The organism is Ruegeria sp. SATB027 (assembly GCF_059613825.1).
Genome location: NZ_JBXWTH010000049.1, coordinates 1 through 110,413 on the forward strand (window position 1 = coordinate 1; position 110,413 = coordinate 110,413).

General features: G+C 58.3%; 119 protein-coding genes (1 of these 119 cut by a window edge). 76 read left to right on the forward strand and 43 right to left on the reverse strand.

Features of this window, described 5'->3' with window-relative positions:
* Window positions 1–280 precede the first annotated feature (280 nt).
* The 7 genes from AC2FPW_RS15390 to AC2FPW_RS15420 all read left to right on the forward strand — a co-directional run bounded on the left by AC2FPW_RS15390 (window position 281) and on the right by AC2FPW_RS15420 (window position 6,022).
* Entirely contained in the window at window positions 281–1,435 is a 1,155-nt protein-coding gene (locus tag AC2FPW_RS15390) for a phosphoserine transaminase (RefSeq protein WP_496814389.1), read from the forward strand.
* 97 nt (window positions 1,436–1,532) lie between these two features.
* Complete coding sequence (gene serA, locus AC2FPW_RS15395) at window positions 1,533–3,128, forward strand: phosphoglycerate dehydrogenase (RefSeq protein WP_496814390.1); 1,596 nt, start codon at window positions 1,533–1,535, stop codon at window positions 3,126–3,128.
* A gap of 121 nt (window positions 3,129–3,249) precedes the next feature.
* The gene (locus AC2FPW_RS15400; protein WP_496814391.1) at window positions 3,250–3,978 is read left to right on the forward strand and encodes a metallophosphoesterase family protein; all 729 of its coding nucleotides are present in this window, start codon (window positions 3,250–3,252) and stop codon (window positions 3,976–3,978) included.
* A 35-nt stretch (window positions 3,979–4,013) separates the two neighbouring features.
* Entirely contained in the window at window positions 4,014–4,892 is an 879-nt protein-coding gene (gene serB / locus AC2FPW_RS15405) for a phosphoserine phosphatase SerB (protein ID WP_496814392.1), read from the forward strand.
* A 41-nt stretch (window positions 4,893–4,933) separates the two neighbouring features.
* The gene (locus tag AC2FPW_RS15410; RefSeq protein ID WP_496814394.1) at window positions 4,934–5,263 is read left to right on the forward strand and encodes an ArsR/SmtB family transcription factor; all 330 of its coding nucleotides are present in this window, start codon (window positions 4,934–4,936) and stop codon (window positions 5,261–5,263) included.
* Window positions 5,251–5,679: an SRPBCC family protein gene (locus AC2FPW_RS15415; RefSeq protein WP_171638619.1), complete on the forward strand. Its 429-nt coding sequence runs from the start codon at window positions 5,251–5,253 to the stop codon at window positions 5,677–5,679. Before AC2FPW_RS15410 ends, AC2FPW_RS15415 begins: the two co-directional genes overlap by 13 nt.
* 22 nt (window positions 5,680–5,701) lie before the next feature.
* Window positions 5,702–6,022 carry a YciI family protein gene (locus AC2FPW_RS15420; RefSeq protein ID WP_267364302.1) on the forward strand — a complete coding sequence of 107 codons (321 nt, stop codon included), beginning with the start codon at window positions 5,702–5,704 and terminating at the stop codon, window positions 6,020–6,022.
* A 5-nt stretch (window positions 6,023–6,027) separates the two neighbouring features.
* On the opposite strand, the gene AC2FPW_RS15425 is transcribed toward AC2FPW_RS15420, so the two are convergent.
* Window positions 6,028–7,026, reverse strand: coding sequence for an asparaginase (locus tag AC2FPW_RS15425; protein WP_496814396.1), 999 nt, complete (start codon window positions 7,024–7,026; stop codon window positions 6,028–6,030).
* Window positions 7,027–7,205: 179 nt separating this feature from the next.
* Between AC2FPW_RS15425 and AC2FPW_RS15430 the strand changes: the two genes are divergently transcribed.
* From AC2FPW_RS15430 to AC2FPW_RS15450, 5 genes are all read left to right on the forward strand, one after another.
* The gene (locus AC2FPW_RS15430; RefSeq protein ID WP_209505046.1) at window positions 7,206–7,742 is read left to right on the forward strand and encodes an invasion associated locus B family protein; all 537 of its coding nucleotides are present in this window, start codon (window positions 7,206–7,208) and stop codon (window positions 7,740–7,742) included.
* Window positions 7,743–7,906: 164 nt separating this feature from the next.
* Window positions 7,907–8,074: a hypothetical protein gene (locus AC2FPW_RS15435; protein WP_209505044.1), complete on the forward strand. Its 168-nt coding sequence runs from the start codon at window positions 7,907–7,909 to the stop codon at window positions 8,072–8,074.
* 108 nt (window positions 8,075–8,182) lie between these two features.
* Window positions 8,183–8,560 (forward strand): lysozyme inhibitor LprI family protein, encoded by a 378-nt coding sequence (locus AC2FPW_RS15440; protein WP_480484164.1) that lies wholly within the window; start codon window positions 8,183–8,185, stop codon window positions 8,558–8,560.
* Between the two features lie 93 nt (window positions 8,561–8,653).
* A complete protein-coding gene (gene rlmN / locus AC2FPW_RS15445) occupies window positions 8,654–9,841 on the forward strand; it encodes a dual-specificity RNA methyltransferase RlmN (RefSeq protein ID WP_496814397.1) in 1,188 nt (395 codons plus the stop codon).
* 286 nt (window positions 9,842–10,127) lie between these two features.
* A complete protein-coding gene (locus AC2FPW_RS15450; protein ID WP_496814398.1) occupies window positions 10,128–10,748 on the forward strand; it encodes a cytochrome P460 family protein in 621 nt (206 codons plus the stop codon).
* Here AC2FPW_RS15450 and AC2FPW_RS15455 read toward each other — a convergent pair.
* The 3 genes from AC2FPW_RS15455 to AC2FPW_RS15465 form a co-directional block, all read right to left on the reverse strand.
* On the reverse strand, window positions 10,745–12,403 hold the full coding sequence (locus AC2FPW_RS15455) for a U32 family peptidase (RefSeq protein WP_496753918.1): 1,659 nt from the start codon (window positions 12,401–12,403) through the stop codon (window positions 10,745–10,747). The two genes, AC2FPW_RS15450 and AC2FPW_RS15455, sit on opposite strands and share 4 nt — an antisense overlap.
* Window positions 12,404–12,467: 64 nt before the next feature.
* The gene (locus AC2FPW_RS15460; protein ID WP_267363720.1) at window positions 12,468–12,806 is read right to left on the reverse strand and encodes a hypothetical protein; all 339 of its coding nucleotides are present in this window, start codon (window positions 12,804–12,806) and stop codon (window positions 12,468–12,470) included.
* Window positions 12,803–13,723, reverse strand: coding sequence for a DnaJ C-terminal domain-containing protein (locus AC2FPW_RS15465; protein ID WP_267363719.1), 921 nt, complete (start codon window positions 13,721–13,723; stop codon window positions 12,803–12,805). Before AC2FPW_RS15465 ends, AC2FPW_RS15460 begins: the two co-directional genes overlap by 4 nt.
* A gap of 160 nt (window positions 13,724–13,883) precedes the next feature.
* Between AC2FPW_RS15465 and AC2FPW_RS15470 the strand changes: the two genes are divergently transcribed.
* Window positions 13,884–14,267: a hypothetical protein gene (locus AC2FPW_RS15470; RefSeq protein WP_480493903.1), complete on the forward strand. Its 384-nt coding sequence runs from the start codon at window positions 13,884–13,886 to the stop codon at window positions 14,265–14,267.
* On the opposite strand, the gene AC2FPW_RS15475 is transcribed toward AC2FPW_RS15470, so the two are convergent.
* Entirely contained in the window at window positions 14,268–15,368 is a 1,101-nt protein-coding gene (locus tag AC2FPW_RS15475; RefSeq protein ID WP_496814399.1) for a cystathionine gamma-lyase, read from the reverse strand.
* Between the two features lie 3 nt (window positions 15,369–15,371).
* Window positions 15,372–16,214, reverse strand: a complete 843-nt coding sequence (locus AC2FPW_RS15480) for an LOG family protein (RefSeq protein WP_496814400.1) — start codon at window positions 16,212–16,214, stop codon at window positions 15,372–15,374.
* A gap of 79 nt (window positions 16,215–16,293) precedes the next feature.
* Here AC2FPW_RS15480 and AC2FPW_RS15485 point away from each other — a divergent pair, with 79 nt between their 5' ends.
* From AC2FPW_RS15485 to dapD, 3 genes are all read left to right on the forward strand, one after another.
* Entirely contained in the window at window positions 16,294–17,205 is a 912-nt protein-coding gene (locus AC2FPW_RS15485; RefSeq protein ID WP_496814401.1) for a threonine/serine dehydratase, read from the forward strand.
* A gap of 44 nt (window positions 17,206–17,249) precedes the next feature.
* Window positions 17,250–17,849, forward strand: coding sequence for a GntR family transcriptional regulator (locus AC2FPW_RS15490; protein ID WP_496814402.1), 600 nt, complete (start codon window positions 17,250–17,252; stop codon window positions 17,847–17,849).
* A gap of 109 nt (window positions 17,850–17,958) precedes the next feature.
* Window positions 17,959–18,786, forward strand: a complete 828-nt coding sequence (gene dapD / locus AC2FPW_RS15495; protein WP_496814404.1) for a 2,3,4,5-tetrahydropyridine-2,6-dicarboxylate N-succinyltransferase — start codon at window positions 17,959–17,961, stop codon at window positions 18,784–18,786.
* Window positions 18,787–19,068: 282 nt separating this feature from the next.
* Here the strand turns inward: dapD and AC2FPW_RS15500 are convergent, their stop codons facing one another.
* Window positions 19,069–19,404, reverse strand: coding sequence for a cupin domain-containing protein (locus AC2FPW_RS15500; RefSeq protein ID WP_480914625.1), 336 nt, complete (start codon window positions 19,402–19,404; stop codon window positions 19,069–19,071).
* 115 nt (window positions 19,405–19,519) lie between these two features.
* Here AC2FPW_RS15500 and AC2FPW_RS15505 point away from each other — a divergent pair, with 115 nt between their 5' ends.
* The gene (locus AC2FPW_RS15505; protein ID WP_209598381.1) at window positions 19,520–19,864 is read left to right on the forward strand and encodes a DUF8846 family protein; all 345 of its coding nucleotides are present in this window, start codon (window positions 19,520–19,522) and stop codon (window positions 19,862–19,864) included.
* Here the strand turns inward: AC2FPW_RS15505 and AC2FPW_RS15510 are convergent.
* On the reverse strand, window positions 19,861–20,919 hold the full coding sequence (locus AC2FPW_RS15510) for a transporter substrate-binding domain-containing protein (RefSeq protein WP_480484152.1): 1,059 nt from the start codon (window positions 20,917–20,919) through the stop codon (window positions 19,861–19,863). The genes AC2FPW_RS15505 and AC2FPW_RS15510 overlap by 4 nt on opposite strands.
* A gap of 209 nt (window positions 20,920–21,128) precedes the next feature.
* Here AC2FPW_RS15510 and dapE point away from each other — a divergent pair, with 209 nt between their 5' ends.
* Genes dapE through rnr form a run of 3 tightly spaced genes read left to right on the forward strand, consistent with a single transcriptional unit; the run spans window position 21,129 to window position 25,153 of the window.
* A complete protein-coding gene (dapE, locus tag AC2FPW_RS15515) occupies window positions 21,129–22,268 on the forward strand; it encodes a succinyl-diaminopimelate desuccinylase (protein ID WP_480833076.1) in 1,140 nt (379 codons plus the stop codon).
* Between the two features lie 3 nt (window positions 22,269–22,271).
* On the forward strand, window positions 22,272–22,847 hold the full coding sequence (locus AC2FPW_RS15520; protein WP_496814407.1) for a TIGR04282 family arsenosugar biosynthesis glycosyltransferase: 576 nt from the start codon (window positions 22,272–22,274) through the stop codon (window positions 22,845–22,847).
* Between the two features lie 47 nt (window positions 22,848–22,894).
* Window positions 22,895–25,153, forward strand: a complete 2,259-nt coding sequence (gene rnr / locus AC2FPW_RS15525; protein ID WP_496814409.1) for a ribonuclease R — start codon at window positions 22,895–22,897, stop codon at window positions 25,151–25,153.
* Here rnr and AC2FPW_RS15530 read toward each other — a convergent pair.
* Together AC2FPW_RS15530 and AC2FPW_RS15535 are read right to left on the reverse strand one after the other, a co-directional pair.
* The gene (locus tag AC2FPW_RS15530; protein WP_496814410.1) at window positions 25,144–25,530 is read right to left on the reverse strand and encodes a DUF1801 domain-containing protein; all 387 of its coding nucleotides are present in this window, start codon (window positions 25,528–25,530) and stop codon (window positions 25,144–25,146) included. The genes rnr and AC2FPW_RS15530 overlap by 10 nt on opposite strands.
* Entirely contained in the window at window positions 25,527–26,225 is a 699-nt protein-coding gene (locus tag AC2FPW_RS15535) for a glutathione S-transferase family protein (protein WP_496814412.1), read from the reverse strand. Before AC2FPW_RS15535 ends, AC2FPW_RS15530 begins: the two co-directional genes overlap by 4 nt.
* Before the next feature lie 84 nt (window positions 26,226–26,309).
* Between AC2FPW_RS15535 and AC2FPW_RS15540 the strand changes: the two genes are divergently transcribed.
* Window positions 26,310–27,023: a helix-turn-helix transcriptional regulator gene (locus AC2FPW_RS15540; RefSeq protein ID WP_496814414.1), complete on the forward strand. Its 714-nt coding sequence runs from the start codon at window positions 26,310–26,312 to the stop codon at window positions 27,021–27,023.
* A gap of 63 nt (window positions 27,024–27,086) precedes the next feature.
* Window positions 27,087–28,403, forward strand: a complete 1,317-nt coding sequence (locus AC2FPW_RS15545; RefSeq protein WP_496814415.1) for a lytic murein transglycosylase — start codon at window positions 27,087–27,089, stop codon at window positions 28,401–28,403.
* Window positions 28,404–28,453: 50 nt separating this feature from the next.
* Here AC2FPW_RS15545 and AC2FPW_RS15550 read toward each other — a convergent pair whose 3' ends face one another.
* Window positions 28,454–29,851 (reverse strand): aspartate aminotransferase family protein, encoded by a 1,398-nt coding sequence (locus AC2FPW_RS15550; RefSeq protein WP_480588361.1) that lies wholly within the window; start codon window positions 29,849–29,851, stop codon window positions 28,454–28,456.
* 77 nt (window positions 29,852–29,928) lie between these two features.
* Window positions 29,929–30,612: a GntR family transcriptional regulator gene (locus AC2FPW_RS15555; protein WP_480900479.1), complete on the reverse strand. Its 684-nt coding sequence runs from the start codon at window positions 30,610–30,612 to the stop codon at window positions 29,929–29,931.
* A gap of 140 nt (window positions 30,613–30,752) precedes the next feature.
* On the opposite strand from AC2FPW_RS15555, the gene AC2FPW_RS15560 reads away from it, so the two are divergent.
* The 5 genes from AC2FPW_RS15560 (at window position 30,753) to AC2FPW_RS15580 (ending at window position 36,041) form a co-directional block, all read left to right on the forward strand.
* A complete protein-coding gene (locus tag AC2FPW_RS15560) occupies window positions 30,753–31,838 on the forward strand; it encodes a polyamine ABC transporter substrate-binding protein (protein WP_267363696.1) in 1,086 nt (361 codons plus the stop codon).
* A 69-nt stretch (window positions 31,839–31,907) separates the two neighbouring features.
* Complete coding sequence (locus AC2FPW_RS15565) at window positions 31,908–33,035, forward strand: ABC transporter ATP-binding protein (protein WP_496814417.1); 1,128 nt, start codon at window positions 31,908–31,910, stop codon at window positions 33,033–33,035.
* Complete coding sequence (locus tag AC2FPW_RS15570) at window positions 33,035–33,925, forward strand: ABC transporter permease subunit (RefSeq protein WP_496767349.1); 891 nt, start codon at window positions 33,035–33,037, stop codon at window positions 33,923–33,925. Before AC2FPW_RS15565 ends, AC2FPW_RS15570 begins: the two co-directional genes overlap by 1 nt.
* Entirely contained in the window at window positions 33,922–34,740 is an 819-nt protein-coding gene (locus AC2FPW_RS15575) for an ABC transporter permease (RefSeq protein WP_496814418.1), read from the forward strand. Before AC2FPW_RS15570 ends, AC2FPW_RS15575 begins: the two co-directional genes overlap by 4 nt.
* Complete coding sequence (locus AC2FPW_RS15580) at window positions 34,737–36,041, forward strand: NAD(P)/FAD-dependent oxidoreductase (protein ID WP_496814420.1); 1,305 nt, start codon at window positions 34,737–34,739, stop codon at window positions 36,039–36,041. The genes AC2FPW_RS15575 and AC2FPW_RS15580 overlap by 4 nt, the downstream gene beginning before the upstream one ends.
* Here AC2FPW_RS15580 and AC2FPW_RS15585 read toward each other — a convergent pair.
* From AC2FPW_RS15585 to AC2FPW_RS15595, 3 genes are read right to left on the reverse strand one after another with little or no spacing between them, the layout of a single operon-like run.
* On the reverse strand, window positions 36,034–36,921 hold the full coding sequence (locus AC2FPW_RS15585) for a phosphotransferase (RefSeq protein WP_496814421.1): 888 nt from the start codon (window positions 36,919–36,921) through the stop codon (window positions 36,034–36,036). The two genes, AC2FPW_RS15580 and AC2FPW_RS15585, sit on opposite strands and share 8 nt — an antisense overlap.
* 50 nt (window positions 36,922–36,971) lie before the next feature.
* Window positions 36,972–37,634, reverse strand: a complete 663-nt coding sequence (locus AC2FPW_RS15590; RefSeq protein WP_496814423.1) for a flagellar hook capping FlgD N-terminal domain-containing protein — start codon at window positions 37,632–37,634, stop codon at window positions 36,972–36,974.
* Between the two features lie 3 nt (window positions 37,635–37,637).
* Complete coding sequence (locus tag AC2FPW_RS15595; protein ID WP_496814424.1) at window positions 37,638–38,882, reverse strand: flagellar hook-length control protein FliK; 1,245 nt, start codon at window positions 38,880–38,882, stop codon at window positions 37,638–37,640.
* Window positions 38,883–38,992: 110 nt separating this feature from the next.
* Between AC2FPW_RS15595 and AC2FPW_RS15600 the strand changes: the two genes are divergently transcribed.
* The 6 genes from AC2FPW_RS15600 (at window position 38,993) to AC2FPW_RS15625 (ending at window position 42,683) form a co-directional block, all read left to right on the forward strand.
* On the forward strand, window positions 38,993–39,268 hold the full coding sequence (locus AC2FPW_RS15600; protein ID WP_267366596.1) for a rod-binding protein: 276 nt from the start codon (window positions 38,993–38,995) through the stop codon (window positions 39,266–39,268).
* Window positions 39,258–39,617 (forward strand): flagellar biosynthesis protein FlgN, encoded by a 360-nt coding sequence (locus AC2FPW_RS15605; RefSeq protein ID WP_496814425.1) that lies wholly within the window; start codon window positions 39,258–39,260, stop codon window positions 39,615–39,617. Before AC2FPW_RS15600 ends, AC2FPW_RS15605 begins: the two co-directional genes overlap by 11 nt.
* 210 nt (window positions 39,618–39,827) lie before the next feature.
* Entirely contained in the window at window positions 39,828–41,039 is a 1,212-nt protein-coding gene (locus AC2FPW_RS15610; RefSeq protein WP_209505009.1) for a flagellin N-terminal helical domain-containing protein, read from the forward strand.
* A gap of 77 nt (window positions 41,040–41,116) precedes the next feature.
* Entirely contained in the window at window positions 41,117–41,491 is a 375-nt protein-coding gene (gene flaF, locus AC2FPW_RS15615; protein ID WP_496814427.1) for a flagellar biosynthesis regulator FlaF, read from the forward strand.
* Entirely contained in the window at window positions 41,491–41,892 is a 402-nt protein-coding gene (flbT, locus tag AC2FPW_RS15620; protein WP_267366588.1) for a flagellar biosynthesis repressor FlbT, read from the forward strand. The genes flaF and flbT overlap by 1 nt, the downstream gene beginning before the upstream one ends.
* Window positions 41,889–42,683 carry a DUF1217 domain-containing protein gene (locus AC2FPW_RS15625; RefSeq protein ID WP_496814428.1) on the forward strand — a complete coding sequence of 265 codons (795 nt, stop codon included), beginning with the start codon at window positions 41,889–41,891 and terminating at the stop codon, window positions 42,681–42,683. The genes flbT and AC2FPW_RS15625 overlap by 4 nt, the downstream gene beginning before the upstream one ends.
* 76 nt (window positions 42,684–42,759) lie before the next feature.
* On the opposite strand, the gene AC2FPW_RS15630 is transcribed toward AC2FPW_RS15625, so the two are convergent.
* From AC2FPW_RS15630 to AC2FPW_RS15640, 3 genes are all read right to left on the reverse strand, one after another.
* Window positions 42,760–44,334 carry a DUF427 domain-containing protein gene (locus AC2FPW_RS15630; RefSeq protein ID WP_496814429.1) on the reverse strand — a complete coding sequence of 525 codons (1,575 nt, stop codon included), beginning with the start codon at window positions 44,332–44,334 and terminating at the stop codon, window positions 42,760–42,762.
* A gap of 104 nt (window positions 44,335–44,438) precedes the next feature.
* Window positions 44,439–45,140 carry a winged helix-turn-helix domain-containing protein gene (locus AC2FPW_RS15635; RefSeq protein ID WP_209598366.1) on the reverse strand — a complete coding sequence of 234 codons (702 nt, stop codon included), beginning with the start codon at window positions 45,138–45,140 and terminating at the stop codon, window positions 44,439–44,441.
* A complete protein-coding gene (locus AC2FPW_RS15640; protein WP_480484131.1) occupies window positions 45,112–45,399 on the reverse strand; it encodes a hypothetical protein in 288 nt (95 codons plus the stop codon). The genes AC2FPW_RS15635 and AC2FPW_RS15640 overlap by 29 nt, the downstream gene beginning before the upstream one ends.
* A 176-nt stretch (window positions 45,400–45,575) precedes the next feature.
* Here AC2FPW_RS15640 and AC2FPW_RS15645 point away from each other — a divergent pair, with 176 nt between their 5' ends.
* From AC2FPW_RS15645 to AC2FPW_RS15660, 4 genes are all read left to right on the forward strand, one after another.
* Window positions 45,576–46,034, forward strand: a complete 459-nt coding sequence (locus tag AC2FPW_RS15645) for a hypothetical protein (protein WP_480488575.1) — start codon at window positions 45,576–45,578, stop codon at window positions 46,032–46,034.
* Window positions 46,035–46,144: 110 nt separating this feature from the next.
* The gene (gene rnhB / locus AC2FPW_RS15650) at window positions 46,145–46,762 is read left to right on the forward strand and encodes a ribonuclease HII (RefSeq protein ID WP_496814499.1); all 618 of its coding nucleotides are present in this window, start codon (window positions 46,145–46,147) and stop codon (window positions 46,760–46,762) included.
* Between the two features lie 107 nt (window positions 46,763–46,869).
* A complete protein-coding gene (locus tag AC2FPW_RS15655) occupies window positions 46,870–47,973 on the forward strand; it encodes a site-specific DNA-methyltransferase (protein WP_496814431.1) in 1,104 nt (367 codons plus the stop codon).
* 139 nt (window positions 47,974–48,112) lie between these two features.
* On the forward strand, window positions 48,113–49,495 hold the full coding sequence (locus AC2FPW_RS15660; RefSeq protein ID WP_496804317.1) for an adenylate/guanylate cyclase domain-containing protein: 1,383 nt from the start codon (window positions 48,113–48,115) through the stop codon (window positions 49,493–49,495).
* 67 nt (window positions 49,496–49,562) lie between these two features.
* Here AC2FPW_RS15660 and AC2FPW_RS15665 read toward each other — a convergent pair whose 3' ends face one another.
* Together AC2FPW_RS15665 and mutY are read right to left on the reverse strand one after the other, a co-directional pair.
* Window positions 49,563–50,699, reverse strand: a complete 1,137-nt coding sequence (locus AC2FPW_RS15665; protein WP_267365075.1) for an alkane 1-monooxygenase — start codon at window positions 50,697–50,699, stop codon at window positions 49,563–49,565.
* 61 nt (window positions 50,700–50,760) lie between these two features.
* The gene (mutY, locus tag AC2FPW_RS15670) at window positions 50,761–51,816 is read right to left on the reverse strand and encodes an A/G-specific adenine glycosylase (RefSeq protein WP_496814432.1); all 1,056 of its coding nucleotides are present in this window, start codon (window positions 51,814–51,816) and stop codon (window positions 50,761–50,763) included.
* An 81-nt stretch (window positions 51,817–51,897) separates the two neighbouring features.
* Here mutY and AC2FPW_RS15675 point away from each other — a divergent pair, with 81 nt between their 5' ends.
* On the forward strand, window positions 51,898–52,404 hold the full coding sequence (locus tag AC2FPW_RS15675) for a DUF721 domain-containing protein (protein ID WP_480484125.1): 507 nt from the start codon (window positions 51,898–51,900) through the stop codon (window positions 52,402–52,404).
* Window positions 52,405–52,417: 13 nt separating this feature from the next.
* Entirely contained in the window at window positions 52,418–53,080 is a 663-nt protein-coding gene (locus AC2FPW_RS15680) for a DsbA family protein (protein WP_267365070.1), read from the forward strand.
* 37 nt (window positions 53,081–53,117) lie between these two features.
* Here AC2FPW_RS15680 and lpxK read toward each other — a convergent pair whose 3' ends face one another.
* The 5 genes from lpxK to AC2FPW_RS15705 form a co-directional block, all read right to left on the reverse strand.
* The gene (lpxK, locus tag AC2FPW_RS15685; protein WP_480488582.1) at window positions 53,118–54,119 is read right to left on the reverse strand and encodes a tetraacyldisaccharide 4'-kinase; all 1,002 of its coding nucleotides are present in this window, start codon (window positions 54,117–54,119) and stop codon (window positions 53,118–53,120) included.
* Window positions 54,106–55,344 carry a 3-deoxy-D-manno-octulosonic acid transferase gene (locus tag AC2FPW_RS15690; RefSeq protein WP_496814435.1) on the reverse strand — a complete coding sequence of 413 codons (1,239 nt, stop codon included), beginning with the start codon at window positions 55,342–55,344 and terminating at the stop codon, window positions 54,106–54,108. Before AC2FPW_RS15690 ends, lpxK begins: the two co-directional genes overlap by 14 nt.
* Window positions 55,341–56,141: an inositol monophosphatase family protein gene (locus AC2FPW_RS15695; RefSeq protein WP_496814436.1), complete on the reverse strand. Its 801-nt coding sequence runs from the start codon at window positions 56,139–56,141 to the stop codon at window positions 55,341–55,343. Before AC2FPW_RS15695 ends, AC2FPW_RS15690 begins: the two co-directional genes overlap by 4 nt.
* The gene (locus AC2FPW_RS15700; protein WP_496814437.1) at window positions 56,128–57,474 is read right to left on the reverse strand and encodes a TldD/PmbA family protein; all 1,347 of its coding nucleotides are present in this window, start codon (window positions 57,472–57,474) and stop codon (window positions 56,128–56,130) included. The genes AC2FPW_RS15695 and AC2FPW_RS15700 overlap by 14 nt, the downstream gene beginning before the upstream one ends.
* 168 nt (window positions 57,475–57,642) lie before the next feature.
* Entirely contained in the window at window positions 57,643–59,157 is a 1,515-nt protein-coding gene (locus AC2FPW_RS15705) for a DUF2125 domain-containing protein (protein WP_496814439.1), read from the reverse strand.
* A gap of 140 nt (window positions 59,158–59,297) precedes the next feature.
* Between AC2FPW_RS15705 and AC2FPW_RS15710 the strand changes: the two genes are divergently transcribed.
* The 3 genes from AC2FPW_RS15710 to AC2FPW_RS15720 are packed head-to-tail and all read left to right on the forward strand — an operon-like array spanning window position 59,298 to window position 61,380.
* Window positions 59,298–60,041, forward strand: a complete 744-nt coding sequence (locus AC2FPW_RS15710; protein WP_496814441.1) for an SDR family oxidoreductase — start codon at window positions 59,298–59,300, stop codon at window positions 60,039–60,041.
* Entirely contained in the window at window positions 60,038–60,646 is a 609-nt protein-coding gene (locus AC2FPW_RS15715; protein ID WP_496814443.1) for an enoyl-CoA hydratase/isomerase family protein, read from the forward strand. The genes AC2FPW_RS15710 and AC2FPW_RS15715 overlap by 4 nt, the downstream gene beginning before the upstream one ends.
* Window positions 60,643–61,380, forward strand: a complete 738-nt coding sequence (locus AC2FPW_RS15720) for a VOC family protein (protein WP_496814445.1) — start codon at window positions 60,643–60,645, stop codon at window positions 61,378–61,380. Before AC2FPW_RS15715 ends, AC2FPW_RS15720 begins: the two co-directional genes overlap by 4 nt.
* Here AC2FPW_RS15720 and AC2FPW_RS15725 read toward each other — a convergent pair whose 3' ends face one another.
* Window positions 61,381–61,677, reverse strand: coding sequence for an HNH endonuclease (locus AC2FPW_RS15725; protein ID WP_209599595.1), 297 nt, complete (start codon window positions 61,675–61,677; stop codon window positions 61,381–61,383). It lies immediately after the preceding gene.
* Between the two features lie 48 nt (window positions 61,678–61,725).
* Here AC2FPW_RS15725 and AC2FPW_RS15730 point away from each other — a divergent pair, with 48 nt between their 5' ends.
* Entirely contained in the window at window positions 61,726–62,910 is a 1,185-nt protein-coding gene (locus AC2FPW_RS15730; protein WP_496814446.1) for a TIGR03862 family flavoprotein, read from the forward strand.
* 1 nt (window position 62,911) lies between these two features.
* Here the strand turns inward: AC2FPW_RS15730 and holA are convergent, their stop codons facing one another.
* The 4 genes from holA to AC2FPW_RS15750 all read right to left on the reverse strand — a co-directional run bounded on the left by holA (window position 62,912) and on the right by AC2FPW_RS15750 (window position 67,510).
* Window positions 62,912–63,940 carry a DNA polymerase III subunit delta gene (gene holA / locus AC2FPW_RS15735; RefSeq protein ID WP_496814447.1) on the reverse strand — a complete coding sequence of 343 codons (1,029 nt, stop codon included), beginning with the start codon at window positions 63,938–63,940 and terminating at the stop codon, window positions 62,912–62,914.
* On the reverse strand, window positions 63,937–64,428 hold the full coding sequence (gene lptE, locus AC2FPW_RS15740) for an LPS assembly lipoprotein LptE (RefSeq protein ID WP_496814448.1): 492 nt from the start codon (window positions 64,426–64,428) through the stop codon (window positions 63,937–63,939). The genes holA and lptE overlap by 4 nt, the downstream gene beginning before the upstream one ends.
* Window positions 64,415–66,952: a leucine--tRNA ligase gene (leuS, locus tag AC2FPW_RS15745; protein WP_496814450.1), complete on the reverse strand. Its 2,538-nt coding sequence runs from the start codon at window positions 66,950–66,952 to the stop codon at window positions 64,415–64,417. The genes lptE and leuS overlap by 14 nt, the downstream gene beginning before the upstream one ends.
* 72 nt (window positions 66,953–67,024) lie before the next feature.
* Window positions 67,025–67,510 (reverse strand): DUF3576 domain-containing protein, encoded by a 486-nt coding sequence (locus AC2FPW_RS15750; protein WP_209504982.1) that lies wholly within the window; start codon window positions 67,508–67,510, stop codon window positions 67,025–67,027.
* A gap of 281 nt (window positions 67,511–67,791) precedes the next feature.
* Between AC2FPW_RS15750 and AC2FPW_RS15755 the strand changes: the two genes are divergently transcribed.
* Together AC2FPW_RS15755 and AC2FPW_RS15760 are read left to right on the forward strand one after the other, a co-directional pair.
* The gene (locus AC2FPW_RS15755; protein WP_480506423.1) at window positions 67,792–68,742 is read left to right on the forward strand and encodes a porin; all 951 of its coding nucleotides are present in this window, start codon (window positions 67,792–67,794) and stop codon (window positions 68,740–68,742) included.
* Between the two features lie 100 nt (window positions 68,743–68,842).
* Window positions 68,843–69,502, forward strand: coding sequence for a YggS family pyridoxal phosphate-dependent enzyme (locus AC2FPW_RS15760; RefSeq protein ID WP_496814451.1), 660 nt, complete (start codon window positions 68,843–68,845; stop codon window positions 69,500–69,502).
* Here AC2FPW_RS15760 and AC2FPW_RS15765 read toward each other — a convergent pair.
* Both AC2FPW_RS15765 and ribA read right to left on the reverse strand, forming a co-directional pair.
* Window positions 69,486–69,986 carry a L,D-transpeptidase family protein gene (locus tag AC2FPW_RS15765; protein ID WP_496814452.1) on the reverse strand — a complete coding sequence of 167 codons (501 nt, stop codon included), beginning with the start codon at window positions 69,984–69,986 and terminating at the stop codon, window positions 69,486–69,488. The genes AC2FPW_RS15760 and AC2FPW_RS15765 overlap by 17 nt on opposite strands.
* Entirely contained in the window at window positions 69,983–71,074 is a 1,092-nt protein-coding gene (ribA, locus tag AC2FPW_RS15770) for a GTP cyclohydrolase II (protein ID WP_496814454.1), read from the reverse strand. Before ribA ends, AC2FPW_RS15765 begins: the two co-directional genes overlap by 4 nt.
* A 162-nt stretch (window positions 71,075–71,236) precedes the next feature.
* On the opposite strand from ribA, the gene AC2FPW_RS15775 reads away from it, so the two are divergent.
* From AC2FPW_RS15775 to AC2FPW_RS15800, 6 genes are all read left to right on the forward strand, one after another.
* Window positions 71,237–71,923, forward strand: coding sequence for a response regulator transcription factor (locus AC2FPW_RS15775; RefSeq protein WP_171724917.1), 687 nt, complete (start codon window positions 71,237–71,239; stop codon window positions 71,921–71,923).
* A gap of 238 nt (window positions 71,924–72,161) precedes the next feature.
* A complete protein-coding gene (locus AC2FPW_RS15780) occupies window positions 72,162–72,554 on the forward strand; it encodes a GFA family protein (protein WP_267364337.1) in 393 nt (130 codons plus the stop codon).
* Window positions 72,555–72,627: 73 nt separating this feature from the next.
* A complete protein-coding gene (locus AC2FPW_RS15785) occupies window positions 72,628–73,416 on the forward strand; it encodes an exodeoxyribonuclease III (protein WP_496814455.1) in 789 nt (262 codons plus the stop codon).
* Between the two features lie 75 nt (window positions 73,417–73,491).
* Window positions 73,492–74,406, forward strand: coding sequence for a thioredoxin (gene trxA / locus AC2FPW_RS15790; RefSeq protein WP_496814457.1), 915 nt, complete (start codon window positions 73,492–73,494; stop codon window positions 74,404–74,406).
* 26 nt (window positions 74,407–74,432) lie between these two features.
* Window positions 74,433–75,074: an LON peptidase substrate-binding domain-containing protein gene (locus AC2FPW_RS15795; protein ID WP_480506416.1), complete on the forward strand. Its 642-nt coding sequence runs from the start codon at window positions 74,433–74,435 to the stop codon at window positions 75,072–75,074.
* Complete coding sequence (locus AC2FPW_RS15800) at window positions 75,071–75,256, forward strand: Trm112 family protein (RefSeq protein WP_209504973.1); 186 nt, start codon at window positions 75,071–75,073, stop codon at window positions 75,254–75,256. The genes AC2FPW_RS15795 and AC2FPW_RS15800 overlap by 4 nt, the downstream gene beginning before the upstream one ends.
* On the opposite strand, the gene AC2FPW_RS15805 is transcribed toward AC2FPW_RS15800, so the two are convergent.
* A complete protein-coding gene (locus AC2FPW_RS15805) occupies window positions 75,253–76,515 on the reverse strand; it encodes an FAD-dependent monooxygenase (RefSeq protein ID WP_480588297.1) in 1,263 nt (420 codons plus the stop codon). The genes AC2FPW_RS15800 and AC2FPW_RS15805 overlap by 4 nt on opposite strands.
* Before the next feature lie 52 nt (window positions 76,516–76,567).
* On the opposite strand from AC2FPW_RS15805, the gene AC2FPW_RS15810 reads away from it, so the two are divergent.
* The 4 genes from AC2FPW_RS15810 to AC2FPW_RS15825 all read left to right on the forward strand — a co-directional run bounded on the left by AC2FPW_RS15810 (window position 76,568) and on the right by AC2FPW_RS15825 (window position 82,761).
* Entirely contained in the window at window positions 76,568–77,896 is a 1,329-nt protein-coding gene (locus AC2FPW_RS15810) for an amidase (protein WP_496814458.1), read from the forward strand.
* A gap of 108 nt (window positions 77,897–78,004) precedes the next feature.
* On the forward strand, window positions 78,005–79,186 hold the full coding sequence (locus tag AC2FPW_RS15815; protein WP_496814460.1) for an aminotransferase class I/II-fold pyridoxal phosphate-dependent enzyme: 1,182 nt from the start codon (window positions 78,005–78,007) through the stop codon (window positions 79,184–79,186).
* Window positions 79,187–79,200: 14 nt separating this feature from the next.
* The gene (locus tag AC2FPW_RS15820; RefSeq protein ID WP_496814461.1) at window positions 79,201–82,125 is read left to right on the forward strand and encodes a DNA translocase FtsK; all 2,925 of its coding nucleotides are present in this window, start codon (window positions 79,201–79,203) and stop codon (window positions 82,123–82,125) included.
* 39 nt (window positions 82,126–82,164) lie between these two features.
* Window positions 82,165–82,761, forward strand: coding sequence for a LolA family protein (locus AC2FPW_RS15825; protein WP_209504969.1), 597 nt, complete (start codon window positions 82,165–82,167; stop codon window positions 82,759–82,761).
* Window positions 82,762–82,776: 15 nt separating this feature from the next.
* Here AC2FPW_RS15825 and AC2FPW_RS15830 read toward each other — a convergent pair whose 3' ends face one another.
* Window positions 82,777–83,358, reverse strand: coding sequence for a transglycosylase SLT domain-containing protein (locus tag AC2FPW_RS15830; RefSeq protein WP_209504968.1), 582 nt, complete (start codon window positions 83,356–83,358; stop codon window positions 82,777–82,779).
* 61 nt (window positions 83,359–83,419) lie between these two features.
* On the reverse strand, window positions 83,420–84,301 hold the full coding sequence (locus AC2FPW_RS15835) for an AEC family transporter (protein ID WP_480833101.1): 882 nt from the start codon (window positions 84,299–84,301) through the stop codon (window positions 83,420–83,422).
* 80 nt (window positions 84,302–84,381) lie between these two features.
* On the opposite strand from AC2FPW_RS15835, the gene hspQ reads away from it, so the two are divergent.
* Window positions 84,382–84,708, forward strand: a complete 327-nt coding sequence (gene hspQ / locus AC2FPW_RS15840) for a heat shock protein HspQ (RefSeq protein WP_209504966.1) — start codon at window positions 84,382–84,384, stop codon at window positions 84,706–84,708.
* A gap of 35 nt (window positions 84,709–84,743) precedes the next feature.
* Here the strand turns inward: hspQ and AC2FPW_RS15845 are convergent, their stop codons facing one another.
* The 3 genes from AC2FPW_RS15845 to AC2FPW_RS15855 form a co-directional block, all read right to left on the reverse strand.
* Entirely contained in the window at window positions 84,744–86,321 is a 1,578-nt protein-coding gene (locus AC2FPW_RS15845; protein ID WP_496814463.1) for a gamma-glutamyltransferase family protein, read from the reverse strand.
* A 219-nt stretch (window positions 86,322–86,540) separates the two neighbouring features.
* Window positions 86,541–86,990, reverse strand: coding sequence for an ATP-binding protein (locus AC2FPW_RS15850; protein ID WP_267365664.1), 450 nt, complete (start codon window positions 86,988–86,990; stop codon window positions 86,541–86,543).
* A gap of 21 nt (window positions 86,991–87,011) precedes the next feature.
* Window positions 87,012–87,350, reverse strand: a complete 339-nt coding sequence (locus AC2FPW_RS15855; protein WP_496814465.1) for an STAS domain-containing protein — start codon at window positions 87,348–87,350, stop codon at window positions 87,012–87,014.
* 102 nt (window positions 87,351–87,452) lie between these two features.
* Between AC2FPW_RS15855 and AC2FPW_RS15860 the strand changes: the two genes are divergently transcribed.
* The 12 genes from AC2FPW_RS15860 to rarD all read left to right on the forward strand — a co-directional run bounded on the left by AC2FPW_RS15860 (window position 87,453) and on the right by rarD (window position 100,589).
* The gene (locus AC2FPW_RS15860) at window positions 87,453–88,625 is read left to right on the forward strand and encodes a thiolase family protein (RefSeq protein ID WP_496814467.1); all 1,173 of its coding nucleotides are present in this window, start codon (window positions 87,453–87,455) and stop codon (window positions 88,623–88,625) included.
* A gap of 73 nt (window positions 88,626–88,698) precedes the next feature.
* A complete protein-coding gene (locus AC2FPW_RS15865; RefSeq protein WP_496814468.1) occupies window positions 88,699–89,154 on the forward strand; it encodes a GAF domain-containing protein in 456 nt (151 codons plus the stop codon).
* A gap of 100 nt (window positions 89,155–89,254) precedes the next feature.
* A complete protein-coding gene (locus tag AC2FPW_RS15870) occupies window positions 89,255–89,773 on the forward strand; it encodes a GNAT family N-acetyltransferase (RefSeq protein WP_496814470.1) in 519 nt (172 codons plus the stop codon).
* Between the two features lie 126 nt (window positions 89,774–89,899).
* On the forward strand, window positions 89,900–90,469 hold the full coding sequence (locus AC2FPW_RS15875; RefSeq protein ID WP_480911448.1) for a helix-turn-helix domain-containing protein: 570 nt from the start codon (window positions 89,900–89,902) through the stop codon (window positions 90,467–90,469).
* Complete coding sequence (locus tag AC2FPW_RS15880) at window positions 90,469–91,092, forward strand: LysE family translocator (protein ID WP_480911447.1); 624 nt, start codon at window positions 90,469–90,471, stop codon at window positions 91,090–91,092. Before AC2FPW_RS15875 ends, AC2FPW_RS15880 begins: the two co-directional genes overlap by 1 nt.
* 4 nt (window positions 91,093–91,096) lie before the next feature.
* On the forward strand, window positions 91,097–91,477 hold the full coding sequence (locus tag AC2FPW_RS15885; protein WP_267365883.1) for a GFA family protein: 381 nt from the start codon (window positions 91,097–91,099) through the stop codon (window positions 91,475–91,477).
* Between the two features lie 16 nt (window positions 91,478–91,493).
* A complete protein-coding gene (locus tag AC2FPW_RS15890) occupies window positions 91,494–93,941 on the forward strand; it encodes a GcvT family protein (RefSeq protein ID WP_496814471.1) in 2,448 nt (815 codons plus the stop codon).
* 14 nt (window positions 93,942–93,955) lie between these two features.
* A complete protein-coding gene (locus tag AC2FPW_RS15895) occupies window positions 93,956–94,990 on the forward strand; it encodes an alcohol dehydrogenase family protein (RefSeq protein WP_496814501.1) in 1,035 nt (344 codons plus the stop codon).
* Between the two features lie 11 nt (window positions 94,991–95,001).
* The gene (locus AC2FPW_RS15900; RefSeq protein ID WP_496814473.1) at window positions 95,002–95,895 is read left to right on the forward strand and encodes a homocysteine S-methyltransferase family protein; all 894 of its coding nucleotides are present in this window, start codon (window positions 95,002–95,004) and stop codon (window positions 95,893–95,895) included.
* 10 nt (window positions 95,896–95,905) lie between these two features.
* Entirely contained in the window at window positions 95,906–96,880 is a 975-nt protein-coding gene (locus tag AC2FPW_RS15905; protein WP_496814474.1) for a GlxA family transcriptional regulator, read from the forward strand.
* A gap of 89 nt (window positions 96,881–96,969) precedes the next feature.
* Window positions 96,970–99,423 carry a GcvT family protein gene (locus AC2FPW_RS15910; protein ID WP_496814475.1) on the forward strand — a complete coding sequence of 818 codons (2,454 nt, stop codon included), beginning with the start codon at window positions 96,970–96,972 and terminating at the stop codon, window positions 99,421–99,423.
* 260 nt (window positions 99,424–99,683) lie between these two features.
* Window positions 99,684–100,589, forward strand: coding sequence for an EamA family transporter RarD (gene rarD / locus AC2FPW_RS15915; RefSeq protein ID WP_267363579.1), 906 nt, complete (start codon window positions 99,684–99,686; stop codon window positions 100,587–100,589).
* Here the strand turns inward: rarD and AC2FPW_RS15920 are convergent.
* Window positions 100,580–101,293 (reverse strand): SGNH/GDSL hydrolase family protein, encoded by a 714-nt coding sequence (locus AC2FPW_RS15920; RefSeq protein WP_496814477.1) that lies wholly within the window; start codon window positions 101,291–101,293, stop codon window positions 100,580–100,582. The two genes, rarD and AC2FPW_RS15920, sit on opposite strands and share 10 nt — an antisense overlap.
* A 4-nt stretch (window positions 101,294–101,297) precedes the next feature.
* Entirely contained in the window at window positions 101,298–101,708 is a 411-nt protein-coding gene (locus AC2FPW_RS15925) for a nuclear transport factor 2 family protein (RefSeq protein WP_496814479.1), read from the reverse strand.
* Window positions 101,709–101,800: 92 nt separating this feature from the next.
* Here AC2FPW_RS15925 and AC2FPW_RS15930 point away from each other — a divergent pair, with 92 nt between their 5' ends.
* Entirely contained in the window at window positions 101,801–102,448 is a 648-nt protein-coding gene (locus tag AC2FPW_RS15930; protein WP_480920559.1) for an RluA family pseudouridine synthase, read from the forward strand.
* Between the two features lie 2 nt (window positions 102,449–102,450).
* Here AC2FPW_RS15930 and AC2FPW_RS15935 read toward each other — a convergent pair whose 3' ends face one another.
* Window positions 102,451–102,642 carry a hypothetical protein gene (locus AC2FPW_RS15935; RefSeq protein WP_267363584.1) on the reverse strand — a complete coding sequence of 64 codons (192 nt, stop codon included), beginning with the start codon at window positions 102,640–102,642 and terminating at the stop codon, window positions 102,451–102,453.
* A 104-nt stretch (window positions 102,643–102,746) separates the two neighbouring features.
* Between AC2FPW_RS15935 and AC2FPW_RS15940 the strand changes: the two genes are divergently transcribed.
* The 4 genes from AC2FPW_RS15940 (at window position 102,747) to AC2FPW_RS15955 (ending at window position 105,708) form a co-directional block, all read left to right on the forward strand.
* Window positions 102,747–103,439 carry a helix-turn-helix transcriptional regulator gene (locus tag AC2FPW_RS15940; RefSeq protein ID WP_496814481.1) on the forward strand — a complete coding sequence of 231 codons (693 nt, stop codon included), beginning with the start codon at window positions 102,747–102,749 and terminating at the stop codon, window positions 103,437–103,439.
* A gap of 125 nt (window positions 103,440–103,564) precedes the next feature.
* Window positions 103,565–104,236 carry a YiaD family glycine zipper/OmpA-like lipoprotein gene (locus AC2FPW_RS15945; RefSeq protein ID WP_480484182.1) on the forward strand — a complete coding sequence of 224 codons (672 nt, stop codon included), beginning with the start codon at window positions 103,565–103,567 and terminating at the stop codon, window positions 104,234–104,236.
* Between the two features lie 122 nt (window positions 104,237–104,358).
* Window positions 104,359–104,901 (forward strand): NADPH-dependent FMN reductase, encoded by a 543-nt coding sequence (locus tag AC2FPW_RS15950; RefSeq protein WP_496814483.1) that lies wholly within the window; start codon window positions 104,359–104,361, stop codon window positions 104,899–104,901.
* 15 nt (window positions 104,902–104,916) lie between these two features.
* Window positions 104,917–105,708, forward strand: coding sequence for an HTD2 family dehydratase (locus AC2FPW_RS15955; protein WP_496814485.1), 792 nt, complete (start codon window positions 104,917–104,919; stop codon window positions 105,706–105,708).
* On the opposite strand, the gene AC2FPW_RS15960 is transcribed toward AC2FPW_RS15955, so the two are convergent.
* Window positions 105,700–106,734, reverse strand: coding sequence for an NAD(P)/FAD-dependent oxidoreductase (locus AC2FPW_RS15960; protein ID WP_496814487.1), 1,035 nt, complete (start codon window positions 106,732–106,734; stop codon window positions 105,700–105,702). The genes AC2FPW_RS15955 and AC2FPW_RS15960 overlap by 9 nt on opposite strands.
* Window positions 106,735–106,789: 55 nt before the next feature.
* Between AC2FPW_RS15960 and mnmC2 the strand changes: the two genes are divergently transcribed.
* Entirely contained in the window at window positions 106,790–107,455 is a 666-nt protein-coding gene (gene mnmC2 / locus AC2FPW_RS15965; protein WP_496814489.1) for a tRNA (5-methylaminomethyl-2-thiouridine)(34)-methyltransferase MnmC2, read from the forward strand.
* Window positions 107,452–108,321, forward strand: coding sequence for a DMT family transporter (locus AC2FPW_RS15970; RefSeq protein WP_480484082.1), 870 nt, complete (start codon window positions 107,452–107,454; stop codon window positions 108,319–108,321). Before mnmC2 ends, AC2FPW_RS15970 begins: the two co-directional genes overlap by 4 nt.
* Here the strand turns inward: AC2FPW_RS15970 and AC2FPW_RS15975 are convergent.
* A complete protein-coding gene (locus AC2FPW_RS15975) occupies window positions 108,295–110,268 on the reverse strand; it encodes a lytic transglycosylase domain-containing protein (RefSeq protein ID WP_496814491.1) in 1,974 nt (657 codons plus the stop codon). The two genes, AC2FPW_RS15970 and AC2FPW_RS15975, sit on opposite strands and share 27 nt — an antisense overlap.
* A 134-nt stretch (window positions 110,269–110,402) precedes the next feature.
* Here AC2FPW_RS15975 and dapA point away from each other — a divergent pair, with 134 nt between their 5' ends.
* On the forward strand, window positions 110,403–110,413 hold the beginning of the coding sequence (gene dapA, locus AC2FPW_RS15980) for a 4-hydroxy-tetrahydrodipicolinate synthase (protein ID WP_267363596.1). The gene runs 862 nt beyond the window's last position; the window shows 11 of its 873 coding nt (coding positions 1–11); it begins with the start codon at window positions 110,403–110,405; the stop codon falls past the right edge of the window.

The following is a 110,413-nucleotide window of genomic DNA, read 5'->3' on the forward strand; positions in this document are numbered from 1 at the left end:
AACCGCGTCGACAACGCATACGGCGACCGAAACCTCGTCTGCACATGCCCACCAATGGACGCATACGAAGACGCCGCAGAGTAACACAACCCTACCCCGCCGAAACATCGGCGGGGTTTTTCGCCAATCGGAAACGCGTGTTCTGATTTGTGCCCGTTTCAGATGTCGTTTTTACCCGGTAAAGCGTCTTTTCTGCTTGCTGCAGGTGCGAAGGCCCCCTAGGTCTGTCCGTGGGACACCCCTCCCCAACGAGGGGCGTGTATCTGGAAGGGTAATACACATGACGATCGAACAACCGGCGACGCGGCCGGCAAGTCCGCGTTTTTCTTCGGGCCCCTGTGCCAAACCCCCCACATTTGACCTGACAAAACTGGCTGATGCCGCATTGGGCCGGTCGCACCGCGCCGCTGTCGGCAAGGATAAGCTGAAGGCGGCCATCGAAGGCACGCGCGAGATTCTGGGCATTCCGGCGGATTACCGCATTGGCATCGTTCCCGCCTCGGACACCGGCGCGGTTGAAATGGCGCTGTGGTCTTTGCTGGGTGCGCGCAAGGTCGAGATGCTAGCCTGGGAAAGCTTTGGGTCCGGCTGGGTGACCGATGTGGTCAAGCAGCTGAAGATCGACGCCGAGGTGAAGACCGCGGATTACGGGCAGATCGTTGATCTGGCCTCGGTCGATTTCGCAAATGACGTGGTGTTCACGTGGAACGGCACAACCTCGGGTGTACGGGTACCCAATGGCGACTGGATTGCCGATGACCGCCAGGGCCTGACGATCTGCGATGCAACCTCGGCGGCCTTTGCGATGGATCTGCCCTGGGACAAGCTGGATGTAACAACCTTCAGCTGGCAGAAAGTGCTGGGCGGCGAAGCGGCCCACGGGATGCTGATCCTCAGCCCGCGCGCCGTTGAACGGCTGGAAAGCTATACCCCCGCATGGCCGCTGCCCAAGATTTTCCGCCTGACCAAGAGCGGCAAACTGATCGAAGGCATCTTTAACGGGGCAACGATCAACACGCCGTCAATGCTGGCGGTCGAAGATTATCTCTTTGCGCTGGACTGGGCCCGCTCGGTGGGCGGATTGCAGGGGTTGATCGCGCGTGCGGATGCCAATGCGGGTGCGGTACACGCGTTCTGCGACCAGAACGGCTGGATCGCAAACCTGGCCGAGGATGAGGCGACACGGTCGAACACTTCGGTCTGCCTGAAGTTCACCGACGCGCGTATTCAGGACGGTGCTGCCTTTGCCAAGGCAGTCGCCAAGCGGCTTGAGACCGAGAATATCGCGCTGGATATCGGCGCCTATCGCGACGCGCCAGCAGGTCTGCGCATCTGGTGCGGCGGTACGGTTGAAACCTCGGATATCGAGGCGATGCTGCCCTGGCTGGCCTGGGCCTTTGCGACCGAGATCAAAGCGCAGGCGCAGGCTGCCTGAGTTTCATGTGCCGGGCTGAAGCCCGGCCTACCCCATCACCGACATAGGGCGGGCGTCAGCCCGCTATCCCCCTGAAGAATTCAAAGGACCAATCAAAATGGCTCCCAAAGTACTGGTATCCGACAAGCTCAGCGAAACCGCAGTGCAGATTTTCCGCGACCGTGGCATCGACGTGGATTTCATGCCCGAGCTGGGCAAAGACAAGGACAAGCTGGCCGAGGTGATCGGTCAATATGACGGTCTTGCCATCCGTTCGGCCACCAAGGTCACACCGACCCTTCTGGAAAAAGCCGACAGGCTGAAGGTCATCGGCCGCGCCGGGATCGGCACCGACAATGTCGACAAAGAGGCGGCCTCGAAAAAAGGTGTGATCGTGATGAACACGCCCTTCGGCAACATGATCACCACCGCCGAACACGCCATCGCGATGATGTTCGCCGTGGCGCGGCAGATCCCCGAGGCCAGCACCTCGACCCATGCGGGCAAGTGGGAAAAGTCCAAGTTCATGGGGATCGAGCTGACCAACAAGACACTGGGCGTGATCGGTGCCGGCAACATTGGTGGCATCGTGTGCGAACGTGCGTTGGGCCTGAAGATGAAGGTTGTCGCCTATGATCCTTATCTGGGCGAAGAGAAAGCCTCTAAGATGGGCGTGGAAAAGGTCGAGCTGGACGAACTGCTGGCGCGTGCCGATTTCATCACCCTGCATGTGCCGCTGACGGATCAGACCCGCAACATCCTGAGCCGCGAGAATCTGGCCAAAACCAAAAAGGGTGTACGGATCATCAACTGTGCCCGTGGCGGTCTGGTCGATGAAGTGGCGCTGGCCGAGATGCTGCAATCCGGCCATGTTGCCGGAGCGGCCTTTGACGTGTTCAGCGAAGAACCCGCCAAGGACAACGCATTGTTCAACCTGCCCAACGTGGTCTGCACGCCCCATCTGGGCGCGGCGACGACCGAGGCGCAGGAGAACGTGGCGCTGCAGGTGGCTGAACAGATTTCGAACTACCTGCTGACAGGCGCGGTCGAGAACGCGCTGAACATGCCCAGCGTGACCGCGGAAGAAGCCAAGCTGATGGGGCCGTGGATCAAGCTGGCAGGTCATCTGGGCAGCTTCATTGGCCAGATGACGGACGAGCCGGTCAAGGCGATCAACATCCTCTATGACGGTGTGGCCGCTGAAATGAACCTGGCCGCGCTGAACTGTTCGGTGGTCGCGGGGATCATGAAAAAGTTCAACCCCGAGGTGAACATGGTCTCGGCCCCTGTGGTCGCGAAAGAGCGCGGGATCAAAATCTCGACCACCAATCAGGACAAGTCGGGTGTTTTTGATGGCTATATCAAAGTCACGGTCGTAACGGACAAGCGTGAACGGTCGATCGCTGGCACGGTGTTCAGCGATGGCAAGCCGCGCTTTATCCAGATTAAGGGCATCAATATCGATGCCGAGGTCGGTGCTCATATGCTGTACACCACCAACGAAGACGTGCCCGGCATCATCGGCACGCTGGGTCAAACCATGGGTGAAAACAACGTCAACATCGCCAACTTTACCCTCGGCCGCGCAGAGGCCGGAGGCGAAGCGATTGCATTGCTCTATGTCGACGAACCGGTCCCGGCCGAAGCGCGGGCGAAGCTTGCCGAAACAGGCCTGTTCACGCAGATCAAGCCGCTGGAATTCGACGTCGCCTGATCGGGGCTGTTGAGTTTGAGAAACAGTTCAGGACCCGGTTGCACGTGCGATCGGGTCACTTGTTCTCTCCGGTTGCGATCTGAGGCACAAGCAAGCTGAACTTTACCGCCGGAGGCCGTCTATGACACAGCCAATCTATGTTATTGGTGATCTGCACGGGCAGGTGGCTGAGCTGGAGCGCGCGCTGTCCCTGATCCAAAGCGACGGCGGCCCCGATGCTCAGATCGTGTTTCTGGGTGACTACGTTGACCGCGGCCCTGACAGTCGCGGGCTGATCGAACGCCTGATTGCCGGGCGCGATGCTGGCCGAAACTGGATCACTCTGCTGGGCAATCACGACCGCATGTTTGCCTGGTTCATGGAGGACACTCCGCGCCACGATCCGCATTTGTTGGTGGGATACCACTGGCTGCATGACAGGTTGGGCGGGATCGACACCCTGCGCAGCTATGGGGTGGAATTCGAAGGTCAGATTCGCCTTGAAAACCTGCACCGTATGGCACAGGCAGCCGTGCCGAAATCGCACCTGACCTTTCTGCGCGATCTGGTGGTGATGCATCAGACGCCCGAGATTGCCTTTGTTCATGCGGGAATCCGTCCGGGTGTGCCACTGAATGAACAGCAGGCAAGTGATCTGATCTGGATCAGACAGGACTTCCACGACTACCAAGGCCCGCATCCCAAACTGATCGTTCATGGACACACGCCTGTGGATCAGGCGACGCATTATGGCAACCGGATCAATCTGGACACGGGGGCCGGGTACGGACGCCCGACGGGCGTCGCCGCATTCGAGGGACAGAATTGCTGGGAACTGACCGAACAGGGTCGAACACCGTTGACGCCCTGAGTCTGCTCGCCTGGGTATGACATTGGAGATTTAATATGTATGTCGCCACTTTGCTGACCAACCCGGCTGCACCTTCACTGGACCGTGCCTTGCCGGAATCGCTGCGCAACGCGTGGGGCGGTGGGGATGTCCTGTGGCTCAGCCCGGACGAGGCGGTCGAGTTTGACCTGCGCGACATGCCCGCCAATCGCTGGGACGTTTGGGCAGACTTGCAGGGCATGGGCGTGGACCTGATTGTGCAGCCCGCACAGGGGCGGCGCAAACAGATGCTGCTGGCCGATATGGACAGCACCATGATCCAGCAGGAATGCATTGATGAACTGGCGGATGAGGCTGGCGTCGGCGAAAGGGTCAAGGACATCACCGCCCGCGCCATGAACGGAGAGTTGGATTTCGAAGGTGCCCTGATCGAACGGGTTGGTCTGCTGAAGGATCTGGATGAAAGCGTCATTGGCAAAGTTCTGCGCGAACGGATCACCCTGATGCCCGGCGGACAGGCGTTGCTGGCAACGATGCGGGCTAACGGAGCCTATGCTGCACTGGTGTCCGGTGGCTTTACCGCCTTCACCACGCGGGTGGCAGAATTGCTGGGGTTCGATGAAAACCGCGCCAACACTCTGCTGGCCGCAGATGGCAAACTGACGGGCGATGTGGCGCGTCCTATTCTGGGACGTCAGGCCAAAATCGAGGCGCTTGAACAGATCTCCACTCGCCTTGGCCTGTCCGAGGATGACGTGATCGCCGTCGGCGACGGGGCCAATGATCTGGGTATGCTGGGGCGGGCCGGAACCGGGGTTGCCCTTCATGCCAAACCGTCGGTGGCTGCGAAATGCGACGTGCGGGTGAATCACGGCGACCTGACGGCACTGCTTTACCTGCAAGGGTACAGTCGCGCGGATTTCGTCGAATCCTGACAGGGCTTTTCATTATTTAACATTTGTGTTAAATATCGGTCATGAGCACGCTTCTGACCACCTTTTCCGCTTTGTCCGACGCCACCCGGTTCTCGATTGTCGAGCAACTGATGGAGCAGGGCGAACTGCCCGCCGGTGACCTGATCGTAGGGCGCGGAATCTCCGGCGCTGCGATTTCGCGCCATCTGAAAGTATTGCGCGAAGCCGGGCTGGTTGAACAGCGCGTGCGGGGCACCCAACGGATGTACTCCATCCGGCCCGACGGGCTGCGGATGATTGCCAACTGGACGATCTCCAAACGGCAATTCTGGGAAAGCAGCCTCGATCGCCTCAGTGATATCATCGAAAGGGAGAATTCATGGCCGACCTGAAACTGGAACGGGACTTCCCCGTCAGCCCAGAAGACCTGTTTGCATGGATCAGCGACGGCAGCCGGTTGTTGCAATGGTGGGGGCCCGAAGGGATGCACGTGCCTGAACACAATCTGGATTTCTCGCGCACCGGCCCGTGGTATTCGGTCATGGAAAACGGCGAGGGCCAGCAATACAAGGTCTCGGGCCACGTCACGCATGTCGACCCGCCAAACTCAGTAGGGTTTACTTGGGGCTGGCATGACGATCAGGATCAGCGCGGGGCCGAAAGCCACGTCACCTTTACAGTCACAGCGACAGGCACGGGGTCACGCCTGGTTTTGGACCACCGCGAACTGGCCGATGCCGAAGCAGCCGCGAACCACAATCAGGGCTGGACGTCTTCGCTGCGCAAACTCGAAGCGAAGTGCAAATAAGGTTTCATCAGGGAGGAGCGATATGCCCCAATATTTGTTTGTCTATCACGGGGGACACACCCCGACCGACCCCGCCGAGATCGAGGCGACCATGGCCGCTTGGGGCGCATGGTTTCAGGGTATGGCCGAAGCGTTAGAGATCCCCGGCAACCCGGTCGGACAGTCCTATACGGTCAGCAGCAGCGGGGTTGTCGACAATGGCGGTGCGAACCCGGCTTCGGGCTTTACCGTGATTAAGGCCGACAGCATCGAAGCCGCGACCGAGATGGCCAAGGGCTGTCCGATGGTCGTCAACGGTTCGGGCTCGGTCGAGGTTGCCGAGGTGCACGAGATCGAGATGTAGCGGCCTTAGCCGGGGAAACCCGGCGCAGGTTTGATCACGCCGCATTCCAGCCCCCGGCGGCTGTATTGCGTGGCGTTCATGAATTTGCGGGTGGCCGGGTGATCGGCCTCCAGCACACCAAGGCTCACCAGAATGGCGGCGATGGCACATTCACTGGCCCGTGTGGTGCCATCGGTGATCTTCAACGCAACGCCCATGCGTTTTTCCGGGATGATGGCCACAAACACCGCCTCGGCCCCGGTCTTGATGGCGACGCGCCCGTTCATGGCGCGCATCAGTTCGGTGCAGGCACGGGTCTCACCGGCAACCAGTTCCGGATGCTTCACCATGGCTGCCACCAACTGAACCGCCGCCTCGCTGGAACGGTCGGACCGATCCGAGGCGCTTGCGAACCACGCCATCGACCGGGCCAGCCCGGCCAGCGACACGGCGAAATTCGGGGCGGAACAGCCGTCAATACCGTAACCGGGGCTGGTTTCGCCTGACGTCTCTTCGATGACAGACAGGCAGGCCTGCTGCACCGGGTGGTCGATTTCCAGATATTCCGGTCCTGCGCCCATATGCTGACCCAGTGTCAGGAAACCACAATGCTTGCCGGAACAATTGTTGTGGATCTGGCACGGGGTGTCATCCGCCAGAATCAGCCGATCCCGCGCGGCAGTGTCCGCTGGCTCCTGTGGCCCGCAGCGCAAGTCGTGCTCGCTCAGCCCCAGATGATCAAGCCACGCTGTCACGCGGTCGGTATGGATCGCGGCCCCATTGTGGGACGCGCAGGCCAGCGCAAGATGTTCGCTGTTCAATCCGTATTTTGCCGCGGCTCCCGACGTGACCAGCGGAAGCGCCTGAATCATCTTGGCGGATGAGCGCGGATAGATAACTGCCTGCGGGTCGCCCCAGCTGCGCACGATCTGGCCGGTGTCGTCGCAGATGACCGCGTGGCCCAAATGCAGGCTTTCCAGCAAGTTGCCACGCCACAGTTCTGTCATTGCTACGGGCTGCGTCATCTGGACCTCCGAAATTTATGCGCAAAATTCTGCCAATCGCCCTTTCGCCTGTGGCGAAACCTGCGTTAGTGTGTGTATGTCGGCAATCATCGGAATGCGCAACGGAATAGACGGGCCGGAAGGGTTCGCAGCCATGTCCGATGGATTTGAGGTATCGGTCGAGCTAGGAGGCTGGACAAATGGGATCAATGCTCGTTCGTACGATCGCGGGCCTGTGTGTGGCAGGCATCGCCGCAACGTCTGCACTCGCCCAACAGGCGACAAGCACAAACCGGGTTGCTGCAAAAACGGACTGGAGCGTTTTTGTCGAAGATGATCCCACCGAATGCTGGAGCGTTTCGGCCCCCAAGGAAACCGTGAACACCCGGGGCGGGCGCGTCGTATCCGTGCGGCGCAGCGACATCCTGTTGTTTGTGTTCTATCGCCCCAATGCCGAGGTCAAAGGACAAGTGACCTTTACCGGCGGCTATCCGTTTGCACCGGGATCGACGGTGAACCTGAATGTCGACGGGTCCGAGTTTGAGCTGTTCACCGAAGGTGAGTGGGCCTGGCCCGCATCAGATGCAGATGACGCCAAGATCGTCACCGCGCTGAAACGCGGTACCGAGGCTGTTCTGACCGCCCGGTCCGAACGCGGCACACAAACCAAGGACACCTTCTCGCTGCTGGGCTTTACCGCAGCAATCGAAGACGCTGAAAAGCGGTGCACCAAGTAAGCACCCCGACCTAAGCAAATGGTCCCGTCTTTGGCGGGGCTTTTTTTGTTTTTACGCTCCCCTGTACCTTTACGCAGGATCAACCCGTTTACTTGATCCGTATCAATGTGAGCTCTGACGATTTCCGAACTAATCAGTTCAAGAGAAACCAAGGAGTTGCCACCATGCTGAACAAATCTCTTGTCGCGTTGATGATGATATCAGCCATGCTGCTGAGTGCCTGCGAAAACAAGGGCGAGACTTATCCTGTAACCGGCGAACAATGCGGACCGAACGATCCGGTCAAGACCCTGGATGCCGAAGATTGCTATATCCCACCCGCGGGTGTCTGACGCGGAACTGCATTTCCGTTGGTTTAGGGGGCCAACCGGCATCTAAACCTTTCTGGCAAAACATGTTACTCTGGCCTGACCCCAGCTGAATGGATGAATGAGGCGGCCATGCGTCTGATCTTGATCGCGCTGCTTTTGCCAGCCACCGCAACCGCCGACCCGGCGTTGGAATGTTCCGACGCCGGATCACAAGTCGAAATCGGATCCTGCGTCGGAGAGATGGAAGCACGGGTCTCGCGCGCGCTGCAGGTGAGTTTTGATTTGGCGGTACAATCTGCCAAGGAGCTGGACGAGGTCACCGGGCGGATAGTGGCTGAACCTGCCCTCATAGCGGCGCAACAGGCCTGGGAAACCTATCGCGATACGCATTGCACCGCCGTCGGCGCGTCGTTTGGTGGCGGATCGGGTACAGGTATCGCAATCACATCATGCCGGGTGAATTTGGGGCGGGCACGCGTTGAAGAACTGTTGAGTTTTGCAGACTGACTGAAACGATTCCTTTTGATCTTTGCACAGGTTCCTATATAGAGGCGCATCCCAAGCCAGAATCCTTGAAGATACGCCTCAGCAGGTACCACAATGTCGCCCAAAGCGCCGATCACTCAAGACGTCATGACCCTCCCTCGCAAATTGCCCGAGGGGAAGGTGAACCTTGTCGGTCTCACCCGCGACCGTTTGCGTGAGGTCCTGATCGAACATGGTACGCCCGATAAGCAGGCAAAGATGCGTACCGGTCAGATCTGGCAGTGGATCTATCAATGGGGCGTGCGCGATTTTTCCCAGATGACGAATCTCGCCAAAGCGTACCGTGCGCAACTGGCCGAAAACTTTGTGGTCGAGATACCCGAGGTCGTGACCCGACAGGTGTCCGAGGACGGCACCCGCAAATATCTGTGCCGGATCGCGGGCGGGCACGAGGTCGAGGTGGTCTACATCCCCGAAGAAGATCGCGGTACGCTGTGCATATCGTCTCAGGTCGGATGTACACTGACATGTTCGTTTTGTCATACGGGCACCCAGAAGCTTGTACGTAATTTAACATCTGCCGAAATTGTCGGGCAGATCATGATGGCGCGCGACGATCTTGACGAATGGCCGACCCCCGGTGCGCCAAAGGATGAAACGCGCCTTCTGTCAAACATCGTTCTGATGGGAATGGGCGAGCCGCTTTACAATTTCGAAAACGTCCGCGATGCGATGAAGATCGCGATGGATCCCGAGGGGATTTCCCTGTCGCGCCGCCGAATTACGCTGTCGACCAGTGGAGTGGTACCCGAAATTGCGCGCACGGCTGAGGAAATCGGCTGTCTGCTGGCGATCTCGTTCCATGCAACCACGGATGAAACCCGCGACGTTCTGGTTCCAATCAATAAACGCTGGAATATCGAGGAGTTGTTGCAGGCGCTGGCCAGCTATCCCAATGCCTCGAACTCCGAGCGGATCACGTTCGAATACGTGATGCTGGACGGTGTGAATGACAGCGACGCGGATGCCCATCGTTTGATCGACCACATCAAGCGTCACAAAATTCCGGCCAAGATCAACCTGATCCCGTTTAACGAATGGCCCGGCGCGCCGTACAAGCGCAGCTCGAACAACCGCATCCGCGCTTTTGCCAACATCATCTATCAGGCAGGCTACGCCTCTCCCATTCGCAAGACACGGGGCGAGGATATCATGGCGGCGTGCGGTCAGTTGAAATCGGCATCCGAACGTGCCCGCAAATCACGCAAACAGATTGAGTCCGAAGCCGGTTTAACCCCGTAGTTTTTCTGTCCGGTTCATCATGGATCGGGTGGTCGTGCTTTGATTGTCCAAGATGACCACCTGCACGCATGAAGTGTGCCTGTAAACTTAATGTTTCAGATGCTGATTCAATATGCATAATTTGCTATATTTTAATGATTCAATGCCGCAGGATGCAGGTTCAAATCGATGCACAAGGCGGTGAGATTCCGGGACCTGAGCTGGTAAGAGTTCTCGGAGCCGCTAGAATAAGAACACTGTCGTCACGTGGCGCTCAGGCGAACTGATTTTCAGGTAGGTCGTAATAATGGACTCGTATCTTCGAATAATTCTCCAGCACAAGGCCATTGCGTGCGCGACACTTCTGGTTTCTTCAGGACTGGCAACGGCGGATGGTCACAACGCCCACATCGCGATCGAAAACCCGGCAGAGCTAAGCAAGGATGAGGCCGCGGCCCACTACCATTCGCTCAGCCGCCGCATGGCACGGGGGTATGCTGCGGCGCAACTGGATCTGGTTCTAAACTACCAAAGCTGGCCGCTTTTCAACGACGCGCCATATATCTCGGCCACACACGGACAGCGTTTCGTCAACACGTATGCCAACCGAATGGCGCACAACTATGGGACATTGCAACAGGGCGAAGAACTGCCCGTGGGATCGGTGCTTGCCAAGGACAGCATGACGGTGACCGATGAAGGTCACATACACCCCGGCGCCATGTTCATAATGGAAAAACTGCCAAAAGGCACCAGCCCGAACACCGCTGACTGGCGTTATATCATGGTGCTGCCGGACGGGTCCTTGTTTGGCGATAACATGGGCGCCCGTGCCAGCGAAGTTGCCTATTGCCACGTCTGTCACGAACAAGTGGCGGATCGCGACTACACGTTCTTTATCCCCGAAGAATATCGGGTGGGAAACTAAGCCGGTTCACCCGGCAGCTTGAGTTCTGTCGCCTCACGGCGGCTGAGCTGTTCGCCTTGCTTCCGTTTGGACAGCACCTCGCGGGCCAACGCGTATTTATCATCTTGCCAGAAGATCAGGCATCCGTTGCAGCCCTTGCCGCAGCATCCTTCCGTGCCGATGCGGTTTGTCTTGAATCGGCGTTCGTTACCGTCTTGGCCAATCTTTTCAACCAGATCATCGCGGCGGCGTGCATAGGCAGTTGGGTTGTCGCGACCGGTGGTTTCCAATCCCTGCACGAGCTTGTCAAAGCGAATGCGGCTCCAGTGTTCGTCGGTCAGGGCGCGTTCCTTGCGCAGCACTGAATAGACCGGAAAACGGGCGCGCAGATTGTCGATATCCTCGTGATCAAACAGGGTGAAAGGCATCCGAATGATGGTTTTTGTGCTGCCATGCACCACGTCCAGCCGTGCGCCATCATGGGCGCGTTCGAAATCATAAACCCGCAGCAGAACCGTGTCGCGCGCAACTGGCGAGACGAAATCCAGCACATCACCCGGTTCCAGCTTGTTCTTCACCTCGACCAGAAAGGCATCCTCGGTCACTTCGGTGACGATCCCGGCATATTCCCATTGCGCGATGGATGCGGTGTGTTCGTAATCATGGGCGTAATTGGTCAGCCGCCCTTCGTGGAAGGCCAGCGTATAGCCGCGATTCCCGACGGTTTCGAGCTCACGCATGTAAGGCTTGGGGTCCCAGTTTTCGGGGTCCGCGAAATAGTCATCTATCGCCATACGATAGGCTCGTGCGACGATCGCGGCGTAGTATTCCGATTTGCCGCGCCCTTCGACCTTGAGGCTGTCGACACCGATTTTCAGGTACTCATCCAGTTTCGGCATGATGCAGAGGTCGCGTGAGTTGAGGATGTACGAGCCGCGATCATCCTCTTCGATGGGCATCAGGTCACCGGGGCGGCAGCCTTCTTCCAGCAGGAATTCGAACAGGTCGGCGTTTTCCTCGGTGATACGCAGCTCCTGATGTGTGCCATCCTTGAGGCGCAGTTTCAGACCATAGTTCCAGCGACAGGAATTGGCACAGTTGCCCTGGTTGGCCCCGCGTTCGGCCATGAAATTCGACAGCAGACAGCGGCCCGAATAGGTCATGCACATGGCGCCGTGCACGAAGGCTTCTAGCTTAATATCAGGGCATTTCTCACGGATCTCGACCAGTTCGGGATAGGAAACCTCACGCGCCAGAACCACCAGCTCGGCCCCCTGATCCTGCCAGAACTTCACCGACAGCCACGAACAGATATTGGCCTGGGTCGAGATATGCAGCGGCAGTTCGGGCGCGCGCTCGCGGACGTATTGGAACACGCCTGGATCGGCGATGATCAACCCGTCGGGCTGCACCTTGCGCACCGTGTCGATATATTCGTCCAGCTTCGGGATGTCTTTGTTGTGCGAGAACAGGTTCAGGGTCAGGTAGGCGCGTCGGCCATGGCTGTGACAGAACTCGACCCCTTCAATCACCTCGTCCAGCGAAAACTCGGACTTGGTGCGCAGCGACATATCCGGCGTGCCCAAATACACGGCGTCTGCCCCATAGAGGATGGCGAGCTTAAGTTTGCGCAGATTGCCCGCAGGCATCAGCAATTCGGATCTGGGCTGGGTCATGGAAGCTACCTGACAAAGGATCAAGGCGGCCTTCTACGCCAAAATCATTGCGCCCAAAACCCTGTTATCTGCGACGGAACCGCGCTGTGCCAATGACCTCGATCAGTTGTTTGCGCACCGGCTCGGGTTGCGCCTCGACTGCGTTCAGAACCTCACGCAGTTCAGCGCGCAGCCCATGCATCTGATCAATCAATGAGATCATCATCGACAGCGCATCGGCCTCCATGTCGTATTGCTCGTGCAACTCGCAAGCCAGTTCCAGCCGGGCAACGTCGATACTGTGATAGACCAGCCCCTGCTCCGATTGTTCAGGGATCACGATTTCGGCCGCAAGATACTCGGTCAGGCGGTCCGAGGTCAGGCGCGAGACGGTTTCGATCAGTTCCTTTTCGGTCAGGGTCATGACGGCATTCCTTTCCGCGGATCGTAGCGGTGCGTTTCGCGCCATGTCTCCATGAACTGCCTGAGATCATCATCGATCTTGTCGGGCATCGAGACAGTCAATTCGATCAGTTGGTCGCCGCGCAGGGACGAGCCGCGTTTCTTCACCCCCTTGCCGCGCAGGCGAAGGGTTTTGCCGCTGCTGGTGCCCGCCGGAACATTGACGTTCACACCGCCATCGATGGTGGGGGCGGCGACTTTCCCGCCCAGAATGGCCTCATCGATGCTGATCGGCAGCGTGATATGGATGTCGTCGCCCTGACGGTCAAACACCGGATGTTTGGCGACCGTGACGGTCACCAACGCATCCCCCGGAGGGCCTTCGCCATAACCCGGAGCACCCTTGCCGCGCAGACGGATGGTCTGACCTTCTGTTATACCGGCGGGGATCTTGACCTCGATCCGGTTGCCGTCTGGTAGGGTCAATTTCTGGCTGGCGCCAAACACGGCATCCAGAAAGCTGATTTGCAGGGAATAGTTCAGGTTATGCCCCGGCGCATGAAACTCATGCCTTTGCTGGCCGCCAAATCCACCGCGTCCGCGCATGAATTCGGCAAAGATGTCCGACATGTCGTCCGGGTCCGCCTGACGCCCGCGATAGGGGTTTCCAGCGGCCTCGGCATAGTCCCGGTAATAGTGTTGTTGCGGGCGTTCCTGACCCGATGCGTCGATTTCGCCATTGTCGTAACGGGCGCGGGTTTCAGGATCTTTCAGCAAGTCATACGCAGCAGCTGCGGCCTTGAATTTGGCCTCGGCCTTGGCATCGCCGGGTTTCAGGTCCGGGTGGCACTCCTTGGCAATACGCCTGTAGGCTTTCTTGATTTCGTCGGCACTGGCGTCTTTCGATACGCCAAGGACGGAATAGGGATCGTCGCTCATCTCACACTCACGGGTCAGGGACAGGTCTGATCTTGATGAATGTGTTCTACCACGTGTTTTCAACGGGTCAAAAGCAAGAGGCGATTGAATTGTCTCGAAAAAACTCAGAAGCCTGCTAATATCTTCATATTTCTGATTGTAGATTGACGGAGGCCATCCCATGTCGCGCAGAATCAAATCCGCTTTGGCCCTGCTGGCCGGCAATGCCATCGGGCTGTTGCTGGCTTCGCTGATACTGTCCGGTTTCGCGATCAAACCGATCTCATTTATCGTGGTTGTGATTGTTTTCACCGTCGTTCAGGTGATCGCCGAGCCCTTGATACTGAAGCTTGGCGAAAAGAAAGCGCCCGCATTGAAAGGCGGGATCGCCCTGGTCGTGACATTTGTGGGCCTGCTGGTGACCGACCTCATCGCGTCCGGGCTGACCGTTGGCGGTATCTCGAACCTGCTGGCGGCGACGCTGCTTGTCTGGCTGGGGGCGCTGATCGCCAGCGTGGTACTGCCGATCTACGTTTTCAAGGACCTGCGTGCCGCGAATAAGTAATCACAGCGCGTTCAGGCTGGCCTCAATCGCCTTCCACAGTTCGTCCACCGGTTCGCATCCAACGGACAGGCGGATGAAGGCCGGGTCGACACTATCGCCCCAGCGCGCGCGGCGCTCGGCCGAGCTGTGAACACCACCGAAGGAGGTGGCGGGGCGCAAAAGCGGGCAAGTGTTGATGAAGGCTTCGGCCTTGTCTTCGCTTTCCAAAGTCAAGGATAGCAGAAATCCGAACCGTGCCGTTTGTGCCTGCGCCAGTGTGTGTGATGGATCATCGGCCAGCCCGGGATAGCGGACCTGCTTGACCGCTGGGTGACCTGCCAACTGTTCCGCTATTACCTGAGCCGAGTTGCACATCCGGTCAAACCGGACATCCAGCGTTTCCAACCCGCGATGCAGCAGCCATGCCTCATGCGGTCCGGGGATCGATCCGGAGACTCTCCGCCATTCCTCGATCCGTTCCATGATGTCACTGTTGCGGCTGGCCACGTGACCCATCAGCATGTCGGAATGCCCGCCCATCGCCTTGGTGTCGGACGACACGACCACGTCGATGCCCAAATCCAACGGGCGCTGACCCAGCGGTGTCATCGTCGTATTGTCGGCAATCGTCACCCCGCCAGCAGACCGCACCTGTTCGGCTATAACTTTCAGGTCAATCATGTCCAGACCGGGGTTCGAAGGGCTTTCGGCGAACACAACGTCAAACCCGTCAAAACCACCTGCGGCAAACGCTGTGGTCGGGCGCTCTTCAACTGTCACGCCAAGACGCGAAAGGAACCGGTCCGCCAGCAGACGGGTGACATAGTACCCGTCCGAAGGGATCAGAAGGCGCGAACCGGCTTGCACCGTTGCAAACAGAGCCGCAGAAATCGCGGCCATGCCGGACGGGAAGCTGAGGCAAGGCGCGTCTTCCAGATGCGACAAAACATGCTCAAGATGTACCCAGGTGGGGTTATCGACACGGCCATAGGTCGGGTGACCGTCCGGCGCACCGGGCAGATGGAACATGCTGCTTTGCGTCAGTGGAAGGGCGACGGGTTCGCCTTTTGACAACGCGTTGCCACGCAGGTGGAGCATTTCGCCTGTCTTTGGGGGTTTCATCGCTCAGCGCCCCGGAATTTCGTCGCGGGGCGGGGCGGGTTCCCAGTTCTCGATGATCTCGGCCGCCTCCTGCGCGGTATCGACAAAGCGGAACAGGTCCAGATCCTCGTCCGAGATCGTACCGGCATCCGCCAGTGCGTCCCAGTTGATGACCTTTTCCCAGAACGCGCGGCCAAACAGCAGGAAAGGCACACGATCCATTCTGCCGGTCTGGATCAGGGTCAGGGATTCGAACAGTTCATCCAGCGTCCCAAACCCGCCGGGAAAGATGGTGATGGCGCGGGCGCGCATCAGGAAGTGCATTTTGCGGATCGCAAAATAGTGGAAATTAAAGCTGAGATCTGGCGTCACGAAACTGTTTGGCGCCTGTTCGTGCGGAAGCACGATGTTCAGCCCGATCGAGCACCCGCCTGCTTCGTTTGCACCGCGATTGCCAGCTTCCATTACACCGGGGCCGCCGCCAGTGACGATCACATTCTCGCGGCATCCGGTTTCTTTCGATTTCACGGTCATCAGCCGGGCAAACTCACGCGCCTCATCGTAATATTTCGACAGACCGGCCAGGGTTTCTGTCCGCGCGGTGTGCTTTTGCGAGGGTTCGGGAATGCGGGCGCCGCCGAACATGACGATGGTCGACGTGATCTCACGCTCGGTCATGATCATTTCGGGTTTCAGCAACTCAAGCTGCAAGCGTACAGGGCGCAGCTCGTCCCGGCACAGAAACTCGTCATCCGCGAAAGCCAGACGGTAGGCCAGAGAGCGTGTTTGCGGTGTGTCCGGAACCTCTTTTGCGGTCGAGCGGTCGGTCTGCGCATCGCGAAACGGACTGTGGCGGTCTTCTCTCATCGGTGATCGATCCCTGCTTGCGTGTTTGACAAACAGCTATAGGGTTCGCGGGCAGAGTGCCAGTCACGGAAAGACGAGAATGAATTGGAAAAGTGAAATATCGGAAGCACGGGACCGCATCGCGGGATATGCGCAGGTGACCCCGGTTATGGAAAGCAACATTCCCGGCTATCCGGTTGAACTGAAACTCGAGCACATACAGCATACTGGCAGTTTCAAGGCGCGGGGTGCGTTCAATACGCTGCTCAGCTCGGATGTGCCGGCTGCGGGTGTGGTCGCCGCATCCGGTGGCAATCATGGTGCGGCGGCGGCCTATGCCGCGCAGACGCTGGGGTATCCTGCAAAGATATTTGTGCCGGAACTGGCGGGCCCGTCCAAGATCGCACTGATCCGGCAAACCGGTGCCGACCTGGGCGTTGTTTCCGGTGAATACGCGAACGCGCTGACCGCAGCGCAAGAGCATGAGGCAACGACGGGTGCAATGCAGATCCATGCTTATGACGCCCCGGCCACGGTGGCGGGGCAAGGGACCTGTTTTGCCGAATGGGACGCCCAGGGCTTGCAGGCGGATACGGTACTGGTCGCTGTTGGCGGCGGCGGGCTGATCGCCGGGGCGCTGGCCTGGTTCGATGGCGTGCGCAAGGTTGTGGCGGTCGAGCCGGAAACGTCCTGTGCGTTGAATGCTGCGTTGTGCGCTGGTGAGCCGGTTGATGTTTCCGTGTCGGGCATCGCCGCAAACGCGCTGGGCGCGCGGCGGATCGGCGAAATCTGTTTTGAACTGGCGCAGGGTACGAGTTCGGTTCTGGTGTCAGACGATGCCATCGCGGCGGCACAACAGGCGCTTTGGCGCGCGCATCGCATTCTGGTAGAACCTGCCGGCGCGACCGCATTGGCCGCCTTGACCTCGGGTGCGTACCGACCTGAACAGGGTGAACGCGTGGGTGTTCTGGTGTGCGGTGCAAATATCGCGCCGGACCCGTTCGCTGGGTGAATTATCGGGTTGTGGATGTGGATGGTGGATTTTATCTATAATCCATGACTGCAATGATTTCCGACACGATTTACCAAAGCCTCAGCCAGCGGATCATCACCGGAGAGCTGGCAGCCGGTGAAAAGCTACGGCAGGATCATATTGCCCGAACCTTCAATACCAGCCATGTTCCGGTGCGTGAAGCCTTGTTGCGGCTTGAGGCGCATGGATTGGCCCGGCATGAACCACGCAAGGGAATGCGGGTTACGGCGCTGGACCCGGCAGAGGTTCGGGAGGTGATCGAAATGCGCGTGGCGTTGGAAACGCTGGCGTTGCAGCAATCGATGCAAAACATGTCTCCGGTCGCGTTGGAAAAGATCGAAAACGCACGCATCGCCTGTGACGAGGCGCAGTCGATGCCGCAATGGGAGGCTCTGAACAGAACGTTCCATCGCGCCATTCTGACGCCTTGCGGGCTGCCGCGGCTTTTGCATGCAATCGACGATCTGCATATTGCAAGCGCACGCCATCTGTTCGCGCAATGGCGGTTTAAATGGGTGCAACGGGCTGACACGGATCATGCGGCCATTGTGCGGGCTTTGAAGCGCAAGGAAATGGCCACAGCAACGGCGATCCTGACCCGCCATATTCGGCGCGCGAGCTGATGACCCTCTGCCTCAGACGCAATTGGGCCCGTCTACGTCGCATTGCGCCATGGGTCCGGCTTGCGTATAGGCCAAATCAACGTGAACAGATTCTGTAGGGAGACACCCCATGTCCAACGCGCAACTGGAAGCCGCCATCGAAGCCGCCTGGGAGGCACGCGAGACCATCACGCCCGCCACCGCAGGCGAGCAGCGCGAGGCGATCGAGGATACGCTGAATGCGCTGGACAGTGGCTTGTTGCGCGTGGCGGAAAAGCTGGAAACCGGTGACTGGCACGTAAACCAATGGGCCAAAAAGGCGGTTCTGCTGGGCTTCCGTATCAAGGACATGGAAATCCAGACGGGCGGTCCGCAGGACGGCGGCTGGTGGGACAAGGTGGACAGCAAGTTCGCCGGTTGGGGTGAAAACCAGTGGCGATCTGCCGGGTTCCGCGCGGTTCCAAACTGTGTGGTTCGCAAGTCGGCATATATTGCACCGGGCGTGGTGCTGATGCCGTCTTTCGTGAACCTTGGGGCCTACGTTGACGAAGGCACGATGGTTGATACATGGGCCACCGTCGGATCCTGCGCGCAGATCGGCAAGAATGTGCACCTGTCGGGCGGCGTTGGCATTGGCGGAGTGCTTGAGCCGATGCAGGCTGGCCCAACCATCATTGAAGACAATTGCTTTATCGGCGCGCGCTCGGAAGTGGTCGAGGGATGTATCGTCCGCGAAGGCTCGGTTCTGGGAATGGGCGTGTTCATTGGTAAATCCACCAAGATCGTGGACCGCGAAACCGGAGAAGTCATGTATGGCGAGGTTCCACCCTATTCGGTTGTGGTCGCGGGTTCCATGCCGTCGAAGAACAATGTCAGCCTCTATTGCGCGGTGATCGTGAAGCGGGTTGACGAAAAGACCCGCTCGAAAACGGGCATCAACGAATTGCTGCGGGACTGATCGTTCTGATTAACGCGCAAGGCCGGGGCGTAACCGCTCCGGCCTTTTGTTTTTTGGGTCAGGTTGGCTGAACCAGATACCAAGCTCGTGGCCTTGGCCAGCCTTGAAGCGGTGCTTAGCGGTTCTCACCTTGCATGGCTTCGACTTCTGTGCTTCCTATATTTATCTCAGCACTTTCGGTTTCACCATCGCCGCCGGATTCACCTCAACAGTTTTTCGGGCCTGAGGCCTTCAATCAATGGGGGAGGTCGAGACTCGCGTTCACTGAGTCTCTCACCCAGCTTATCCCTTGATCGGATATCGGTCCGGTTCCTCGAAAACATCGATTACCCGCGTGCCAGCCTTGATTTTGCCGCCATGTTCCACGCCTGACGGGATCGAATAACTGTCGCCCGGGCGGTAGGTCCGGGTCTGCCCGTCTATGGTCAATTCAATCTCACCCTCCACCACTGTGCCCCATTGGGCTTTGTGAGAATGTAAGGGCAATTCGAAATCCTGAAGAAACGTAAAGAACGCCACCAATCCTGCATCCGACCGGATCACGGCCGTTTGCACCACGTCGTCGGGGAACGGTACGTCGAGGCTGGGAAAACTCGCTATGAAATCTGGGTAGGGCATGAAGGCGTCCTTTGTATTCGGGATCGGTTTATTCCGGGTACTATGGGGGCAAGGCGGGGCTCCTGCAATTGTTGGCTGCTTGACCGCGAACCGGCGCGGGGCTATGGCCCGGTGCATGGAGAAGCAAAAGAAACCCTCGCGTCAGCAAGTCTATACCCTTCTGGTCCAGATTGGCCGCAAGGAGGGCGACGGGCTGCCCGATGGGGCGACCGGCGCGGCGCTGATGTGCTATGCCAGCGGCGTGGATGAGGCCGAGGCCGTGCGTGAGACGGTCGCGATCCTGAAGCAGGCCGACACCGCACCACTGGATGTCACCGGATACGGCACATTGGCCGAACGTGAAGCGCAAGGTCACGATATCGAGGCGGACGAACGTGCGCTGATGCAAAGAGCGTTGGATGAAAACGCAGTGATCGTCGCGCAGATGACACCGTTTTTCGGAGACGAGGCGCAGGCCTAGTTCCGCGATCCGAACCACTTGCGATAGATTTCGTCATAGGTTCCGTCTTCGCGCAAGCCAAGCAATGCCTGGTTTACATCCTCGACCAGAGGTGATCCGGTCGGGAAAGCGATGCCGTAGTTTTCGCGCAGGAAAACACCACCTGTCATCGACGCAATGCGCCGCCCTTCATGGGCCGCAAAATAGGACAGGATCGGCGCGTCGAATACGACGGCATCCAGATCTTCGGCCTTGAAAGCGTCCAGCATCTCATTCAGCCCCGGATAGCTGGTAAACTCGATCTCGCGCCGGTTCAGGAAACTGGCCGCAGTCGACCCTGATATTGTCCCGACAGTCTTGCCGTAAAGGTCGTTCACCGAATTCACGCTGCCGGTAATGGCGTCCACAGTCATGACCGAGGTGATACGGGCGGTGAACACTGAAACGATGAACAAGGATGACACCACCAGCACGACACCCAACATTCGACCGAACGGAGTGCGCGGCATTCGCTCTTCGAACCCGCCATTCACAACCAAGTTCAGCGCCCACCAGAACGATGGGAACCACGCTTCGTTCAAGTCGCGGTCGAAATAGGGTTGGGCGCGGCGTTCAAAGCTCCACATCAACATGCCGCCACCGAGGAGAATGGCAAAGGCCAGCCCTATGGCGATGAACAGTTCTTTCGAGAGCAGGGCCTGCAACAGCGATGGTTTTCGTACCGCGTCTGAGGGTACCATGATCTGAAGACCCGCTTCGAAGATCGGCTGAGAGAAATCCATTTGCGTTTCACGCAGGGCGGTGATCGAGATATTGGCGATGGCAAGGTCTGCAGACCCGCTCTGCACGGCACCCAACATGTCAGAAAACGCCTCGACGCGGTTGACCGTGTAGTCCCAGTTCAGAGCCTCGGCCAAAGCCGCCAGCAAATCCATAGAGAAGCCGGTTTCGTCGCCATCCTCGACATAGGAAAATGGCGGGCGGGTCACGGTTGTGACCGAAAGGGACTGTGCCAGGCTTTGCTGTGCGATGACGGCGAAAGTCAGGCAGATCAGTGCGAAGAAGGCGCGCTTCATATTCAATTCACCTGTTTCGCGGCCCTGTAACGCGAATTTGTGGCGGGCGGCAAGGTGGTCGCAGGGTAAAGTGCCATGTTTTATTGGGGTGTCGCTTTGATATCTATATATTCGGATGACCGTTTTTTTACGGATTGGGGTTGGAAAACCGGCCAAATCGTTGAATCTGTGCGCGAACCCGCGTCAGACACAGTTCCAGAGGCCCCCGCATGACTGATCCCGTCCAATTGACAGCCGAACTGATCCGTTGCCCTTCGGTCACACCTTCAGAAGGCGGAGCACTTGTTTTGCTTGAGGCGGTGCTGTCGGAGGCAGGTTTCGAATGCACGCGCGTTGATCGCGGCGGCATCAGCAACCTTTTCGCGCGTTGGGGGCAGAAAGGTCATGCGCGCAGTTTCGGATTCAATGGTCACACGGACGTCGTCCCTGTCGGCGACGAAGCTGCCTGGACTGCGCCGCCCTTCGGGGCCGAAGTGCGGGATGGGGTGATGTATGGGCGCGGCACTACCGATATGAAATCCGGAGTTGCGGCTTTTGCGGCTGCGGCAATGGATTTCGTGCGTGACACCCCTCCGGATGGGGCAATTGTCCTGACAATTACCGGTGATGAGGAAGGCGATGCGTTGGACGGCACCACTGCGCTTCTCGATTACATGAAAGGCGCGGGTGAGCGTATGTCGGTCTGCCTGGTAGGAGAGCCAACATGCCCGAACAAAATGGGTGAGATGATCAAGATCGGCCGTCGGGGCTCAATGACTGCGTGGTTTAAGATTACAGGTGTGCAGGGGCATTCGGCTTATCCCCATCGGGCCAAAAACCCGCTGCCCGCAATGGCGCGGCTGATGGATCGGCTTGCCAGCCATGAACTGGATCAGGGCACGGACCATTTCGACGCCTCCACGCTGGCTGTTGTCACCATCGACACTGGAAACGCCGCGACCAACGTGATCCCGGCGCAATGCAGCGGCGCGGTCAATATCCGCTTTAACGATCTGCATTCCGGGGCAAGCCTGAGTGATTGGTTGCAATCAGAAGCGGATCAGGTGGCAGCTCAGTACGGTGTCGAAATCGGTGTCACGATCAGTATTTCGGGTGAAAGTTTTCTGACCCCGCCGGGGCCTTTGTCGGATCTGGTGGCCAAAGCGGTCGAAGCCGAAACCGGCGTTACGCCGGAGCTGTCGACAACCGGCGGCACCTCGGACGCGCGCTTTGTCAAAGACCATTGCCCGGTGGTGGAGTTCGGCTTGGTCGGGCGCACGATGCATCAGGTGGACGAGTGTGTTGAGGTTGCGCAGATCGAGCAGCTCAAATCGATCTATACCCGTATCCTGACGGATTATTTCGCCTGATCCATGCAACGCACATTGGTGATCATGGTCAAGGAACCCAGACCGGGTCGTGTCAAGACGCGGCTGGGGCGTGACATCGGCATGGTAGGTGCCGCGTGGTGGTTTCGGCATCAGACCCGCGTCTTGATCCGCAGGCTACGTGATCCCCGTTGGCAGATTGTGCTGGCCGTGTCGCCCGATGCAGAAGGCCTTGTAAGCCGTGTCTGGCCCGTTGACCTGCCACGCGCGCCGCAGGGGTCCGGCGACCTGGGTGGCCGGATGAAGCGGATGTTGCGCGGAATGCCCAAGGGGCCGGTTTGTCTGATTGGTGCGGATATTCCGGGTATTTCGCGTGCACATATTGCCTGTGCATTTGGTGCGCTTGGGCGATCCCAGATGGTGTTCGGCCCCGCGCCGGATGGCGGCTATTGGCTGGTCGGTGCGCAGCGCTATGGCGCGCTGCCCGCAGGTCTGTTCCACGATGTGCGTTGGTCGACAGAACATACATTGGCCGACACACTTGCCTCAATCCCAAACTGCCGTGTGACCCTGCTGGACCAACTGCGCGATGTGGATACGGTTGCTGATCTGAAACCCTGAGGTTTTTTGGTCATGACGCGGTCGCAAACGCGTGCTACGCCGGAAGCATGACTCGCATCCCCACCAAGCAGGAGGTCCTTGACTGGATCTCGGCGAACCCCACCCTGACCTCGAAACGCGACATCGCCAAAGCCTTTGGTATCAAGGGCGCGGATCGCATTGACCTCAAGCGCATCCTCAAAGAGCTTGAGGCCGAAGGACATCTTGAAAAACGCAAGCGCAACTATCGCGATCCAGACCGTCTTCCACCTGTCAGTGTATTGCAGGTGAAGGCCCCGAATGCCGATGGTGATCTGTTTGCTCGCCCACTGGAATGGCATGGCGAAGGCGTCGAGCCCATCGTTCTCATCATCGCGCGGGCCAGCGACCCGGCCCTGGGTGAGGGTGACCGCATTCTGGCCCGCCTGACCGTCGTGCACGAAGAAGATCACAATTACGAAGCCCGCCTGATCCGCCGAATCGGGACCAACCCGCGCAAGATCGTGGGCATATTCCGTAAAGGGGCCGAAGGGGGCAGAATCGTTCCTATCGACAAGGCAGGCCAGACTGAATGGTTGGTTGCCGATGGCGCGGTGCATGGTGCCAAAGACGGCGAATTGGTCGAGGCCGAACAGGCCGGGCCAAAAAACCGCATGGGCCTGCCGCGCGCGCGCATTGTTGAACGGTTGGGTGATCCGACCGCGCCCAAGGCTGTTTCGCTGATCGCGATCCACCAGCACGGTATCCCGGATGACTTTCCCGACAAGGTCATTGCCGAAGCAGACAATGCCAAACCCGTAGGCCTGAAGGGCCGCGAGGACCTGCGGGATATGCCGCTGCTGACCATCGACCCTTCGGATGCGCGCGATCGTGATGATGCCTGTTACGCGCACGCGGATGAAGACCCCAAGAACCCTGGTGGACATGTGATCTGGGTCGCTATCGCCGATGTTGCTGCTTATGTGCTGCCCGGCTCGGCCCTGGACCGCGAGGCGCGCAAGCGGGGCAATTCAAGTTATTTCCCTGACCGTGTGGTGCCGATGCTGCCTGATCGGCTGTCGGGTGATCTGTGTTCCCTGCATGAAGGCGTCCCGCGCGCCTGTGTCGCTGTGCGGATGCAGATTGACGCGGACGGTAACAAGATTGGTCATCGTTTTGTGCGGGGGTTGATGCGTTCGGTTGCGTCACTGAACTATGCCGAAGTGCAGGAGGCCATCGACGGCAACCCGAACGACCGCACTGGGCCATTGCTGGAGATGGTCTTGAAACCGCTTTATGCCGCCTATGCCGCGCTAAAGAAAGCGCGGGCTGTGCGACAGCCACTGGAACTGGACCTGCCCGAGCGTAAGATCGTGCTCAGCGAGACGGGTCATGTTGAAAGCGTGGCGTTCCGCGACCGGTTGGATGCGCATCGGTTGATCGAAGAGTTCATGATCCTCGCCAACGTCTCGGCTGCCGAGACACTGATCGCCAAGCGCCGTCCGCTGCTGTTTCGCGTGCACGAGGAACCCGCGCCCGAGAAACTGGAAAGCCTGCGGGAAACGGCGCAGGCCGCCGGATTGAACCTCGCCAAGGGGCAGGTGCTGCAAACCCGCCACCTGAATGCGCTGCTGAACGCCGCCGCCGGGACCGAGGATGCGGAACTGATCAACCTGACCACCCTGCGGTCGATGGCACAGGCCTATTACAACCCTGAAAACTTCGGCCATTTCGGGCTGGCGCTGCGGAACTACGCGCATTTCACCTCGCCGATCCGGCGCTATGCCGACCTGGTCGTGCATCGGGCGCTGATCTCAGCCCACGGTTGGGGCACGGACGGTTTGACCGAAGACGAGATTACCCGGCTCGAAGAAACGGCGACTCATATCTCAGATACCGAACGCCGATCCATGATGGCTGAACGGGACACGACTGACCGTTATCTGGCCGCGTATCTCAGCGAGCGGGTTGGCAATGAGTTCACAGGCCGGATCAGCGGCATTGCCCGGTTTGGTGCATTTGTCAAAATGGACGAAACCGGCGCGGATGGCTTGGTTCCGGTGCGATCATTGGGGCGCGAGTTCTTCCATTTCGACCGCGAGGCCGGGACACTTATGGGGGCGGACACGGGGCTGATTATCGCCATCGGCCAACGTGTCACCGTTCGACTGACCGAAGCGACACCTGTGACCGGTGGGTTGGAGCTGGAGCTGCTGTCCATTGACGACCAGGCCCTGCCGCGTGGACATGGGCCAAAAGGGCGATCATCCCGGCGCAAAGCGATCAGCACCAAGCGCAAGAAAGACAAGATCAAGCGCAAGGTCGAACGCAGGCGCCGTCAGAGGTGATAGGTCAACGCGCGGGCAATCAGCCATCCATGGCGTGTCGGATCGATTTGCGCAGTGTCATCAAACAGAACGGCACGGTTCCCATCGATCCGGTCCTCGCCCGGAAAGGCGGAAGTGAAATCGCTTATCAACCGGCTCTGACAGTGCACAAACAAGGCGAAACTTGCCGATTTGTGCGCGCCCAGCCGGATCGTTGACCCTTTGGGCGCAAGATAGGCGGGCTGACCCCAGCGCAGTTCCTCTTGCACCGTGGGGACAGCAGGCAGAGAGGCTGCCGTGTCAAACACAAGCTCCCGCAAGGCCAGAGCCCCCGCACGGGAATGCGGGGGCAGGGCTTCAAAGGTCGAAGCGACCAAAGGATTCTCAAAGGGTTTCATGCAATTGGTATCGCCTGTTCCAACCGGTCCACGTAGCTGTTCAGCAGGTTATCCTGTTTGATCCGCTGGGTCAGGGGGGTGTCCGCAGGTGTGGCGCGCATTGCGGCAAGCATTGGACCAACGCTCATGTCCGCAGATGTCGGCCGGTCCCCAAGCAGGAAAGAGGATTGCCACAAATAGGCCGAGATCGCCTCGAGGTCACGTTCGATACGGTCCAGCCGTTCGGACAGCGAAAACCGCCCGATTCCCTGTGACGTGATCCCCTTCAGAACGGATTTCCGGATCGCGTTGGATGCCGGTTTCCGGATCAACGCCGGAATTCCGGTAAAGAACGTATCACGCAAGATCGGCCAGACTTCGTCATTGCCCCAACGATCCAGAACGATGTGAAAATACAGATGCTCTTCGGCCATGCGCACCAGGGCGCGGGACTGCGCCTTTTCGACATCCGTCAACCCTTTGTCGAAATCCGCGCCCTGCTGTTCCAACCAATCGCGGATCAGGTCGCTGTCCGGGACCAGGCGTTCCGGCGTTCGCAAAACGGGCAGTTTCTGGTGGGGCATCTTGCGGGGGTCAAGCATGTCCGAGCGTTGCCAGGTCTGGCCGGACTGCTGAAGCATCAATGCTGTCTTGACGCAGAAGGGGCTGGCACTGAACAGGCCGAAGGCAGAGGGGAAGGTGAGAAGGGTCAGCATTATGAGGCTCCGTGTCATTGTGTGCTGACTGAGTATCGGGACCTAATGACAGTTTCTGTCATTAGAGGTAAGCTATTGTACATCATGTCCCGCACCGCCCGATTGTTCCAACTGATGCAAGCCCTGCGTTCTGGCCCTTCGCCCAGAACATCCGAACAGTTGGCGCAGGATCTGGGTGTTTCGGCCCGAACAATTCATCGGGATATTGATGCATTGCGCGGACTGGGTGCCGTGATCGATGGCGAAGCGGGGTTTGGCTTTACGCTGATCGAGGACGCGACCCTGCCGCCATTGGGGTTCACTGACGATGAGCTTGAAGCGTTGGTTCTGGGCTTGCGCGAAGTTCAGGTGATTGGCGATCCGGCTTTGTCGGGCGCAGCGGGTACGGCCCTGCGGAAACTTCAGGGACGCTTGCCGCAACGCCAGTCCCATCGGCTCAGCCACGCGGTTCTGGCTGCTACGCGGTTCAACCGCCCGCCTGAGCCCACGATTGACGTGGCCACTCTGCGGCAGGCGACGTGGGATGAGCGCGCGGTCGAGTTTTTCTATACGGACGCGAAAGGCGACGCTACGCACAGGCGCGTCAACCCTTTGAGCATCGTCTATCTGGATCACTCGAACGTGTTGTTGGGCTGGTGCCACCTGCGACAGGATTTTCGCGTTTTCCGGTTGGATCGCTTACAGGACATGTCAGTGACGGAACAAAGTTTCAGGCCGAACCGCGTGGCCCTGCTGCGCGAGGCATTGGAACGCATTCGGGCAGAGCGTGCTGCGCAGGAGCGTGAGGCGAACGTCTGAGCACTTTGTGAATTTCTGATTCTGCGCTACCCTGTTGCCGAGCAGTAATCAGGAAAAAACGGAATGCATAAATGCGTAGGCGGCGTCATGACCGTCGCATTGTGGGCATCCATAGTGCAGGCGGAAACAACAGAAAACACCAGATGGGCAAACAGCGGGATTTCACGCGCAGCGCTGCAACTGGCTTCGGCGGATGTGACCGTTTCGATCCGTCCGGTCCCGCGCCCGTTGATTGAGGCCTTGCCCGTGGCTTCTGCGACAACGGCAAGGTTTCAGTCCTGGCTTGGCGCCTTTCAGGGACGCGCGCGACGGCAGGGCATTTCGCAGGGAACACTGACTCAGGTGTTTTCGGGGATGAGCTATGACGAAGATGTCCTGGAACGGGATCGTAATCAGGCCGAGTTTTCGAAACCCATCTGGGAGTATCTTGAGACCGCAGTGTCGGAAACGCGCCTGTCGAGCGGGCGTGCGGCCATGCAGCGGCATCGGCAGGTGTTGAACCGGATCGAGGCGGAATACGGTGTCGAAAAAGAGGTGGTTACAGCCATCTGGGGGCTTGAAACGTCTTTCGGGTCTTATCGCGGCAGCAGTCCAACGCTTCGTTCATTGGCAACGCTAGCCTTTGATGCGCGGCGGGCACAATTCTTTGAAACGCAGTTGGTCGCTGCCCTGCGGATTGTGCAGGCTGGCGATATCAGCGCCGGCAACATGCTTGGCAGTTGGGCGGGCGCAATGGGGCATACGCAATTCATGCCCACGTCATATCTGGATCACGCGGTGGATTTCGACGGTGATGGCCGACGGGATATCTGGTCGGATGACCCGACGGATGCGCTGGCTTCGGCGGCGTCTTATCTGGCGCGGCATGGTTGGACCAGGGGTCAGCCATGGGGCGTGGAGGTGCGTTTGCCCGCCGATTTCGATTACGCCTCAGCCCGTCGTGATTTTACGCTGATGCCGTCTGAATGGGCCGCACAGGGTGTCGTGTCGCGGGATGGCACCGTCGTGCCGGATCATGGGAAGGCCGCGATCCTGCTTCCGGCCGGAAGTCAGGGCGTCGCGCTGATGATTTTTGACAATTTCAACGTGATCGAGGCGTATAACGGGGCCGACGCCTATGTGATCGGCATCGGGCATCTGTCTGACCGGCTTGCAGGGGGCTCAGCGTTTCGGGCCAGCTGGCCGCACGGCGACCGGGTGCTGAGCTTTGCCGAGAAAAAGGAATTGCAGACCCTTCTAACGGATGCGGGCTTTGACACAAAGGGTGTCGACGGGCGCACCGGGCCAAATACGATCAACGCGGTTCGGGCGTATCAACTGGCGCAGGGACTGGTCCCGGACGGATACCCCACGCCAAACCTGCTGGAGAGGTTGCGGTAAAGAAAAGGCGGCCCGAGTGGGCCGCCTTTGAAGACGCATAAGTCGCTAAATCAAGATGCGGCTTTCATCAGCCCTTGCGCAATGATCTCGGCCTGCGCTTCGTCCAGCGACTTGTAGATCCGCACGAACATCTCGTCGATATCCGCGGGTGTCAGGATCAGCGGGGGTGAAATGATCATCCGGTCGCCGACGTGGCGCATGATCAGGTTATTGGCAAAGCACCGATCACGGCAGATATAGCCGACCGTGCCGGGTTCGGATGCGAATTTGGCGCGGCTGGCTTTGTCCGGGGTCAGCGCGATGGAGGCCATCATGCCAACGATCTTGGCCTCACCCACCAGCGGATGATCTGCCAGTGCCTCCCATTTCTCTTTCAGATAGGGGGCGGCAACATCGCGCACATGCTCAACGATCTTCTCTTCTTCGAGGATGCGCAGGTTCTCCAACGCCACGGCAGCCGCGACCGGGTGGCCGGAATAGGTATAGCCGTGGTTGAATTCGGTACCGCCGATCACTTCGGCGATTTCGTCGTTGACGATGGACCCGCCGATGGGTGCATAGCCCGAGCTAAGGCCCTTGGCGATGGTCATGATATGCGGCTTGATGCCAACGGTTTCCGATCCGAACCAGTTGCCTGTCCGGCCAAATCCGCAGATGACCTCGTCGGCTATCAGCAGGATATCGTACTTGTCGCAGATACGCTGAATTTCCGGCCAGTATGTATCGGGCGCGACGATCACGCCGCCTGCACCTTGAACCGGCTCGGCGATAAAGGCGGCGACCCGGTCTTCGCCCAACTCTTCAATCGCCTCTTCCAGCTCGCGCGCGCGGGCCAGACCGAATTCTTCGGGCGACATGTCACCGCCTTCGGCCCACCAGTTGGGTTGGTTGATGTGGTGGATATTCGGGATCGGAATGCCGCCCTGCGCGTGCATCCCGGCCATACCACCCAGCGAGGCCGAACCCACGGATGAGCCGTGATAGGCGTTCTTGCGGCTGATGATGATGTTCTTGTCAGGCTGGCCTTTCTGGGCCCAGTAGGTGCGCACGAGGCGGATATTGGTATCGTTTGCCTCGGACCCGCCTGCTGCGAAAAAGACATGGTTCAGATCGCCCGGTGCCAGTTCGGCAATCTTGGCGGCTAAAGCAATCGCGGGGACGTGGGTCGTTTTGAAGAAGGTGTTGTAATAGGGCAGCTCGCGCATCTGGCGCGCGGCAACATCGGCCAGCTCATCACGCCCATATCCGATATTGACGCACCACAGGCCTGCCATTGCATCCAGAATTTCCTCGCCTTCGCTGTCGGTCAGATAAACACCATTGGCACGTGTGATCACGCGCGCCCCTTCCTTCCCCAGCGCACCATTGGCCGAGAAAGGGTGAATGTGATGCGCGGCATCCAGCGCCTGCAATTCGGCGGTCGGCATGTGGTTGGTGATGGTAGACATCGGAGAATCTCCTACAAGAACGCAGTTGGCGAACACAATATGATCAAATTTTTTCCTGTCAATCGAATCAAGTTAGATCAGACAGACGTCAATGCCTCCGCCATCAGGTCCATACCCTGTTCGATGTCCTGAGCGGTTGCCTTTGCAGTCATTTCTGCGTCACCGGCGCGCAAAGCGGCAATAATGTCCTTGTGCCGATCCGGAAGGCTCTGTGTGCCGAAGCGCCCGCAGACAACACGCAAAGAGGGGCCAAACCGCAACCAAAGTCTTTCAGCCAGATCACTGAGGATCGGCGCGTTTGCGTAAGAATACAGCGTTTCGTGAAAAGCTTGGTTCAAACGCAGATAGCCACCGACATCACCATCGGCGATCATGCGATCCAAATGCCTGTCCAGGCGTTCCAGGTGATCAATGTCCTGCGTATTCAGGTTGGCGGTTGCACGTCTGGAAAGCTCTGATTCTATTGAAATTCTGGCGAAGATCATCTCTTCAATATCGTTCGAGTTCAGCAGCGGTACACTGACGCGCCGATTGCCCTGGAAAACCAACCCTCCATCCGAGATCAACCGGCGAATCGCTTCGCGGACCGGAGTCATCCCAACACCCAGCGAATCAGTCAGGCCCTGGATTGTGACGGGCTGACCTGGGACCAGTTCACCGAACAGAATCTGTGATCTGAGTGTTTGGTAAACCTGCTCATGCGCGGGTTGTTTGCCCCCTTCGGTCGACGGCGCATATGCCTTATTTTTGATCAAATCCAATTGGTTCTTCCCATTTCGACTAAGCCTGACTTGTCAGGTGACTGGCCACGTGAAACCATACGCTGGATCGAGGGAAAACGCAAAACTTGATCAAATCCAAAAAAACGGGAAAATACCCGTACACTTGCAGGGAGAAGAATATGACAATCAAAACGCTGACTATGACGGCGGTCATCGCATTGGGGACTTCGGCGGCATTTGCTGAAGAGGTGCGTGTTTACAACTGGTCCGACTACATCGACGAAGAACTGCTGAGCAAATTCGAAGCAGAAACAGGTCTGACCCTGATCTATGACGTGTTTGACAGCAACGAGGTTCTGGAAACCAAGATGCTGGCTGGTGGTTCGGGCTATGATGTGGTGGTGCCGTCAGGTACATTCCTTCAGCGCCAGATCCAGGCCGGCGCGTTTCAGCAGCTGGACCAAAGCAAGCTTTCGAACGCCGGAAACCTTTGGGATGTAATCGAAGAGCGAACCGCCGGTTATGACCCGGACAACGCGTATTCGATCAACTACATGTGGGGAACAACCGGGATCGGCGTGAATGTCGGTAAGGTCAAAGAGGTTCTGGGCGACGACGTTGCTCTGAACAGCATGGATCTGGTCTTGAAGCCCGAGAACATGGAAAAGCTGGCCACTTGCGGCGTGCATTTCCTGGATGCCCCGGCCGAGATCATTCCCATGGTGCTGCAATACCTTGGTGAAAACCCCGACAGCCACGACGCGGACGTGATTGGCAAGACCGAAGCGGTTCTGACGGCGGTCCGCCCGCATATCCAGAAATTCCACAGCTCGGAATACATCAATGCACTGGCAAACGGCGATATCTGCGTTGCTGTGGGCTGGTCGGGTGACATCCTTCAGGCACGCGACCGTGCTGCAGAAGCAGATAACGGTGTAGAGATTGAATACCACCCCTTCGCCGAAGGGTCGCTGATGTGGTTCGACCAGATGGCAATTCCTGTCGATGCTCCAAATCCCGAAGGCGCACACACGTTCCTCAACTTCATTCTGGACGCCAACAACATGGCGGCGGCATCGAACTATGTGTATTACGCCAATGGCAACAAAGCGTCTCAGGAATTTCTGGAAGAGGACGTGATCGGCGATCCGGCCATCTATCCGGATGATGCCACGATGCAGAACCTGTACATCACGACACCTTATCCGGCGAAAACACAGCGGGTCGTGACGCGTCTGTGGACCAAGGTCAAATCGGGCACCTGATCCGAATTGCACCGGCAGGGCGGCGCCGCCGCCTTGCCTCTCTTTCCAGCTATTCGAACGAGGGCCGTAGTGAATTCTGACGTCTTTGCGCCATGGGATGACCCGCAGGCGAAACCCTTGATCCAGTTCCGAAACGTGACCAAGCGTTTTGGTGAATTTACTGCCATCGACAACCTGTCTTTGGATATCTTCGAGCGAGAGTTCTTTGCCCTGCTTGGTCCGTCGGGATGTGGAAAAACGACGATGATGCGGATGCTGGCCGGGTTCGAAACACCGACCGAAGGCCAAATCCTGCTTGGGGGGAAGGATATCGACCCGATCCCGCCCAACAAGCGGGCCGTGAACATGATGTTCCAGTCCTATGCCCTTTTTCCGCATCTTAGCGTCTGGGAAAACATCGCCTTTGGCTTGCGCCGGGACAGAATGCCCAAACACGATCTGGAAGACCGGGTCGAAGAGATGCTGCGCCTGACCCGGCTTGAACAGTTCGCGCGCCGCAAACCGCATCAGATTTCGGGTGGGCAGAGGCAGCGTGTGGCGCTGGCGCGCTCACTTGCCAAAGCGCCCAAGCTTTTGCTGCTGGATGAACCGCTGGGCGCGCTGGACAAGAAATTGCGCCAGGATACCCAATTCGAACTGATGGATATTCAGGAAAAAACCGGCACCACATTCGTGATCGTTACGCACGATCAGGAAGAGGCCATGACAGTCGCCAGCCGTGTGGCGGTGATGGATCAGGGTCAGCTTATGCAGGTTGCCACTCCGGACCGGATTTATGAGAACCCCGCCTCGGTCTATGTCGCTGATTTCATCGGGGACGTGAACATCATCGAAGGGCGCGCGACATCTGTCGGACAGGAAACCTATCAGGTAGACTGGGCCGAAGGGCAAGCGCCGCTGACCGCCGCATCAGCGAAGAACTTTGAAAACAGTCAGTTGTGCCATCTGGCGATCCGGCCGGAAAAAGTGACAATCTCGGCCGAGCGTCCGGCAGATGCAGTGAATGCGGTGCAAGGCAAGGTTCATGACATCGCGTATCTGGGCAATCTGTCCACTTACCACGTTGAACTTGCAAACGGCACAATCATCAAGGCACAGACGGCCAACACCCGCCGCATCTCGCGCCGTTCATTCACCTGGGAAGACCCGGTCTGGCTGTCCTGGACGGCCACGGCTGCGGTTCTGCTGGCCGACTGATGCGCCGCGCTGTTCTGATCGCCATACCTTATGTCTGGCTGTTGGCGCTGTTCATGGTGCCATTCTTCATCGTTCTGAAGATTTCGCTGTCGGATACCGCGCTTGCGATCCCGCCCTATACACCGACACTGGATTTTTCAGCTGGTTGGTCGGGGATCAAAGAGTTCTTCAGCCAGCTTGATCTTGAAAACTTCGTTTGGCTGACCGAGGACGACCTGTACTGGAAAGCGTATCTGTCCAGCGTCAAGATCGCTTTGATCTCAACCTTCCTGACTTTGCTGGTTGGCTACCCCATCGCCTATGGCATGGCCCGTGCGCCCGAGGAATGGCGGCCAACGCTGATGATGCTGGTGATCCTGCCTTTCTGGACGTCATTCCTGATCCGGGTCTATGCGTGGATGGGCATTCTGTCGAATGAAGGGTACCTTAACCAACTGCTTCTGTGGACGGGCATCATTTCGACGCCTTTGACGATCCTGAACACTTCGACCGCCGTCTATATCGGTATTGTCTACACTTATCTTCCGTTCATGATCCTGCCGATTTATTCGTCATTGGAACGCATGGATGGTTCGCTGATCGAGGCGGCCGAGGATTTGGGCTGCTCGAGGGCACAAGCCTTCTGGCTGGTCACCATTCCACTGTCCAGACCGGGCATCATCGCAGGTTGTTTTCTGGTGATGATCCCCGTGATCGGTGAGTTTGTGATCCCGTCACTATTGGGTGGGTCCGGCACGTTGATGATCGGCAAGGTGTTGTGGGAAGAGTTTTTCTCGAACCGAGACTGGCCCGTGGCAAGTGCTGTCGCGATCGTGCTGTTGCTTATTCTGGTCGTTCCCATTGTGCTGTTCCAGCGCAACCAGCAGAAACAGGCGGAGGCTGACGGATGAACAGATTAAGCTGGTTCAATACGGTTTCGCTGACGCTGGGTTTTGCGTTCCTGTATATTCCGATGATCATCCTGATCATCTTCAGCTTTAACGAAAGCAAGCTGGTCACGGTCTGGGCCGGGTTTTCGACCAAATGGTATGGCGAACTGGTTCAGAACGAGGCATTTCTGGATGCTGCATGGGTCACGGTCCGGGTTGCGGTGTTTTCCTCGACACTGGCAACGATTCTGGGGACTGCGGCCGCTTATGTGCTGGTTCGGGGCAAGCGGTTCTTTGGCCGGACATTGTTTTCCGGCATGATCTATGCACCGCTTGTGATGCCCGAGGTGATCACCGGCCTGTCCCTGCTGTTGCTGTTTATCGGGATCGGGCTGGACCGGGGTATCCTGACCATCGTTCTGGCTCACACAACATTTTCGATGTGTTTTGTGTCGGTCGTCGTCTCGTCACGGCTTGTGATATTCGACAAGTCGCTGGAAGAAGCCGCTTTGGATCTGGGCTGTTCACCGGCGCAGGCCTTTGGTCTGGTCACCCTGCCGATCATCGCGCCGGCGGTAATCTCGGGCTGGCTGTTGGCTTTCACATTGTCGCTGGATGATCTGGTTATTGCCTCGTTCACATCGGGCCCGTCGGCGACGACCCTGCCGATCAAGATCTTTTCGGCCGTGCGGCTGGGCGTCAGCCCCGAGATAAACGCGCTGTCGACGATTATGATCGCGGTCGTGACGGTTGGGGTGATTACGGCCTCACTTGTGACCAAACGCGCGATGATGCGCCAACGGCAGGACGAGCAGGCCGCTGCGCGCACCGAATGAAACGGATATTTCCCGAATACACCTATGGCGCAGGTCCTCGTGGTGGTTGCTGGTGGGACGAAACCATTGCAAACCCGAACTGGCCAGAGCTTCAGGGCGACCTGAACGTTGATGTTGCCATCGTCGGTGGCGGCTTTACAGGGGTCTCAGCGGCTTTGCATCTGGCCGAAAACGCGACCTCGGTAGCTGTGTTCGAGGCAGGCCCACCGGGGTGGGGCGCATCAGGTCGCAATGGCGGTTTCTGCTGTCTTGGCGGATCGAAGCTTGGGCAAAAGTCTATGGTGCGCCGCTATGGCCGCGAAGCGGCGCAAGCCTATGAGACGGCTGAACAGGATGCGGTCCAGCTGGTTGCCGATCTGCTGGCGCGGCATCGGATAGATGCCGATACGCATTCCAACGGTGAGACTCAACTGGCCCATTCGCGGCATGCGATGGATGTCCTGCGCCGATACGCGGACGAGACCGGCATTCTGCACCAAGCTGCTGAATTACCAGCGCTCGGTATGGGTGGTGCATTTTTCGGTGGGTATACTCTGCCGGTTGGCTTCGGGCTCAATCCCCGGAAATACCTGTTCGGGCTGGCAAGCGCTGCGGCAGCTTCGGGAGCGAATTTCTTCCAGAACAGCCCCGTTCTGAACATTGAAAAAACGACGTCCGGCTTCAGGCTGCAAACAAGCGCGGGGCAGGTTAACGCACAGGTCGTGCTGATTTGTACCAACGGGTATTCCAGCGAAGACATCCCCGATTGGATGTCCGGACGCTACTTACCTGCGCAATCGACGGTTATGGTAACACGCCCACTTAGCCAGGCAGAACTGTCGGCGCAGGGCTGGAACTCGGACCAGATATGTTACGACACGCGCAATCTTCTGCACTATTTTCGCCTGATGCCGGATGGGCGCTTTTTGTTCGGAATGAGAGGCGGCTTGTTGTCGTCGCCCCGGTCCGAGGCCGCGATCCGGGCAAAGGTTCAACAGGACTTCAAGCGCATGTTCCCGGCCTGGGCAGCGGTTGAGGCGACTCATATCTGGTCGGGGATGGTGTGCCTTTCGCGAAGCCTGATGCCTTATGTCGGTGCCGTGCCCAAGCAGCCAGGCATGTTTGCCGGATTTGCGTATCATGGCAACGGCGTCGCTATGGGGACTTACAGCGGGCGCGCATTGGCGCGACTGGCATTGGGCAAAGAGGCCCACTTGCCGGCCCCGATGAGGCAAACTCCTGAACGATTTCCGTTGGGCCGCTGGCGTCGCGCATTGATGCCACCGGCATACGCCCTCTTTGCGCTTTCCGACCTCAGGTAAACTCAATCGGTTTCAGGGTTTCGATTTCCAGTTTCAACCCTTCGGAATAGTCGGGTGCACCGTTTTCTGCGCGCCACAGGCAATAAGCGGCCATGCGCCAAGCATACCATGGCTTGAGTCGTTGATAACGGGCAACAATCTTGGGTCTGCGATAGGCGGACAGAAACTGAACTTCTTCCGCGTCCGACAATGGTGAGCCCCGGTACAACCTTTGCATTGCCGGGGACAGAAACAGCGCAAGGTCTTCGCACGGGTCGCCAAAGGCCGGGCATTGCCAGTCGATCAAGGTCAGGCCGCGGGACGCGACCAGAATATTTCCTGCGACCGGGTCGCCATGGATCAGGCAAGTCTTGGTCGTGGGGGGGACGGATATCGAAGGTTGCAGTTTTGCCAGTTCGTTTCGGGTTTCTGATCTGCACCCTTGCAGAATTCTGTGCCCATGGGCCATCAGGTCCGCGCTGCCGTTACACCCGGTGGGCGCTGGAATGGTGTTGGGCAGCGAGTGCAACCTGCGCAGCAGTTCACCAACCTTGTCCGACCCATTCCGCCAAGGTGTTCCGGGTGCGTGGTCGTAAAACACCCAATGCGCGTTCCTGTGCTGTCCTGCCGCGCGCAGCCTTGGTACAAATCCGGTCGGACCAAGCGCCTTGAGGCAGAGAGCTTCCAGCTTTGCATCATTTCGAAACAAGGGGTTGCGTAAGGTCGGGCTGTAGAGCTTCAGTACTTTGTCGCCGTTGTCCCCCAGCACTTTCCACACCCTGTTGGTCCGACCACCATACAGGATTTCGAACTGCGCGTACATGTTGACCAACCCCATAGTGCTGAGGCGTTCAACCAGATCATGAGGGGGGGCAGGCAGGTCGGGCAGAGGTCTTTTCACTTCTTCTGGCGAGTCGAGTTGCCAACCTTTGGCCCGTACTGCCTGACAGATCAAGCACCCGTTCGGACCGCAGTGACCAGATCTGCGGAAATTACTTGACCACCTTGCAGGGTCAGCAGAACAGCATCCTCTCCTACCTGCGCTTCGACGACGCGGTTATAGGCAGCAACCGGTTTCTCGGAAATCAGCCGGTCATTTTTGTAGCTTTCCAGCGTCGCGGTGTAGTTGCCAGCAGCCATCGGATCGCCTGAGGAACTCACACCTGCCCAAGCAAACTCCGTCGCTGTTGTGGGAACAGAAACCGTGTCGACGACTATGCCTTCATGATCACGGATCACCAGTCTGGTTGCGTCCGCGTCAGAATCCGCGTTCGAGAACAGGGTCACCGGCTGGCCGTTGAAATGGAAACCCGAGGCAGATCGGACGTCCATTCCGACCCAGCTTGCAAGGTCGTTCAGATTGACACTGCCAAGCGTGCTGGTCAGGGCGGAAAGCAGGTCATTGGTTTGAACCTGTTGTTCAACCATCGAAAACTGCGCAAGTTGCGATGCGTATTCGGTTGAATCCATCGGCTCCAGCGGGTCCTGATTTTGGGCCTGCGCGGTCAGCATCAGCAGAAACGTTTCGAAATCCGAGGTGATCGCAGAACTCCGGGACGGACCGGCAGTTTGCTGAGAGGTGGCAGCCTGTGTGGCGGTGACGGGTGTGATCATTTTTCAATATCTCATATCGATGCCCCTGACCGGAGCAGGAGTTTGTGGAAGCGGCGTGGCTTGCGCGGGGTGTACGTTCTGAACCGGTTCGGATTCCGGTGCGGCCTGAGCGTCGAATTCATCTGTCCACTGATCCCGTGCACCTGAATCCGACGGAGTCCCCAGATCGATGTTCAGGTTTCCATAGCCCAGTTTCTGAAACTCCTCCGTAAGAACGGACAGGTGGCGGCGCAAAAGTTCCATCGTGTCCGGGCGTTCGGTTGCGATTGTCATCTGGAGCCCGTCATCCCGACCGTTCAGCACAATGGATACGCGCCCCAATTCTTCGGGGCTTAGCGAGATTTCCATGATGCCGGTTCCCGGTCGGGTCTGAATCGTTGCCGCCAATTGCCCGGCTATGGCACGGGCAATTTCAGCACGGGCGAACGGAGAGGGCATCGCCGAGTGTTGTGCCACCTCGCGGGGGGCTTGCTGAACGGGTTCGTCTAAGGCGATGGGCACAGAGTCAACCTCATGAACCGGTGCCGCCTGTTCCGCTTCGATTGAGTTGAGGATCAGCTGAAGCTGTGCAACGGGTGTCGCGCGGTTTGGACTTGTCGGATTGGGCGTGGCAGCGACTTCCGCTGTCTCGGGCGCCGTCTTTGCGCTTTCAAGGAGGGGTTCGGCTTTCAACCCGCCTGTCTGGTCCTTTGATCGGTTTGGCTGGCTTAGCACAGGCAAAGCCTCTGAGGGTTTTTGGGTTGGCGTGACCTGGGTCGAAGCGGTGTGAACCTGCTCTTCGATTGGTTGCTCGGGCACAAAGGGTTGAATGTCGGTCTGACGGGGCAAACCCGTTGACGCAACGGTTTGTTCCGGTTCTGTCGTACCCGTTGCGGGGATATCCGCTGCGGCAGGAACAAACGGCGCGGGATGCACTGTATCTGCCCCAGGCGTTTCGGATGTCCCGGCCATTTCGGTCTGCGATGAAATGTTGTTTGCCAACTCTGGTGCCCGAGGTGAAATCGCCTCGACAGATGCCTCAGCCGTGTTTGACAGAACGGCCTCAACCTCAATCTCGGCAGTTTCGTCGGTGGTTTCGATAGAAGTGGCCAAAGCCGTGGTGCCGGGGAGAGGATGTGTTTGGTTTCCCTGTTCAAGGATGTCCTCGAAACTGTCCGACCCGGCAGTACGACCCGGATCTTTGGCGGGCGAACTGGGTTTCGCAGTTGCTGTTGGCGCTGCGGCTGCCAGCGTTAGTGGGTTGGGCATTTTGCTCTGGCTCCGTGTGATTGATCAGAACTCTGCCCGCAGGAAGTTACGTTTATTTTAACCGCTTTCACCTTTGATCGAGAAAGTTCGAAGCATTTTCGGAGAAAACCATGCACGTCTCAGCAATTCCCCAGGTGGCTCAAACGCCATTGGCCCAGACACGACTGAAAGACGCGGCCATCGAGTTGGAGGCCGCATTCCTCAGCGAAATGATGAAGTCGGCCGGATTGGGCAAAACGCGCCAGTCTTTTGGAGGAGGAGCCGGTGAAGATCAGTTCTCTTCGTTTCTTGTTCAGCATCAGGCACGCGAACTGGCCCGGGCTGGCGGGGTGGGTTTGTCAGAAATTCTGCTGAAATCACTGATGGAGAAAACCGATGACATCTGAAGTCGACATGGCACTGATCAAGTCTCTGGAAGAAGTTCTGGATCTGGAGCGTGCGGCGCTTGTCCAGGGCGATTTGGACCGCCTGACGCATATGGTGCCGGAAAAAGAAAAACTGATCGGCGCGATCAACGACCTTCAGGTGCTTGACAGCGATGCATTGGTTCGAGTGCAGCAGAAAGTCGAACGCAATCAGGCATTGCTGAACAGTGCCGCCGGCGGGATTCGGGCCGTCGCCAGCCGCATGGCTGAACTGCGACGGGTTCGGCAGGAATTCAGCACGTACGGCGCGGATGGGCAACGAAGTGAGTTTTCCGTTCGAAATACGGCAAAGCTGGAAAAACGCGCATAGGCTTGGGTTTGATTCAAATCTGAAACACCTGGTTCGGGCGTTTTAGCACTCCGTTAGGGGATCGGGCTCAAAAGTGATGCTGCACCTGGAAACATCAGGTGGCGCGAACAGCCACGCGGCGCGTCGCACAAGTCAGAAAGACACCAATGCCCGCAGATATTGTGGGGTGAACATGGGCGAAAATCGCCCGAAGGCAAAAGGATAAAAGCTATGTCCAGCATTCTGACAAACAATGGCGCGATGGTTGCGCTGCAAACTCTCAAGTCGGTCAACAAGAACCTGGCGATGACCCAGAACGCGATTTCGACCGGTAAGGACGTCGCGACAGCCAAGGACAACTCGGCGGTTTGGGCGATCTCGAAAGTGATGGAGTCCGACGTCAAGGGCTTTAACGCGATCAAAGACAGCCTCGCGCTGGGCGAATCGACTGTTGCAGTTGCGCGAAATGCGTCTGAAACTGTCACCGACCTCTTGACCCAGATGAAAAGCAAGATCGTCGCGGCGCAGGAAGACAACGTTGATCGCGGTAAGATCAATGACGATGTGACCGCACTGAAGGATCAGATCGCATCGGTTGTCAGCGCGGCCCAGTTCAACGGTCTGAACCTTGTTGACGGCTCGACCGGCTCTGCATCGATCCTCGCATCGTTGGATCGGGACAACACCGGGGCAGTGACTGCGTCGTCAATCTCAGTCTCGGGGCAGAACCTGTCGACCGGTGGATATGTCACCAAACAGGTTTTCGACGGCTCTACCGGCGCATCGACCGGCAATGACCGCGTGGGGGCAACCATTGACAATGGTGCAACGGCCGCGACGGCGTTGGTGACCGATGAATCCAGCGGCGCTTTCGCGGCCGGAGACAAGGTTGTCGTCGCCATTAACGATCAGGTTGTTTCCTATACCGTTTCCGCGGAAGATGCTGCTGCGACGACGACCGGTGACCTTGTTGCTGTCGGATTGAAATCGAAGATCGAAGAGCTGGGAATTACCGGCCTGACCGTCGATTACGACTCCGGCACTGCGGGTACGTTGTCGGTTACAAACGGCACAGGATCTGACATCTCGTTCTCGGCTCAGTTCGTGAATGCGGGTGCCGGTGGTTTGGGCGCACTGGCAGGTATTGATGTGTCGACAGGTGCGGGGGCAACCGCTGCGTTGGCGGCCGTCGAATCGCTTATCGACACGTCGATTGATGCCTCGGCCGCCTTTGGCTCGGCGCAGGGTCGTATCGAGACCCAGAAAGAGTTCATTTCGAATCTCTCTGACTCGTTCAAATCCGGTATCGGTGCGCTGGTCGACGCTGACATGGAAGAAACCTCGGCGCGTTTGCAGGCCCTTCAGGTGCAGCAGCAGCTGGCAACACAGTCGCTTTCGATCGCCAACCAGGCGCCGCAGTCGATCCTGTCGCTGTTCCGCTAATACGCAACGCGGTCCGGGGCGCGGTTTTCGCGCCCCGGTCGTGACTATCTGACGACGGCTTTTTGGAAGGATTTCAAGTGACCCCGCAAACCCTCGCTCAATACACCTATGCGCAAGCCGCCGCGCCGACGCGAACGCCCCGTGACACTGAATATGAGGCAATTTCCAGAATTACACGGCGTCTCAAGGCGGCCACGGCGCGCAAGGCAACGGATTTCTCGGCGTTTGTTCAGGCCGTGCACGAGAACCGCCGGTTATGGGGGGTGCTGGCGACAGGTGTCGCGGATTCGGCAAACGCTTTGCCGAACGATATTCGCGCCAGGATTTTCTACCTTGCCGAGTTTACGGAACTGCACAGCAGCCGCATTTTGGCGGGCGGCGCGTCCATCGAACCATTGCTTGAAATAAACACGGCGATTTTGCGCGGATTGCGCCAGATGAGGGCAACCTGATGAGCGGGCTGGTTTTGAAACTTGCCCCGAAGGAAAGGGTGCTGATCAATGGTGTTGTGATTGAAAACGGCGACCGCCGTGGCCGGTTTTCGATCATGACGCCGCAGGCCAATGTCCTGCGGTTGCGCGATGCGATACATCCGGATGAAGTAAATACTCCGGTGCGCCGTGTCTGCTATGCCGCGCAACTTGTTCTGTCCGGAGACATGGATCCGGCTCGGGCGCGTCAACACCTGTTGCGCAGCGTAGAAGAGCTGAGCCAGGTTTTTACGGATACAGACAGCCGTCGTGTATTGTCCGAGGCGACAGACGCGCTGGTGGCCGAGCAATACTATAAATGCCTCAAGTCACTTCGCTCGCTTCTTCCGCGCGAAGAACGGTTGATGGCCTATCAGCAATGAGCTTTCAACCTGTCATTCCGACTGGCGGGATCGTCGGCTGGCGGTTTCTGCAACGTACTTACCAAGGACAGTTTCAAAGTTTCTCGTCTTCGGCAGTGAATGAGAGGGAGACAAAGTACTTCCTGGACAACATTAGGAAAGTGAAGACCGCCGAACAGTTGGTTTCTGACCGCAGATTGTTGCAGGTCGCTTTGGGTGCCTTTGGGTTGGAAGGGGATGTGGATAACCGGTTCTTTATCCGGAAAATCCTGGAGGACGGAACACAGGCGGATGACGCTTTGTCCAATCGTTTGGCGGATAAACGGTACCGGGAATTTTCGGATGCTTTCGGGTTTGGTCCGGGAGCTGTTCGAAAAACGGTGCTGGTCACAAATATGGAAGAGATAGCTCAGGCCAGCCTGTCAGCGCGGTTTGAGATCGCGGTCGGACAGTCAGATGAGACGATGCGCATTTCGCTTTATGCCCAGCGCGAGCTGTCTGATCTGGCGAAAAGCGGAAGCAGTACAGATACGAAATGGTTCGATCTTATGGGATTGCCGCCGCTGCGCAAAATGATGGAAACGGCGCTTGGGCTACCGCCATCATTCGCCCAACTGGATATCGACAAGCAATTGGTCGAGTTCAAAAGCCGGTTATTCCGTCTGACTGGATCGGATGATCTGGCACAGTTTTCCGACCAGAAGGCGGTTGAGAAACTGACCGACACCTATCTGGCCAGAAGTCAAATCGCGGGTCTTCAGAGTACGATTTCGCCAGCGCAGACCGCTTTGATCTTGCTTGGGGCTGTGTGATCAGAAGACATGGGGCAAAAGCCCGGGTCGCAATCTAGTACCCGACATCTCTCGTTTGACCTGCACAAACCAAAAGTTAACCGTTCAAAATCTCGTCGGCTGTGGTTTGCAATGCGTAGCATATAACGGGTCTAGTCACGTTGTGCAGGTTGACCGCGCCCAATGGTAAGGTGTTGGAACAGGCAGGCTCAATATCTTCGGACACGACTATGCGATGGCCTTCGGTTTTCCCATATTCGCCCAACCGCGCTGCTATGTTGGCCGCTTGTCCAATAACCGTAAAATCAAGTCGTTCACGAGAGCCCACATTGCCATAGGTGACGCGCCCATAAGCCACGCCAATAGAACAGTCGCAATGTATGCCGGTACCTGCTTTGCGCAACTCTCCCAACGTTTCGACGATTTTGATTGCCGAGCGCTGGGCATTGGCACGGGCCGCGCTTGCGTTTTCATCGGCTGCCGGGAATACCGCCAGAACAGCGTCACCAATGAATTTCAGAACTTCGCCTTCGTTTTCGTGAACGATACCCGAGACGGTTTCAAAGAACTCGTTCAAAACACTGATATAAGTGCCCCGCCCCAGTTTCTCTTCGAGGCTTGTCGAGTTGCGGAGGTCACAGAACATGATTGCTGCGTCGATCTCATCCCCGTCACCGCGCCGGATCTCGCCCCCTAGAACGCGTGCGCCAGAGCGTTTTCCAACATATGTTTCCAGCAAAACCTGTGCATTCTCGCGTTGCATGAACACTTCGTAAAAGCGGGCGATTACCGAAGAGCATTCGAATACAAGGCCCAGATTCTCGGTGGTGAAGCCGTTGGGATGGTCACAGGTCAGGGTCAGAACGTTGGTCCGACCGTCAGAGAAGGGCAACGGCATCGCGACATAGTCGGTGGCACCCTTTGCCCGCAACTCCTCCATGATTGGGAAGCTGTAATGCGGGTTATCGTCGTTCAGTCTTTGCCGTACGCCGCCCAACCCGTTCGAGACATGGCGCAACGGGCTGTTGATGAAAGCCGGGTGATCATAGATTTCGTAGGTCGGGGCGCGGGTCAGAATCTCGTCCTGATCCTTTTCCCAGATATAGTGTTTGCCCGCGATCAGGGGGTGCAAGGACCATGCCAGAATGCTCAGCCGCTGGATGGCGATGCCGTGCTCCAGCATCTTCTCGGCCAATGCCTTGGTAAAGCTTTCGGGCGTGGTCGCGGCGGAAGCGCCGCGCATCAGCCAGTCGATCAGTGGTCCGCTGATATTGCCGTCGTCAGGCTCGCGCAGGCGATTGTCGCCCAGGTCAATCCGGGTGTAGGCGCCGGACACAAACCCGATACAGCCCCGGATGTCCGCGCTTTCCGGCAGGGCTTGTTCGTAAGCCCAGACGGAATTGGTCAGAGGCCCCGAGGCCAGTTGGATGTCGTGGTAAGTGGCGGTGCCTTTGAACGGGCAGAATGTTTGCAGGTCCGTTTCTTCGCTCAGATCCACACATACATCTGCGCGGGGAACGTAAATCGTTGGCGGCAAACGCGTTTCATACATCACCTTTGCGTTTGTGCTTTCAGCCAGAAGAATGTCGTTCCGGTAAATGGCAATCCTGCCTTCCAGCGGCTCAACTGAGATTCCATATCCATTCATCTGTGGCGCGGCGTGGACGTTCATAAGCGACCTCCTCTGCCTGGGGTTTGTTTAGAATGGGGCTTTTCACCTGACATTCCAAGAGGCTGCAACGGGAATTTACCGGGCGCGAGCGACGCGCCAAAACGTCAGACCATTTGAATGACGTCCTTCTCGATCGACAGCATATACCCCTTCTTGGCAATATTCTTGACCAGCAGTTCGCTGACCATCTGGTTGCCAAGCGCGTCGCGCAACCGCTTGATCCGTGTTGCGCCCGCGGCTTCGTCACAATCGGCGGCATCGCGACCGGAAATCATGGCCTCGATCTGGGCGCCGGACAATACCTCGTCATCCAACCGGGATTCCGCCAGAATCGACAAGGTTTCCATCGCGGCGGGCGTCAGTTTGAAATCCATGTTGTTAAGGTAGACAGTGTTTTCTTCGCGACTGATCAGCAGCGACGTTACCTGAATGCCGGTACGTTCGATCTGTGCCATGCGCCGGTTCAACAAGACCAGCATCACCAGAAAGACCAGTGCCGAGATCATCATCGCACTGGCAAAAACCAGCAGCACATAGATTACCATCCGGTAACTGGACAGGGTGTCAGCAAAGGCGGTGCCAGACTGGGCCAGAATTTCAAGCAGGCGAATCTCGGTCTGTGACGTCAGATCGGCCTCGACAAACAGCCGCTCGACACGTGCGTTGAACGCATTTGCGTCCGGCAAGGTCCAGAACAGGAAAACGGCAGCGGTGATCAGAATGACGACAATGGCCGCGATGCCCAGCACAACCAGCCGGACACCCGACCGGCGTGCTTCAGAAACGGAGATAGAATTGTCCGGCATTGCCTTTCCTCTGATCCAACCCTTCCGGCCCGAAAACGGACTGCACTTCAAGCAAGGTCCAACCCGACGCGTTCAGGCGCTGGGCGATTTCTGCCCGGGCCTGTCCCTTGTCGCAACTTGTGACCTGCATGACGCCGTAATGCAAACGCAGCGGGTTGTCCTTCTTGGCTTTGTAGTCCGCATAACAATCTGCCGCTGTCGCAGCAGAACCAAGCGATAACAGGGCCGCAAAGGTCAGAGAAGAGAGGATCTGTTTCATAGGCCGCATCCTGCGCATGAGTTGCCGCGATATTCAATAACCCAAGGGGTTTGCTGCCCCTGATATCCGATAACACCGGGCCGTTATTGCTTGTCTTGGGCAGGTGCCCCCACTTTCAGGGCAATCAGCACGCGGTCCGTCATACGGTCGCACGAACATCCGAAAGGACAGGCATCATGCATAAGAAATTCATCGCTTTGATCATTGCGACCGCGGTTGCGATTACCGGTGTGTCGGCTTCTCAGGCGAAGGCGGCCGACGCAAAGGACATTCTTGGAGGGCTGGCGGCCATCGCTATTATCGGTGCCGGCGTTCATTACTATAACAAGGAAAAGAAAAAGGATCGGGCGACGCGTCAACAGACCTATACCCATACACCACATGTGACGCAGCCGGTGCGTCCGTTGCCGCCGCATGTGGCGCGTTACGACCTGCCCCAGCGCTGCCTGCGCACCTATGATGGGTATTCGCAGGACCATCCGCTGCTTGGGCCGAAATGCCTCGAGAAACATTACAAACATGCCAATAGCCTGCCGCAAGAGTGCAAGGTCGGTTTCTGGAATGGCAAAAAGGTCAGGCGGGCCTATGAACCTGCATGCCTGCGCCAGAAGGGATACCGCGTCGTTTATCAGTAGTTCGGGTTGAGCAGGAACGGCGCCAAAGAAGTGCCGTGAGAGAGAGGGTGGTGTGGGCCGCCCTCTCTTTTCTTCTTGCGGTGCTGCGCGAAACGCGGTTTGCCAAGGGCATGACAATGCCAAACTTCGAACTTGAGCAGGCGCTGCTGGACATGGGCCACATCCGTATCGCCGGTGTGGATGAGGTCGGGCGCGGCCCATTGGCCGGGCCGGTTGTGGCTGCCGCCGTGATTCTGAACCCGAAGCACTTTCCCGAAGGGTTGAATGACTCAAAAAAGCTGACCGCAAAACGCCGGGCCGTGCTGGACGCCGAGATTCGGGACGTTGCTGAGTTCGCGGTGGCCGAGGCCTCTGTCGCCGAAATTGATGAGGTCAATATCCTGAGGGCGTCGCACTTGGCGATGATGCGCGCGGTGGAGGCGTTGACCCCGGCACCTGATTTCCTGCTGATCGATGGCAACCTGATTCCGCAGGGTCTGAGAATTCCATCACAGGCCGTTGTGAAGGGCGATGCACGATCGGTGTCGATCGCGGCTGCTTCGATCCTGGCGAAAAACTGGCGCGATCAGGTGATGGTGGATTTAGCGCAACAGCATCCGGGTTATGGGTGGGAAACCAACGCAGGCTATCCGTCAAAACAACACAAGGAAGCGCTGCGAAATCTTGGCGTGACCCCACACCATAGGCGTTCGTTCAAACCGGTGCACAACATCTTGTATCAAGAGTAAATCGTAAGCTGCTGATTCAAAAAAGAATTTGACGGCGAATCGACTTTGACTCATCCTTGTCTCAACCAAATGAGCGCAAAAGCGCCGTGGACACTTGAGGCAGTGATATGACAACGACCACCAAAAAGGGCGCAAGAGCGCTCCCTTTAAACACGATTCTATCCGGGGACTGCATCGATGTGATGAACAGTCTGCCCGAGGCGTCAGTGGATCTGATTTTTGCGGATCCGCCGTATAACCTGCAATTGAAAGGTCAGTTGCATCGCCCGGATAATTCGCAGGTCGATGCGGTGGATGATCACTGGGATCAGTTCGCAAGTTTTGGGGCGTATGACCAGTTTACACGCGAATGGCTGAAGGCGGCACACCGCCTGCTGAAGCCCAACGGCGCGATCTGGGTGATCGGTTCTTACCACAATATTTTCCGTGTAGGCTCGGCTTTGCAGGACGCAGGATATTGGATCCTCAACGACGTTGTGTGGCGCAAGTCGAACCCGATGCCGAATTTCCGGGGCAAGCGCTTTACCAACGCGCATGAGACGATGATCTGGGCCTCCAAACGCGAGGGCGCGAAATACACGTTCAACTATGAGGCGCTGAAAGCCCTGAACGAAGGTGTGCAGATGCGCAGCGACTGGGTGCTGCCGATCTGTACGGGGCATGAGCGGCTAAAGGATGAAAACGGCGACAAGGCACACCCGACACAAAAGCCGGAATCGCTGCTGCACCGCGTGTTGATTGGCTCGACCAATCCGGGCGATGTGATTTTGGATCCGTTCTTTGGCACAGGTACAACCGGTGCAGTCGCCAAAATGCTGGGTCGCGAGTTCATAGGGATCGAGCGCGAGGAAAGCTATCGCAAGGTGGCCGAGAAGCGCATCTCGAAGGTGCGCAAATTCGACCGTGAGGCTCTGGAAGTCAGCGCCAGCAAGCGCGCCGAACCCCGCGTTCCCTTCGGTCAGCTGGTCGAACGTGGGATGCTGCGCCCGGGCGAAGAGTTGTATTCCATGAACCAGCGCCACAAAGCCAAGGTCCGGGCTGATGGCACATTGGTCGGTGACAACGTCAAAGGCTCGATCCATCAGGTGGGCGCGCATCTGGAAAACGCCCCGTCCTGCAACGGCTGGACATACTGGTGCTTCAAGCGGGACGGCAAGACCGTACCGATTGACATCTTGCGGCAACAGATCCGCGCAGAGATGCACAACTGAATTCACGAACACCGCCGGTGCCTGTGGCCTGACACATGGCACTATGCCTTGCCCCGCCGATCAACCGGCGGGGTCTTTTGTTTTGCCTTCAACAGTGATTGCATAAGGCTGCCTAGCCTCCGCAAGAAAGACCACGGCCATGACCGAGACGACCGCACAGCCCCGCCGAAGCCTGTTTTTCACCCAGCCCGATGCGTTTGATCTGGACAACAAATATACCGAGGCTGCGTTGGAACGGCACAAGCGCGAGGGTCTGGAACTGGCTGTGCGTGCGCGATGGGTGGCGATGGCGCTGACTGCGGTGCTGCTGGTTTTTCTGAACCCGCAATGGGAGGTGCTTTGGTATCACTTCATTCTGCTGCTGATCTGCGGCAACGGGTGGTTGATCCGCCGTGCAGGTCGTGTCGGGCAATCGCGGGGCGAGTTGTTTTTGATTTTCGTCGACCTGCTGATCATGACGCTTGGGATGATCGTACCCAATCCCTTCAGCGATGATGTCAGGCCATTGGCCATGCAATACCGGTTCGACAACTTTCAGTACTTCTTCATCATTCTGGCGGCAGGCACATTGGCCTATTCCTGGCGGACCGTGATCGCCATAGGGACCTGGACGGCGATGATGTGGACGATCGGGTGGATCGTTGCCTGGTGGGTCGCAACGCCTATTCCGGGGATCAGCGAAAAAGTTGCGACCGCTTTGCAAGGCTACCCGGATGTTGCCGAGCTTCTGGATCCGAACAGTTTCATGGCGCCTCAGCGCATCCAGCAGGCAATCGTTTTCATGATGGTGGCCGTGACTTTGGGCCTTTCGATGCAACGGCTGAACCGGCTATTGATGAGCAATGCAGGGCTGGAACGGGAACGGGCCAACCTGTCACGCTATTTCTCGCCCAACGTGGTAGAGGAGCTGAGCCAGAATGACGAGCCGCTGAAACAGGTCCGAAAAGAGAATGTAGCCGTTCTGTTCATCGACATCGTCGGGTTCACGAAATACGCCGCCGGTCGTGACCCTTATGACGTGATCGAAGTGCTGCGGGGCTTTCACGCCCGCATGGAAACCGAGGTTTTTCGTCACCACGGGACCCTGGACAAGTATCTGGGGGATGGCCTGATGGCGACCTTTGGCACCCCGGTGCCCACGCCGTTGGACGCAAGCAACGCGCTGGGATGCGCGCGCGCTATGGTCAGCGTGATCGACCGATGGAATCTGGACCGCCGCCGGGCGGGAGAGCCTGAAATCCGCGTCGGGATTGGGGTGCACTATGGCTCGGTCGTGCTGGGCGACATTGGTGCGAACCGGCTTGAATTTGCGGTCATCGGGAATGCCGTCAACGTCGCGGCCAAGCTCGAGGCGCTGACGCGTGATTTGCAGGCGCGTATCGTGGTCAGTGACGCTGTGCGCGCGCGGATTGCAGAGGAAAACCAGTCTGCGTCTGTCGCCATGACTGGTTTTGCAGAGCTTACCGATCAATCCGTGCGCGGCGTGGAAACACCGATGGATATCTGGGTGATGAAAGGCTGAAGACCTTACACCTCGCCAGAACAGTACCCAATGCGCCGAGCCTGATGGGTCCCGGGCGGTGCATCGGTTACGCATCAGGTGCGGGGTTCAGGGCCTTGTTATAGGCGTGCCAATCGGTGATCTCGGGGTAGTACTGGCGCCGCCATTCCCTGACCCGCGGGTTCATAACCCGTCGCCACAGCGGTGGGATCATCGCAGCCACAGTCATGACAGGATAGCCATAGGGCAGTTGCGGTGCCGTTTCGGGCGTGTGGTGTTGAAGCAGCGGGAACCGGCGGTTTGGCTTGTAGTGGTGATCCGAATGGCGCTGAAGATTGATCAGCAACCAGTTTGAAGCCTTTTGCGAGGCGTTCCAGGAATGCCGGGGCAGGACGTGCTCATACCGCCCGTCGCCCAGATATTTCCGGGTCAACCCGTAATGTTCAACGTAGTTGACCAGTTCCAGCTGCCAGATCGCGACCCCGGCCTGCAAGAGAAAAAGGGCCAGACCGGACCATCCTCCGATCAGGGCCGCCAGTGCCAGCATCCCCCCTTGCAACGCCCAATACCGCCAGAACGGGTTGGAGCGGTCGGTCCAGGGGCGGTCCTTGCGGGCCAGTTTTCCGCGCTCGGCGTTGAAGGCCGAGATCAGACTTTGCCGCAACACCCTAGGGTAAAAGCGGTGAAACCCTTCGTTGTATCGCGCCGTCACCGGATCGCGTGGCGTTCCCACATGACGGTGATGGACCAGCAGATGCTCGGACCGGAAATGAGAATAGAGCACCATGGCAAGAAGGATATCGCCCAGCCAGCGTTCCCAACGGCTTTTCTGATGCATCAGCTCGTGGCTGTAATTGATACCGACCGTACCCGTGATAACACCCATGCCAAAGAACAGGCCGATTTTCTCAGGCGTCGAAAGCTGACTGCCGTGGCTCGCGTACCAGATCAGGCCAAACAGGGTAAGGAACTGAAGGGGTGCCCAAAGCTTGGTCAGCAGGATATACCGTTGCAGAGCATCGTCTGGCGTCTCAGGGTCCGCATTTCCCACGTTGAGCCCGGTGATCCGGTCCAGCACGGCAAAGACCCACCAGGTCGAGATCGGGATCAGCAGAACCCACCATCCGCCCGCGAAAGCAGTGAACCAGATCAGTGGGATCAACAGAAGGGACACCCAGAAGGGTGATGCCGGTTGCCAGCGTGCCAACGAGACTGTTGCGCTCATCTCTGGTGCTCCTACTAGATGGGGACAGCCTAGCCGCGAGGCCAGGGAATGCACAGCGGTGTTATTGCCCTTTCCACAGATCATAGGCTTTGCGCATCACCGTGGGCAGGTCGCTGGGTTTGAAGCTGTGCTTTCCCACTGCGATCAGATGATCGGGAACATCTTGACCGGTGGTTTCTGCGGTCCAGATTCTTAAAATCAGATGAAAATGCGTAAAAGTGTGGCGCACCTCGCCCGGCACCATCTTCCAATCTGCCGCAAGCGGGGGGTGCTCGACCGGATCGTCAGCCCATTCCGATCCGGGCCAGCCCAGCATTCCGCCCAGCAAACCTTTGTCCGGTCGGCGCTCGAGCAGCAAGGCCCCATCTGGCATGCGCGCGATGTAAACGTGACCGTGACGGGTGGGTTTGGGCTTTTTCGGTCTTTTTCGGGGAAGATCAGCCTGTGTTCCCGCAAACCGCGCTTGGCATGGATCGCGCAGCGGGCAGATGCCACATGCCGGGGATTTCGGCGTGCAGATCGTGGCCCCCAGATCCATGACTGCCTGTGCGTAGTCACCGGGCCGAGAAGAGGGTGTCAGCGCTGAAGCTTTTTCCTTCAGCAGGGGTTTCGAGCCGGGTAGCGGCGCATCAATGTCGAAAAATCGGGCCATGACGCGTTCGACATTGCCGTCCAGAACCGTTTCAGGCTGATCGAATGCGATGGCCGAGATTGCCGCAGCTGTATAAGGGCCGATTCCGGGTAATTTCAGCAGCGCATCATAAGTTTCGGGGAACTGACCATTGTGATCCCGCGTCACAACGCGGGCGCACTTCAAGAGGTTGCGCGCACGCGCGTAATACCCAAGGCCGGCCCATTCCCCCATGACCTGCTCATCCGGTGCGGCGGCCAGCGCCTGAACCGTAGGCCAACGTGTCACGAAGCGCAGAAAGTAATCCCGCACCGCTGCTACAGTCGTCTGTTGCAACATCACTTCGGATAACCAGACCCGATAAGGGTCAGGGCGCACCCCAGCGGCGCGCTCTGCCGGTCCTGTGCGCCATGGCATGGCGCGAGCGTTGTGGTCATACCACTCCAGAAGCGCAGCGCTGACGGTGAATTCAAAGGAATCACGCAAGTTTTATTCGTCTCCCTGTCAGGTTTCGCTGGCACCCGGTGTTCTGCCTATTACAATAGCGGTGCAGGAGTTGGAAACCAGATGCAACGCAGACGTTCGTCAACCCGCGGGTTCAAGCGCACCGCGTCTTTGCTGAATGACCAGATCAGGCGCGCCGGGGAAAGCCGGGGCTTTGCTGTGTCACGTCTGTTGACCCATTGGGCCGAGATCGTGGGTCAGGATACCGCCGCTATCGCGCGCCCAGTCAGTGTCGGCTATGGCAAAGGTGGTTTCGGCGCGACCCTGACCGTTCTGACCACAGGTCCGCAGGCCCCGATGCTGGAAATGCAGAAGGAACAGCTGCGTGGTAAAGTGAACGCGGTTTACGGTTACAATGCCATCAGCCGTGTCCGCATTACTCAGACCGCTCCGACCGGATTTGCCGAGGGGCAGGCCAGTTTCGACCATAAACCGAAGCAAGCAAAACCCGAGATTGCACCTGAAATTGCAGCCGAGGCAGACAAAGTGTCACGCAGTGTAAATGATGAAGATTTGCGCGCGGCCCTTGAACGTCTTGGGCGCAACGTTTTATCCAAACAGAAACGCTGAGAAAGGGCTGAGAATGAGCCGTATTGCAACCGTAATCTGTGCGGCCGTCGCCGTGGCCGCAGGCGGCTATTGGGTGTCGCTGTCAAATTCCAACACAAGTTTTCCGCTAGTCAGCGCCGCCGAGGCGCAAGAGGCGGACCTGGATACATCCACCATCATTGATATGGTTCAGGGCGCCGAGGGCGCGCCTGTCGAAATCATCGAATACGCATCCTACACCTGCCCGCATTGCGCGAATTTCCACAAGAGCGCGTATAAACAGCTCAAGAAGGATTTCATTGATACTGGTAAGGTCAAGTTCACCTATCGTGAGGTCTATTTTGATCGCTATGGTCTGTGGGCGTCAATGGTGGCCCGCTGCGCCGGTCCCGAGAAATTCTTTGGCATCACTGATCTGATTTACGAAGGTCAGGCAGAATGGACGCGCGCAGGTGGCCCTGCCGAGATCGTCGATGAACTGCGCAAGATCGGTCGTCTGGCAGGTATTGATGGCGACCAGCTTGAGGCCTGTTTGCAGGATGGCACCAAGGCGCGAACATTGGCCGCATGGTATCAGGAAAACGCTGAACGCGATGGAATTCAGGCGACCCCGTCCTTCATCGTGAATGGCAAGAAAGTCGACAATCAGTCCTACGCGGACTTCAAAAAGCTGATTGAAGCTGAGCTCGGCAGCTGACTCGACCCCAGCTGGCCCCGCCGGGGGCCAGCCTGGTTTACTTTGGTGAAGGGGCGGCTTTCAAAAGCATGTCCCTGACCCTGTCGGCGTCTGAAATCTGAAGCCGAACCGGCAAAGTGATCACCTTGCTTCGGAAAGCGGGGGGCAGGCGAACGGCGTCTTTTTCGGTGGTGACCATCTGAGCGCCCAGCAAACGCGCCTCGTTTTCCAGTCGGGTCATTAGGGCTTGTGTCAACGGCTGGTGATCGTCCAACGCCTCGGCCCGTACCAGATCCACACCCAGCCGCCGCAGGGTTTGGAAGAACTTTTCGGGATAGCCGATGCCTGCAAACGCCAACGCACGCGTTTCCGACCAATCCATACCGGTTTGCAGGGGTTCGACTGCCCCGGTGACATGAGGAACGGTCAACCGGCCTTTCCAGTTGTTGGCAAATACCTTTTGTGCCGCTTCTTCCCCCAAGGACAGTACAAGATCGGCCCGTTGCAGGCCGGTATCGACGGGCTCTCGCAATGGACCGGCTGGCAGGCATAAGCCGTTTCCAAATCCGCGCTGGGCGTCCACAACGATAATCGAGAAATCCTTGGCGACCGAAGGGTTCTGAAAGCCATCATCCAGAACGATCACTGTTGCCCCCGCTGCGGCCGCTGCACGCGCGCCCGCCGCCCGATCCTTGGCAACCCAGACCTCGGCAAACATCGCCAGCAACAGCGGCTCGTCCCCCACCTCGGCGGCGGTGTGCCTGCCCGGATCGACCTGCACCGGGCCTTCCAGTGACCCGCCATGTCCTCGCGTCACGACATGCGGTTTGTGCCAGGCATTACCCAGTTGTTCGATGGTCCAGATGACGGTGGGCGTTTTCCCGGTTCCACCTGCATTCAGATTGCCGATGCAGATCACGGGCACACCGGGATTTTCCCCTGATTTCGAGGCAATCCTGCGGGCTGTCGCTGCGGCATATAAGCGCCCCAGCGGGGTCAGCAGCCGCGCCCTCAGATCCGGCTGGTCCGGAGGAGTGTTCCAGAAATCAGGTGCCCGCATGATCTGCGCTCCGCTGGTCCAGAATATCCTGCACCATTTCGATGAGGGTGTCTGCCTGCGGCGCACCTTCGGTGATTATCTGCCATCCAGCCAAAGCCATGTCAGCGGCGCGGTCTGGTGCCAGAAGCTGTACGACGGCATCGCCCAACTCGGTTGCTGACTTGACCTCATTGGCTGCCCCTGCCTGTTGAAGGTGGGCGTAAAGCTCGTGATGGCGATGCACGAATGGTCCAGAAATTATGGCGGACCCCAGCGCGATTGCGTCGGACGGGTCCTGACCACCTGCGCCGCGTTCCAGTGAACTGGCCATGAACGTCACTGCCGACACCCGGTGCCACAACCCCAGATTTTCGGGGTCGGCAGTCAGAACGACCTGCGTGCTGTCTTCGATCAAGCCACCATCGTCCCAGTTGACACAGCGTAAATCCATCGTCTCCAGCCGCCGTTTTAGGGGGGCAGCCTCGTGAACGTCGGCGACGTGAAGTACCAGAACCAGCCGGTGCAACAGGCGCAATGCCTGACGATGTGCTGTCAGAACCGAAATGAACTCTTTGTCCTGCACCCAGGCAGCCAGCCAAACAGGCCGCCCTGCCAGCGTGTGGTTGGTTTCGATCAGCTCGTCTTCTGGCCAAGGTCTTGGATTTGGGCTGATGCGCAAAGGTGGCGATTCTTCGACTGTTGAAAACGGGATGCCAAGTCTCCGGATGTGCCGGGCGGTTTCAGAATTTGCAGTCAGTATCTTGCGAAAGCAGCTAAAGGTCACTCTGGTTATGTCTGGCAGCCAGCGCGCGTTCCGGGACAGTGCAACGGTAAATTGGGCGTCGAACAACACCAAGGGTACGGCCTGTTCATCAGCTCGGGTTATGATGTTGGGCATCAGATCACCACCGAACCAAATCCCGATACCTGGGCGCCAGTATTCGATAAAGTCACGCGCGGCCCCGCTCTGTTCCTGAGGCAGGTTGATCAGGGGAAAGCTGCATTCCGGCCAGGCAGACAGATCCGCGTCCGGCGGGGCGGTCAGTAGAAAGTGCAGCTCGGATCGGGACTGAAGCAACCGGCGGCAAAAATCACTCACCGCCCGCAGGCGGTCTGGCGTGGTGACGTGCATCCACACGACCTCGCCTTCGGGGCGTGGCAGGTCGGTTTTTACACCAACGCCGTTCCGCATTCTCCAGGACAGCACCCGATAAGCGGCAAGGCTTAATGAGCGCGGTTTTCTCATGCGCCGATTCCGGGCCCGATCGGGTCCAGCTGAGCCCACAGTTGCCCGTGGATCGCGGTGCTGGCGGCGATTACGCCATTCAGCCTGGGGTGGGCATTGTTGAAGATCAGCGGTTGACCCAAACGGTCTGAACAGACGCCGCCCGCCTCTCGGATGATCAGATCGCCAGCGGCAATATCCCATTCCCAGCTGGGGCGAAGGGTCAGCATGGCATCGAACCGCCCCTGCGCGACCAGAGCCATGCGATAGGCAAGCGAGGGACGGTATGCGCGGTGGAAGGCTGGAACATTCTGATTGCGCCAGTGCTGTGCGTCCAGATTTGGTTTGGCGGCCAGAACCTGCGATTGCAATAGCTCAGGCGTTTTCGATGTCGTGATCTTTTGCCCGTTGAGAGTGGCGCCCTGACCCTGCGCCGCAGCATAAAGCAAGTCGCGCATCGGCAGGTAGATTACAGCGGCAGTCACAATGCCATCGACTGCAACGGCCAGCGAATGCGCCCAGGTGCGCGCGCCTTCGGTAAAGCTGCGGGTGCCGTCAATCGGATCGACGATAAAGGCGTTGCTGCGGTTCAACCGCTCGGGCGAATCCTCGGATTCCTCGCTGAGCCAGCCATAGCCCGGCCGCGCAGTGCACAGCTTTTCTTCCAGCATCGCGTTGACGGCCAGATCGGCCTCGGTCACCGGACCGGCGCCACCGGGTTTGTCCCAACGCTGTGCTTGCGTTCCGGAGTAGCGTGTAGCGATCTTGCCGGCCTCAATCGCGGCCTCAATCAGAAGGGGCAGATCAGTTGCCGGCAAGTGTCATTCCTTCGATCAACAGCGACGGGACCACGCGCGACAAATATGGGCGCGCGTCATTGGCGGGAATGATCCGCCGCAACATATCACGCAGATTACCTGCGATGGTGCATTCGTTGACAGGATGCGTGATCACGCCGTTTTCGACCCAAAACCCTGATGCACCGCGGGAATAGTCGCCTGTATTGGGGTTGATCGTCGATCCGATCATGGACGTGACCAGCAAACCGGTGCCCATATCGCGCAGCAGATCTTCGCGACTGCGGGCCCCTTGCGTCAGGCTCAGGTTCCAGTTGCTGGGCGAGGGTGGGCCGGACACACCGCGCGCAGCGTTGCCCGTGGAGCCCATGCCCAGCTTGCGGGCACTCGACAAATCCAGCGTCCATCCTGTCAGGACACCGTTTTCCACAATCACCCGGCGCTGCGTCGGCAAGCCTTCAGCATCAAATGGGCGCGAGCCTGAGATGCGCGGGCGGTGCGGATCTTCGATCAGCGACAGATGCGCGGGCAGAACATCCTGCCCAAGACAATCCTTGAGCCAAGACGCGCCCCGCGCAATAGCGGCCCCATTGCTGGCGGCCAGAAGATGCCCGATCAGCGAAGACGAGATACGTTCATCAAACAACACCGGGAAACTGCCGGTCGCAGGTTTGCGCGCGCCAACCTGTTGCACAGCGCGTTCCCCTGCGGTGCGCCCAATCTCAGCCGCGTCGCGCAGGTCGGATTGAAACGTCCGGCTGTCACCGTCATAGTCGCGCTCCATCCCGGTGCCTTCACCCGAGATCGCAACACATGAGATGGATCGGCTGCTGCGCTCATACCCACCGGAAAACCCGTTTGTAGCCGCCAGATGCACCCGGTGCGTTCCGTAGCTTGCAGCAGCATCCGACACCTGAGTGACGCCTTTTACCGCCAGTGCTGCGGCCTCGGCGGTCAGCGCATCCTGCATCAGGCTTTCCGCGGACGGGGCCGGGGCAGTGTCCAGCAATTCCAGTGACTGAATATCCCAGTCACTGGCCAGTTGGCTTTTGTCCGCCAGCCCGGAATAGGGGTCTTCGGGCGCTTCTTTTGCCATGGCCACGGCGCGTTCGGCCATCGCCGCAAGGGTTTCCGGGCGGCTGTCAGAGCTGGACACAATGGCTGAGCGTTTACCCAAAAACACGCGCAAACCCAGATCGGCGCCTTCCGAGCGTTCCGCATGTTCCAGTGCGCCGCCCCGCACATCGACCGAGACCGAGGACCCTTCGAGAACGATGGCATCTGCTGCCTCTGCGCCTGCCCGGCGAGCAACATCGAGCAATTGTTGGCTGATTTCTTCTGGTGTGCGGGTCATGAGGTCTCCGGGTTGATTGCCAAGGACCTAGCCTCGCACTGCCCGCCCCGCAAGACCTGTGACCGGATTGGGCTGTGTGGATCGTGATTAATCCATGCCGCTACCATGTTTTGCACAAGGTTCCCAGGAATGGAAAGGGCCGCACTGCGCGGCCCTTTCAGATAGGTATCACTTGATACGCTGGCCATTCGCCAAAATCTGGCCGTCTTCGGTGAATTCGATGGTCGAGTTCAGGGTGTCAGGCTCATCGCCGGGGACAGCCATCAGACCCATCATCATCCGCGCGCCCAGCGCATCGTCATCCGAAATGAGGCCCATGCCGATCAGCGTATCGATCAGCTGATTGGCGCCAACAAGTTTCAGGTTCGCCACGCCGCTTGGGCTGGGCATTCCCCCAAACTCTTCTGTGTTCGAATTGTCGAAGGCGAAATCGCCATCACCTGTCAGTTTGGCACCAACCAACGAAACCAGAAGCTGGCTGATTTTCAGCGAATGCAGCTCGCCCGGAGCTTCGTCCGACTCAACGTCGATTTCTGGATCGAAGATGTTCATCAGAACTTTTGCCGTGCCGGTCGTGTCCAGCGCAATTGTCGCCGGATCGCGGGGCAGCGCGCCTGCCGGGTCAAAAATGCCCCACAGGACATCAGACATGGTGAAATCGGTCATGTTGAGGCCAAAGGCGAAGGGCTGTATTTCGTCCGATTGCTGGATCGGGAATTCGAAATTCAACCCTGCGCTGGCCATGGACAACTCGATCGGGAATGGCAGGTCTGCTGTTGTAACCGCCAGTTTGGTGCTGTTCTGCGCGATGTCATAGGCGATACGCTCGGCGTCGATGCTGGCGGCAAAGCGTCCACCCTCCGAGGTGCTGTTCATCGAGAACGCCTGGCCTTCGCTGGTCCCGCTCAGATCGGTGCTGCCGGATGCATAGGTAAACGTGCCATCAAAGGCGAAACCCGCTTGGTAAAACGCCTGCGGATCAGACATGTCAAAATCCAGCGGGATCACGTTTTCGCCTTCAAAGGCCAGTTGGCCCAGTTGGCCATTGATCAGCCCGCTTTCACCGTTTTCCGGATCCTGAAAGTTCAGGTCATAGGTCAGTGTATCGCTGTTGAATGTCTGGGTGATGTTTCGGTGTTCGCCGATTTGCATCCGCGACCGACCGGCCAGATCACCTGCCTCGACCGCGATGCTGAAAACCTCGTTCGGCAGCGGTTCGCCATCGACTTCAATCGAATCCAGTGAAATGCCCAGTTTGTCAGCAGTGTAGTCATAGGTCATGTCTTCGGGTGTACCCGAAACAACCATGTTCAGTTGGCTGTGCGAATAAATCACTTTGGCTGCAAACTCTTCATCATCGGCTTTTCCCGTGACATCCATGGGAAAGCTTTCGGGCAGTCCGATGGTAACGGTTCCGTCACCATTTTCGGTCAGCGTCATTTCAGGCATGACCATCTGGAACTGCCCGTCTTCTTCCGGAAAGGTCAAAGAAAGTGTCATGTTCGAAATAGTGGTGACGTCACCGGTGATGCTTTCGTCACCTGTAACGGTGTAGCCCATTGAAGTGAAATAGCTTTGCCAGTCGGACCAGACATCATTTGCAGTAAGGTCGGCGAACGCGCCCTGGGTCGCAACGGCGTAAGCCAGAACAGCACCGCAGCTGCGGTGGAAGAAAACGGACATAAGGTAACCCTTCTTGATCAATTTGCGGCGCATGGTCGGGGTTGTGGCACCTATCGTCAAGGGGGCAAGGGCTGGACCATTTCCCCGTTTCCGCGTTACGGCTGTTGCCGGGATCAACAACAATGCGTGAGGAGAGGCGAATGCAGGGGAAAACAGTTCTGATCACCGGGGCCAGCCGTGGCATCGGGGCCGAAGCGGGGCGCGTTTTTGCCGCAGCCGGCGCCAATGTCGCATTGGTGGCGCGCAGCCGAGATCAGATTGATGCCTTGGCCGCTGAACTGGTTGATCAGGCCATCGCGCTGGCCTGCGATGTCAGCGATTTCGCGCAGGTCGAGCAGGCTGTGGCCACATGTGTGGATCGGTTCGGTGGGCTGGATGTTCTGATTGGCAATGCCGGTGTGATTGATCCGATCTTTCATCTTACCAACGCCGATCCTGAGGCCTGGAGCAAAGCCATCGACATCAACCTCAAAGGTGTTTTCTACGGGATGCGTGCGGCATTGCCGGTGATGCGGGCCGCCGGGGGCGGAAGCATTCTGACCGTCTCGTCCGGCGCGGCGTCCAACCCGGTTGAGGCGTGGAGCCATTATTGCGCGTCAAAGGCCGGGGCAAAAATGCTGACGGAATGCCTGCATCTGGAAGAAGCCCAACACGGTATTCGCGCCATGGGGCTGTCGCCGGGGACGGTTGCCACGGATATGCAGCGGTCCATCAAGGCAAGCGGTATCAATCCGGTCAGTCAACTGGACTGGGACGCGCATATTCCCGCAGACTGGCCAGCACGTGCCTTGTTGTGGATGTGTTCCAAGGACGCGGATGAGTATTTGGGAACGGAAATCTCGCTGCGTCTGGAAGACATCCGAAAAAGGGTCGGGTTGATATGATCGACCTGAGGAAAGAGGATGGCCTATGGGTCGTTACGATCAACAATCCCGAAAAGGCAAACGCCCTGACCGGAGCGATGCTGAATGAACTGGTCGGGATTGCCGAGGCCGCAACCAGCGCGCGGGCGCTGATCCTGACGGGCGCGGGCAAAGTGTTCAGCGCGGGGGCCGATCTGGACGAGGCGCGCGCCGGTCTGGCCACCTCTGACGTCTGGGAAAGACTATCCGGTGCCATCGCCGCATTGCCCTGTCTGACCATTGCCGCGTTGAACGGAACTTTGGCTGGCGGGGCCAATGGCATGGCTTTGGCCTGTGACCTTCGCATTGCGGTGCCAACAGCCAAGTTCTTCTATCCGGTGATGAAGCTGGGGTTCCTGCCGCAACCGTCCGATCCGAAACGGCTGGCGGCTTTGGTGGGCCCGGCCAGAACCAAGTTGATCCTGATGGCAGGTCAGAAGATTACCGCGCAAGAGGCGTATGACTTTGGTCTGGTTGACCGGATCGTCGAGCCCGATCACCTGATGCAAACCGCGCGTGACTTTGTGGCAGACAGCGTGAACGCTGACCCCGTTATCGCCAGGGACATCGCAAGGATGTGTTCATGAGGATTTCGGCCGTTCGGTTACGGGTCGCTGACCCGGAAGGACTGGCCGTATTCTATCGCGACGTTCTGGGTATGCGGGTTGACCGGCAGGGGTCAGGTTACCGCGTCGGCTACAACTCGGAAGATGCGGACCTTCTGCTGTTGCCGGGTGGTGGCGGATACACCCATGACCGGGGCCAAAGATATTGGAAGATCGGAATTACCGTGCCGGATGTCGATCTTGCGGCAGCGCATCTGCGCGCGCTGGGTACTGCGGTAAGCGCGCCGAGCCAGTTTCTGGATATCGGGTATATGTGCCATCTGGCTGATCCCGAAGGGTTTGTCATCGAATTGCTGCAACATGATTTCGAAGGTAACAAACCGGCGCAGGCGGCGGACCGGGACGCTCCGTTTGCGCAGGCCCGGATCGGTCAGATAACCCTTCGGACCGGTGATATCGCAGGTGAAGACGCGTTTTGGCGCGCGCAAGGTATGTCCTTGCTGTCGATGCAGGAGGTGGCCCCCCATGGCTTTGATCTGCATTTCTACGCCTTTACCGACGAAACCCCTCCAAACCCCGATCTGTGGGCCGTCGAGAATCGCGAATGGTTGTGGAAGCGACCGTATTCGACATTGGAGTTCCAGCATCTTGCGGGTGCGCAGTTTGCGCCCGTACCGGATTACCGGGGAATAGAAGTCGAGGGGTTGGCCGCACCTTTGAAAGACGCCTTTGGCGATCCGGTCCTGCCGGGCTGATCACCTGTTGCGTCGCTTGCCCGGGACTTTCGACCGAAATCCGGGTGGGCGTTTACGCACCCAGATCAGGAATTTCTCAAGCCTGGGATGCGCGCGCAAGGCTGCGACCGTGTTGTAACTGCGCGCCAGTTCGGCCTCGGTCAGGGTGGCATGGACCTCTTTGTGGCAAATCTGGTGCAGAAGAACGGTGGGTCCGCCCTTGCCTCCTTTGAGTTTTGGGATCAGATGATGCAGGCTGCCACCCCCACTGGGGATCGGGCGGTCACAGAGCGGGCAGATCGGATCGTTGTTCGCCATGATGGTTTGAAACTTGCGTCGATGGACGGCGAAGGCAAGAGGGTGCGAATGGCGCAGGCAGTGGTGATCGGAGCAGGCCCCGCAGGGTTGATGGCGGCCGAGCAACTGGCCGAGGCCGGGCATTCCGTACTGGTTGCCGAAGCCAAGCCCTCGGTTGCGCGCAAATTTCTGATGGCAGGTAAATCGGGGCTGAACCTGACAAAGGACGAACCGCCTGAGACACTGATGCGGTCGTATGCCAATGCGGCGGACTGGTTGTGCCCGATGATCACCGCCTTTGATGCGCAAGCCGTGCAGCACTGGGCGCGTGGATTGGGCCAGACATTATTCACGGGCTCCACCGGGCGGGTATTTCCCGAGGCCATGAAGGCGTCGCCCTTGTTGCGCGTATGGCTTGCGCGACTGGACGCAGCAGGGGTTGAGATCAAAACCCGTTGGCGATGGAAAGGTTGGGAAGCTGATGCGCTGGTATTTGAGACCCCGGACGGGCCGCAAAACCTGATTGCTTCTGTAACCGTGCTGGCGCTGGGCGGGGCAAGCTGGGCCCGCCTTGGGTCGGATGGTCAGTGGGCGCAAATCTTGTCCGGCAGGGGCGTGGAACTGGCATGGTTCGAACCTGCGAATTCAGCCCTGTCTGTGGACTGGAGCCCTCATATGCAGCCACATTTCGGGGCGGCGCTGAAATCGGTTCGGTGGATGGCCGGTGACCTGGGTAGCCGCGGTGAGGCCGCAATCTCGGCAACCGGGCTGGAGGGAGGCGGGCTTTACACCCTCACCCCTGCTTTGCGCAAAGGGCAGCCACTTTATGTCGATCTGGCACCTGATCTGGACCTTCAATCCTTGCGGGCGAGATGGTCGTCCAGGAAGTCGAAAACCACGCTTTCGCAATGGATGAGAAAATCGTTGAACCTGTCACCGCAGAAGATTGCCGTGTTTCACGAGATGGCAAAACGCAGTCAGTTGCCGCTGCCCGGCGAAGTGGAGGTTCTCAAGAAACTGCCAATCCTGCACGCGGGGCTGCGACCGATGGATGAGGCCATTTCGACGGCAGGCGGCGTGAAACGATCCGCGTTGGATGACGGGTTGATGCTGAAAACCATTCCGGGTGTATTCTGCGCAGGTGAGATGCTGGATTGGGAAGCGCCAACCGGGGGCTATCTTTTGACGGCCTGTCTTGCCACGGGTCGCTGGGCCGGTCGGGCTGCTGCCGATAGGCTGGATCAGGTCAGATAACTCAGCGCGACCGCGCAAGCATCGCCAGACGAATCATTGCGCGCTCGACCAGTGCCATTGAAGGGGCTGTCTGTCCGGCGGATCGCAGGGAGAGGTCGATATCCGTCAGAACGGTCAGAGCAGTTTGCAGCTTGGGCGCCCCCCAGCCCTGTGCCTGACGCAGAATACGGTCACGGCGTTTCCCGTAAACTGGCGGACGCAACTTACCGATACCCTGCGCAGCACCACCGGGATCCGAGGCGCAAGCATAAAGTGTGCGGAAATGCCGGGTTGCCCCAATGCACAGGGTTACCCCGTTGGTGCCTTGTGCCTGCAACCGCCGGATCAGCGGCCCGATCTCACCGGTGCGGCCTTCGGCCACCACGTTCAGCACGTCGTCAAGCGCCGCCTCGGTCGAACGCGGGGCGCAGGCTTCGATGTCTTCCATGGTCAGCTCAGAGTTGTCACCACGCTTGTAAAGCGACAGTTTCTCAACGGTTTGGGTGAAGTCACCGGGGCTGAGACTGTTGGCCAGTTCGCTGATGGCAGACATGACATCGCGGGGAATGCTTTTCAGATGCGCTTCGGTCAGAACCCGCTCGACCTCTGCGCGCGATGGCGGGTCGTCATAAATGCCTATCGCATATGCCGCAGGATGCCCCTCGAACGCTTTGCGGATTTTCGAGTTCGGTTTCAGCTGACCAGCCGTCACGATGATCTGAGCGTCGCCGGGGACCCAATCTTCAAGCGCGGCCAGAATCGCAGGCGCGGCGGTTTCGGTGGCGTCTTCCACAAACACCGCACGCGGGCCAGGGAAAAACCCAACTGCCTTGACAGCGTCCAGCAGAGACGCCGGATCGCCGCGCAAATCACCACCCAGCAGGCGGGTCAGGCGCATTTCCTCTTCCGCGCCGGGACCAAGCAGTGCGGCCAGAACCTGTTGCCGCTTAAGCGCCACCCGCATGGCATCCGCACCATAGATCAGCAGCCCGGTCTTGTCCGCATCCGGCTTGGCGAAATACCCGTCAGCCTCGCGCGGGCTCAACTTCATTTGGACAAGCCCGGTGTTGAATACAGGCGGTTCACGATATGCCCGGACAGGATCACCATCAGGCGTTCTTTCGCATCGCGTTCGTCAGCCAGCGTCGACACGGTGGAACCCGAAGCAGAATAGCCCACAAAATCGGTTACGGTGCCGGACGCCGCGACTTGCCCGGTTTCGTTGGATTTCAACGCGTATTGCGCCCGTCCATCAATCGTGTACCGCGTTGTCTCGTTCGTCGTGGTGATGGCCGCGCCGCGGATTTCGGTCGAGACCTGAACATCCAGAGTGTAATCGCTGACAGATCCCGCGCTGCGGCCCAGTTGGTGTTCAAGGTTCTGAACCAGAAGATAGCTTTCGACGGTATTTGGCGCAGATACCGCCACCCGACCGAACAAGGCAGAGCCCGACCCGCCCGGAGCATAAACCGGTTGGAAGCCGCAGGCAGCCAGTACCAGCGGCATCACAAGCAATGTTCTGCGATCAAACAACGACATTCACAATCCGGCCCGGAACAACGATCACTTTTTTCGGCGCGTTGCCATCCAGCGCCTTTTGGACAGCTTCGGTGCTGAGCGCGATATTTTCAACCTCGGCTTTGTCCATATCTTTCGGAACGCTGATTTCCGCGCGACGCTTGCCGTTGATCTGGATCGGCAGGGTGACGGTGTCATCAACCAGCATCGCCTCATCTGCGACGGGCCATGGGGCGACAGCCACTAGGCCCTCACCGCCCTGATGCGCCCAGATATCTTCCGCCAGATGTGGTGTCATCGGTGACATCAACTGGGCCAGAGTTTTGATCGCTTGTTTCTGAGCCGCCGCACCGGCCTTGGATTTTGCCAGTGTATTGGTGAAAGCATAAAGCTTGGCGATGGCGGCGTTGAAACCAAAGCTTTCGACACCCAATGTCACGTCGCGGATGGTTTTGTGCATCTCGCGCAACAGGTCCTCATCGCCTTCGCCCGCTGCATTGGCGTCCATAGCGCCGATCCTGTCGCATAGGTTCCAAACGCGATTCAGATGCTTATAGGCGGCTTCGGCCCCTGCCGCCGTCCATTCCACGTCTCGCTCGGGTGGCGAATCGGACAGCACGAACCAGCGGGCCGTGTCGGCCCCAAAGGCAGAAATGATGCTGACTGGATCGACCACGTTTTTCTTGGATTTCGACATCTTGGCCGAAGGGATGATTTCGACCTCAGTACCATCGGCCAGTTTGCCGTCGGTCACATCCTCGGGCAGGTGATAGACCGGCCGTCCGTTGGCGTCGCGCGTCTGGTAGATCTCATGCGTCACCATGCCTTGTGTGAACAGCGCGTCGAACGGCTCGATGGCCTTTTGGGGCAAGTGACCGGTGAGGTTCATTGCCCGCGCGAAGAAGCGTGAATACAGCAGGTGCAGAATCGCGTGTTCAATGCCGCCGATATACTGGTCGACATTCATCCAGTATTCGGCCTCGTCCAGATCGGTGGGTGTTTCCGCACGCGGAGCGGTGAAACGGGCGAAATACCACGACGAATCGACGAAGGTATCCATCGTGTCGGTCTCGCGCTTGGCCGGTGCGCCACAAGACGGGCAGGCGCAATCGCGCCAGGTCGGGTGTCGATCCAGCGGATTGCCGGGTTTGTCGAATGTCACATCGTCGGGCAGGCGGACCGGCAGGTTTTCCTTCTTCTCGGGCACCACACCGCAGCTTTCGCAATGCACGACGGGAATCGGACACCCCCAATAGCGCTGACGGCTGAGGCCCCAGTCGCGCAGACGGTATTTGGTGACACCCTCGCCCCAACCCGCTTTTTCAGCAAAATCGACGGTGGCGTTGATCGCCTCGTCACCTGTCGCTTCGGTCAAACCTGCAAAATGGTTCACCCAGCGAACTTTCTCGGTTTTCGGCGGGACGAATGCAATTTTGTCGACCGGCGTGTCGTCATGCAGCGCAAAGAAGGTATCGACCACAGGCAGGCCGTACTTACGGCAGAAGTCGAGGTCGCGCTGGTCATGTGCAGGGCAGGCAAAGATTGCGCCAGTGCCGTAATCCATCAGGATGAAATTGGCGATCCAGACCGGCAGTTCCCAGCTCGGGTCCAGCGGGTGCTTGACCTTGATGCCTGTATCAAAGCCCAGCTTTTCGCCAGTTTCGATGGCTTCTTCCGTGGTGCCACCTTTGCGACATTCGGCCACAAATTCAGCCACTTCGGGGTTTTCGGCCTCAAGCTGTTTTGCGATCGGGTGATCGGGCGAGATGCCAACGAAAGATGCGCCCAGCAGCGTGTCGGGGCGGGTTGTATAAACGGTGATCGGCTCTCCGCCATCAGTGCGTTCAAAGCCGAATTGCAGACCGCGCGACTTGCCGATCCAGTTCTCCTGCATCAGGCGCACCTTGGCGGGCCAGTTGTCCAAAGTGTCCAGCGCGTCCAGCAATTCTTCGGAATAGTCCGAGATCTTGAAGAACCACTGGGTCAGTTCGCGCCGCTCTACCAATGCGCCCGAACGCCAGCCACGACCATTTTCAACCTGCTCGTTGGCCAGAACGGTCATATCGACCGGGTCCCAGTTCACCACAGCGTTTTTGCGATAGACCAGCCCGGCATCAAGCATATCGAGGAACAGCGCCTGTTGTTGGCCGTAATACTCGGGGTCGCAGGTCGCGAACTCACGTGACCAGTCGATGGACAGGCCAAGTGGTTTCATCTGATCGCGCATGTCTGCGATGTTGCTGTAGGTCCAGTCCTTCGGATGACCCCCGATAGCCATCGCGGCATTTTCCGCAGGCATCCCGAATGCATCCCAGCCCATCGGGTGCAGCACGTTGTGACCCGTCGCCAATTTGTGCCGCGCGATGACGTCACCCATCGTGTAGTTGCGCACATGCCCCATATGGATTCGGCCAGACGGGTAGGGAAACATCTCAAGCACATAGTATTTCGGCTTGTCCGCCTTGTGGTTGGCGGTGAAGATCCCGGCCTTGTCCCAGGCCTCTTGCCATTTTGCTTCGATTTCGGTGGCCGAGTAGCGCGACATTTTGCGGTCCTTCGTGAATGAAAACGCCGGGTAGGAACCCGGCGCGGTAATATTGTGATTTTCGGCGGGTTGCTAGAACTTGTTGTCCGCTATGCGTAGCTGTCGGGCGCGCGACAGAATCGCATCCTCGACTGCGCGGGATGTTGCAGCGCTTACCGGGGCCCCTCCGCTCGATTGCAGCGCAACCGACAACGAGCGCGCGGCAAGCGCCGGATCGCTGATATGAACAGTAGCCCGGTAGGATCGGCCGCCGCCCGGAGGTGTGCCGTAACCCGTTACGATTACACCGGTAAACGGATCAACCTCCTGCACAGGCAGGAAGCTCAGTACATCCAGTGAAGCCGCCCACAGATACCGGTTTACGTTTGTGGTCTGTTCGGCGGTGCTGCGGTCGAAAATATCCCAGATTGTTGTCCGCTCGGGATCATTCAGCTCCTGTTCGTCCGAATTGCCGCCAGCGAGGTTGGGGGAGTACGTTGTCGAAGTGTTTCGATTCTGCCCACATGCCGAAAGAGCGGCGGTCAGCAGGATCATTCCCAAAATCGTCGGCAGGCGCATTGTAAACAGGTCCTGTTTCACTTGTTCTACAGTATTCAGGGGATACTCCTAGCCAAGGACCCCCGCTGCAACAAGTCCATTCTTCTGAAATGTAAGTGTATCAGCTGCATCAGGGCGAAAACTGACTGTGGCATCCTTGCACCAATTTGACCTCAATGACTCTTCCGCCTTTATGCCAAGCTTGCGCAAAGGGGGCAAAAAGAGCGAAACGGTGTCCGTGCTGAGACATGTGCCGAGGCATGTGTCGAGTAGATAACTCTTTTGAAACCGAGGGAAACAAGATGAAAAAAGTTCTCTTCGCAACTACGGCGCTGATCGCGACCGCAGGCGTTGCAGCAGCTGAAGTTAACTTCAGCGGTTATGGCCGTTTTGGTATTGGCTACCGTGAAGATCGTTCGACTGCACCTAACGTAGACGACACCATTCTGGTATCGCGTTTCCGTCTGAACATCGACGGCAGCACCGAAACCGATGGTGGCGTTCGCTTTGAAGGCCGTGTTCGTCTGCAAGCTGACGAAGACAGCAGCACAGGCGAAGCAAACACCGCTGGCCTGAACGGCGCACGCTTCTCGGTCATCTACGGTGGTCTGCGTGTTGACGCGGGTAACGTCGCAGGTGCCTTCGACAACCTGGCAAACTACTACGGCAACGAAGTAGGTCTGGAACTGTTCGCAGGTCAGTATTCGGGCGTTGACTACAGCTTCCTGGGTTACTCGTCGACCGGCGCAGGTTCGAACGCTGTGTTCTTCCAGTACGCTGTTGGTGACTTCGCATTCGGCGCGTCCTACGACACAGACGGCATCAACGGTGCAGACCGCTGGGATATCAGCGCAACCTACACCTTCAACAACATCACTGCCGCTCTGGCTTACGGTCAGACCGACTCGACCGTTGCTGGTCAAAGCGATCCGAGCCTGACCGTTCTGACCCTGGGTGGCGAATGGGGCGACTTCTCGGGTACACTGTTTGTTGCTGACGACGCAACTGAAGTTGCTTCGACAGACGGTACTGCATGGGGTCTGTCGGCTGCCTACAACCTGGGCGCTGCAACCACCCTGCTGTTCACCTACGGTGACGGTAATGCGTCTGCTGACACTCAGCAGGTTGCTCTTGGTGCGATCTACGACCTGGGCGGCGGTGCATCGCTGCGCGGTGGTATCGGTGTCAACGACTGTGACAGCTGCGCAGACTCGACGCTGGTTGCTGACTTCGGTGCTCAGTTCAACTTCTAAGCTGATCTGAACCGCAAGGTTTAAGGGCGGGTCTTCGGACTCGCCCTTTTCTTTTGCGCCGACTTGGTGTTTTCCTGCTCCAAAACAGGATGAGGGTCTTATGTCGTTGCAAGACGTCACCGCACGTATCGCCAAAGCCGAAGCCAAGTCGAACCGACCGGCAGGTTCCGTCAAACTGATTGCCGTGTCCAAAGTGCAGCCGAATGACAGGGTGCAGGCAGTTCTAGAGCAAGGGCACAGATGTTTTGGCGAGAATCGCGTGCAGGAGGCGGCAATCAAGTGGCCCGCTTTCAAAGAACAGTTCGAGGGTATTGATCTGCACCTCATTGGCCCGTTGCAGACCAACAAGGCTCGTCACGCAATGGAACTGTGCAATGCGATCCATTCGGTAGATCGACCCAAACTGGCCAAGACACTGGCGCGTTTGGCACAGGAAATGGGAAACTGCCCGGACCTGTTCATTCAGGTCAACACCGGTGAGGAAGACCAAAAGGCCGGTATCCTTCCTGCGGACGCGGACGGTTTCATTGCCGAGTGCAGGTCGTTGGATCTGCCCGTGCGTGGATTGATGTGCATTCCTCCGGTCGATGAAGAGCCTGCTTTGCACTTTGCGCTATTGGCCAAAATCGCTGCAACCAACGGGCTTGATGGATTGTCTATGGGGATGAGTCACGATTTCGAACAGGCCATCGCTTTGGGCGCAACCCACGTCCGTGTTGGCTCGGCCATCTTTGGCGAACGGGTTAAACCTCAGGAATGATCAGCCATGATCCGGGGGCAATGCGCTGTGATATCCAGTGCAGATGGTCCCGGCGAAAGGCAATACAGCCTTCGGTTGGATAGCCGGGTCTGCGCCATTGGTGCAGAAAAATGGCCGATCCCCTGCCCGGAACGGCGTTTGGCCAGTTCCAGTCGGTTAACAGAATCAGGTCGTATAACGGGTCGGCGCGGTGCAACTTTTCATGGCTGAATGCATAGGGTGCGCTGACCATGTGGTTGTATCTGCTTTCAGACACGTCGTCAGACCACAAGTCCCGCGGGCCAATGGCGCGGGCCCATTTGCTGGGGGCGGCCATTCGGTCGGCCCGGTATAGCATGCCGACGATTCGATGATGTCCAGTTGGGGTCGCGCCGTCGCCTTCGCGTTTTGCGTTGCTCAACCCGCCTTTGCCCACGGAACAGGGAAACATCCTGCCAAGAAACCGGATGCCGCGTGGGGTTAGAACAAGATCGTTTGGGGTCAAAGCAGATGCCCTGACTTCTTGGCCTTGGTCGCCAGGTATCCCCGGTTGTGAGAGGTTTCGCCAACCTTCAGAGGGACACGCTCGGTTACTGCGATACCTGTCCGTTCCATCATGGCGATTTTGGCCGGGTTGTTGGTCAGCAAGCGGACAGAGTTGAAACCCAGCGATTTCAATATGTCCGACCCAAGCCGAAAATCACGCTCGTCATCCTCAAAACCCAGCCTGTGGTTCGCCTCAACGGTGTCAAAACCCTGATCCTGAAGGAAATAAGCGCGCATCTTGTTCGCCAGACCGATACCGCGCCCTTCCTGATTCAGATACAGAAGAACGCCTGCACCTTCTGCCCCCATCTGTGCCAGGGCACCGCGGAGTTGCGGGCCGCAGTCACATTTCAGGCTTCCCATCAGATCGCCGGTGAAACAGGCAGAATGCAATCGGGCCAGCACAGGCTTGTCGCGGTCCGGGCGCCCGATCTCGACGGCGTAGTGCTCTTCACCACCGTCTTCAGGTCGGAAGACGTGTAACCGCCCGGCTTCGGACACCTCCATCGGAAGGCGGGCCGCGACGACTTCGTGCAAAGTACTGCGATCCGCCAGATGAGGCGTGGCGCGCGTGTGATCAATGCAGGTCAAACCGTGCGAAGCGGCAAATGCCCTGCCGTCCTCGACAGGTACCACGACCACAGCGGGAAGGATGCGCGCGGATTTGGCCAATGCAATTGCGATACGGTGCAGATTGGCATTGCCGTGCCGCTCGGTCATCAACGGGCCCTTCATGGGCGCGTTCAGATCGTCGGAAGGATCAGCAACCGCCAGTACCCATGCGATATCTGCATCCGCCGGGATCGAAACCCGCGCCAGATCCCCGTCGTACGCCCGCGCTTTCAGGGTTTCAGCACGTCGCCCAGTTATGGCCACCACCGGATTCCCTAGTTTTTTCAGGTCGGCCAGACGCTGCGGGCTGAGCGTTTCGGCAGAAACCGCAAGCACGCTGAAGCCACTGTCATCGGTCAGCGCAACGGGAACGCCCATGCGCAGATCGGCCCGGGCCCGGGCGAGAAGTTCCGTGATATCGGGGATGAGACTCATCAATGTTACCCTATAACGCTCAATCTTTCTCCTAGCCCTTTCGAAAGGAAATGTGAAACATTTCCGCGAACTCTGACACGAAGGCGTGAAACGGTTGCAGCAAATCTTGTTGATTGCATATTCCACGCGCAAGTGATGGAAAAGCGTTTGGAGGACCGGGAAATGGCTCAACTCAAGAAAATCCTGCTGGTGGACGATGACGAGGACCTGCGCGAGGCGCTCAGCGAGCAACTTGTCATGACCGAAGACTTTGACGTGTTTGAGGCGTCAGACGGTCACTCTGCCATGGAGCGCGCGCGCGAAGCGATCTATGACCTGGTCATTCTTGATGTGGGTCTGCCGGATACCGACGGGCGCGAACTGTGTCGCCTCATGCGCAAACAGGGTGTCAAAAGCCCGATCCTGATGCTGACCGGTCATGACAGCGATGCCGATACGATCCTGGGCCTGGATGCCGGCGCGAATGACTATGTTTCGAAACCATTCAAATTCCCGGTGCTTCTGGCACGCATCCGTGCGCAGCTTCGCCAGCATGAACAATCCGAGGACGCAGTATTTGTACTTGGCCCCTATACGTTCAAACCGGCGATGAAGATGCTGATCACGGAAGAGGACAGAAAAATCCGCCTGACCGAGAAGGAAACCAACATCCTCAAATTCCTGTACCGCTCGACCGACGGCGTGGTGGCGCGGGATGTGCTGCTTCACGAAGTTTGGGGATATAATGCTGGTGTTACAACGCATACGCTGGAAACCCACATCTACCGCCTGCGTCAGAAGATTGAGCCCGATCCGTCAAATGCGCGCCTTTTGGTCACAGAATCCGGTGGATATAGGCTGGTGTCTTAACTGGGTGTGGATTGACTTGGATCAAAGTGATACCCTGTACTCATAATTAGGTTACTCCCAACCCGCGCATGTCCGGGTTATGACATGCACCTCCCTGTTGGACTGCCGGGCCGAATGGCCCGGCTTTTTTCTTTTCTGAAGGACGAAATCATGTGCCGCCTGTACCGTCACAGGCGTTGCGAAACCTTGCGTGTTCCTGTAATGTTCTATTTCTCGCGAAAGGTTGGAGGAGCGCGTGATGATCGAAGGAAGCTGTTTGTGCGGGGCGGTGAAGTTTAACCTGAAGTCTCAACCATCCGTGATGGGAACCTGCCACTGCTCAAGATGCAGAAAAGCCGGGGCCAGCACAGTCGTATTTGTCAACAAAGAAGACTTGGTGTGGGTTCGGGGCAGGGAAAACGTAACGCTGCACCAGCCCGATCCGCCCTACAAATACGGCAGGTGTTTCTGCACGAAATGCGGGACATCTTTGGGCGAAATCATTTCAGAAGCAGATAGTTTTCCAATCGCAGCAAATGCACTGGATACCGGGTTAGAGCAGAAAGTTCAGTTTCACGAATTTGTTTCGGAAAAACCGGACTGGTACGAGATTTGCGATGATGCCCCCCAAAATGAAAGCCACCCGTCCTAGATTTTCTTTTCTGATGGTACCCCATCCCCCACCGCGTTAACCTTCGCCAAATCGCGACAGAGGAATCCTCGCCATGCCCTTCACCCTTGCCACCTGGAACATCAACTCGGTCCGACTGCGCGAACCAATCGTGCTGAAACTGTTGGAAGAAGAGGCGCCGGATGTTCTGTGTTTGCAGGAATGCAAGTCTCCGGTTGAAAAGATTCCGACCGAAGGGTTCGCGGCGCTGGGCTATACCCACATGATTGCCCGTGGCCAGAAAGGATATAATGGCGTCGCCATCCTGTCCCGCCTGCCAATAGAAGAGGTGGGCGACAAGGATTTCGCAAATCTCGGTCACGCGCGCCACATAGCCGGTCGGTTGGAGAATGGTGTGACCATCCACAACTTCTATGTCCCCGCTGGCGGTGATGTGCCGGATCGTGAAGTGAATGAGAAATTTGGCCAAAAGCTCGACTATCTGACGGACATGCGCGATTGGTTCCACGCGGAAAAGCCGGAAAAATCCATCCTCGTCGGCGATCTGAACATTGCCCCGCGTGAGGATGACGTCTGGTCGCACAAACAATTGCTCAAGGTCGTCTCGCACACTCCGATCGAAGTGGAACATCTGGCCGAGACCCAGGACGCAGGTGGTTGGGTCGATATCACCCGGCAGGATATTCCCGAAGGGCAGCTTTTCAGCTGGTGGTCCTACCGGGCCCGCGACTGGGATGCGGCAGACAAGGGGCGGCGGCTGGATCATGTCTGGGCCACGCCCGATATTTCAAACGCGGGCCATTCCAGTCGCATTCTGCGCGACGCGCGTGGGTGGGAAAAGCCCAGCGATCATGCGCCGGTCTTTGCGACTTTCGACATTTGAACTGAAACTCTGCCCTTGGTTTCTGCGACAAGCGATTGCATATAGAGCGCAAGTTCGAACGAAAGAGTGATTGCCATGGACATCCTGAACGGCGCAGCCGCCCCAGCCACCGATCTGATCAAGGACGGGACCGAGGCCACTTTCATGGTCGATGTGATCGAAGCCTCGCAGGAAACGCCTGTTATCGTTGACTTCTGGGCACCCTGGTGCGGCCCGTGCAAGACGCTGGGCCCAATGCTGGAAGACGCGGTTACCGCCGCCAAAGGCGCGGTGAAGATGGTCAAGATCAACGTGGACGAGGCACAGATGATCGCCTCGCAGATGCGCATCCAGTCGATTCCAACGGTCTACGCGTTTTTTAAAGGGCAACCCGTGGACGGTTTTCAGGGCGCGCTGCCGGGGTCCGAGATCAAGGCTTTCGTGGATCGCGTGATCGAGGCGTCAGGTGGGGAAAGCCCGGGCGGCCAATTGGATGACGCCGTAGTTGCCGCCGAAGAAATGCTGAGCGACGGCGCCGCGGCAGATGCTGCGCAGACTTTTGCCGCCATTCTTGGCGAAGACCCGAACCACGCGGCAGCATATGGCGGGCTGGTGCGGGCACATATCGCCACTGGCGATCTGGAACATGCCGAGGCCATCCTGAACGGTGCACCCGCCGAAATATCCAACTCGGCCGAGGTCGAGGCTGCGCATGCGCAATTGCAGCTGGCCAAGCAGGCGGCTGATGCAGGTCCGGTGGCGGATCTGACAGCGGTCGTTGAAGCAGACCCCGAAAATCTTCAGGCCCGGTTTGACCTGGCGCAGGCCTTGCACGCGAACGGCGAAGTGGAAGAAGCCGTGGCGCAATTGCTGGAATTGTTCCGCCGGGATCGTGAGTGGGATGACGGGGCCGCCAAGACCCAGCTTTTCACGATCTTCGACGCGCTCAAGCCCAATGACCCGATCGTTCTGAATGGTCGCCGCAAACTCAGCTCGATGATATTTGCCTAATTTCTGATCAGAGCTAGAATTGGGACATGATGCATCCCGCCGACTTGCCGGACACCGTATCCGTTTTCCCCTTGCCCGGGGCGCTGTTGTTGCCCCGCTCGCGCTTGCCGCTTCACATCTTCGAGCCCCGCTATTTGCAGATGCTGGACGATGCCCTCAAGACCAAGGAACGGCTGATCGCGATGGTCCAGCCAAATCCTTCGGCCCATGATGAGAACAAACTGCACCGCATCGGGTGTGTCGGGCGCGTGACCCAGTTTTCCGAAACGGAAGATGGTCGGTATCTGATCACGCTGACCGGTGTGTCCCGGTTCCGGGTGGTGTCAGAGCTGGACGCTTTCACGCCATATCGGCGATGCGAAGTCTCGTGGGACGGCTTTGACAGGGATCTTGGCAAGGCCGAACACGACGACAGGTTCAATCGCACCAAGTTCCTGGCTTTGCTGGAACGTTTCTTTTCGTCACGGCAATTGTCCACTGACTGGGATTCGCTGAAAGATGCCGAGGATGAATTGCTGGTAAACTCACTGTCCATGCTGTTGGACTTTGACCCGGAAGATAAACAGGCCCTGTTAGAGGCCCCTTGCCTGCGCACACGGCGCGAGACGCTGATGACATTGATAGAATTCGCAATGCGAGGCGGATCGAATGAGGAAAAACTGCAATGACTGACCCTGAACACGCCTTTGATCGCCGTATGCTCGAAGCTCTGGTCTGCCCGCAGACGCAAACGACCCTGCGCTATGACGCCGAAAGGCAGGAGCTTGTGTCACAGGCCGCAGGTCTGGCTTTTCCCATCCGCAACGGCATTCCGGTCATGTTGGTCGACGAGGCACGGCAGCTGGACTAAATTGGCTGCCCTTGCAACAGCTTGGGCAAATCCCCGGTCAAACCCGCTGCTTCGCGGACGAAACCGCGCCGCAACCCCGGCAGTGCGCCGACAATTCCCATACCAACGTCGCGCCCAATGCGCAGCAACGGGTTGTCGTTTGAGAACAGTTTGTTGAAGACATCCGTTGCCATCGCAAGAGCTGCGGTGTCGAACCTGCGCCATTCCTGGTAGCGTTCCAGCACCATAAGCGATCCGATGTCTTCGCCGCGCCGTCCTGCCAAGGTCAGAACCTCTGCCAACGCGCCGACGTCACGCAAACCGGCGTTCAGGCCCTGACCGGCAATCGGGTGCATCCCGTGGGCAGCATCCCCGACCAGTGCCAGACGATCAGCGATAAAGGAATTGGCGATGGTCAGGTTCAAAGGATAGGTGAAACGATCACCAGCCAGGTGGATGTCACCGAGGAAATCGCCAAACCGCGGGCGTAGCACTTGCAGATACTCATCCTCGGGCAGGGCGTTGATCTGGTGCGCGGCCTCGGTGCGTTCGCTCCATACAATGGAACTGCGATTGCCGGTCAGCGGCAGAATCGCCAAGGGGCCCGGCGGCATGAAGAATTGATGGGCAATGCCGTGATGCGGCAGCTCGTGTTCAATGGCGCAGACAAGTGCGGTCTGGCCATAATCCCAACCGGTGCGCTTGATACCTGCGCGGTCCGCAGTGCCGCTGCGGCGACCGTCGCACCCGATCAGCAGTCTGCTGTTCATCGTCGAACCATCGTCCAGCGTCACGGTTACTCCAGTGGTGTCGGCTTGTTGCGACACAACAGTCTTGCCACTCAGCTGAGTGATGCGGGGCTCTTCGGCCATAGCGTCCATAAAGGCGCGGCGCAGGTGACGGTCTTCGACCATATACCCCATCGGACCTTCTTCTATTTCGGCATGGTCGAAATGCATGAAAAACGGTGACGGGCCTGTACCTGCGTGACCGTCCGTGACCTTGATTTCCAGCATCGGTTGGGCGTGTTCCGCAACACGGTCCCAGACGCCGATGGCAGCCAACAAGCGCTGTGATGCCAAGGCCAGGGCATAGGCTCTCCCGTCGAACGCCGCATTCTTGCGGACCTTCTCATCCAGCGCATCAATCACTGTGACCGAATGTCCGGTTTGTGCCAGAGCCAATGCCAAAGCCGGGCCGTTCAACCCGCCGCCCACGATCAGAATGTCAGATGCCTGTGTCATGCCCTGCAATATGCGCGCCCTTTCGGGATTGTCCATGTGCAGTCCTGTCGCTACCGTTCTTTCAAGCCAAAAAGCAGGAGGGGGCGGGATGCAGGATTGGTTGACCATGACGGCGTGTGATTTGGGCCGTGGCATTGGGATGGGCCAGATCGATCCGGTTGAATTGACGGAAACCTACCTGTCCGCAATAGACGCCCATCCGCACCGCGACCGCATCTATGCCCGCGTCACCCATGACCGCGCCCGCGCCGAGGCCGAAGCCGCGCAGCAACGTGCGAAAATGGGATTGCGGCGATCGTTGCTGGATGGGGTTCCGATCAGCTGGAAAGACCTGTTCGACACTGCCGGCACCGCGACCGAGGCCGGGTCGGCGCTTCTGAAAGACCGCGTGCCGGATGCGGATGCACTTGTGGTGCGCAACGCAACGCAGATGGGGACGGTCTGTCTGGGTAAGACGCATATGAGCGAACTGGCCTTTTCCGGCCTTGGATTGAACCCGATCACCGAAACGCCCCCTTGTACCCATGATGAAACGGCGGTGCCGGGCGGGTCTTCATCTGGTGCGGGCGCGTCGGTTGCCTGGGGGCTGGCGGCTTGCGGGATCGGTTCCGATACCGGCGGTTCGGTGCGAATTCCAGCGGCATGGAATGATCTGGTAGGGTTGAAAACCACGGCCGGGCGGCTGAGCCTTGAAGGCGTGGTGCCGCTCTGCCTGCGGTTTGACACCGTTGGGCCACTGGCGCGATCCGTTGAAGATGCAGCACATATGCTGGCCCTGTTAGAGGGCGGGGCACCTGCGGACCTGAGGGGCGCTTCGCTGAAAGGTCGTCGTTTTGCCGATTTGCAGAACATTGCCAAGGACGACCTGCGCGATGCCCCGCGAACAGCCTATGACGAGGCCATTGCGAAACTTTCGGATGCAGGCGCTGAGATTGTTCCATTGGACGTGCCCGAGCTGAACGAGGCGATGACCCTGTCCAGCATCGTCTACACGACCGAGGCCTACGGGTTGTGGCGCGATGTGATCGAGGCCAACCCAGAGGCAATGTATCCCGAAATCCTGGAACGGTTCCGCATTGGTATGGGATATTCCGGCCCAGATTATGTCGCGGCCTGGGCCAAGCTCAAGGCGTGCCGCAGTGCCTGGGATGTGGCAACTGCCGGGTTCGATGCGGTTCTGGCACCCACAGCACCGATTTTGCCGCCCAATCTGGACCGGTTGATGACCGATCACGACTATTACGTGACTGAAAACTTGCTGGCCCTTCGCAATACGCGGATCGGCAACCTGATGGGGCTTGCGGCGCTGACCCTGCCCACCGGAACGCCCAGTTGCGGGCTGATGATGATGGGGTATCCGAACTCGGAAGAGGCCCTGTTGCGGTTGGGGTCAGCGGCAGAATCGGCATTGGCCTGAATGCCACAATCCACTGATTCGGAACCTCTTTGTCTGGACGAAGAGGTATGCGGACTGTAATCTGCCAAAAAAACGGGGCGCAAACGACCCCGATATTGAGGCAGTAACATGGATTTTCCCGAGCGGTTTTCGAACCTACCGGAATATGCATTCCCGCGTTTGCGCGCCCTGTTGGATCACCATCAACCGGGCGGTGACGTCGTTCATATGACGATTGGCGCGCCGACGCATGATTTTCCGGCTTGGGTGACGGATGTCATCATGGAAAATGCTGCCGGGTTTCAGGGCTATCCGCCGAACGAAGGCTCGGAAGACCTGCGCGGCGCAATCACGGGCTGGATCAAGCGGCGTTACGGGGTCGAAATGGACCCTGACGTCAACGTCATGGCGCTGAACGGCACACGTGAGGGGCTGTATAATGCGGCCATGGCGCTGTGCCCGGAACAGAAGAACGGCAAACAACCGATCATCCTGTGCCCGAACCCGTTTTATCAGGTCTACATGGTCGCGTCGATTTCGGTGGGTACGCAACCCTATTTTGTCCCTGCAACTGCCGCGACTGGTCATCTGCCGGATTATTCCGGCCTGCCCGAAGATGTGCTGAACCAAACAGCGGTGGCTTATATTTGTTCCCCGGCCAACCCGCAGGGCGCGGTTGCATCGCGCGACTACTGGGCTGACCTGATCCGTCTGGCCGAGGCTTATGATTTCCGCATCTTCGCCGACGAATGCTATTCCGAGATTTACCGTGACCAAGCCCCGACGGGGGTTCTGACTGTCGCGCAGGAACTAGGGGCTGATCCCGAACGGATCACGCTGTTTAACTCCCTGTCAAAACGCTCGAACCTAGCTGGTTTGCGCTCGGGCCTGATTGCCGGTGGACCAAAGTCCATCAGCCAGGTGAAAAAACTGCGCACCTATGCCGGATCCCCACTGCCTTTGCCTTTGCAGGCTGCTGCGGCCCGTGTCTGGGCGGATGAAATACATGTCGAGCAAAACCGCGCGCTCTATCAGGAGAAATACGCCATAGCGGATAAGGTGTTTGCGGGCGTGCAGGGCTACATGTCGCCCGAGGCCGGGTTCTTTTTGTGGTTACCGGTCGAGAATGGCGAGGACGCGGCATTGAAGGTTTGGAAGGAAACCGGGGTTCGGGTTCTTCCGGGCGCATATCTTTCACAAGGTGATCCGGGAAATAACCCGGGCGAAGGCTTTATCCGGGTTGCATTGGTAGCCCCAAAAACAGAGTTGCAGCGTGGTTTGATCACACTCCGCGACTGCATCTATACGTGAGGTACGAGGGCAAAATGGCATCATATAACGCGCGAAACCGCGACCCATTGCTGGACAGCACAACACAGGCAGCCCTGGAGCGACGCAGTAAGGAACTGATCGGTATCGCGCTGATCCTGTTGGGCTTGGCCGCGGCTGCGATGATCTGGTCCTATACGCCCGATGATCCTAATTGGATGGTTTCGACCGACGCGCCGGTGCAGAACTGGATGGGACGGGTCGGCGCGTCTATTGCAGCCCCCTTGTTCATGATCGTGGGCTGGGGAAGCTGGGGCATCGCGCTTGTTCTGGTTGGATGGGGTCTGCGTTTTGCTGGCCATTTCGGTGAAGACCGGGCCATTGCCCGCCTGATCTTTGCCCCGATCTGGATCGCTGTAGCCTCGGTCTATGCCGCTACCCTTGTTCCCGGTGCCGAGTGGCGTGCAACGCATAGCTACGGTTTGGGCGGTTTGTTCGGCGACACGGTCATGGGCGCGTTGCTGACGCTGGTGCCGATCTCTTCGCATTTTCTGGTCAAACTGATGTCGCTGGCCATGGCCGTCGGGATGACCACGCTGGGTGTTTTTGTGCTGGGCTTCACCAAGGCCGACGTGAAATGCGGCTTCCGCGCCTTCCTACTGGGTCTTGTTATGTCTTATGACATGCTGATGACGCTGATGGGGCGTGGTGCGGCCTCGGCCGCGCAAGCCGCGCGGGATCGCCGAGCACAGTGGGAAGAACGCAAGCTTGCCCGCGCTGAAGCGGCTGAGGCGATGTTTGACGACGAACTGGTCTATGCCGATCCTGTTTTTGAAGAACGTGAATTGGGACGTCCTGAACCTCCGGTCAAATCAGGCCTGTTGGCGCGAATGCCGTCACTTATCCGGCGCCCCGATCCAATGCCCGAGCCTGAGTTGGTGGATCCTGAACCGATCGCGGGCTTTGACGACATGCCCGGCGAAGATCGCATCCGCTCCAAAATCTCGGCTGCCGTGCGAAATCGCAAGGTAGCCGTAGGCGAAATGACACCCGAGCCGGATCCCAACCTACCGTTGACCAAGGGTCGTGGACGCGGTCCCGATCCGCTGATCCTGAACCAGCATACCTCGTCCGAACTGCCACCCGAACCGCCGATGACGGCGTATGGTCTGCGCCCCGAGCCGCAGGTGTCCGCTGGTGACACGCCAGAGGCGCAAGAACCCGCTGTGTTCGGTTATGAGGCCGGGACAGAACAATACGATTACGCATCCGAGTTGGATATCGATGATGAGTCGGTTTTCGAGGATGTCACCGACGCCGCGCCGCAGCAGCGCCCCGCGATGAAAATCCCGGTAGCTGAACCGCGCAAGCCTGTGGTGGCGCAGCCCGTGCGTCGGACACCGTTGCCGTCTCGTCGTGCGCAGGCCGAAGCGCAACCGGCATTGTCCTTCGAGGAACGGCACTCTGACTTCGAACTTCCGCCTCTGGGCTTGTTGTCCAACCCCGCCAGTATCCAACGCCATCACCTGAGCGATGAGGCCTTGGAAGAAAATGCACGGATGCTGGAAAACGTTCTGGACGATTACGGCGTCAAGGGTGAGATCGTCAGCGTACGCCCCGGCCCGGTCGTGACCATGTACGAGCTGGAGCCCGCTCCGGGCCTCAAGGCGAGCCGGGTGATCGGTTTGGCAGACGATATCGCGCGCTCGATGTCGGCGCTGTCGGCGCGGGTTTCGACCCTGCCGGGGCGTTCGGTGATCGGTATCGAATTGCCCAACGAAAACCGCGAGATGGTCGTGCTGCGGGAAATCCTGGCTAGCCGCGATTTCGGCGATGGCAATCAGGCGCTGCCGCTGGCGCTGGGCAAGGATATCGGCGGTGAATCCGTTGTGGCGAACTTGGCCAAGATGCCTCACCTGCTTATCGCCGGGACTACGGGTTCGGGTAAGTCGGTGGCGATCAATACGATGATCCTGTCGCTGCTTTACAAGCTGACGCCGGATGAATGCCGTCTGATCATGATCGACCCGAAGATGTTGGAACTGTCCGTTTACGATGGCATCCCGCATCTGCTGTCACCCGTTGTGACCGATCCAAAGAAGGCGGTTGTCGCCCTGAAATGGGTCGTGGGCGAAATGGAAGACCGCTATCGCAAGATGTCCAAGATGGGCGTCCGCAACATCGCGGGCTACAATGGCCGTGTGAAGGATGCGCTGGCCAAAGGCGAGATGTTCAGCCGCACGGTGCAAACCGGGTTTGACGATGAAACCGGCGAACCAACGTTCGAGACGGAAGAATTCGCACCCGAAGCGATGCCATATATCGTCGTCATCGTCGATGAGATGGCCGATCTGATGATGGTCGCGGGCAAGGAAATCGAAGCCTGTATCCAGCGTCTGGCGCAAATGGCACGGGCCTCGGGCATTCACCTGATCATGGCCACGCAGCGCCCCTCGGTTGACGTGATTACCGGCACGATCAAGGCCAACTTCCCTACGCGGATTTCGTTCCAAGTGACGTCGAAAGTCGACAGCCGCACCATTCTGGGCGAGATGGGCGCCGAACAACTGCTGGGGCAGGGCGACATGCTTTACATGGCCGGTGGCGCCAAAATTACCCGTTGCCACGGACCGTTTGTGTCGGATGAAGAGGTCGAGGAAATCGTCAACCACCTCAAACAATACGGTCCGCCCGATTACGTGGGCAGCGTTCTGGACGGCCCGGCCGAGGACAAGGTCGACAACATTGACGCCGTTCTGGGGCTGAACACTGGCGGCAACACGAACGGAGAGGACGCGCTGTACGATCAGGCGGTGGCAATTGTGATCAAGGATCGCAAATGCTCGACCTCTTATATTCAGCGAAAACTCGCCATCGGGTATAACAAGGCGGCGCGTCTTGTTGAACAAATGGAAGACGAAGGTGTTGTTTCGTCAGCAAATCATGTCGGGAAACGCGAAATCCTCGTCCCCGAGCAATAGGATATTTAATAACAAGGGCAGACAGCCTATCTGTACAGCATGAAACAGATTGCTTTTGCCCTTGCTTTGACACTGGCCGCACCCGCCGCATGGGCGGCGGAAAAACTGCCGCTTTCGCAGATTTCCAATTACCTGAACGGATTGAAAACGGTTCAGACAACGTTCACGCAGGTGAACGATGATGGCTCGTTGAGCACCGGACAGCTGTGGATGCAGCGCCCTGGCAAGATGCGTTTCGAATATGACCCGCCCAACAGCGCTGTGGTACTGGCGCGCTCGGGCAGTGTTCAGATCTTCGATCCGAAATCGAACCAGCCGCCCGAGCAATACCCGCTGAAGCGCACGCCTCTATCCATTGTGCTGGCACGCAACGTGAATCTTGATCAGGCCAATATGGTTGTCGGCCACAGCTTTGACGGCACGGCCACAGTGGTCACTGCGCAAGACCCCAAGAACCCTGAGGCAGGTCGGATTGAATTGATGTTCACCGATAATCCGGTTGAGTTGCGCAAATGGGTGATTCATGACAACGCCGGCAGCCAGACCACCGTTCTTTTGGGTGCGTTGACCGAAAGCAATGGTCTTGATCAGGGTCTTTTCTCGAACAAGGAAAGACGCGGGTCAGTCAATCGCTGACCCGCTTTTTGCTGGTCAATACCGGCAGTTCGCCAACTGTGCCTGATACAGTTGCGCGCGCGCGTCCACGTCATTGGCCACGCTCAACAACCACGACTTGCTGTTGTGGGTGCCGCGAGCGTACCCCGTGTGACCTTCGTGATAGGCCAGGTATTGATTGCGTGTGTCGCCGGGGTGGATGCCGTTGCGCTCATAGCTTTTGTTCATATACCAGCCGATGAAGTCCGAGGCATCGCGGATGCGATCCCGCTTGGCCCGGCGCTTTCCGGTTTCGCGCTGATATTGATCCCAGGTACCGTCCAGTGCCTGGCTGAACCCATAGGCGCTGCTTTGCCGCCCCATCGGGATCACGCCCAGCACGTAACGGTGCGGGGTACGCGCGTCGTGGCGATATCGGCTTTCCTGATAAATCGTGGCCATCTGAACGTGAACCGGAACACCCCATTTCTGCTCGGTGCTTTTGAAAGCCTTGATGAAATCCGGTCGTTCGTGCGCAATGCTGCACGCGTCGTTCAGTTTGCTGGGCGGTTGTTTTGACCCGCCGCCACAGGATGCCAAAAGCAGCACCCCGAAGAGTACGATAAGAATTCTGCTCATGTGCCTCATGCCTTTTTTTGTTTATTCTAGCGCAGATTGAGCTCTGAGGAAATCACAATCGCTATAAAACAATGGCAAGAATTATGGGTAACGCCGCCACGGAAAGTACGGTGGACACCATGACCATGCCGGCAACGGCATCGGAATCGGCTTCAAATCGTTCTGCCAACAAGTATGAGGTCACAGCGACCGGTGTACAAATTTGCAATACCAGAACGCCAAAGGCGACAGTGTCCAGATCAAACAACACCCCAATCCCCCAGCCCAACGCAAAGCAGACGATAAGTTTCAGGACTGACAGCCAGAGCGCTTGCCCCAGACTACGCGAGGTCAGGCGGGCGATTGCCACACCGACCGTGACCAACATCAGCGGAACAGCCATTTGCCCCAAAAGCTCTAACGTGTTGGTTAGAAATGTCGGAGTTTGCCACCCCTGCCACAAAAACACCGCACCCAGAATGGTCGCCCAAGCCATCGGCTGGCGTAAGACCTGTCCCCATGCGCCTTTTCCGGCGACTAGGTAGATCCCATAGGTGAAAGAAAACAGCGCGGTTACAGACAGAAAGATGACCGCGTAACCCAAACCAATCTGCCCGAACGCAAAGATACATAGCGGCAGGCCAAGATTGCCGGTATTGCCGAAAATCAGCGGTGACAGGTACGTGCGCTGATCCAGTTTCAATCCGCGAACAATCAACCAGAACACCCCAGCCAGCAGAAGATTTGCGACCAGAGTTGCCGACGTGAAACGCGACAAATCTCCGCCCGGAATGTCGGTTTGCATGAGTGCAACAAAGATCAGACTGGGCATTGCCAGCGTCGTTGCAAAGCGTGTCACAAATTGCAGCCGGTATTCGAACCCCAGTTTGACCCACGTAAAGCCAATGGCCGCCAAGAGAAAAACCGGGGCCACGATTTCGAACACTGTCAGTATTAGGTTCACAGACTGTTTCCCTGAATTTCACATCAATGATTGGCATTTCGGGCCAAAAACCGTTAGTAAATGCGGTGGGGGCCGAAACAATGTTAAAGACACGCGCGAAATACGGATTGGGCCAGGTGGTCCGTCACAAGAAACACCCTTTTCGAGGGGTGATTTTTGACGTGGACCCGGAATTTTCGAACACAGAAGAATGGTATCAGGCCATTCCGGAAGACAGCCGTCCGCGGAAAGAACAGCCGTTCTACCACCTGCTGGCAGAGAACGACCAATCCTTCTATGTTGCTTATGTTTCAGAACAAAATCTGGTTGCAGACTATTCTGGAGAGCCGGTCGAGCACCCGGATATCTCCAACATGTTCGGCCCGTTTGAAGACGGTGCTTACCCTCTGCATTTCCACCTGAACTAGGTTTGGCGAACCGGTCGGCATTGTACTGCGGCTGATCAGTATCCAAGGGCGCACCCATCTTTGCGCGGGTCGCTGGCACCTTCCAAAACACCGTCTTTTCGGATTCGGATCGCTTGCGCTCCTCCAAGCGGCGTTTCCGGAATTTCAATATTGTGTCCAATTTCAGACAATTGTTTCGCTACCTCTTCGGAATAGCTCCGCTCTAGTTTCAGGACATTCCCATCGAAAAAGGCGCGCGGCGCGTTGATGCTTTCCTGTAGTTCCAGCCCAAAGTCCCTAAGGTTCGAAACGAAACGCGCGTGCCCGGTCGGTTGATAAGCACCGCCCATGACGCCGAATGGCATCGTGACACGGTCATTCTCGGTCAACATCCCCGGTATGATCGTGTGCATCGGGCGCTTGCCGCCAGCCAGTTCATTGGGGTGACCCGGCTGAAGTGTGAACCCTGCGCCCCTGTTCTGAAGCAAGATACCGTATTTCTCGGATGCGATCCCTGATCCAAAGCCATGAAAGATCGAATAGATCAGCGACACAGCCATTAGGTCGCGATCGACCACCGTGATATAGACCGTGTCCTTGTGAATGGCTTCCGTCAAAGGTGCTGCTGCGGGCATTGCGCGTTTTGGGTCAATCAGTGCAGCCAGCCTGACCGCAACATCCAAATCAAGAAACCGCTCGGCCCGTGCGACATGATCGGGATCCGCAATGAACCGGTTGCGCGCGTCATAAGCCAGCTTGGTGGCTTCAGCCTCGATATGAACCCGTTCTGCTCCAAATGGATCCATACTGGCCAGATCGAATTGCTTTAGAATGTTCAGCAACAGGATCGCGGTTGCACCTTGGCCGTTTGGCGGGTGTTCGACCAGATCAACACCCTTGTAGGCTCCGCGCATGGGCTGCGTTTCAGTGCACTTGGTGCAGTGAAAGTCTTCGGCGGTGTGGACACCTCCGCGTGCAGACAGGGCCCGGATCATATCCTCGGCAATGTCTCCTGAATAAAATGCGTCGCGTCCCTGACTGGCGATCCTGCGCAAGACCTCAGCCTGACCGGGGGCGCGAAAGATCTGACCGATCACCGGTATCTGCCCATTGATCAGATAATGGTCACGCGCAGCACCCTGTAATGTGGCCGCCCCGGTTTTCCAGTCAAAAGCAACCCGAGGGGCCACCGGAACGCCAGCCTCGGCATAGTGGATTGCGGGTTCCAGAATCGCGCCCAGCCCCAATCGCCCTTCGGTTTCTGCAAGGTGACAGAAGGCGTCCACGGCACCGGGAACAGTCACCGCATCCGGACCGTTCAACGGTACAGACGACAGGCCTTTGTCCCGCAAGGGCTGCGCCCGCGCGGCGGCCGGTGCGCGACCCGATCCGTTCAATGCGCGTATCCGGTTTTCGCCCGCACGGCTGAACAAAACGAAACAATCGCCCCCCAACCCGGTCATCTGCGGTTCGCAGATGCCAAGCAGAACCGCACCTGCTATCGCGGCGTCCATGGCGTTGCCGCCGCGCTCAAGAATATCGATTGCCACTTTGGCGGCTAGCGGGTGCGACGTTGCGCACATCCCCCGCGTTGCAAAAACTTCCGACCGGCCAGGTTTGTGCAGATCACGCATGGTGGGTTCTTTCTCCTTCAAACAGGGGAAAGCTATTCTCTGATTGCCGGTTGTCCAGTCAATTCAAGTTTGGGGGGAGATCCTCGGCGCCGTTCACTGGGTGGGGGCTGTGATAATTGGCGCCGAGGGAAGCTATCTGAGCTACGAGTCACTGTATGGCGGCGATTTGCGGCGCGACAATGTTTCGAAAATGGCGTTATTGTGGCCAATTGCGGCTGATTACCCGTTCTTGTCAAAGTTAAATCGCAGGGATAGCCGATTGCACCCGTCGCGACGCTCATAACAGATGTCGCTGGTCAGTTGATGAATCAGGAACCAGCCGAACCCGCCTTCGGGCAAATCCTGAATGCGGGTTCCCAGTGGTGCCGGCGTTCCGTCTGGTGGTTCGTAGCCGGGCAATGGATGGCCCGTGTCCGAAATCAGAATGTCCAGCCGGTTTCTGTCCAATCGGCATGTCACCTGAACCCCGGCCGGGGCCACGTCCATATAGGCATGTTCCACAACGTTGTTGATTGCTTCTGCCAGTGCGATCTTGACGTCGTCCGCCTTGTGCGGAGGCAACCCTCGTTTCGCCAGTCCGGCGCTGAGTTTCGCAATCCCCGCGCTGGCTTCTGTTTCCGTTGCGGGAAAGCTCAATTCCAGGCAGGTCGCGTTACAAATGGGCTCCACGTTGTCGCACTCCTGCTGTTGTCACCTGTCTGATTCCGACAGGGCGTCATCCAGTGTTGCAAACAACCTGAACACGGTATCCATGCGCGTCAGGCGAAAGACCTTTTCCACCACGGGCTGCGGGCCTGCCAGATCAAGCCTTCGGTTCAGACCCAGTTGTTTCATGGAGGCCACGATTGCGCCCAGTCCGCTTGAATCGATGAACTCGACGCCTGACAGGTCCAGAACAACCCGATCGGCGCAGGCCTCGGTTTCTGCGCGCATGTCTTCTTTGAACTGAATGGCCATCGCAGCGTCGATCCGGTCAGAGTGAACCGTGATAATCTGTGTCGTACCGTCTGATGTGCTGGTCAGCCCCATGGTCCGGCCGCCCTCCAATCTGAAAATGAGTCGTAGAAATACGCTAGACGCGAATTCTTACCATTCGGTATTCAAGGGCCGGACGACAGGAGGATTATCCGGATGAGAGATGTTGTTATTGCAGGTGCTGCCAGAACGCCAATGGGTGGTTTTCAGGGCATGTTCGACGGTGTCGCAGCATCCGAGCTTGGCGGCGCAGCGATTCGTGCCGCGTTAAAGCAGGCAGGGGCGCAGACGGTTGACGAGGTGTTGATGGGATGTGTCCTGCCCGCAGGCCAGGGGCAGGCACCGGCGCGCCAGGCGGGTTTCGCGGCGGGCTTGGGCGAGGAGGTTCCCGCCACCACGCTGAACAAGATGTGTGGTTCCGGGATGAAGGCGGCGATGATGGCCTTCGACCAGATCGCATTGGGTCATGCGGAAACAATGGTCGCCGGAGGGATGGAGAGCATGACCAACGCGCCCTACCTGCTGCCGAAAATGCGGGGCGGCGCGCGCATCGGTCATGGTCAGGTGATCGACCACATGTTCCTTGATGGGCTGGAAGACGCCTATGACAAGGGCCGCCTGATGGGAACCTTTGCCGAAGATTGCGCCGAGGCGTATCAGTTCACCCGCGAAGCGCAGGATGAATATGCCTTGAAATCCTTGTCCAACGCACTTTCCGCGCAAGAAAGCGGTGCTTTCGAGGGCGAGATCGTCCCCGTCACAGTGCGCACGCGTAAGGGTGAGGTCGTACAGGTCGCTGATGAGCAACCCAAATCCGCCCGTCCCGAGAAAATTCCGACACTGAAACCGGCTTTCCGCAAGGACGGGACAGTAACCGCCGCCAATTCCTCGTCAATTTCCGACGGCGCGGCGGCGCTTGTTCTGGCGTCGGCTGAGGTGGCAGAAGCGCAAGGACTGACAGTTCGGGCCCGGATTCTGGGACATGCCAGCCATGCGCAGGCACCCGGACTTTTCACGACTGCACCGGTTCCGGCGGCGCAAAAGCTTCTGTCCCGCATCGGTTGGAACAAGGATGATGTCGACCTGTGGGAGGTCAACGAAGCCTTCGCAGTTGTGCCGATGGCTTTCATGCACGAAATGGGATTGCCGCGCGACAAGGTAAACGTAAATGGCGGGGCCTGCGCCTTGGGCCATCCTATTGGCGCATCTGGCGCCCGTATTATGGTCACTTTGTTGAACGCGCTCGAGAAACGAAATCTCAAGCGGGGGGTTGCTGCAATCTGTATCGGCGGCGGTGAAGGAACAGCTATCGCGATCGAACGCATTTGACCCTTCATCTTTTTCGAAATACTCCGGGGGTTCGGGGGCGGCGCCCCCGAGTTTTCCAAGGGGTTCGGGACCTATGACCGTCGATTACAGCGCGCTGGCAAGTACAATTGCAGCATTGACCGAAGGCGAAACCGATCAGGTTGCCCTGATGGCTACCGTTGCTTGCGAGGTCCACTATTCCGACGACCGTTTCGACTGGACCGGGTTTTACCGGGTGACAGAACCGGGCTTGCTTAAAATTGGCCCGTATCAGGGTGGCCATGGCTGCCTCGTCATCCCGTTCGAACGCGGCGTCTGCGGGGCGGCAGCGCGCACCGGCGAAGTGCAACTGGTGCCGGATGTGGATGCGTTTCCGGGTCACATCGCCTGCGCCTCGTCCACCCGATCCGAATTGGTTCTGCCGGTCCGGAACGCATCGGGCGAGCTGATTGCAGTTTTCGACATCGACAGCAATCAACCCGACGCGTTCTCAACCGAAGACGCGGATAACCTGTCCGCGATCCTGTCGAAGACCTTCACACAAGCCTGATTGATTTTCGGTCTGTACAAGGTGCGTCTACCGGTTTCCTCTTTTCGATTTCGCTCAGGGTTTGATAAAACAGGAAAGCCCGAACCGTATTGGATTAACCATGGTCCCAGGCCATTTCCGAACTCCGCGCCTCTCGGTTCGCAACTGGAAGGTTGAACTCGCCGATCCGCGATTGCGGGTTCGGCTTGAAGATGATCTTGCAGCGCTTCTGACCCCTGAGGTCCTGAAACACCTGCCGCCCCCGATGCAGTTGCAGGGCCAGAAGATTTCGAACTGGATTGATGACAGACGTGCTGAAAGCGATATTCTGCTTGCGCGCCAAAGCCGTGGTAACCACCTGATCGGCCTCATGGTGTTGGCCATGAGTTCTGACACCGAAGCAATTCCAAGCCTTCACATCGGCTATCTGATTGCTCAAACCGCTTGGGGGAATGGTTACGCCCCCGAGTTGCTGCAAGGCTTGCAGGACGCATTGACGCCTGGGCCTGCCGTGCGTCTCATTGCCGGGGTCGGGCGTGACAATCCAGGTTCAGCCCGCGTTCTGGAAAAAACAGGCTTTACGCTTTGGCCGGAGCGCGCCTCGGACACCGCCGATATTTATGTTTACCATATTAGCTGAGTGACCGAGCCGTCAGGGCATTGCCAGTCCGAAATATGGATTCACGTGAAAAAATGCTTGGAAATTTCATGAAATCGAGTCATCGTGAAAAAAGAGGTGAAATTTTCACGAACGTTGGAGCTATCCTTGAACAGTCAGGCCCCGCAAAGTGCGACACTCGGTGCTGATATCCGCGCGCTGCGCAAGGCGCGAGGATTGACGCTGAGTGATATTGCGATCCGGTTGGACAGGTCTGTGGGCTGGCTCAGCCAGGTTGAGCGTGACATGTCCGAGCCGTCGATTTCGGACCTCAGGCAGATCGCGGAATGCCTTGGCGTCCCCATGTCGATGTTGTTTGCGCATTCGGCGGCACCGGCGGACGAGCAGGGATATGTCGTGCGTGCCGGCTCGCGCCGCCCCATGGGGTCGGGCGAGGAAGGGTTGATCGAAGAGCTGCTCTCGCCGGATCTGACCGATGATTTTGAAATGGTGCATTCCACCTTCAAACCCAACTCGCAGATGCAGACACCGGCCAATCGCCCGACACAGGAAGTCGGATACATAATCTCGGGCAAGCTGGACCTGACAATCGGGGGACGCGCGTTCACGGTTGGGCCGGGTGACAGCTTTCGATTCCGACATGAACCCTATCAATGGGCCAACCCTTATGATGAGCCCGCTGTAGCCATCTGGGTTATCGCCCCGCCGGTTTATTGATGTCGTTCGAGGCCTGGACCATATTCGCGTTGTTCTGGGTGGTTTTCGTGACCACCCCGGGTCCGAACGCGGTCAATTGCATCTCGAACGGGATGAGCCTTCCGTTTCCAAAGGCAATGCTAAGCGTATTGGCTATTCTCACGCAGGCCAGCGCCTTTCTGATCCTGTCTGCGCTGGGTGTGACCGCCCTGATCGCCGCATCGCCGACCGGGTTCTTTGTCGCCAAGTTGATTGGCGCGGGATTTTTGATCTGGTTGGGGATTCGCGGCTGGATGAATGCGACAAAACCTGCACCAGCCTCCGAGCGTCCTGCGCGACATGTCTATCTGCACGCGCTTGCAGTGGCCACGATCAATCCCAAAAGCGTCGCCGGATATCTGGCCGCGTTTTCGCAGTTCGTTCAGCCCGAGGTCCCAATCTGGCAGCAGATGGGGGTTATCATGCCGACCGCGCTGGTCATCACCACACTCAGCTACACCGGCTTTACGGCGCTGGGCGCCTTGATGGGCAGGGCAGCGCTGGGCGCGGTGTTCAATATCTGGGTGCGCCGGATCATGGCGGCCTGTTTTGTCATCTACGGTGTGTTGTTGGGGACCAGCACCACACCCGCAATAAGGGGGTAGTCAGATGCACAAAGGATCCTGCCTTTGCGGCTCGGTCGCGTTCACGATCGACGGAGACCTGTCGCCACCTTCGGTCTGCCATTGCGGACAGTGCCGCAGACAGTCGGGCCATGTCTGGGCTTCGACTTCGACCCATAAGGACAACCTGAGTTTCTCGGCCAGTGACACACTAAGCTGGTATTGCGCGTCTGACATCGCCCGGCGCGGATTTTGCAGCAAATGTGGCTCGTTCCTCTTCTGGCAACACAACCAGGAAGATACGATTTCGATTTCCATGGGCGCGCTGGACGCACCCACAGGTCTTTCGCTCTCGAAGCACATCTTTGTGGCTGACAAGGGCGACTACTACGACATCACGGACGATCTGCCTCAAGAGGCACAGTAACAAGGATCAAAAACGCATGAGTGATTTTCCAACAAAAGCCCGCGTGGTCATAATCGGTGGCGGTGTGGTGGGGGCTTCCTCGCTGTATCACCTTGCCAAGAAAGGCTGGACCGATTGTGTTCTGCTGGAAAAGAACGAACTGACTGCCGGGTCGACCTGGCATGCGGCAGGGAACGTTCCGACCTTTTCGACCTCATGGGCGATCATGAACATGCAGCGCTACTCGACCGAGCTGTATGCGCGTCTGGGCGAGGAAGTCGATTACCCGATGAACTACCACCAGACCGGTTCGATCCGACTGGCGCATTCGAAAGAACGTGTGCAGGAGTTCGAGCGCGCCATGGCGATGGGCCGCTATCAGGGTATCCCGATGGAAATGTGGACCCCGGAAGAAGCGAAAGAGCGCTATCCCTTCCTGGAAACGCATGACCTTGAAGGTGTTCTCTACGACCCGACGGATGGTGATATCGATCCGGCGCAGCTGACCCAGGCGCTGGCCAAGGGCGCACGCGATATGGGGCAGAAGATCATCCGTTTCTGCCCGGCGACTGGCGTGACGCAGCATGATGACGGCACCTGGACCGTGCACACGGACAAAGGCGATATAGCCTGTGACTATGTTGTGAACGCAGCCGGGTATTATGCGCAGCGCGTGGGCGAATGGTTCAAGCCCTTCGGTGGCCGCACCGTTCCGGCAATGGTCATGAGTCACCAGTACCTGCTGACCGATGAAATCCCCGAGATCGAAGCATGGACCAAGCAAAGCGGTGCCAAGCTGCCGCTGCTGCGTGATGTGGATGTCTCGTACTACCTGCGGCAGGAAAAGAACGGCTTCAACCTTGGTCCTTACGAGCCCAACTGCAAGGGCCACTGGATGACCGAAGACGATCCGATGCCGGATGATTTCAGCTTTCAATTGTGGAATGACGATCTGGACCGCATCGAAGATATCGTCACCGATGCGATGGAGCGGGTGCCGCTGATGGCAACCTCGGGCGTTGGACGCGTCATCAACGGGCCGATCCCTTATGCGCCGGACGGGCTACCGCTGATCGGCCCGATGCCCGGTGTGAAAAACGCGTTCGAGGCGCATACTTTCACCTTCGGCATCGCGCAGGGCGGTGGCGCAGGCAAGGTTCTGGCCGAGTGGGTCGTTGATGGCGCGACCGAATGGGACATGTGGGCCGTCGATCCGCGGCGCTACACCGATTACACCGATCAGGATTATTGCAACCAGAAAGGCATGGAAGTCTATGGCAACGAATATGCCATGCATTTCCCGCACCATGAATGGCCTGCCGCGCGCGACAAGAAACTGTCGCCCGTGCATGACAAGGTCAAAGCGCTGGGTGGTGTAATGGGTGCCTATAACGGCTGGGAACGCGCCAACTGGTTTGCCCAGCCCGGCGATGACACCTCGCTCGACGCGACCCACACTTGGGGACGGTCCGGACCGTGGGAACAGCGGATCAAGGAAGAATGCGAGGCCGTGCGCGATCATTGTGGCGTGTTGGACCTGCCGGGCTTCTCGCGGTTCATGGTTAAGGGTGACGGCGCTGCCGAAGCTCTGCGCGGCCTTGCAACCGGCGGGCTGCCAAAGGTTGGCCGGATGAACCTGATCTATATCTCGGACGACCGTGGCCGCATCCTGACCGAAATGTCCTGCATCCGGCTGGGAGAAGAAGAGTTTATCATGATCACGGCGGCAACTGCGCAATGGCATGATCGTGATATCTTGATGAAGGCACTGCCTGCCGGGGTCTCAATCGAAGATGTCACCACCACACGCGACACGCTGATTGTGACCGGCCCGAAATCGCGTGAGATCCTGTCGTCTATGGCCGACGCCGATCTGACGTCGGGATGGCTGACCCATCAGTCCGCCACCGTCGCCGGCCAACCCGCCTATCTGATCCGCGTTTCCTTTGCCGGTGAACTGGGATGGGAGGTGCATGCACTGAACGAACACATGCCTGCGATCTACGACGCGATCATCGATGCCGGTGCCAAGCCGTTCGGGATGTATGCGCTGAACTCGCTGCGGATCGAAAAAGGGTACCGCGCCTGGAAGGGCGATCTGTCGACCGACTATTCCCTGCTTGAAGGCGGGTTGGAACGGTTCGTCAAGCTGGACAAACCGCAGGACTTCCCGGGCAAGGCCGCAATCCTGAACGAAAAGCAGCAAGGCGTGAAAAAGTCCTTCGTCACCCTGACCGTTGATGCGGGCGATTGTGACGCGCCGTATATGTCCTGCATCTGGCATGGCGATGAGATCGTGGGCGAAACCACATCCGGCGCATGGGGCTACCGTGTTGGTAAATCCATCGCGCTGGGCATGATCCGGGCCGAGCTTGCCAATCCCGGAACTGAGCTAGAGGTCGAAATCTACGGTCAGAAATGCCACGCTGTTGTAGAACTGGATCAACCGCTCTGGGATCCCGAGAACGAGCGGTTGCGGGCGTGACGCTTCCGGCGACCATGTCCGGCGTCTATCTGACCGGCCATGGCGGGCCGGAGGCGCTTGAATGGCGCGACGATATCCCAGTCCCGGCCCCTGGGCCGGGGCAGGTACTTGTTCGGGTCGCCGCGGCAGGTGTCAATAACACGGATATCAATACGCGGATCGGCTGGTATTCATCGGATGTCACCGGCGGGACGGATGCCGTCGATCAGGATGTTGAAGCCGGAGGGTGGGGCGGTGCACTGAACTTTCCCCGCATTCAGGGCGGCGATCTGTGCGGGATCGTTGAAGAGGTCGGGTCAAACACGGGGTTCAAAAAGGGCCAGCGTGTGACTTGTCCGATCAACCTGCCGCGTCCGAGCCCAAGAAACCCTCAGGGCTTTATTGCGCTTGGGTCTGAGATTGATGGGGCCTTTGCCCAATACTGTCTCGTTGAAGCAAATGACCTTTATGACGTAAGTGCTTCACCCCTTTCAGACGTGGAAATTGCGGCCATTCCCTGTGCCTTTGGTACTGCCGAAAACCTGCTGACCCGCGCAGGCGTGACGGCGGGACAAAAGGTTCTGATCACCGGCGCGTCAGGCGGCGTCGGTCTGGCGGCGGTGCGGCTTGCTGCGCTGCGCGGCGCATCGGTTTGGGGTGTGACGGCTGCAGCGAAGGCAGAGGTCGTCAAATCCCAAGGCGCGTTGGGCACATTTGGCCGGGATGAGCTGCCACCGCAGGATATGTTCGACGCGGTCATAGATGTGGTTGGCGGGCCCGCATGGGCATCGCTGATCCTTGCCTTGAAACCCGGCGGGCACTACGCCGTTTCTGGGGCGATCGCCGGTCCGATTGTCGAGGCTGATCTGCGGGACATCTATTTGCGGGACATCACCATTCACGGCTGCACGCATCAGGCACCCGAAGTCTTTGGCCGCCTAGTGGAGTTGATGAATTCCGGACGGATCAAACCACTGGTTTCCCGAACCTACCCGTTGAAGGATATCGCCCGCGCACAGGCCGATTTTCAGGCAAAGACCCTTCCGGGTAAACTCGTACTGCTGCCTTAAGGAGCAAGGACATGACAAAGATCACTCTGTTGGACGGTTCAATCGGACAGGAACTGGTCAAACGCAGCGGAGATCGGGCGACGCCGCTATGGTCCACGCGTGTGATGATCGACCACCCTGATCTGGTCGGCGCGGTGCATGGCGACTATTTCCGTTGTGGTGCCACGGTTGCCACCACCAATACCTATGCAGTCCACCGCTCTCGCCTTGTACGGGTGCGGATGGAGGACCAGATGCCCGCCCTTGTCGACACTGCCCTGACACAGGCCGAACGTGCCCGTATTTCGACCGGGGGGCGGATCGCCGGGTCTCTGGGGCCGCTTCTGGCATCTTACCGACCCGACCTGAACCCGGACCCGGCAGACGCAGCGGAAAAGTTTGCTGAACTTGTGGCTTTGATGGCTGCGCGCGTCGATCTGTTTCTGATCGAGACAGTGTCCTCGGTGCAGGAGGCCGAGGGCGCGCTGCGTGGAACGACCGGATGTGGCAAACCGGTCTGGCTGTCATTCACGGTCAATGACGACGATGGCAGTCGCCTCAGGTCCGGCGAACAGCTCAGGGATGTCGCGCCATTGGTTGAAGAGTTTTCGCCTGACGCGCTGCTGATCAATTGTTCGCGCCCCGAAGCGATCCCGGCTGCTCTGGGCATCCTGTCCGGAATGAACAAGCCCTATGGCGCTTACGCCAACGGCTTTACACATATTTCGGATGAGTTTCTAAAGGACGCGCCGACAGTGGATGCGTTGGATCAACGCCATGATCTTGGTCCCGATGCCTATGCGGATCACGTCATGCGTTGGGTCGATCAGGGGGCTACGATTGTCGGCGGGTGCTGCGAAATTGGCCCGGACCACATCGAAGCGCTGGCCAAGCGGTTGCGTGATGCCGGGCACGAGATCGTCTAAGGTGACAGCGATGAGGAAAGTTGCTTCTGAATCACCGCAGGCGATACAGCAACATTTCGATATTCTGGTCGCCCCGGGATTTGTGCTGCTTGAACTGGCCTCATTGGTCGAGGTTCTCAGGCTGGCAAATCGTGTGTGTCCGAAGCCGCCGTTCACTTTTGCCTATCGGTCGCTCAAAGGGGGCCCGATCTCCAGCAGCAGCGACGCGGTGGTGCAAACGGAACCCGTGCAGAACCAGCCCAAGGCGAATTATCTTTTCGTGATCGGCAATTCTGACCCGGATCACCCGGACTTGTCTTTGGGGCGGGTGGTGTCGGACTATACTTTCCGCGATGCCAAGGTGTTTTTGCTGGCGGAAGCGGCCAGCCGGTATATCGACGAACAGGGTTCAGACGATTTGGCAACCCATTGGGAGAATGCCTCGTTCCTGCGGGAACGCGGGGCCCGGTTCGAAGCCAAGCTGTCGATTGCAACCGAACAGGGCGCCGTTGTGACCTGTGCCGGAATGGAGGCGACAACAGATGTCGCGCTGGCAGTAATCGGTCGCCATATCTCAGGGCCTGCAAAGATGACCGTGGCGGACATCATGTTGCATGAAAACATCCGGGATTTCGCCTCGATGCAGCCATTCTCGGGGGTAAAGTTGACGGCGACCGGAGATGTGAAGCTGGATCAGTGCATCAAGCTCATGCAGGCCAATATCGAAGACCCTCTGCCGATCAATCAGATCGTCGATTCGCTACAATTGTCGAACCGCTCGCTTGAGCGTAAGTTCAAAACCTTCTTTGGCACCACGCCCAACGGATTCTATCGCGAAATGCGGCTCGCCAAGGCCAATAACCTGCTTCTGAACACCACTATGAGCGTTCGCGAAATCGGATTGGCCTGTGGTTTTCCGAACGGGTTTTCCTCTGTTTACAAAAGCTTCTTCGGGGTCACGCCTTTTGTCGTTCGGCGGGAAAAGCGGGCCGCGACACATCGGTGAAAACTGCTGATCTTGTGACGTTTTTGGTGCATTTGTTGTCGATCTTCCGTGGCAGTTTACGCCAAACCTGACACAGCGGAGATTTCAGGATGGTTGATCTTCCCAGCAAGGCCCGAGTGGTCATCATCGGTGGCGGCGTCATCGGATGTTCGGTCGCCTATCATCTGACCAAGAAGGGCTGGACCGATGTTGTTCTGCTAGAACGCAAGCAACTGACCAGCGGCACCACCTGGCACGCGGCGGGCCTGATCGGGCAACTGCGCGCGTCTTCCAACATGACCAAACTGGCGCGTTATTCCGCAGAGCTCTATCTGGGCCTTGAGGAAGAGACCGGTGTCGCCACCGGCCTGCGTCAGGTCGGGTCCGTTTCGGTCGCCCTGACCAGTGAGCGGTTGGAGGAGCTTCACCGAAATGCGGCAATGGCCCGCGCCTTTGGCGTGCCGGTCGAAGAGCTTTCTCCGACCGAAGTCAAAGAGCGATATGAGCATATCAACCTCGACGGCGTGGCAGGTGGCGTTTGGTTGCCAACCGATGGCCAGGCGGATCCTGCTAATATTGCCTTGGCGTTGGCCAAGGGTGCGCGTCAACGCGGTGGGGTGATCAAGGAACGGGTGAAGGTGACCGGGATTTCCCGGCACGGACGGCGCGCGACCGGTGTCGACTGGGTCAGTGATGACGGGCAATCCCAAGGGCATATCGCCTGTGATATGGTTGTCAATTGCGCGGGAATGTGGGGGCGCGAGGTAGGCAAGATGGCCGGCGTGAATGTGCCGCTGCACGCCTGCGAACACTTCTATATCGTCTCTGAACCCATTGAAGGGTTGAGCCAAATGCCGGTTCTGCGGGTGCCAGATGAATGCGCCTACTACAAGGAAGACGCGGGCAAAATGATGTTGGGCGCATTCGAGCCCAATGCCAAACCCTGGGCCATGAACGGTATTCCCGACAACTTCGAGTTCGACCAACTGCCCGAGGATTTCGATCACTTCGAACCGATCCTCGAAGCGGCGTGCAACCGGATGCCAATGCTGTCCGAGGCGGGTATTCACACCTTCTTCAACGGCCCCGAATCCTTTACTCCCGACGACGCCTATCACCTGGGTCTGGCGCCCGAGATGGATAATTTTTGGGTCGCGGCCGGGTTCAACTCGATCGGTATCCAGTCCGCCGGTGGCGCGGGCATGTCGCTGGCCGAGTGGATGGATACCGGTGAAAAGCCCTTTGATCTGGGCGATGTGGATATCGGTCGGATGCAGCCGTTTCAGGGTAATAAGAAGTACCTATTTGAACGCTCAAAAGAAACGTTGGGATTGCTCTACGCCGACCACTACCCCTATCGCCAGAAAGCCACTGCACGCGGTGTGCGCCGAACCCCGTTCCACCATCACCTGAAAGAACAGGGCGCCGTTTTTGGAGAAATCGCAGGTTGGGAACGGGCCAATTGGTACGCGAATGAAGGGCAGGAGCGCGAATACCGGTACAGCTGGAAGCGCCAGAACTGGTTCGAGAATTCCGCTGCCGAGCACCGAGCCGTGCGCGAGAATGTGGGCATGTATGACATGTCTTCCTTCGGCAAGATTCGTGTGGAAGGCCCTGATGCCGAAAAGTTCATGAACTATATTGGCGGGGGTGACTACTCGGTCCCTGTCGGCAAGATCGTCTATACGCAGTTTTTGAACCGCACAGGCGGGATCGAAGCGGATGTCACCGCAACCCGCCTGACCGAAACCGCCTATCTGGTCGTAACCCCCGCAGCCACGCGCTTGGCGGATCAGACATGGATGATGCGCCATGTCGGGGATTTCAACGTGGTCATTACAGATGTCACAGCGGGTGAAGGCGTTCTCGCTGTCATGGGGCCAAACGCCCGGGCTCTGCTGGAAAACGTCTCGCCCAACGATTTCACAAACGCGACCAACCCCTTTGGTACTGCCCAGCAGATCGAGATCGGAATGGGCCTGGCCCGTGCACATCGCGTGACCTATGTGGGTGAGCTTGGGTGGGAAATCTATATTTCCTCAGACATGGCGGGCCACGTCTTTGAGACCCTGCATGAGGCTGGTCAGGACATGGGGCTGAAGCTGTGTGGTATGCACATGATGGACAGCTGCCGGATCGAAAAAGGTTTCCGGCACTTCGGCCACGATATCACCTGTGAGGATCACGTGGTTGATGCTGGTCTTGGCTTTGCCGTCAAGGTGGACAAAGGCTGTGATTTCATTGGGCGTGAGGCGGTGATTGCACGAAAAGAAAGCGGCCCCAAAAGCCGTCTGGTACAGTTCCGTCTGACCGACCCTGAACCGCTGTTGTTCCACAACGAGCCGATCGTGCGTGATGGCGAATATGTCGGCTACCTGAGTTCCGGCAATTACGGTCATAGCCTCGGTGGTGCCATCGGAATGGGCTATGTCCCGTGCGAAGGTGAAAAGGCCGCAGACGTTCTGGGTTCAACCTATGAGATCGATGTTTGCGGCGTGAAGGTCAAAGCCGAAGCATCGCTTAAACCGATGTATGACCCGAAATCCGAACGGGTGAAGGTCTGACAGACAGGGGAGGGGGCGCTGCCCCCGCCGCCTGTGCCGGGCGACTCCCCCGGGATATTTTGGGCCAGATGAAGTGCGGATCCCTTGCTTCACCTGGCTCTAAATATCCCGGAGCACTAGGCAGAGCCTCGCAATTTTGGCGGCAACAGCTGCGGTCAGCAAACTTATCACAAATCGTTATGTGACACTTCACTGTTTTCAGAGTTTTCAATCCGTTCAGTTCTGCCGTAAACGGAACCGGTATCAACCGGAGAGCCTTCGTGACACCCACGCCATTACCACCTCAGAATGTGGATACCCCCAAAGGTTTGGCTTTGGCTGTCACGGCGTACGTCATGTGGGGATTCCTGCCGCTTTATATGAAGGCGATGGATCACATTGGACCTGTCGAGGTGGTGGCGCATCGGGTTATCTGGTCTGTTCCGGTTGCAGGTTTGCTGCTGGTCGCGCTGGGGCGCACCCGGGACTTGAAAGCTGCACTGGGCAATCCCCGGATGCTGGCCATGGCGGCTTTGACGGCGGCGCTGATTTCCGTGAACTGGGCGATCTATGTTTGGGCGATCTCGACGGGGCACGCGCTGGACGCGGCGTTGGGGTATTACATCAACCCGCTGTTCAGTATCGCGTTAGGCGCGATTTTGCTGCGTGAGCCCCTGACGCGGACCCAGCTGTTCGCGGTGGGGCTTGCCGCGCTGGGCGTTCTTGTGCTTGTGCTTGAGGCTGGGCGACTTCCCTGGGCGGCGCTGGGTTTGATGGTCAGTTGGGGTTTCTATGCATTCTTTAAGAGATCCCTTCCAATTGGTCCCAACCAGGGTTTTCTGCTTGAGGTCCTGATCCTTTTGATCCCGGCCCTGGCCTATGTCACCTGGCTGGGTGTGCAAGGCACAGGCCATTTCGGCGCAGCGATGTCCGATACCGCATTGTTGTCCTGCGCCGGTATCGTCACGGCGGTGCCATTGCTGGTCTATGCGAACGGAGCCAAGCTGGTGCGCCTGTCGACCATGGGCATCCTACAATACATTGCGCCGACTATGATTTTCATTACAGCCATCACTCTGTTCGGTGAGAAGATCGACACCGGACGCATGATCGCATTCCCCCTGATCTGGGTGGCTTTGGTCATTTACTCGATCCCATTGATCCGGCAGGCGCGGGCTCAGGCCTGAAGCAACAGGCGTGCTGCAGCATCTGCCCACAGCGCATAGGCCCGGGGGCTTGGGTGATAGCCGTCCGGTGCCGCCAGGGCCGGGTCGTCGGGCAGATCAAGCCTCAGGTGCAGCACATGGGGATGGACGGACACAACCTGTTGCAACGCATTATCCAGCCGCGCAGCCTGACGGCCAAGCACCCAGGCCAATGGATGTGGCAGGGCCGGAAACCTGTTCATTTGCGGAACGCCGGTGATGACTATTCGCCGCGCCCCCAGTTCGTTTGACAGGATGTTGATAAGCTGCGCCTGACGATCCGCAAATGTGCGGCAAGAGACGGCGCGGGTGACGTCATTCACCCCCAAAGCCGTGACCACCGCATCGAATTCGCCCTTTATGTCCCTCAGGCGGTCAATCGTATCCAGCGTCGTGTACCCTGTGGTGGCCTCAAGTTGCCACTCAACCGTGTGATGTCTGGCCAACCGGTCCGCAAGCTGCCCCGACAAGGCCTGCGCCTGAGTTCCCGCGCCCACTCCGGCCGCCGAGCTATCGCCGGTGATCAGCAGACGCAGGCGGGGGCCACGCCCTGTTCGGCCCTCTCGCGGGCCAGTGGGCTCTGGCAAAAGCCGGGCGTTGCGGCGCACCAAAAGGGCTTGCGTGGCCAGAACGGGCAACAAGGGCACACGTAGAACCTGGTCGGGTGCTATCAGGGTGCGCATCATCAGGTCACGTCAGGGAGTTTTTGAATTCCAGAAAACGAGCGTCAGTCATCACGCGCGCCATCATCGCCTCGCGCAAAGCGCCGACTGTTTTGTAGGGGCGCATGGCGACTTCGAAGATTTGGATCAAACCGTCCTCGTTCAGCGTAATGAGGTCAACGCCAATGCCGTCCAGATCTCCAATCTTGCATTGAAACTCCAGCGCCCAATCGTTGCCAGCGCCCATAAACCGGCGATACCGGAAGTCGGAAAAGACCTGCCCGACATGGCCAAGTACGGCCGCCACAGGTGCGCGCCCGGTCCACGTGCTGTAATAGGTTGGTGGCAGGAACTGCACATCTTCGGCCAGCAGATCGTGGATCAGCGCCTCATCGCCCTTGGCGACAACCTCTTGCAGTCGTTCAATTGTCGGGTGCATGTCCTGTCCTCCTGCGCAGAAGTTCACCGAACATGACCGGGCGCGCAAGGACGACGTTGCGGGAAGGTGCGCGCTGAGATAGGCAGGCCCGCATGAGCGAAACCTATGCCCCCCCGCAAACCGCCCTGGACGTACTACACGAAGATGCGCAGCTGATTGTGGTGAACAAACCGTCGGGCCTGCTTTCCGTGCCGGGGCGGGGCGATCATCTGGCTGATTGCCTTCTGACACGCGTGCAGGCGGCTTTCCCTCAGGCGTTGCTTGTGCATCGACTGGACCGGGACACATCAGGTGTCATGGTTTTTGCCCAAACACCCCATGCGCAAAGGCATCTGAGTATGCAGTTCGAGAAGCGGCAGACCCGGAAAACCTATATTGCCCGTGTCTGGGGGCGGATGGAGCCAAAGACCGGCACGGTTGACCTGCCGTTGATCGTGGACTGGCCCAACCGGCCCAGACAAATGGTGTGTCATGATACGGGCAAACCTGCGGTCACCGATTGGCGCGTTGTGAAACATGAGGGCGAGACCTCTCGCTTGCGTATGTTTCCCAAAACTGGGCGGTCTCATCAGCTGCGCGTTCATATGCAGGCATTGGGTCACCCGATCCTGGGCGATCCGTTCTATGCAACAGGTGCGGCGAGGGAGTTTCCCAGATTGATGCTGCATTCCGAAGAATTGCGCCTGAAGCATCCCGAGGGCGGGCATTCGATGAAGTTTCGCGCCCAGCCCGATTTCTGATCTCAGGCAATTCTGGCCCACAGCATCTTCAGGTTGCCCAGCGAAATGCGTCTTGTTCGTTTCGTCGAAACCGATTGGCGGCGATGGCGCTCCTGCGCGATCTCACGTTCAATCTCGAAGGCACGCAGTGTGTGGTCCTGTGACCATTGGCCAAGTTTCAGTGTCATCATGACGTGGTTGTCGAGGTGCGGCATTTCTTGGCTCCTTGTGTGATATCCACCCATTATCGCGCGTCACTGCTGACAGCATGTTGTCAGTGGGGTGTGCTAGGGTGTCAGCAGAGTGTCAGGAGAATGCGATGCGCCGTTCGACCCGTTTGTTTGAAATCATCCAGATCTTGCGGGCCGCAAGTGCGCCGGTCACGGCAGAAGCACTGGCCACCCGGCTAGAGGTGTCCGTTCGCACTGTCTATCGTGACATTGCCGAATTGCAGGCCCAGCGAACACCCATCGAAGGTGAGGCCGGTGTCGGTTACATGATGCGGCGCGGTTACGATCTGCCGCCGCTGAATTTCGACGCAGAAGAGGTTGAAGCCCTGTGGGTTGGCCTGTCTCTTCTGGCGCGCACCGGCGACAGCCACCTGCAGCGCGCCGCCAGTCGGATCTGTCAGAAGATCGATGCTCTGCATAGCCCGACCGATTGGTTGCAGGTTTCACCCTGGGGGGCTCCGGCGGATGATCCCGAGAAGGGGTGTGTTTCTGTTTCGCATTACCGCGAAGCTATTCGGGCAGAACGGAAAATCCGTATCACCTATATAGATGGTGAAGGCGAACAAACCATCCGCGTGGTGCGCCCGCTGGCGCTGATCTATCATGTCGAATGCACGTTGCTGGCAGGGTGGTGCGAGATGCGAAACGGCTTTCGCCATTTCAGAACCGATCGCATCTGGTCCAGTGAATTCACTGACGAAGGATTTCTAGGGCAAGGTAAATCTTTGCGCGATCTTTGGCAGGAGCAACAGCTCGCGGGCACCTTTGCGGAACCGGTATGAATGGCCTTTGGCGGGTAATCGCCGATTTCACCGCATTGTTGCTTGAGCCTGTGAGCAAGCGCAGTGATATACTGGGTGAAATGGATCAAGCCCGAAGAACGGGTACCGGAGCAGAAGGTGATATCATGACGATTTCAAAGTTTTTCCTGGCGACAGGCTTGTGTTCAATCATGGCCGTGACGGCCTGTACCGATCCGGGCACCCTGACCGTGCAGAACGACCCCAACAAAAATACCAAGCAGGGTGCGGTTCTGGGCGGCCTTATCGGTGCGGGTGTCGGCGCGATTGCCAATAATTCGAACCCGGGTCTTGGGGCGCTGGCCGGCGCCGCCATTGGTGCCGCCGGTGGCGGTCTGATCGGCAACCAGTTGGACAAGCAGGCTGCCGAGTTGCGCCAACAACTGGCGAATGACGGGATTACAATCGTCAATGCGGGTGACCGGCTGATCGTGACTGTCCCGAATGACATTACATTTGACACAGACAGCTCGACCGTGCGCCCGGCGCTGCGGGCGGATCTGGTGAAAGTGGGCCAGAACCTTGTCAACTATCCCAACTCGAACGTTCAGATCATCGGTCATACCGACAGCGATGGTGACGCGTCTTATAATCAGGGTTTGTCCGAGCGTCGCGCAAACGCGGTCGCGGATATCCTGCAAGCCAATGGTGTCAGCTACAGCCGTATCAGAACCTACGGTCAGGGTGAAAACAACCCGGTCGCGTCCAACCTGACGCCGCAAGGAAAAGCGCAAAACCGTCGGGTTGAGATTGTTGTGGTCCCCAGCGGAAACGCGTGATCCTGAAACGCAGGACCGTTCGGGCCCGGCCCCTGTTGCGCAATGACTGTGCGTCAATGGGGGTTTGGTCAGGGCCAATCTCGGTCTAACTATTGGGAAACACTGAAACGGAGTTGTCCCTGATGTCTCAACCGACCCTGCTTGGCCTGTCCGGCTCCCTGCGCAAGGACGCGACGAACCGCAAACTGCTGCGCGAAGCGGCCCGGTTGTTCGACCCTGTCAGCTATACCGAAGCAGACCTGAACCTGCCGCTTTATGATGGCGATCTGGAGGATGCCGAAGGGATACCGGCACCTGTTCAGATGCTGGCCGACCAGATCGGGCAGGCGGATGCGGTGATCATCTCGACGCCCGAATACAACAAAGGGCCTTCGGGTGTTCTGAAAAACGCGCTGGACTGGGTCAGCCGGACGAAAGGCAATCCGTGGGCGGGCAAGCCGGTTGCTGTAATGTCGGCTGCGGGTGGCCGCGCCGGCGGGGAAAGGGCACAGATGATCCTGCGCGCCTGCATGGTGCCCTTTCAGCCCCGTATCTTGCAGGGTCCGGAAATTCACCTTGCTGACAGCTCGAATGAGTTCGACGATCAGGGTAGGTTGTTGTCCGAGCGATACGAAAACTCGCTGCACATGCTGATGCAGAAACTCAGGGCCGAGGCCGGTTTCTAAGCTTGGACTGCCCATATGTTGGAACAGCGTCAAAGCGATATCCTTGATCCGGCCCGTGCCGCATCGCTTCAGGTTGCTTTGGGCTCTGAGCCAACAATTGCCAATGGTTCAGCTCTGCCGCCATTCTTCCATCAGCTCTATTTCTGGGCGCCGCAACCGCCTGCTGCGCTGGGGCGGGATGGGCATCCCAAGGTGGGTGGCCTGATCCCGGATATGGGATTGCCCCGCAGAATGTGGGCCGGTGGGCAATTAGAATTTCATGCACCGCTGATCGCGGGTATACCTGCTGACAGGACATCGGTTCTTGATAACCAAAGCACAAAAGAGGGGCGGTCCGGCCCGTTGGGTTTTGTCACTTTGCGGCACGAGATACGGCAAAGTGGCCAACTTTGTCTGACCGAATGGCAGGATCTTGTTTATCGTGAAGACCCCACGCCGGGTGTGATGACTCAGACGCCGCCCCGATCGCGCACGGATGAAACGGATATCCGTGCGGTTGCGTTCGATACCACCCTGCTTTTTCGCTACTCGGCGCTGACCTTCAACGGCCATCGCATTCACTACGATCTGGACTATGCACGCGATGTGGAAGGATATGAAGGGCTGGTTGTGCACGGGCCACTTCTGGCGCAGCTTCTGATGCTGTTTGCAGTTGATCTTGGCGGACCACTCAAATCGTTTTCTTTCCGTGCGACCTCACCGTTGATGCATTTCGAGACTGCCCAGCTGTGCCGGAACGGTCAGGACATGTGGGTGCGCGGCCCGGACGGGCGGGAATGCATGAAGGCTGTGGCCCTATCACAGTGAGGCTTTGGGGCGGAAGTCATCGGGGATCGAATCCCGATCCTCCAGTATCAGATCAGCCATGACCTCGGCCACTTTCGGAGCCATGCCAAATCCGATCTTGAAGCCGCCATTGGCGATGAATTGACCCTGGTGCAACGGATGCAGGCCCAACATCGGGGCGCGACTTTTGCTGCGGGGACGCACCCCGGCCCAACGTTCGATCACCTCGGCCCCGTGCAAAAGCGGCAGCGCGCGCGTGGCGCGGTCTATGACATCGTCCAAAGCACCGTCTGTGCTGGTCGGGTCGTCATAATCCCGTTCAGACGTTGATCCGATTGCAAGCGTTCCGTCCGCATGTGGCACGATATGGACCGCATCTGCGAATAGCTGTGGCATCTCTCCTGCATCAAAGCGCAACAGGGCGGCCTGGCCTTTGACACCGTTTCCGACGGTTTTTCCGTAGGCGTCGTTCAGTTCCAGTAATCCTGCTAGGCCCGTGGCGTGGACAACCTGTCCTTTATCATCAGCGTTACTGACAACGTGAACGCCCATCACCTCAAGGGCTGCAACCAACGCAGCGCAGGCCCGCCGGGGATGCATGCGCGCTGTCAGTGTATCGCGGATGACAAAGCCGGTGGGGCTGGGCGGGCACCACGATCCGGCCTGCGATGTGCTGATCACCCGCCACTCTGCCTGCCCCTGCCAAAGCTGATCGGCTGAACCTTCGCGTTGCCGGGCCAGATCAAGGCTGCGGGCGTCAGGAATGGGTTGAAGACGGCCCAGACGGCCATAGCCGGGGGAAACGCCGCCGGTACCCTCGACCTGCTGCCAAAAGGGTTCGGCCATGATCAGGCTGTCGAACTGAAAAGCTTTCTTGGCATTCCAGTTTTCAGGCACATGCGGGGCCAAGGCTCCCACCAGGCCGCCGCTGGACCCGGAGCCCGGCCCAAAAGGATCGACAACCTGTACCTTCGCGCCCCGCCGGGCGCTGATCCAGGCGATGGACAGGCCGAAAATTCCTGCCCCGCGAACCGTCACATCGACCATTGCCAATTCCCTTTTCCTTGTTCAGTGTCGCGCCGCTTAGCTACAGGATTCCCCGATGGCAGACCAGCATGCCGAATTGACGTGGACCGAGGATCAGATACCGGTCTCGGACCGTTTCGACGATCCCTACTACTCGTTGCAAAACGGGCTGGAAGAGACGCGCCATGTGTTTCTGGCAGGCAATGGTCTGCCAGAACGCTTTGCGCCGGGGTTTCATATTGCCGAGTTGGGCTTTGGGACCGGTCTGAACCTGCTGACGGTTTGGTCTGAATGGGAGAAATCCGGCCAAACAGGCCCGCTTCGGTTCACCAGTTTCGAAGCCTTTCCCATGGCCACGGATGATATGCGTCACGCGCTTGAGGCCTTCCCCGAGTTACACCCGTGGAGCAGCCAGTTTCTGGCCCATTGGACAGGTCACGCCTGCGATCTTGAAACCCTTCAATGCGAAGTGATCATCGGCGATGCGCGCAACAGCCTGCCGCAATGGGCAGGCATGGCCAACGCCTGGTTCCTTGACGGGTTCTCTCCGGCTAAGAACCCTGAATTGTGGGGGGCAGAGCTGATGCAGCAAGTGGCGGCGCATACTGCCACCGATGGCACGGCAGCCACATATACGGCCTCCGGGTTTGTTCGCCGCGGGCTTCAGGATGCCGGTTTCACCGTCACCCGTACATCCGGCTATGGCCGCAAGCGGCACATGACGCGGGCGCTCAAGGCATGACGCAGAAAAACAATGCAGGTGCGGGTATCGCCCTGATGGTGGGCGCGACGATTGTCTTTGCCTTGCAGGACGGTATCTCACGCCATTTGGCCGGAACCTATAACACCTACATGGTGGTGATGATCCGCTATTGGTTCTTTGCGGCCTTTGTCATTGCACTGGCGGCGCGATCTTCCGGCGGGTTAAGGGCGGCCATGCAGACGAACCAGATGGGGCTTCAGATACTGCGGGGCCTGCTGCTGGCCACCGAGATCTGCGTCGCCGTGTTCGGTTTCACAGTGCTCGGTCTGATCGACAGTATGGCCGTTTTCATAAGCTATCCCCTGCTTGTCGCCGCGCTGAGCGGTCCGGTTCTGGGTGAAAAGGTTGGATGGCGGCGCTGGGTTGCGATCGGTGTCGGTTGCATTGGTGTTCTGATCATTCTGCAGCCGGGCGTTGGTGTTTTTGATCCTTGGGCCGTCATACCGCTGATCTCGGCGTTTTTGTTTGCGATTTACGGCCTGCTGACGCGCTACGTCGCACGTCAGGACAGCACGGCCACCAGCTTTTTCTGGACCGGCGTTGTTGGTGCCATCGCCATGACCCTTTTTGGAATGTGGTTCTGGGAGCCAATGGCCCGCAGCGACTGGCTGTGGATGGCGTTGCTGTGCGTCAGCGGGGCAACGGGGCACTGGCTGCTGATCAAATGTTATGAGATGGCCGAAGCCAGCGCCGTCCAACCCTTCGCCTATTTCCACCTGGTCTGGAGCGCGATTCTGGGTATTTCGATCTTTGGTGAAAAACTGCGCCCCGAAGTTGTCACGGGCGCAGCGATTGTTGTGGCCGCAGGTCTGTTTACCTTATGGCGCGAACGCCGCCAGCGATGATCCGATCAGTTCCTGCGAAAACGGAACCGGCAGGGCGGGCTGCCCCAGACGGGCGCGGTAGACCGGCAGGCTTTCGGTCACGCGCATCACATAATTGCGCGTCTCATTGAACGGAATGGTCTCAATCCAGTCTACGATATCCACCTCACCGGTGCGCGGATCACCATAGCGTTCCATCCACGAGATCGGGCGCTTTGGACCGGCATTGTATCCGGCCGCCATCATGACGACATTCCCGTTGAACTCGGTCGCAAGGCCCGAAAGATAGTTGGCGCCAAGCTTGGCATTGTATTGCCAGTCCGACGTCAACCGACCGGTCTGATGGCCGCTGAGTATCCCCAGTTCTCCAGCCACCAGCTTGGCTGTTGCAGGCATCACTTGCATCAGGCCGCGCGCCCCCGCGCCGCTGACGACAACCGGATCAAATTCGCTTTCGCGCCGCGCGATGGCCAGCGTCATTTCCTTGGCCATTGGCAGGCGCATGTCGGCCACCGGATGAACCGGGTAATAGGCCGCAGGCAAAACGGTGCCCGTGGTCGCTGCCCGCTTGGCGATCATCACGGCCAGATGTGGCTGTTTCAGCTCAATCGCAAGGTCGCCCAACTGATTGGCCTGCACAGGGTCAAGACCTTCGACAAGATGGGTCAGGAACCTCTCGGACAAGTTGTCTTCGCCGGCCTTGAGCAACAGCAGCCCGGCTTCCAGAACGCTGGAATCGGCGAAATCTGCCTGACGCCAATGCGGGGCGCGACGCGGATTGGCCAGTTCCTTGTCAAATGGTCGTCCGATCCGTTCCGCCGCCAGAAGACCATAAAAAGAGGTCTGATGGTCCGCGCCCATGGCGTAGGCCTCATAGGCTTTGTCTGCGTCCCCAAGCTCGGCGTAAGCCCGCCCCAGCCAATAGCCGCCGCGCCCTTTCGAGATTGGCGATTGCACGGCATCCGAAAAATTCTGGAAGTGTCGCACGGCTGTGGCGGGGTCATTCAGTTTGCGCAGGGCCAAAAACCCGGCCAGCCACTCCAGATCCGCATAGGAATATCCCATTTCGGGGGTCATATGGTGCTTGGCCGCTACGTCATAAGCGCGCGCTGCCCGCCCCGATCGCATCTCGAGCCGGGCCAGACGGCGGCGACCCTCGGCCCATTTGTCAGGCTCGCCCAGGGCTTCCGGTCCGCTTGACCGTGCCAGCATCAGGTCGACGGCGCTGTCATCCAGTTCTTTCTTGTCCCGCCAGACAAAACGGTCGAATGCCAGCCCCGGCGTATCTGCCAGCGACTTCGGCACCGCCGCCACCTTGCCGTCTACGCCTGGCTGGCGTTTCTGCAATGCGATCCGCGCTTCGGCCAACTTGCGCTCGTCGGTGCTGACCAAGGGCAGCATCTGTTCTGCGCTGACCAAATGGCCATCCCACAGCATCCGGTCCAGCCGCGCGGCATGGTGCGGCTTCAGCAGTTTGGCAAAATTCTCCAGATAGTCCTTTTGCAACCCCGACCCCATCGGCAAGGTACGCCAGGCTGTCACGATATCGGCCTCCGCCTCGCCAATGCGCCCTTTGGCCTTAAGGGCCACCGCATAGTTCAGCGCGCCTTCAGCAGTCTGAGGGGGCAAGCCAGCGTAAAACTTCAGAACCCTGTCCGGATCAGCCCCGGTAAAGACCGGCTCACTCTTGCGGCGCAGCCAGTCCAGCCCGGGCCAGTCCGGGCGGCGTTCGAGAAACACCAGCACATCGCCCGAGCTGCCAAATCCCTCACGCAACCAGTGCCAGACGATGACATCGCGCGAGACCGAGCCGCGCTGGCCCGATACGCGCAGCGCCGCATTCCAGTCGCCCTTGCGCATTTCATACAGCCCGGTTCGCAAATCATCGGCCGCATCCGCGCGTGCGGCTTGCGGTGTCGTCACTGCGTATAGAATCACTCCAGTCAACAGTGCCAGAAAGCGTGTCATCCCTTGCATTTCCCAACCAACCGAGGATAGAGCCTGTGAGGATAAACCTTGCGCCGCCGGGATCAACTCACAAAGCTGGAAACGTGAGTGACCAGGGCGCAAAAAACCGCAATATGCACCTTAAGGAGCGTGTCATGTTCAAAGG

Excerpts from the sequence above, each read along its gene's own strand:
- AC2FPW_RS15390 (WP_496814389.1), top strand. The coding sequence starts at position 281 with ATGACGATCGAACAACCGGCGACGCGGCCGGCAAGTCCGCGTTTTTCT.
- serA (WP_496814390.1), top strand. The coding sequence starts at position 1,533 with ATGGCTCCCAAAGTACTGGTATCCGACAAGCTCAGCGAAACCGCAGTG.
- AC2FPW_RS15400 (WP_496814391.1), top strand. The coding sequence starts at position 3,250 with ATGACACAGCCAATCTATGTTATTGGTGATCTGCACGGGCAGGTGGCT.
- serB (WP_496814392.1), top strand. The coding sequence starts at position 4,014 with ATGTATGTCGCCACTTTGCTGACCAACCCGGCTGCACCTTCACTGGAC.
- AC2FPW_RS15410 (WP_496814394.1), top strand. The coding sequence starts at position 4,934 with ATGAGCACGCTTCTGACCACCTTTTCCGCTTTGTCCGACGCCACCCGG.
- AC2FPW_RS15415 (WP_171638619.1), top strand. The coding sequence starts at position 5,251 with ATGGCCGACCTGAAACTGGAACGGGACTTCCCCGTCAGCCCAGAAGAC.
- AC2FPW_RS15420 (WP_267364302.1), top strand. The coding sequence starts at position 5,702 with ATGCCCCAATATTTGTTTGTCTATCACGGGGGACACACCCCGACCGAC.
- AC2FPW_RS15425 (WP_496814396.1), bottom strand. The coding sequence starts at position 7,026 with ATGACGCAGCCCGTAGCAATGACAGAACTGTGGCGTGGCAACTTGCTG.
- AC2FPW_RS15430 (WP_209505046.1), top strand. The coding sequence starts at position 7,206 with ATGGGATCAATGCTCGTTCGTACGATCGCGGGCCTGTGTGTGGCAGGC.
- AC2FPW_RS15435 (WP_209505044.1), top strand. The coding sequence starts at position 7,907 with ATGCTGAACAAATCTCTTGTCGCGTTGATGATGATATCAGCCATGCTG.
- AC2FPW_RS15440 (WP_480484164.1), top strand. The coding sequence starts at position 8,183 with ATGCGTCTGATCTTGATCGCGCTGCTTTTGCCAGCCACCGCAACCGCC.
- rlmN (WP_496814397.1), top strand. The coding sequence starts at position 8,654 with ATGTCGCCCAAAGCGCCGATCACTCAAGACGTCATGACCCTCCCTCGC.
- AC2FPW_RS15450 (WP_496814398.1), top strand. The coding sequence starts at position 10,128 with ATGGACTCGTATCTTCGAATAATTCTCCAGCACAAGGCCATTGCGTGC.
- AC2FPW_RS15455 (WP_496753918.1), bottom strand. The coding sequence starts at position 12,403 with ATGACCCAGCCCAGATCCGAATTGCTGATGCCTGCGGGCAATCTGCGC.
- AC2FPW_RS15460 (WP_267363720.1), bottom strand. The coding sequence starts at position 12,806 with ATGACCCTGACCGAAAAGGAACTGATCGAAACCGTCTCGCGCCTGACC.
- AC2FPW_RS15465 (WP_267363719.1), bottom strand. The coding sequence starts at position 13,723 with ATGAGCGACGATCCCTATTCCGTCCTTGGCGTATCGAAAGACGCCAGT.
- AC2FPW_RS15470 (WP_480493903.1), top strand. The coding sequence starts at position 13,884 with ATGTCGCGCAGAATCAAATCCGCTTTGGCCCTGCTGGCCGGCAATGCC.
- AC2FPW_RS15475 (WP_496814399.1), bottom strand. The coding sequence starts at position 15,368 with ATGAAACCCCCAAAGACAGGCGAAATGCTCCACCTGCGTGGCAACGCG.
- AC2FPW_RS15480 (WP_496814400.1), bottom strand. The coding sequence starts at position 16,214 with ATGAGAGAAGACCGCCACAGTCCGTTTCGCGATGCGCAGACCGACCGC.
- AC2FPW_RS15485 (WP_496814401.1), top strand. The coding sequence starts at position 16,294 with ATGAATTGGAAAAGTGAAATATCGGAAGCACGGGACCGCATCGCGGGA.
- AC2FPW_RS15490 (WP_496814402.1), top strand. The coding sequence starts at position 17,250 with ATGACTGCAATGATTTCCGACACGATTTACCAAAGCCTCAGCCAGCGG.
- dapD (WP_496814404.1), top strand. The coding sequence starts at position 17,959 with ATGTCCAACGCGCAACTGGAAGCCGCCATCGAAGCCGCCTGGGAGGCA.
- AC2FPW_RS15500 (WP_480914625.1), bottom strand. The coding sequence starts at position 19,404 with ATGCCCTACCCAGATTTCATAGCGAGTTTTCCCAGCCTCGACGTACCG.
- AC2FPW_RS15505 (WP_209598381.1), top strand. The coding sequence starts at position 19,520 with ATGGAGAAGCAAAAGAAACCCTCGCGTCAGCAAGTCTATACCCTTCTG.
- AC2FPW_RS15510 (WP_480484152.1), bottom strand. The coding sequence starts at position 20,919 with ATGAAGCGCGCCTTCTTCGCACTGATCTGCCTGACTTTCGCCGTCATC.
- dapE (WP_480833076.1), top strand. The coding sequence starts at position 21,129 with ATGACTGATCCCGTCCAATTGACAGCCGAACTGATCCGTTGCCCTTCG.
- AC2FPW_RS15520 (WP_496814407.1), top strand. The coding sequence starts at position 22,272 with ATGCAACGCACATTGGTGATCATGGTCAAGGAACCCAGACCGGGTCGT.
- rnr (WP_496814409.1), top strand. The coding sequence starts at position 22,895 with ATGACTCGCATCCCCACCAAGCAGGAGGTCCTTGACTGGATCTCGGCG.
- AC2FPW_RS15530 (WP_496814410.1), bottom strand. The coding sequence starts at position 25,530 with ATGAAACCCTTTGAGAATCCTTTGGTCGCTTCGACCTTTGAAGCCCTG.
- AC2FPW_RS15535 (WP_496814412.1), bottom strand. The coding sequence starts at position 26,225 with ATGCTGACCCTTCTCACCTTCCCCTCTGCCTTCGGCCTGTTCAGTGCC.
- AC2FPW_RS15540 (WP_496814414.1), top strand. The coding sequence starts at position 26,310 with ATGTCCCGCACCGCCCGATTGTTCCAACTGATGCAAGCCCTGCGTTCT.
- AC2FPW_RS15545 (WP_496814415.1), top strand. The coding sequence starts at position 27,087 with ATGCATAAATGCGTAGGCGGCGTCATGACCGTCGCATTGTGGGCATCC.
- AC2FPW_RS15550 (WP_480588361.1), bottom strand. The coding sequence starts at position 29,851 with ATGTCTACCATCACCAACCACATGCCGACCGCCGAATTGCAGGCGCTG.
- AC2FPW_RS15560 (WP_267363696.1), top strand. The coding sequence starts at position 30,753 with ATGACAATCAAAACGCTGACTATGACGGCGGTCATCGCATTGGGGACT.
- AC2FPW_RS15570 (WP_496767349.1), top strand. The coding sequence starts at position 33,035 with ATGCGCCGCGCTGTTCTGATCGCCATACCTTATGTCTGGCTGTTGGCG.
- AC2FPW_RS15575 (WP_496814418.1), top strand. The coding sequence starts at position 33,922 with ATGAACAGATTAAGCTGGTTCAATACGGTTTCGCTGACGCTGGGTTTT.
- AC2FPW_RS15580 (WP_496814420.1), top strand. The coding sequence starts at position 34,737 with ATGAAACGGATATTTCCCGAATACACCTATGGCGCAGGTCCTCGTGGT.
- AC2FPW_RS15590 (WP_496814423.1), bottom strand. The coding sequence starts at position 37,634 with ATGATCACACCCGTCACCGCCACACAGGCTGCCACCTCTCAGCAAACT.
- AC2FPW_RS15595 (WP_496814424.1), bottom strand. The coding sequence starts at position 38,882 with ATGCCCAACCCACTAACGCTGGCAGCCGCAGCGCCAACAGCAACTGCG.
- AC2FPW_RS15600 (WP_267366596.1), top strand. The coding sequence starts at position 38,993 with ATGCACGTCTCAGCAATTCCCCAGGTGGCTCAAACGCCATTGGCCCAG.
- AC2FPW_RS15605 (WP_496814425.1), top strand. The coding sequence starts at position 39,258 with ATGACATCTGAAGTCGACATGGCACTGATCAAGTCTCTGGAAGAAGTT.
- AC2FPW_RS15610 (WP_209505009.1), top strand. The coding sequence starts at position 39,828 with ATGTCCAGCATTCTGACAAACAATGGCGCGATGGTTGCGCTGCAAACT.
- flbT (WP_267366588.1), top strand. The coding sequence starts at position 41,491 with ATGAGCGGGCTGGTTTTGAAACTTGCCCCGAAGGAAAGGGTGCTGATC.
- AC2FPW_RS15625 (WP_496814428.1), top strand. The coding sequence starts at position 41,889 with ATGAGCTTTCAACCTGTCATTCCGACTGGCGGGATCGTCGGCTGGCGG.
- AC2FPW_RS15630 (WP_496814429.1), bottom strand. The coding sequence starts at position 44,334 with ATGAACGTCCACGCCGCGCCACAGATGAATGGATATGGAATCTCAGTT.
- AC2FPW_RS15635 (WP_209598366.1), bottom strand. The coding sequence starts at position 45,140 with ATGCCGGACAATTCTATCTCCGTTTCTGAAGCACGCCGGTCGGGTGTC.
- AC2FPW_RS15640 (WP_480484131.1), bottom strand. The coding sequence starts at position 45,399 with ATGAAACAGATCCTCTCTTCTCTGACCTTTGCGGCCCTGTTATCGCTT.
- AC2FPW_RS15645 (WP_480488575.1), top strand. The coding sequence starts at position 45,576 with ATGCATAAGAAATTCATCGCTTTGATCATTGCGACCGCGGTTGCGATT.
- rnhB (WP_496814499.1), top strand. The coding sequence starts at position 46,145 with ATGACAATGCCAAACTTCGAACTTGAGCAGGCGCTGCTGGACATGGGC.
- AC2FPW_RS15655 (WP_496814431.1), top strand. The coding sequence starts at position 46,870 with ATGACAACGACCACCAAAAAGGGCGCAAGAGCGCTCCCTTTAAACACG.
- AC2FPW_RS15660 (WP_496804317.1), top strand. The coding sequence starts at position 48,113 with ATGACCGAGACGACCGCACAGCCCCGCCGAAGCCTGTTTTTCACCCAG.
- AC2FPW_RS15665 (WP_267365075.1), bottom strand. The coding sequence starts at position 50,699 with ATGAGCGCAACAGTCTCGTTGGCACGCTGGCAACCGGCATCACCCTTC.
- AC2FPW_RS15675 (WP_480484125.1), top strand. The coding sequence starts at position 51,898 with ATGCAACGCAGACGTTCGTCAACCCGCGGGTTCAAGCGCACCGCGTCT.
- AC2FPW_RS15680 (WP_267365070.1), top strand. The coding sequence starts at position 52,418 with ATGAGCCGTATTGCAACCGTAATCTGTGCGGCCGTCGCCGTGGCCGCA.
- lpxK (WP_480488582.1), bottom strand. The coding sequence starts at position 54,119 with ATGCGGGCACCTGATTTCTGGAACACTCCTCCGGACCAGCCGGATCTG.
- AC2FPW_RS15690 (WP_496814435.1), bottom strand. The coding sequence starts at position 55,344 with ATGAGAAAACCGCGCTCATTAAGCCTTGCCGCTTATCGGGTGCTGTCC.
- AC2FPW_RS15700 (WP_496814437.1), bottom strand. The coding sequence starts at position 57,474 with ATGACCCGCACACCAGAAGAAATCAGCCAACAATTGCTCGATGTTGCT.
- AC2FPW_RS15705 (WP_496814439.1), bottom strand. The coding sequence starts at position 59,157 with ATGTCCGTTTTCTTCCACCGCAGCTGCGGTGCTGTTCTGGCTTACGCC.
- AC2FPW_RS15710 (WP_496814441.1), top strand. The coding sequence starts at position 59,298 with ATGCAGGGGAAAACAGTTCTGATCACCGGGGCCAGCCGTGGCATCGGG.
- AC2FPW_RS15715 (WP_496814443.1), top strand. The coding sequence starts at position 60,038 with ATGATCGACCTGAGGAAAGAGGATGGCCTATGGGTCGTTACGATCAAC.
- AC2FPW_RS15720 (WP_496814445.1), top strand. The coding sequence starts at position 60,643 with ATGAGGATTTCGGCCGTTCGGTTACGGGTCGCTGACCCGGAAGGACTG.
- AC2FPW_RS15725 (WP_209599595.1), bottom strand. The coding sequence starts at position 61,677 with ATGGCGAACAACGATCCGATCTGCCCGCTCTGTGACCGCCCGATCCCC.
- AC2FPW_RS15730 (WP_496814446.1), top strand. The coding sequence starts at position 61,726 with ATGGCGCAGGCAGTGGTGATCGGAGCAGGCCCCGCAGGGTTGATGGCG.
- holA (WP_496814447.1), bottom strand. The coding sequence starts at position 63,940 with ATGAAGTTGAGCCCGCGCGAGGCTGACGGGTATTTCGCCAAGCCGGAT.
- lptE (WP_496814448.1), bottom strand. The coding sequence starts at position 64,428 with ATGTCGTTGTTTGATCGCAGAACATTGCTTGTGATGCCGCTGGTACTG.
- leuS (WP_496814450.1), bottom strand. The coding sequence starts at position 66,952 with ATGTCGCGCTACTCGGCCACCGAAATCGAAGCAAAATGGCAAGAGGCC.
- AC2FPW_RS15750 (WP_209504982.1), bottom strand. The coding sequence starts at position 67,510 with ATGCGCCTGCCGACGATTTTGGGAATGATCCTGCTGACCGCCGCTCTT.
- AC2FPW_RS15755 (WP_480506423.1), top strand. The coding sequence starts at position 67,792 with ATGAAAAAAGTTCTCTTCGCAACTACGGCGCTGATCGCGACCGCAGGC.
- AC2FPW_RS15760 (WP_496814451.1), top strand. The coding sequence starts at position 68,843 with ATGTCGTTGCAAGACGTCACCGCACGTATCGCCAAAGCCGAAGCCAAG.
- ribA (WP_496814454.1), bottom strand. The coding sequence starts at position 71,074 with ATGAGTCTCATCCCCGATATCACGGAACTTCTCGCCCGGGCCCGGGCC.
- AC2FPW_RS15775 (WP_171724917.1), top strand. The coding sequence starts at position 71,237 with ATGGCTCAACTCAAGAAAATCCTGCTGGTGGACGATGACGAGGACCTG.
- AC2FPW_RS15780 (WP_267364337.1), top strand. The coding sequence starts at position 72,162 with ATGATCGAAGGAAGCTGTTTGTGCGGGGCGGTGAAGTTTAACCTGAAG.
- AC2FPW_RS15785 (WP_496814455.1), top strand. The coding sequence starts at position 72,628 with ATGCCCTTCACCCTTGCCACCTGGAACATCAACTCGGTCCGACTGCGC.
- trxA (WP_496814457.1), top strand. The coding sequence starts at position 73,492 with ATGGACATCCTGAACGGCGCAGCCGCCCCAGCCACCGATCTGATCAAG.
- AC2FPW_RS15795 (WP_480506416.1), top strand. The coding sequence starts at position 74,433 with ATGATGCATCCCGCCGACTTGCCGGACACCGTATCCGTTTTCCCCTTG.
- AC2FPW_RS15800 (WP_209504973.1), top strand. The coding sequence starts at position 75,071 with ATGACTGACCCTGAACACGCCTTTGATCGCCGTATGCTCGAAGCTCTG.
- AC2FPW_RS15805 (WP_480588297.1), bottom strand. The coding sequence starts at position 76,515 with ATGGACAATCCCGAAAGGGCGCGCATATTGCAGGGCATGACACAGGCA.
- AC2FPW_RS15810 (WP_496814458.1), top strand. The coding sequence starts at position 76,568 with ATGCAGGATTGGTTGACCATGACGGCGTGTGATTTGGGCCGTGGCATT.
- AC2FPW_RS15815 (WP_496814460.1), top strand. The coding sequence starts at position 78,005 with ATGGATTTTCCCGAGCGGTTTTCGAACCTACCGGAATATGCATTCCCG.
- AC2FPW_RS15820 (WP_496814461.1), top strand. The coding sequence starts at position 79,201 with ATGGCATCATATAACGCGCGAAACCGCGACCCATTGCTGGACAGCACA.
- AC2FPW_RS15825 (WP_209504969.1), top strand. The coding sequence starts at position 82,165 with ATGAAACAGATTGCTTTTGCCCTTGCTTTGACACTGGCCGCACCCGCC.
- AC2FPW_RS15830 (WP_209504968.1), bottom strand. The coding sequence starts at position 83,358 with ATGAGCAGAATTCTTATCGTACTCTTCGGGGTGCTGCTTTTGGCATCC.
- hspQ (WP_209504966.1), top strand. The coding sequence starts at position 84,382 with ATGTTAAAGACACGCGCGAAATACGGATTGGGCCAGGTGGTCCGTCAC.
- AC2FPW_RS15845 (WP_496814463.1), bottom strand. The coding sequence starts at position 86,321 with ATGCGTGATCTGCACAAACCTGGCCGGTCGGAAGTTTTTGCAACGCGG.
- AC2FPW_RS15855 (WP_496814465.1), bottom strand. The coding sequence starts at position 87,350 with ATGGGGCTGACCAGCACATCAGACGGTACGACACAGATTATCACGGTT.
- AC2FPW_RS15860 (WP_496814467.1), top strand. The coding sequence starts at position 87,453 with ATGAGAGATGTTGTTATTGCAGGTGCTGCCAGAACGCCAATGGGTGGT.
- AC2FPW_RS15865 (WP_496814468.1), top strand. The coding sequence starts at position 88,699 with ATGACCGTCGATTACAGCGCGCTGGCAAGTACAATTGCAGCATTGACC.
- AC2FPW_RS15870 (WP_496814470.1), top strand. The coding sequence starts at position 89,255 with ATGGTCCCAGGCCATTTCCGAACTCCGCGCCTCTCGGTTCGCAACTGG.
- AC2FPW_RS15880 (WP_480911447.1), top strand. The coding sequence starts at position 90,469 with ATGTCGTTCGAGGCCTGGACCATATTCGCGTTGTTCTGGGTGGTTTTC.
- AC2FPW_RS15885 (WP_267365883.1), top strand. The coding sequence starts at position 91,097 with ATGCACAAAGGATCCTGCCTTTGCGGCTCGGTCGCGTTCACGATCGAC.
- AC2FPW_RS15890 (WP_496814471.1), top strand. The coding sequence starts at position 91,494 with ATGAGTGATTTTCCAACAAAAGCCCGCGTGGTCATAATCGGTGGCGGT.
- AC2FPW_RS15895 (WP_496814501.1), top strand. The coding sequence starts at position 93,956 with ATGTCCGGCGTCTATCTGACCGGCCATGGCGGGCCGGAGGCGCTTGAA.
- AC2FPW_RS15900 (WP_496814473.1), top strand. The coding sequence starts at position 95,002 with ATGACAAAGATCACTCTGTTGGACGGTTCAATCGGACAGGAACTGGTC.
- AC2FPW_RS15905 (WP_496814474.1), top strand. The coding sequence starts at position 95,906 with ATGAGGAAAGTTGCTTCTGAATCACCGCAGGCGATACAGCAACATTTC.
- AC2FPW_RS15910 (WP_496814475.1), top strand. The coding sequence starts at position 96,970 with ATGGTTGATCTTCCCAGCAAGGCCCGAGTGGTCATCATCGGTGGCGGC.
- AC2FPW_RS15920 (WP_496814477.1), bottom strand. The coding sequence starts at position 101,293 with ATGATGCGCACCCTGATAGCACCCGACCAGGTTCTACGTGTGCCCTTG.
- AC2FPW_RS15925 (WP_496814479.1), bottom strand. The coding sequence starts at position 101,708 with ATGCACCCGACAATTGAACGACTGCAAGAGGTTGTCGCCAAGGGCGAT.
- AC2FPW_RS15930 (WP_480920559.1), top strand. The coding sequence starts at position 101,801 with ATGAGCGAAACCTATGCCCCCCCGCAAACCGCCCTGGACGTACTACAC.
- AC2FPW_RS15935 (WP_267363584.1), bottom strand. The coding sequence starts at position 102,642 with ATGCCGCACCTCGACAACCACGTCATGATGACACTGAAACTTGGCCAA.
- AC2FPW_RS15940 (WP_496814481.1), top strand. The coding sequence starts at position 102,747 with ATGCGCCGTTCGACCCGTTTGTTTGAAATCATCCAGATCTTGCGGGCC.
- AC2FPW_RS15945 (WP_480484182.1), top strand. The coding sequence starts at position 103,565 with ATGACGATTTCAAAGTTTTTCCTGGCGACAGGCTTGTGTTCAATCATG.
- AC2FPW_RS15950 (WP_496814483.1), top strand. The coding sequence starts at position 104,359 with ATGTCTCAACCGACCCTGCTTGGCCTGTCCGGCTCCCTGCGCAAGGAC.
- AC2FPW_RS15955 (WP_496814485.1), top strand. The coding sequence starts at position 104,917 with ATGTTGGAACAGCGTCAAAGCGATATCCTTGATCCGGCCCGTGCCGCA.
- AC2FPW_RS15960 (WP_496814487.1), bottom strand. The coding sequence starts at position 106,734 with ATGGTCGATGTGACGGTTCGCGGGGCAGGAATTTTCGGCCTGTCCATC.
- mnmC2 (WP_496814489.1), top strand. The coding sequence starts at position 106,790 with ATGGCAGACCAGCATGCCGAATTGACGTGGACCGAGGATCAGATACCG.
- AC2FPW_RS15970 (WP_480484082.1), top strand. The coding sequence starts at position 107,452 with ATGACGCAGAAAAACAATGCAGGTGCGGGTATCGCCCTGATGGTGGGC.
- AC2FPW_RS15975 (WP_496814491.1), bottom strand. The coding sequence starts at position 110,268 with ATGACACGCTTTCTGGCACTGTTGACTGGAGTGATTCTATACGCAGTG.